The organism is Actinoplanes sp. NPDC049548 (assembly GCF_040676695.1).
In the GTDB taxonomy this organism is placed as follows: Bacteria; Actinomycetota; Actinomycetes; order Mycobacteriales; family Micromonosporaceae; genus Actinoplanes.
This window is the reverse complement of sequence record NZ_JBFAPM010000014.1, coordinates 94,200-207,648: the sequence shown is the minus strand read 5'-3', so window position 1 is coordinate 207,648 and position 113,449 is coordinate 94,200. Positions and strand designations below refer to the sequence as shown.

Sequence of the window (113,449 nt, the reverse complement as noted above, 5' to 3'; positions counted from 1 at the left end):
GGTCTTGAGCTCTTCCAGGGCCTCTTCGTCGAAGACGTGCCGCGGCTGCTTGGGGTTGGGCACGATCGCCGTGACGGGCAGCTCGGCGAAACGTGCGCCCGGGACCGGCGCCAGGCCGTCGTCGACAGGCTCCGCGAGGGCCGGTTCCGGGGGAGTGGCGGCGGCAGGCTCGGGTGTCGAAGGTTCCGCGGGCGCCGTGAACTGGGTAGGCGCCGGCGCGGCTGCCGGTGGCGGAGTGTCGGTTGCGACCGCGGTGCCGGCCGCCGGCGCTGTGGGGATCAGGGCCCCCAGGCCGCGGCCGAGGCCGCCCCGTGGACGGTTCTTCATGCCGTGCCTCCCGTGTTGACCCCGCGCATAGCGATCTCCAGTGCCGCCTCGAAGTAGCTCGTGGCGCCCCGCGAACCCGGATCGTAGGTCATCACGGACTGGCCGTAGCTGGGTGCCTCCGACACTCGTACGTTGCGGGGAATCACCGCCTCGAGCACCTTCGCGCCGAAGTGATTGCGGACGTCCTGCTCGACCGCGTCGGCGAGACGGGTACGGCGGTCGTACATCGTCAGCAGGATCGTGGAGACGTCCAGCGTGGGGTTGAGGTGCTGGCGAACCAGGTTGATGTTGTTGATGAGCTGGTTCAGGCCCTCCAGTGCGTAATACTCGCACTGGATCGGGATCAGGACCTCCTGCGCCGCGCAGAGCGCGTTGACCGTCAGGAGGCCGAGCGACGGCGGGCAGTCGATGAAGACGTAGTCGAACTTCTCCGGGTGCGCCGTGATCGCCCGTGCAAGACGGGACTCACGCGCGACGACGGACACGAGCTCGATCTCAGCGCCGGCAAGGTCGATCGTCGCCGGCACGCAGAACAGGTTGGGAATGCCCTCCACGGGCTGCGCAACCTCGGCGAGCGGCACATTGTCGATCAGGCAGTCGTACACGTCGGGCACGCCGGCGTGGTGCGGCACGTTCAGGCCCGTCGACGCGTTGCCCTGCGGGTCGAGGTCGACCACGAGGACACGATTGCCGTGCAGCGCGAGAGCCACCGCAAGGTTCACGGTCGTGGTCGTCTTGCCGACGCCACCCTTCTGGTTCGCCACGCAGAGCACCCGCGGGTGATCGGGCCGCGGCATGGTGATCTCGCCGCTCGGGTTGAGAATCTGCACAGCTCGCAACGCTTCCATGGCAAGGGGTGGATCGTCCTCAACCCGGTTCGGCGTTTCACGTGAAACATGCTCGTCTGCCGTCGCCCCGTTGGTCGTCGGCTCCGCCGATCCGGCGACCGGCGACCCGGGCGCCGGCGGCGCCGACGTCGGGGGAGCAGAAACCGGGGGCGCCGAGGTGGGCTGGGCTGCGTAGTCCCCGCCATGCTGCGTGCTCATAACAGAAGACGGTACGGGCGCAGAGCCCGAGGCGGACGCGGCGGGTGGAGCCGAATTCGGCGCCGAAGCAGACGGTACGGAGGCAGAGCCCGATACGGGCACCGCGGACGAGTCTGATCGAGGCGCGGGAGCGGGGCGCCGTGGTTCGGACGAAGCGACTTCGGGGCTCACCGGCGTGCCGTACACCTGCCCCCCGTTGCCGGCACGCGGCTGAGGCACGCTCTGCTCCCCACTATTGAAGGTCACACTCAGGCTCACGCTCCGATCGGAGCCGGCGTATGGATCGGTTTCACGTGAAACCTCGTCCCAGCCGGGGTCACCGTCGGGCCCCCTGCCATACTCATGCACCGTTTTATCCCTGCCTGGTTGGATGGAGTCGGCACCGCGAGTGTGCGGTCCGGCAGGAAACGGCGGTGCTGAAGCGCCCGCCGTCCGGTCCACACTATCGACGCGCGGCCAGCCTACGGCCGTCGGGCGAGCGTCGCCACGGTTGTCCGCCTGATGAGTCCAGACCGACAGGATCGAGGGCGCCTCGAAGACCATGAATCCGGGTACGAGCCGCAGCTTGCCGCCGTACGCCCGGAAAGAGTCGGGCCAACCAAGTCCGGAAGCCGACCGCCGAGCCGATGAACGGACGAGCCCGTGAGAGGGGGTGGCAGGAGGTTGCGGGGGAGGCACGGAGCGGGCAGGCGCCGGCGACGGGATGGTGGCAGGAGACGCATTAGGAACGTTGTCCGCGATGGTCGAGCGCGACGCGACCGGGGTCGTTGTGTCGCTGACGCGTGAACCGGAACCGCCTGGCGTGGGAGCCACCACCGGCGGAGACGAAGCGACCGGCGGTGCCCCGGCGTCCACAGGCGCAGAGGGCGAACCCAGCGCGGCCGCAGGGCGAGCGGCCGCAGCGTGCGAGGCCACCGCATCCGAAGGATACGGAGCCGTAGTGGGTCGGGCCACAGCGGCCGGAGGACGAGCGGCCGCGGTAGGCGAGGCCACCGGCATCGAAGGACGAGCGGCCGCAGCAGGCGAGGCCACCGCCATTGAAGGACGAGCGGCGCCGGTGGGCGACGCCACCGCGACCGATGGGGAAGGAGCGGGAACCGGTGACACCACCTCGGCCGGAGAGGAAGGCGACGTCGGCGAGACCCGAGAAGACGCCGTTCGCGAGGCCACCGCAGCCTGAGGGGAACGGGCAGTCGGCAAGGCTGCCGAGGCAGGTGCGCCAGTTCCGCCCTGAGGGACAGGCCCCGACGACGCCAAGCGCTCCGACCCGCCGATCGCCGCCTCGCCCCCCACGGATCCAGACGACGCGGCCACAACCCTCGACGGGGATGGAGTCGCCCCGGGCGCGGGCCGTGGAACTTTCCCCGTACGTTTCCGCGCGCCCCGCCTGGCCATCTATCTCCTCCGCGATCTCCTCTTCCCGGAGCCGCGCCCGCCGGCTTCTCCAGCGGACCGGCCCGGGGCAGCCGCCCCTTTGGACGGCTTCGGCCGTGGTGCCACGACGTCGCGTTCCCGCACGATCTCCACGACTGTGGACGGCGGGTCGATGAGTCCGACCCCGCAGAGCCGGACGACCGGCTCGCCACCGCCGAGACGGGCGACCGCCTGGCGATGCTCCGCCACCTCGTCCTCCGCCGAGGCGCCCTTGAGCGCCACGAGTCGGCCGCCCAGGGCGGCGAGGGGCAGGCACCACCCGGCGAGCCGGTCCAGCGGCGCCACAGCGCGTGCGGTGACGACATCGGCGGGGGCGGGGGGTCCACCGGCGAGGTCTTCCGCCCGCCCTCGGACGACCGTGACGGTCGCGTCGAGGCCGAGCGCTGTCACCGCTTCGGACAGGAAAGCGGTACGTCGTGCCAGCGGCTCGACCAGGGTGATCGTGAGATCAGGCCGGGCCACTGCCAGCACGATACCGGGCAAACCGGCACCAGACCCCACGTCAATCACCGAAGCGCCGATCGGGATCATCTCGGACATAACACCGCAGTTGATCAGGTGTCGTTCCCAGAGCCGGGGTGCTTCTCGAGGGCCGATCAGGCCGCGAACGACACCGTCCGTGGCGAGTAGTTCGGCATACTGCCCGGCCAGCGCGAGACGCTCACCGAAGACGGCTTCGGCGGCGGCTCGGTACTCGGCCGGCGGCGAGACCACGGGGCCCGTCCCGGCCTCCACAAGACCGGACGCGTCCCGCACGCCCGACAAGCCATCGACCCCGGAGCCCGCCGAGAACGCCGCCGAGGAGACCGCCGAAGAGGAAGAGTCGGCAGCCGCCGCCGAGGAAGACGAAGACGAGGAAGAAGAAGGAGAGGAAGGCAAGGAAGGGGAGGAAGGCGTGGGAGGCAAGGAACCCGAGGGAGGCAAGGAAGGCAAGGAAGAGGACGACGACACCGACGAAGACGACGGCGTGGAAGACGAAGACGGCCCGGGCACCGAAGCACCCGAGCCGTCGCCGCCCACGCTCATGCGTGGTTCAGTCATTCCGCCGGCCGCACAACGATCCGCCGGTTGGGCTCCACGCCCTCGGACTCGCTCTCGACACCCGCGATCGCGTTCACCACGTCGTGCACACACTTGCGCTCGAACGCCGACATCGGCTCGAGCCGCACCGCGTCACCGTGCTCCTTGACCTTCTCCACAGCATTGCGCGCGACCGCCGTCAGCTCCTTGCGGCGTGTGGCGCGGTAGCCGCCGATGTCGAGCAGCAGCCGGCTGGGCGAGCCGGTCGCGCGGAAGATCGCCAGGCGGGTCAGCTCCTGCAGTGCCTCCAGCGTGGCGCCGCGCTGGCCGACGAGCGGCTGCAGGCGGCCGCCGACGACCTCGACCATCGGCCGGCCTGCGGACACGAGCTCGTCGATGTCACCGTCGTAGTCGAGGATGTCGAGCAGACCCTCCACGTAGTCGGCGGCGATCTCGCTCTGCCGGAACAGGTCGGAGTCGGAGGCCACACTCTCCGACTTCTTGGTCTCCTCCGTACCGGTCGACTCCGCGGTGGCGGCGGTCGTCTCCTCGGTGCTGGGAGTGCTGGTGTCGGTCACGGTCTCATCTCCGTACTCTCGGGCCGGACCTGCTCGGTCCGCTGTTTCCCGTACCCGCGGTGTCCATTCGCCGGTACGGGGAGGTCTTTGTCGCCGCCCCCATGAGGGCCGCGCGCGGCCCGGGTCGTCGCCCGGGCCGCTGCTGCGTCATCCCTTGGGTTTGTTCGCCGGCCTGGCGCCCTTCTTCGGGTTGACCGGCTTGGCGCCGGGCTTGGGGGCGAGGGCCTTGGTGTCGACGACCGGGGACTGCGGCTCCGGCGCCGCCTGCTTGCGGCCGAACAGGCCACGGGCGGCGGGCTGTACCGGGTTCTTCGGGCCGCTCTTGCCCGTAGCGCCGGCGGCGGGGCGGGCCGAGGAGGCGCCGGACCTGCCGGCCATCTGCGGCGGCGGGAACTTGCGGAGCACCCACTGCTGCTGGGCCAGGCTGAAGAGGTTGTTCGTCACCCAGTAGATGACCACGCCGATGGGGAACAGCGAGCCGGAGACGAGCAGGGACAGCGGGATGCCGTACAGCATCAGGCGCTGGATCATCTTCTGCTGCGGGTCCTCGGCCCAGCCGGTCTTGAGGATCATCTGGCGGCTGGTCAGGTAGGTCGTCGCCATCATGATGAGAACCAGCACACCGGCGATGACCTTCACCGTGGCGCCGCTGCCGGCATTCAGCGCGGCGAGCTCCGCGGGGGAGGAGCCGAACTTGGCCGGCAACGGGGCGGTGAACAGGGCCGAATGCGTCGCGCTGTGGAACTGCTCGGCGGTCCAGCCGTACAGGGTGGGGTCCTTCTCCGGGCTCAGCCGGCGCAGGACGTGGAAGAGGCCCAGGAAGACGGGGATCTGCAGGAACATCGGGAGGCAGCCCATCAGTGGGTTCGCCTTCTCGACGCGGTACAGCTCCATCATTTCCTTCTGGAGCGTCTCCCGGTCACCCTTGTGCTTCTCCTGCAGCTCCTTGACCTTCGGCTGCAGGGCCTGCATCGCCCGCTGCGACTTGATCTGCTTGACGAAGACCGGGAAGAGGATGACGCGGAGCGTCACCACCAGGAAGACGATCGAGAGGATCCACGACCAGTTGGTGCCCAGCACCGGGCCGTCGGGGATGCCGATGGTGTCCCACAGGGCATGCCAGCGCAGGAGGATCCACGAAATGCCGTAGTAGATCCAGTCGAGACTCAATTCATGCTCCAGTCACATCGGCAGGACGGTGACGGATCGGGTCGGGCACCGGGTCGAACCCGCCAGGGTGGAAAGGGTGGCAGCGCAGCAGCCGCCAGATCGCCAAGCCGGTTCCACGGAGCGCGCCGTGCTTCACGAGCGCCTCTTGGGCGTACGCGCTGCACGAGGGGTGGAACCGGCAGCGAGCCGGCAGAGCCGGGCTCACATAACGACGGTACGCGACGATCCCCGCGGTCAGCAGGCGGGCGAGCGGTGTCATCGTCGCCGCCGCGGTGCGCGCGCAGCGGCGAGGGCCGCGTCGAGATCGGAGCCGAGCTTGTCGTAGGCGGCGGTCGCGGCCGCGGGCAAGGCCCGGACCACGAGCGACGCGCCCGGCGGGAGCGAGCTCAGCCGGGGTCGCACCAAGTGGCGCAGCCGGCGGCGGACCTTGTTGCGGACGACCGCGTTGCCCACCGCCTTGGACACGACAAAGCCGGCGCGCGCCTCGGAGGCTTGCGCCGGCTCATCGATGAGGAGATGGACCACCAGGGTTCCGCGACCGGCTCGGCGGCCACCGCGGACCGCTGCGGCGAAGTCGGTGCTACGCCGCAGTCGTTGCGCAGCGGCCAGCACGACTACCTGGCATCCGGCCCGGCCCGCGTCGGCTCAGGCCGACAGCTTGCCGCGGCCCTTGGAACGGCGGGAAGAGAGGATGGCGCGGCCGGCCCGGGTGCGCATGCGCAGCCGGAAACCGTGGGTCTTGGCGCGCCGGCGGTTGTTCGGCTGATAGGTGCGCTTGCTCACGTCAGAACTCCGTCTTCGTACTACGTCCAGGGGGCATCAGCTGCAAGACGCCACTTTAGCAGAGCGCGGCGGAGCAACCGCTCGACCCTACGCAGGCGTGCAGCGGTGGTCAACCATCCCCGGGGCGGCACGCCGACGGGGGGTACGGTTCGTCACTCACGCCGTACGGAGTGAATTTTCTCGTGCCAGCTCTGCCCCGCGGTGGGTACCGCCAGTTGATGCGGACACGGGCGCGCTGTTAGCGTGCCCGTTTGCTGGTCTTCAGCGCTGTTCGCATACCGCTCCCGCCGGGCCCGGCAGGAACCGACGAGGCGGTGAATCGTTCGGCACGGTGAGCCTGTTTTCCCGCGCCAGCACAGGCTCTGAGGAAGTCTGCCGACCATCCGGCCGGGGAGCGACCGCCGACGAGTGCACAGGTTGTGGATAACCTGTGGACAGCCGGTGGCGCCGTGCATGTTCAGCACGTTGAATGTGCTGGGTTGGGGGGAGCCGGTCCGTCGCCCGTACGGGTGACGGCAGGCAAGGGCGGAAGCCGGACAAGGCCACCGGGCAACGGTGGCGATGGGGGTGGCGCGGCGGTGGCCGACACGGTCGACCTTGGCGGGGTCTGGGCTGCGGCGACGGACGAGCTGGCGGACGAGATCGCGTCCGCCCAGCAGCGTGCGTACCTGCGGCTGACCCGCCTGCGCGCCATAGTCGAGGACACCGCGCTGCTCTCGGTGCCGGACACGTACACCCGGGACGTGATCGAGTCGCGGCTGCGTCTGGCGATCACCGAGGCGCTTTCCCGCCGGCTCGGCCGCCCGATCCAGGTCGCCGTGACGGTGCGCCCGCCTGAGGACGGCTCCGGCCGCCCGGGCACGGTGTACGGCAGCCCGCCGCCCGAGCCGTCGACCCAGCCACCCGCGCACTACGCGGACGTCCCGCCCCCGGCGTACCCGGATCGTTATCCACAGCCCACGCCGTACACCGAGACCTATGAGCGGGAAGACGCGCCGACCGGGTCGGCGCAGGCGCCTTTCCCCCGGAGCGTGCCGGCGGCGCGCGACGCCCAGGACGCGCTGTTCCCGGAGCCGGTGAAAACCTCGGTCACCGAGGAAAAGAAGCCGAAGGCGGAGCCGCCGCGGCAGCTTCCGCACTTCCCGGAGAACCCCAACGAGGCGGCCGGTCACCGCATGGCCACCGAGCCGGCCCAGCTCCGGGAGAACCAGCGCCGCCCCGACGACCGCCCGGCCCTCATCGGCCAGGACCGCCGCGACGACACGCTGCAGATGCGCCACGGCGGCGACAACGGCCCGGGCCGCACCCCGCTCGACATGCGCGGCGCCCAGCCCGGCGCCCGCCCCGGCGGCAACGACGGCAACCGCCTCAACCCGAAGTACATGTTCGAGACGTTCGTCATCGGCTCGTCCAACCGCTTCGCCCACGCGGCGGCGGTCGCGGTCGCGGAGTCCCCGGCCAAGGCGTACAACCCGCTGTTCATCTACGGCAGCTCCGGGCTGGGCAAAACGCACCTGCTGCACGCGATCGGCCACTACGCGACCACCCTCGGCCACGCCCGCAGTGTGCGTTACGTCTCCACCGAAGAATTCACCAACGACTTCATCAACAGCCTGCGCGACGACAAGACCCAAGCCTTCCAGCGCCGCTACCGCGACGTCGACATCCTCCTGATCGACGACATCCAGTTCCTGGAGAACCGCGAGCGCACGCAGGAGGAGTTCTTCCACACCTTCAATACGCTCCACAACGCCAACAAGCAGATCGTCATCAGCTCGGACCGCTCCCCGCGCCAGCTGGCCACCCTCGAAGACCGCATGCGCACCCGCTTCGAATGGGGCCTCCTGGCCGACATCCAGCCGCCCGACCTCGAGACCCGCATCGCGATCCTGCAGAAAAAGGCCGCGCAGGAGCGCATGTACGCCCCCGACGACGTCCTCGAGTTCATCGCCAGCCGAGTCTCCAACTCCATCCGCGAGCTCGAAGGCGCCCTCATCCGAGTGACGGCATTCGCCAGCCTCACCCGCAGCTCAGTGCAGCTCTCCCTGGCCGAGGAAGTCCTCCGCGACTTCATGCCCGACGGCGCCGGCCCGGAGATCACCGCCGACCAGATCATGGTCTCCACCGCCGACTACTTCGGCGTCAGCCTCGAGGACCTGCGAGGCCACTCCCGCTCCCGAGTCCTCGTCAACGCCCGCCAGGTCGCCATGTACCTCTGCCGCGAGCTCACCGACCTGTCGCTGCCCCGCATCGGCCAAGCCTTCGGCGGCCGCGACCACACAACAGTCATGCACGCCGACCGCAAAATCCGCCAACACATGGCTGAGCGGCGCTCGCTCTACAACCAGATCGCAGAGTTGACGAACCGCATCAAGCAGAACACCTGAACGTCAAACCCTGAGCAACATCAACTTCGAAGGTACGGCCGCACACCGACCCAACCGCACCACCGTGGCCGAACACCTCACGCCTGCCAGGCCGTAGCCACTCCAGGCCGTACCCCGCCGCCGGGCTGACCGCGGAACCAACGCCGACACTTACCGCCTGAGCGCCACGTCGCCACCGCACCCCTCAACCCCACCGCGCCCGCCGCCTGTGGACACCGCGGCCATCGCGCATTTCCTCTTTCCGGCCGCGACGGCGCGGTCGCCTCTTAGCCACCTCGCTACGGACAAGATCCGCCACCGTTTGCATCGACCCGGGCGACTCTGCGCACCACCGAACATGACGTCCCGCGGCACAAGCCACACCGTCCCGCAAGTCATTCGCGCCGGGCGCTACTGCCGACCCCGTCTGCGGCCCCGGGTCACCGAACGTCGCCTTACCGCGCGCCCGCCTCAGCCCGCCGTCGCTCCCTGCCACGTAGTCGTGCCACGTCACCGCGCCCGACCGGTCCAGTCGACGGCAAAGCCGACTCACCCAGCCAGCTGGTTTCCGCCGCCAGCGCCGCTGGACCCTGTCCCGCCGGACAAACTCAGCCAGCTCACCCGGCCGGCCCAGCCAGCGGCCCTTCGCCTAATCAAGCCGCCGAGCCAGCCCAGCCAGCGGCTCCTCCGCCCAGTCCAGCCCCCGAGCCCAGCCGTCCAGTCCAGCCGATGAGCCCAGCCGCCAAGTCCAGCCCCCGAGCCCAGCCGCCCGGCCCAGCCCTCGAGCCCATCTGCCCGGCCCAGCCGCCCAGCCAGCGAACTCTCGGCCCATCCAGCGGCCCCTCCGCCCAGCCAAGAAGCGCGGCCAAGAAGCACGGCCAAGAAGCCCAGTCCAGCCAGCGGCCCTTCCGTCCCGCCCGTTCCACCTTGGTGGCCAGCACCCCGACACCCCCGTCGGCCGGCGCCGCCCATCGCCGCGAGCCTGCGAGCCCAGCCGGTTCCCAGCGCCGCCCATCACGCTGAGCCTGCAAGCCCAGCCAGTTCCCAGCTCCGCCACCCGGGCGTAGACGTTGCGCCGGGGCATAGACGGCCTGCCATCACCGCGAGCCTGCGAGCCCGGCCGGTGCGCGACCAGCCCAGCCGCCGGACCCCCGCGCAGCCCAATCCGCCCAGCCCAGCCGGCAGCCCTCCGCCCGGCTCAGCCGCCCAGCCGCGCCACGCCTCCGCTACCCAAGCCAGCCGTCCACAGGCCTGCCCCCGAGGGCCAACTAACCCCGGACCGACCCACCCACACCCCACCCCCGACCACGACTCATCCACATCCCCGCCTTGTCAACGTCGCGACGAGACCGTTTCGTGCCAACGTTATCCACACCAATCCACAGGACTTCACAGGCTTCATCCCCAGCGGTGGACAACCCCTCGAGCCCCCTCCCCACAGATGTGGAGAACTCCTGGGGAAATCGATGTGGACAGACACACAGCGTCACATCTGTCCCCACACCCTGTGGACGCGTGTGGATTTCCTGTTGAAGGATCTGGGGACGACGAGCCGGTAGCGTCCCGGCGTTATCCCCAGGCCGGGGGACAAACCCCGTGGATAGCCGGTGGACAACCGGTGGACAACGGTGGACAACCGCCGTCGAGTCGGCGACTGTGGACGCGGACCCCGGTTTATACCCCGGTTGCCCACATGTGAATCACCGGTGGATAACCCGCTGACCTGCGAAGACGTGAGTTCTCCACACTGTGCACAGGCCCGATGATTACGACTGATATCTCTCTCGGAAAATCCAAAAGGCAATCATCAGCGTTGGGGAAGGTGTGGACGAGCCGCTTGCGGCCCGATCCACCCCAGGCCCGGAGCACCGAGGACCGGGGGCCGGGCGGACGAACCACCCACCCGCGCCATAGAGTTCAGTGGGCTCATCAGCAGATCCGAAGTTCCCAAGCAGGAAAGTGACGCGGAGGGCATGGCATGAAGTTCCGGGTGGAGCGAGACGCACTCGCAGACGCCGTGGCGTGGACGGCCAAGAGCCTCCCCAGCCGCCCGTCGGTGCCGGTCCTTGCCGGCGTCATGCTGCGGGTGACCGACGGCAGGTTGCACGTCTCCGGATTCGACTACGAGGTCTCCAGCCAGGTGAGCGTGGAGGTGCAGGCCGACGCCGACGGCGCCGCGCTCGTCTCCGGCCGCCTGCTGGCCGAGATCACCAAGGCCCTGCCGGCCAAGCCGGTGGACATCGCCGCCGTCGGTTCCCACCTGGAGCTGGTGTGCGGCAGCGCGCGCTTCACCCTTCCGGTGATGCCGGTGGAGGACTACCCGACGCTGCCGGAGATGCCGTCGAGCGCCGGCACCGTCGACGCGCAGGCGTTCGCGGTCGCGGTGGCCCAGGTCGCCGTCGCCGCCGGCCGGGACGAGACGCTGCCGATGATGACCGGTGTGCGCATCGAGCTGAACGGCTCGACGATGGCCATGCTGGCCACCGACCGCTACCGGCTCGCCATGCGTGAGCTCGAGTGGAACCCGGACGACCCGGATATCAGCTTGAACGCGCTGGTGCCGGCGAAGACTCTCAACGACACCGCCAAGGCGCTGGGTCCCATCGGTGGCGCGGTCACGCTCGCGCTCGCGCAGGGCAACGCCGGCGAAGGCATGATCGGTTTCGCCGGGGGCACCCGCCGCACCACGAGCCGGCTGCTCGACGGCGCCAACTACCCGCCGGTGCGTTCACTCTTTCCCGCCAGCCACAACGCGGAGGCTCGTGTCACCGTCTCCGCGCTGGTCGAGGTGGTCCGGCGCGTGGCCCTGGTGGCCGAGCGCACCACCCCGGTGCTGCTCTCCTTCGGCGAGGACGGCCTCGTCGTGGAGGCGGGCGGCACCGAGGAGGCCCGGGCCAGCGAGGCCATGGAGGCCACCTTCACCGGTGAGCCGCTGACCATCGGCTTCAACCCGCAGTATCTGATCGACGGCCTGCAGAACCTCGGCGCCCCCACCGCGGTTCTGTCGTTCGTCGACGCCTTCAAGCCCGCTGTGATCTCGCCCGCAGGCGAAGACGGCGAAATCGTGCCCGGATACCGCTATCTGATCATGCCTATCCGGGTAACCCGCTGATACTGGGCTGAAGGAACACACACCTAGGGGGACATCATGCAGCTCGGCCTCATCGGACTGGGCCGGATGGGCGGCAACATGCGCGACCGCCTGCGCGCCGCCGGCCAGGAGGTTGTCGGCTACGACCACCACAAGGAGACCACCGACGTCGCCAGCCTCGCCGAGCTGGTCGAGAAGCTCGCCGCCCCGCGGGTGGTCTGGACGATGGTTCCCGCCGGCCAGATCACCGAGAAGACGATCGACGAGCTCTCGGAGCTGCTCTCCGAGGGCGACATCATCATCGACGGTGGCAACTCGAAGTTCACCGACGACGCTCCCCGCGCCGAGCGGCTCAAGGCCAAGGGCATCCACTACCTCGACTGCGGCGTCTCCGGTGGCATCTGGGGCAACACCAACGGGTACGCGCTGATGGTCGGCGGCGACGCCGAGATCGTGGCGCACTGCCAGCCGATCTTCGACGCGCTCAAGCCGGCCGGCCCGTTCGGCTTCGCGCACGCCGGCTCGCACGGCGCCGGGCACTACTCCAAGATGGTCCACAACGGCATCGAGTACGGCCTGATGCACGCGTACGCGGAGGGCTACGAGATCCTCGAGGCGTCGGAGCTCGTCGAGAACGTCCCCGCCGTCATCAAGAGCTGGCGTGAGGGCTCGGTCGTCAAGTCCTGGCTGCTCGACCTGCTGGACCGCGCGCTCGACGAGGACCCGGAGCTGGCCAACCTCAAGGGCTACGCCGAGGACACCGGCGAGGGTCGCTGGACGGTCGACGAGGCCGTGCGCCTCGCTGTGCCGGCCAACGTGATCGCGGCGTCGCTGTTCGCCCGCTTCCAGTCCCGCCAGGAGGACTCGCCGGCCATGAAGGCCGTCGCCGCGCTGCGCAACCAGTTCGGCGGCCACGCCGTCAAGCGCTGATCCATGTACGTGCGCCGGGTCGAGCTGATCGATTTCCGCTCGTACGAGCGGGTGGCGGTCGACTTCGACCCGGGCGTCGCGGTGCTGGTCGGCCAGAACGGCATGGGCAAGACCAACCTGGTCGAGGCCCTGGGGTATGTGGCCACTCTGGACAGTCACCGGGTGGCCACCGACGCCCCGCTGGTGCGTGCCGGTGCGACCTCGGCGGTGATCCGGTGCGCGATCGTCCACGACGGACGCGAGCTGCTCGTGGAGCTGGAGATCGTGCCCGGCAAGGCGAACCGGGCGCGGCTCAACCGGTCTCCCGTACGCCGGTCCCGGGAGGTTCTCGGCGCCCTGCGCATGGTGCTGTTCGCCCCGGAGGATCTCGAGTTGGTCCGCGGTGACCCGTCGGAGCGGCGGCGTTACCTCGACGACCTGCTCGTCGCCCGGCAGCCGCGCTATGCCGGCGTGCGTGCCGACTACGACCGCGTCGTCAAGCAACGCAACGCTCTGCTGCGGACGGCGTACCTGACGCGCAAGGTCGGTGGCACCCGCGGGCAGGATCTGTCGACGCTCGCGGTGTGGGACCAGCATCTCGCCCATCACGGCGCCGAGCTGCTGGCCGGCCGGATCGAGCTGGTAGCGGCCCTCGCGCCGCATCTGACGAAGGCCTACGACGCGGTGGCGGCCGGGCGGTCGTCCGCGTCCATCGCGTACGCGTCGCGCCTCGGCGACGGCCTGGCACCGGACCGCCCGGCGCTGGAGGAGGCCCTGCTCGCTTCGCTCGTCGAGCGCCGTCAGGCGGAGACCGAGCGGGGGGTCACGCTGGTCGGCCCGCACCGCGACGACCTCACGCTGGCGTTGGGAGATCTTCCGGCGAAGGGGTACGCGAGCCACGGCGAGTCCTGGTCGTTCGCCCTGGCGCTGCGGCTGGCGGCCTACGACCTGCTGCGCACCGACGGCATCGAACCGGTGCTGATCCTCGACGACGTGTTCGCCGAGCTGGACGCCGGCCGCCGCGAGCGCCTCGCCGCCCTGGTGTCGGACGCTACCCAGTTGCTGGTGACCTGCGCGGTGGCGGAGGATGTGCCGGCGGCCCTCCAGGGCGCCCGCTACGACGTCGGACCAGGAACGGTGACCCGTGTCTGAGGAACCCGCGGAAAAGGGTGCAGCGGCCGCCTCAGGGCCCGAGCAGACCGGTCCCCAGCTGGCTCGGGCGGTGCTCGATGCCGCGTTGGCCAAACGGAGGGCGGCTCAGCGGCCGCGTCCCCGGCGTACCGGAAGCTCCGAGGGCGAGGGAAAACGGCTCCGCGGCTATTCCGGTCCGGGCCCTGACCCCCGCGACCCGCAGCTGTTCGGCGCGGTCCTGGAACGGATCATGAAGCAGCGCGGCTGGCAGAAGCCGGCCGCGGAGGCGACGGTCTTCGGCGCGTGGGAGAAGGTCGTCGGTCCGGACATCGCCAAGCACAGCAACCCGGTGAAGCTCGAGGGCGGCGTGCTCACCGTCGAGGCGGAGTCGACGGCCTGGGCGACGCAGCTGCGCCTGCTCGCCGCGACGCTGCTGCGCAACATCGCCAAAGAGGTCGGCCACAACGTGGTGACCAGGCTCAACATTCACGGCCCCGCGGCCCCGTCGTGGAACCGCGGCCCCCGTCGGGTGCAGGGCCGCGGCCCGCGCGACACCTACGGCTAATAGTCCGCGAAGACGGCGTAACCGCGGTCGGCGCAGCGGCGATAGAACCCCGCCAGAATCGCTAGTTCGGTACGGGCGAAGCTCCAGTGCGGTGCGTTGCCGGCATCGTCGCGGAGCGCCGCCAGCCGCTGTTCCAGCCATCGCAGCTGCTGCTCGGCGAGCCGCCCGGCGGCCACGGCGGCGCGCATGACCTCGGCCACACTGTCGAACGTGACGAGGTCCCCGTACGGCTGGTGGCCCTCGACGAAGCGCTCCAGGCCCCCCGCGATCCACGCGCAGCCGTCGGGGTCGATGACCGGGTCCTCGTCCTCGGCCGCGGCGTCCGTCGCGTACAGGACGCCCTCCAACCCCAGCAGCAGGTCCACGAGCTCGGTGTACGCGGTCGCGCGTACCGTTCCGGTCTTGGCGATGTGCAGCGCGAGAGCTCCGGTGGGCGCGGCGATGTCCGGCGCGTCGGCGACGGCGCCGAAGTCGACGAACTCCGCGGGGGCGACCGGGTCGTAGAACCGGTTCGTCCGCGGCCAGTGCACGGCGACGTTGTCCAGCCCCTTGTCGTGCGCCATGGGGCTCCCACCTCTCCTCGACGCCGGCTGCGGACCGCCCGGCGGATTCGCTTCCGCCCGGGTGCGGGCCGTCCGGCCACGCTGCGGCCCGCGCGGGCGAGGTTACGACACTCTCGCCCACCCGTGTGAGGCAGTGTCGCAGCGCGTGGCGCCGGGCCGGTGCAGGCGCGCCTCAACGGTCAGCCGCCGGACGGTGCACCGTTGCGGTGGGGCCTCATTCCGTGTAGGGGGACCCGTGGGAACGGCCCTCCGGGGCGCTACGGCAATCTGAGGTGCCCGTACGAGGGTGCCGGACCTCCGATAACTCGCTCGGACGGAGTAGAATCGACGGAGACCGGGAAAGTGCGACACGTGCCGAACTCCCCCTAGCGGCGAGCACTCGTCACGCTACGCGTTTTTTCCAGCCGATCACGATCCGCGGGACGACCGCGGCGACCGGCGCGCTCGGCTCCACCGGTGGTCCGCCTCCTTCTCGCGGCTCGCTCGCCTGTGGTTCGCCCTGCCCGCCGGCTGCCCGCCGAGCGCCCCGCCAACCCCGTGGCCGGGCCTCCTCGCGGAGACCGGTGCGAGAAAGTGGCCGAGGGTGGCAGAGAAGAAGCAGGAATACGGTGCCGAGTCCATCACCGTGCTCGAAGGCCTCGAGGCGGTCCGCAAGCGTCCCGGTATGTACATCGGTTCGACGGGCGAGCGGGGCCTGCACCACCTCGTCTGGGAGGTTGTGGACAACGCCGTCGACGAGGCGCTCGCGGGTCACTGCGACACGATCGACGTGGTCCTGCTGGCGGACGGTGGTGTCTCCGTCACCGACAACGGCCGGGGATTCCCGGTCGACCTGCACCCGAAGCTCAAGAAGCCGGGCGTCGAGGTCGCGCTGACCGTCCTCCACGCGGGCGGCAAGTTCGACGGCAAGGCGTACGCGGTCTCCGGCGGTCTGCACGGCGTCGGCGTGTCCGTGGTGAACGCGCTTTCCACCCGGATGGCCGTGGAGATCCACAAGTCCGGCAACGTCTACCGGCAGAAGTACACGGCGTCGAAGCCGAGCCCGCTGGAGAAGGGCGAGGCGACCGACACGACCGGGTCCACGGTCCAGTTCTGGCCGGACCCGACGATCTTCGAGACGGTCGAGTTCGACTTCCAGACGATCTACCGCCGGCTGCAGGAGATGGCGTTCCTCAACAAGGGCCTGACCATCAACCTGGTCGACCAGCGGCCCGACCAGGTCGACGACGAGGGCAAGCCGCGCCAGGTCACCTTCATGTACGAGAACGGCATCGCCGACTTCGTGCGGCACCTCAACCACACCAAGACTCCGATCCACAAGTCGGTGATCGAGTTCGACGCCGAGGCGAACGAGGAGGGCATGGCCCTGGAGATCGCCATGCAGTGGAACGAGTCGTACGGCGAGTCGGTCTACACCTTCGCCAACACGATCAACACCCACGAGGGCGGCACGCACGAGGAGGGCTTCCGGGCCGCGCTGACCGGCATCGTCAACCGGTACGGCGTCGAGAAGAAGTTCCTCAAGAGCGACGAGAAGCTCTCCGGCGAGGACATCCGCGAGGGCCTCGCCGCGATCATCTCCGTCAAGCTGGCGAACCCTCAGTTCGAGGGGCAGACCAAGACGAAGCTCGGCAACACCGACATGAAGAGCTTCGTGCAGAAGATCGCCAACGAGCGGATCGCCGACTGGTTCGACCGCAACCCGGCCGAGGCCAAGACGATCATCACCAAGGCCTCACAGGCGGCCCGCGCGCGGATCGCAGCCCAGCAGGCCCGCAAGCTGGCCCGGCGCAAGTCGCTGCTGGAGTCCGGCTCCATGCCCGGCAAGCTGGCCGACTGCCAGTCGACCGACCCGAGGGTCTCGGAGCTGTTCATCGTCGAGGGCGACTCGGCCGGCGGTTCGGCCAAGCAGGGCCGCGACAGCCAGATCCAGGCGATCCTGCCGATCCGCGGCAAGATCCTCAACGTGGAGAAGGCCCGTATCGACCGGGTGCTGAAGAACAACGAGGTCCAGGCGCTGATCACCGCGCTGGGCACCGGCATCCACGACGACTTCGACATCGCCAAGCTGCGCTACCACAAGATCGTGTTGATGGCGGACGCCGACGTCGACGGCCAGCACATCCAGACGCTGCTGCTGACCCTGTTGTTCCGCTTCATGCGGCCGCTGGTCGAGCAGGGGCACGTCTACCTCGCCGCCCCGCCGCTTTACAAGATCAAGTGGAACAAGCGCGGTGACGACGCGCAGTACGCGTACTCGGACCGGGAGCGTGACGGCCTGATCGCGCTGCGCCAGCAGAAGAAGCCGAACGCCAAGCCGGACGACATCCAGCGGTTCAAGGGTCTCGGTGAGATGAACTTCCGCGAGCTGTGGGACACGACGATGGACCCGGCCACCCGCACGCTGCGCCAGGTGACGCTCGACGACGCGGCCACGGCGGACGAGCTGTTCAGCGTCCTCATGGGCGAGGACGTGGAGGCCCGCCGCTCGTTCATCCAGCGCAACGCCAAGGACGTGCGCTTCCTGGACATCTGATCCGCCGGTGAGCGGTGCCCCCGCGGCACCGCTCACCTCGGGTTATGCACAGCGTTCCACCGCTTTCCACAGCGTTATCCACAGCGAAATGCGTAGCTCGGGCCCGTTTGTCGGGTTCGACCGTAAGTAAGGGTTAACTGTGACGGATACTCCCGAGATCCCCGCCGAGGAGCCGCAGGACGACACCGGCGGCGGCGTGGGTCAGCGCGTCGAGCCGGTCGGCCTCGAGGTCGAGATGCAGCGGTCGTACCTCGACTACGCGATGAGCGTGATCGTGGGCCGCGCGCTGCCGGACGTCCGCGACGGCCTCAAGCCGGTGCACCGCAAGATCCTCTACGCGATGTACGACTCGGGCTTCCGCCCGGACCGTGGCTACGTGAAGTGCGCCCGCGTGGTCGGCGACGTCATGGGCAACTACCACCCGCACGGCGACTCGTCGATCTACGACGCCCTCGTGCGGATGGGGCAGCCCTGGTCGCTGCGCTACCCGCTGATCGACGGCAACGGCAACTTCGGCTCGCCGGGCAACGACCCGCCGGCCGCCATGCGGTACACCGAGTCGAAGCTCTCGCCGCTCGCCATGGAGATGCTGCGGGACATCGACGAGGACACCGTCGACATGCAGGACAACTACGACGGCCGGGCCAAGGAGCCCACGATTTTGCCGGCGCGGTTCCCCAACCTGCTCGTCAACGGCTCCGAGGGCATCGCCGTCGGTATGGCCACCAAGATCCCGCCGCACAACCTGCGCGAGATCGCCGCGGCCGTGCAGTGGTGCCTGGACAACCCGGAGGTCGACGAGGCCACGACGCTCGACGCGCTGCTGGAGATCGTCAAGGGTCCCGACTTCCCGACCAAGGGCCTGATCGTCGGCCAGTCGGCGATTCAGGACGCCTACCGCACCGGCCGTGGCTCGATCCGCATGCGCGCCGTCGTGGAGGTCGAGGAGGACCAGCGCGGCCGGCCGTGCCTGGTGGTCACCGAGCTGCCGTACCAGGTGAACCCCGACAACCTCGCCGAGCGCGTCGCCGAGCTCGTCAAGGAGGGCAAGCTCACCGGCATCGCGGACATCCGGGACGAGTCGTCCGGGCGTACCGGAATGCGGTTGATCCTGGTCCTGAAGCGCGACGCGGTCGCGAAGGTCGTGCTGAACAACCTCTACAAGCACACCCAGCTGCAGGAGACGTTCGGCGCCAACATGCTGGCGCTGGTCGACGGGGTGCCGCGCACGCTGAACCTGGCGCAGTTCATCCGCTACTACGTCGAGCACCAGATCGAGGTCATCCGCCGGCGGACCGCGTTCCGCCTGCGCAAGGCCGAGGAGCGTGCGCACATCCTGCGCGGCCTGGTCAAGGCGCTCGACGCGCTCGACGAGGTCATCGCCCTGATCCGGCGCTCGCCCACGGTCGAGGACGCCCGTCAGGGCCTGATCCAGCTGCTCGACATCGACCAGGTGCAGTCCCAGGCGATCCTGGACATGCAGCTGCGGCGCCTGGCGGCCCTCGAGCGGCAGAAGATCATCGACGAGCTGGCCAGCATCGAGATCGAGATCGCCGACCTCAAGGACATCCTCGCCAAGCCGGAGCGGCAGCGGGCGATCGTCTCCGAGGAGCTGGCCGAGATCGTGAGCCGCTTCGGCGACGACCGGCGCACCCAGATCATCCCGTTCGACGGCGAGGTCTCGATGGAGGACCTCATCGCGCGCGAGGACGTTGTGGTGACCATCACACGCACCGGGTACGCCAAGCGCACCAAGGTCGACCTCTACCGCTCACAGAAGCGCGGCGGCAAGGGCGTGAGCGGCGCTTCCCTGCGCCAGGACGACATCGTCAGCCACTTCTTCGTCATCTCGACCCACTCGTGGATCCTGTTCTTCACGAACAAGGGCCGGGTCTACCGCGCCAAGGCGTACGAGCTGCCGGAGGCCAACCGGGTCGCGAAGGGCCAGCACGTCGCCAACCTGCTCGCCTTCCAGCCGGACGAGCACATCGCGCAGGTCATTCAGATCCCGAACTACGAGGTCGCGCCGTACCTTGTGCTCGCCACCAAGAATGGCCTCGTGAAGAAGACCCGCCTCGCCGAGTTTGACTCCAACCGCAGCGGTGGCATCATCGCCATCAACCTGCGGGAGGATGACGAGTTGGTGGGTGCCGCGCTGGCTGCGCCGGAGAACGACCTGCTCCTGGTGTCGAAGAAGGCCCAGGCGATCCGGTTCAACGCGACCGACGAGGCCCTGCGCCCGATGGGGCGGGCGACCTCGGGCGTCATCGGCATGCGCTTCGGCGACTCCGACGAGCTGCTCGCGATGGAGGTGGTCCAGGAGGGCATGGACGTTTTGGTCGCGACCAACGGCGGGTATGCCAAGCGGACGCCGATCGAGGAGTACCCGGTCCAGGGTCGGGGTGGCAAGGGCGTGCTGACCGCGAAGATCACGGAGCGTCGTGGTGGTCTGGTCGGAGCGCTGGTGATCAGCCCGGAGGATGAACTGTTTGCCATCACCAGCAATGGTGGTGTCATCCGGACTCCCGTGAAGCCTGTACGGCGCACGCGGGATCGGAACACAATGGGGGTCAAGCTGATGGACCTCCCAGAAGGTGTAACCATCGTGGCGCTTGCTCGTAATGCCGACGAGCCTGACGAACAGGACTAGTTGATGCCGGAGACACAGGCGAAGTCGGGAGGTCCGGGGGCCTCGTCGACTCCGGTCGATGGGGAGCCGAAGAAGGACGGCGCCGCATCGAACGGACGCGAGGCAGCTGGCCGCGCGGCGGTCCCCGCGGACGCCCCGTCCCCGCCGAAGTTCACCCGCGCCCCGGGCATGCCCCCGCCGCCGGGTGAGCCGAGCGCCGACGGCGACGGACAGGCCGATGGCAAACGGCCGAGCGGCCCGTCCCCGGCGGCCAAGGGCTCGGCCACCGTGCCGATCGTCACCAAGGGCAAGAGCTCGGGCACCGCGGCGCCGACGGCCCAGGCCGGGAGAGCCGGGGTCGCCCCGCCGCCCGCCAAGCCGGCCACGGTCCCGCAGCGTCCCGGCGCGGCCCCCAAGCCTCCGTCCGGCGGCGCCGCGGCCGCGGCCAGCGGTTCCGCAGCGGTCGGCGCGGCCCGGGTGTCCGAGGCCGTACGCTCGGCGCGCTCGACCGTGTCCTCGGCGGCCGCCCGGGGTCCCCGCCGGGCCCGCCTGAACCTCAAGCGGATCGACCCCTGGTCCGTGATGAAGTTCGCCTTCGCCGTCTCCGTGGTCCTGTTCATCGTGGTGGTCGTGGCCACCTCGGTGCTCTACCTGGCCCTCGACGCCATGGGCGTCTGGACCGAGGTGAACACCAGCCTGCAGAGCCTCGTGAACGCCAGCGGCGGCACGGGCACGACCAACACGGGCTTCCGCATCACCGCCTGGGGCGTCATCGGCACCTCGATGCTGATCGGCGCGGTGAACGTGGTGCTGTTCACGGCCCTGGCCACGCTGGGCGCGTTCATCTACAACGTCTGCGCGGACCTGGTCGGCGGCATCGAGCTGACCCTCGCCGAGCGCGACTGACGACAGACAGGCAAGCGGCCGCCGCGGGCTTCCGCGGCGGCCGCTGTGTCTCCGGACGCCCAAGCGGTGCCACCGGGACGCGCCGCCCGGCGCTTCCCGTCCGCACCCGGCTTCTTGCCCCTTCGGACACGTCATGCCGGACCGCGATCCCCCAGCCGGCCGGCCCCGACGCGGCGAGTCGCCCCCCGATTTGGGCGAGCCCAACCGGGTACGGTAACCTTCGTGTCGCTGTCACGGGGCTATAGCTCAGTCGGTTAGAGCGCAGAGCTGATAACTCTGAGGTCGCTGGTTCGATTCCAGCTAGCCCCACCACGCACGTCCTCCGCCGCAGATCAAAGGGGACCCGGCCATGCTGAAGAAGCTCCTGATCGTCGCCGGCATCGTCGGCGCGGCCGCCCTGGTGGTCAAGAGGGTCAAGGCCTCCAGCGACGAGCGTGCCCTCTGGCACGAGGCCACCACGGCGCCCGACCTGCGCTGAGCCCCGCAGTTCCGGGGGCCCTAGCTCAACTGGCAGAGCACCGCCTTTGCAAGGCGGGGGTTAGGGGTTCAAGTCCCCTGGGCTCCACAAACTCGGTACGACTCAGGGCTCGCCGCTGCGAGGCCTGACCTGACGACCAGGCCTCGCTCGCGAACAGCCGCCGGCAGCCGTGCATCGAGGCAAGCGTCGGCGCACCCAGGCGGGGTGGTGGCTGACGCCGCCCACCCGCGGCGCAGAGCGCCTTACCGGCGACTACGACCCGCGAACCTTCGGCGAACCGTGAGCGGAAGCCCTGCTGGAATGCTGGCCGGGATCCCGCTGGTCCAGCCACTTCAGAATCGCGTCAGTCGTTTCCTGCGGCTTCTCCTGCTGGATCCAATGACCGCAGTCCAGAGTGACCACTTCCACGTTCGGTACGAATTCCGTCAGTCTTTCAGCCCTCGCGACCGTGTCGCGGTCGCCGTAGATCATGAGGGTGGGCTGTCGGATGACCGGGTCCACGTCCGCCAGCAGGCGCCAGTTGCGGTCCAGGTTCCGGTACCAGTTGATTCCGCCCGTGAACCCTGTCGACTCGAATGCGGAGACGAAGACAGCCAGTTCGCTGTCACTCATGACGGGGTCACCGAGGGGAGTTTCCGCTCCAGCGAGGTTGATAAGCGCGTTGCCCGGCTGGGGCTCTGCGAGGGGCACGTTCTTCCGGTAGAGGTTCCGAAGGAACTGGAACGTGTTCTCCCCGAGCACGGCGTCCGCGACGCCCGGCTGCCGGTTGAAGTGGACGAGGTAGAAGTCGGCGCCGAGCACGGCCTCCATGACCTCGATCCAGGGCATCTCTCCGCGCTCTTGGTAGGGCACGCTCAGCGCTACCACGCCGTTGACCCGGTTCGGGTGCAGGAGGGTCAGGCCCCAGACGACGAATGCGCCCCAGTCATGGCCGACGAAGGTGGCATCCTCGTAGCCGTAGTGATCGAGGAGGGCGACGAGGTCACCCGCCAGGTGCTCGATGTCGTATTCCGTCACTTCGGCGGGGCGGGACGAGTTTCCGTAACCCCGCTGGTTCGGGACGATGACGTGGTAGCCCGCGGCGGCCAGGGCCGGCACCTGATAGCGCCAGGAGAAGGCGTGCTCGGGCCAGCCGTGACAGAGGACGATGGGGTTCCCCGCGTTCCGCCGACCGGCTTCGAAGACTTCGAGTTCCACACCGTTGACCGAAATGCGGGTGGGCTCGGGAAAATCGGTTGTCATGCCGATATCGTGCGGACCGATACCGGTCACCTCCTGACCGGTTTTGGGGGAAGTGTTGTCCGGGTGAGAGCCGACCGGTTGATGGCGATCATCCTGCTGCTGCAACATCGCGGGCAGGTGACCGCAGCGGAGGTCGCCCGGGAGCTGGAGATCTCCGAGCGCACCGCCCGCCGCGACCTCGACGCCCTGGGCATGGCCGGCGTGCCGGTGTACTCCGTGCAGGGCCGAGGCGGCGGCTGGCGCCTCGTGGGCGGCGCCCGCACCGACCTGTCCGGGTTGACCGCGGGTGAGGCCCGCGCTCTGTTCCTGGTCGCCGGTCCGGCCTCGTCTGTGACACCGGCGGTGAAAGCGGCGCTGCGCAAGCTCGTCCATGCATTGCCGGAGCCGTTCCGGGCGCAGGCGGAGTCGGCGGCGGCGTCGCTCGTCACGGATCCGCACCGGTGGGGGTCGAACCGGGTCGAGCCCCGACCGCCTCGCTTCCTCGACGAGCTCCAGGACGCGGTGATTCGCGGCGTCCAGGTCCGACTCGGCTACGTCGACCGCGAACGTACCGAAACCGAGCGAACCGTCCACCCGCTGGGCATCGTCGCCAAAGGCCCGTCGTGGTACCTCGTCTCTCACACCGAGGCCGGCCGGCGGACCTTCCGGATCGACCGCGTGTCGTCCGTCGACCCGACCGCCGATCCCGTGCACCGGCCCGATGACTTCGACCTTGCCGAGAGCTGGCGCGCGATCGCCGACGAGGTCGAACGCAAGCGAACACCCCTCGAGGCCCGGGCGATGTGCGCGCCCCACGGGATGGACGTGCTCCGAATGGGGTTCGGCGCTCGACTCGAAGTGGGAGGTGCCACGGCCGACGGCCGCATCGAGGTTGTGATCCGCGGCAACGACGAACACATACTCGCCGGGGAGCTTGCCGGGCTGGTCGAATACCTCGAGGTGACCGGCCCTCCGCGGGTGCGGGACCACCTGGCCTCGATCGGCGACGTGCTCGCGGAGCGATACGGCTCAGCCCTCGCGACCGCCGGGCCTTTCAGCCGGCAGGCTGTCCGTCCGGGCCGAGTGCGCTGCGGAGGCTCTCTCGCAGATCGGCTGGAATGATCTCGCTGACGGCGTGCTCGAACTCGTCCGGCGGTAGCGAGCCCTTTTCCCTCCGCAGCAGGTCGAGCACTTGCGTGGGCCATGTCTCGGTGCTCGCCTGCCAGCTGGCCGCCGACTGGAGCAACGCGCCGACGGCGTCGCTGTCTCGGCCGAGCGCGATGTAGATCTCTGCCAGGTGCCGGTAGGTGATGGCGGTGCTGTGCCGATCCTCGAATTGCAGGAAGATGTCGAGGGCCTGCTGGTAGTGCTCTTCGGCGTCGTCGCATCGCGTCTGTTCCTGGGCGACCCTGCCGAGCTGGTGGTAGGTGCCTGCGGCGCTGTGGCGGTCGCCGAACTCCAGGTAGGTGTCGAGGGCCTGCTGGTAGTGCTGCAGGGCCTGGTCGAACCGCTTCTGCAACTGTGCCACCACACCGAGCTGGTGGTGGGTGCTGGCGGCGCTGTGCCGGTCGCCGAACTCCACCCTGATGTCGAGGGCCTGCTGGTAGTGCTCTTCGGCGTCGTCGTATCGCGTCTGTTCCTGGGCGACCCTGCCGAGCTGGTGGTAGGTGCCTGCGGCGCTGTGGCGGTCGCCGAACTCCAGGTAGATGTCGAGAGCCTGCCGGTAATGCTGCAAGGCCTGCTCGAACCGCTTCTCCTCCTGGGCGACCCTGCCGAGCTGGTGGTAGGTGCCTGCGGCGCTGTGGCGGTCGCCGAACTCCAGGTAGATGTCGAGGGCCTGCCGGTAATGCTGCTCGGCCCGCTCGAGCTGCTTCTGAGCCTGCGCGATCACACCGATGTTGTGGTAGGTGCGGGCGGCGCTGTGGCGGTCGCCGAACTCCAGGTAGATGTCGAGGGCCTGGACGTAATGCTGCTCGGCCTGGTCGAATTGCCTCTGTTCCTGCGCAACCACTCCGAGCTGGTGGTACGTACTCGCCGCGCTGTGCCGGTCGCCGGTGTCCCGCTTGATGTCGAGGGCCTGCCGGTAGTGCCGTTCCGCCTGGTCGAGCCGCTTCTGCGACTGCGCGATCACACCGAGGTTGTGGTACGTACGGGCGGCGCTGTGCCGGTCGCCGAACTCCTGGAAGATCTCGAGGGCCTGGTGGTAGTGCCGTTCGGCCTGCTCGAAACGTCTCTGCTCCTGCGCGACCCGGCCGAGCTGACCGTACGTGGCACCTTGGCCGAACCGTGCGCCGATGGCCTGTCCGATCGTGAGCTCGGCCTGGTGGTGCCGGTAGGCGTCATCGAGCCGGCGCTGAGCCAGTGCGGTGACGCCGGCGAGGTTGTGCAGAGTGGCGAGCTCGTCCTGCTGGTCGGGGTTGTCGGTGGCCGGGTGGCGGGCGATGGCGTCGTCGAGCAGCTGTCGCCGGGCGTTGTGCTGCTGCGTCTGATCGAGGAACTCCTCCAACGGGCCGACCAGGGGCATCACCGGCTGGGCGGTGCGTTGGGCGTGGCCGAGCGCGGCGGTGAAGTTGGCGTACTCCGCGGTCGCGCCGGCCTGTCCGGCCAGCCGCTCCTGCGGGTCGTGGCTCAGCAGCATCTGCTGCAGTGCTGCGCCGAGGCGGAGGTAGAGCTCGTAATGCGCTTGGTCGACCGCACGAACCAGGTCCGGCTGATCCCGCATACGGTTGCGGAGGAAGAACGGCAGAACCGGCACCGTCTGCACGAATCCTCGCAACATCGGGTGATCGGCGGCGAGCCCGACCCGTCGCAGCTCCGACACGGCCGCCACCAGGTCGACACCGTCAAGGGCTTCCGATCCCAGAGCGGCGCGCAGCGCGTCGAAGTAGTCATCCAGCATGTGGGCGGGAATGGTGGCGGTGAACGGTGCGAGGAGCAGCAGCGACCGTTGCAGTGCGGGGTCGAGTTTGCCGTGGCTGTACTCGATCGCGCGCCGCGCGGCCATCGTCGGGTCGACGCCGGCGTCACCGCTGTGCAGCTCCGCCAGCACCTCGGTGGGTCGGGCGGTTGCCAGGTTCGGGAGGACGACGGTCATCGACAGTGGGTAGCCGTCCAGCACCCGCATCAGCTCTTGCAGCGCCTGCCGCTGGGCCTTGTCGACGTCGTCCGACAACCAACGGGTGCCGCCGTGGCGGGTGAGGATCCGGTCGAGCATCACGGATGCCGCCTGTGGATCGAGGCCTCGGAGCTCGTACACGCGGTCGGTGAACGTGTAGCCGGCCAGCCAGGTTTCGGCCTCCCGGGAACCGACCAACAGCAGTGTCTTGCCGCCCTTCAGGCTCGCGAGCCAGCGGGCCAGCCGATCCCGGTCGGCTTCGAGGAGGGCATGGGGGATCGCCGCGGGGCTGGCAGTGATCGACTCGGCGTTGTCCACCACGATCAGGTGCCGCGACGCCCGCAGCATCGTGGTGATCCGGCCCGCCTTGGCGGCATCTCCCAGAGCGTCCCACTGGGCGAACTCCACGGGCGTGAACAGTTCGTGGGCGATGTGCCGGATCATCTGCTCGGCGGTCCACGCCCGATGTTCGTACGAGAAGGTGAACACCTGGTCGACCAGGCCGGTGCGTTGCCACCACCAGCCGGCTTGCGCCAGCAGCGTCGACTTCCCGGCCCCGGCCATGCCCCGCACGAGCACCTGCGTCTGCTGGGGGTCGGTCAGCAGCATGCGCTCCATGGCGTGCAGGTCCAGGTCCCTGCCGACGAACCCGTACTCCACCACCGGCGCCACCGCGACCTGCTCACGGCGCCGGTAGAAGACTTCCTCCTCGGTCGGTGTCATCGGGCGGACCTTCAGCCGGGACTCCCGCTGGGCGTAGACCACCGGCAGGATCCAGTCCTCCAGGTCCAGCTCGTACTCGAAGTACGCCTGCCGGGCCTTCACGTCGTGCAGCGCCCGGCGGGCCTCGAACGCCGCCCGTACGGGATCGTCTCCTGCCGCCAGCCGCTCGTAGAACACGGGCATGGCCCGCTTGGCGGCGCTGACCGTCACGGAGTAGGCCATCCCTACCGCGACCGGCGCTCCCACGGTGACCAGGTCGTGAGCGAGGCTGGCTTCGTCACCGGTCTGCATCGCCGACTGGCAGGCGTTCAGGACCGCCACGGCGACCCGGTGCTCCGCCAGCAACCGGGCGACCTGAGCCGACGGCACCGCCTGTGCCTCGCCGGCGGTGCCCGTCTCGAAGAACAGGAACCCCTGCTTGACGTTCGCCGCCGGGGTGTGGGCCGGGTCGAACAGATACCGTGTCGTGCTGCCGCCGGTGTCGGTGGTCATGGTGCCGGGAATGCCGAACCCGCCGTGTACGTCGAAGTGCACCACCTGGTACCAGCCCTGACCCCGCTCCCGCTCGGCTGCTCGCAGTGTCTCCCGCAGCGCCTCCCACGTGCCCGGCCGGACCAGGTCCACCGTAACCGGCACATCGGTCTGCCCGATCGCGTCCAGCAGCGGCTGCGAGATCGTGCGATACCCCACGTCGCGGCGACCGAACGGCCGCGCCGTCACCACCAGGATGTTCACCGTCGGCGCCGGCGCGGGCAGGTCATAGGGCAGCGGCGTGCGGGCGTCCTGACGCACCACGGGCATCCGCAGCGCCAGTCGATCACCACTGTCCGGGTCGCGCAGTGCCTCCCAGTGCAACCGTTGAAACGCTGCCGATCCGCGTACGACCAGCCGGTAGTCGTCGAAACCCACTCGGCGGGCGTCCCGGTAGCCGTAGGCGGCCTCTCCGACGAACACCTGCCGGAACAACGAACGCCCGTACTCGGCGACCAGCTCGACCGCCTTGCGTTCCAGGTCGCCGTCCAGAAACGGGAACCGCAGGTGCTCCTCGAAATACCAGGCCAACAGCTTCTCGCCGGCATCGTCGACCGGCACCGACACACTGACGTCCTCACCGCCGCGGTTCTCGAACTCCACGCGAGCCGCGAATGTGCCGTTCCCGGCGGGCGCCGTTTCCCGCACGACGATGTCGATCACGACGGTTCCCTTTTCGGCCGGACAACGCTGAACCGGTTCCCGTCCGCCGCGAGATCCACCGCTGTCCGTGTCAGACCCATCACACCACTGTGGCAGGACCCGTCATCATCACCAAACCGTCGATTCATGATCGATAAAAGCCACTCCCTTCGACCATCCACAGTCGCCCGAAAGGGGGAGCCGCCTGGATATGGAGCCACTCAATTCGTGAATGATCGTCGGTTCTGATCCGCCGGTGCCAACGCTCAAGATCAGCCCTTTGTTAGGGTCCGCGGGTGGGAGCTATCAAGCCGTGGCACATCCTGGCGCTGCTGTGTGCCGCCTCCGTCGTCGTGGTCGTAGCGGGCCTCCTGATCCATGCCCTCCGGCAGCGCAGGTAGCGCGGATCGGGCCGGTCGGCGTCCTGAAAGAGCCATCGGCCGTTCGGTTGTTGCATCAGGTGCCCGGGCAGCGCCAATATCCACGTGTGGCTATGCGCACACGGAGTTGGCTGACGACGGGCGAGGCGGCGGTGCTGCTGCGCTCGTCGCGGGCGCACGTCGTCGACCTGTGCCTTCGTGGGCTGCTGCCGTACGTGACGATCGACGGCCAGCGGCGGATGCGCCGCTGTGACGTCGAGGCACTGCTGCGGCCGGCCATGAACCGGGAGCAGCTCGAAGTGCTGTGGCTGCACCGGGCGGTCGCCGGCAAGATCGTGCGCGACCCGCGGGCCGTCCTGGCGGCGGCCCAGATCAACCTGCGGCGGCTGCGGCGCATGCATCCGGACGGCCGGGCCTGGGAGTGGCTCGACCGGTGGGACGCCGTCCTGGAGCAGGGCGTGGAGGCGGTGCTGGACGCGCTGACGTCGTCCGCCGAGTATGCGATCGAGCTGCGGGAGACCTCGCCGTTCGCGGGGATCCTGGCGGAGCACGAGCGCCGTCAGGTGCTGGCGGCGTTCACGCAGAGCCGCCAGGACCGTGCGCGTCCGATGCCTCCCGAAGTCTTCGAGCGGGCCCTGCGGACGGTGTGAGCCCGCGGTGCCGGGTCATCGGTGCAGCCAGGCGAGGAGGTCGCTCGGCGCCAGCTCCGCGGCTCGCTTCTCGTAGTGGGCGAGCTCCTCGTCGGTCAGCAACTCGCGGCCGGCCCCCGAGCCACCGCGGCGGAAGAAGGCATTCCGGTCCTTGAGGATGCCGGCCGGGTCGGGCGCCAGCTGCGAAGCCCGTGCCCGCATCCGGGTGAAGCTCGCCGCTTCGACCAGGGAAGGCCACTGCTTCTCCGGTACGTCGATCGCGAGCCGCGCGGCCAGGCGGCGCATCTCCCCGTTCAGGTCGTTCACCAGGTCGGCGTAGTGGACCAGGACGATGCCGGGCTCGTGCCGACGGTGCCACGCGTCGGTGAGGTGCCACATGACGCCGGGCAGTGAGTCCAGGGCGTCCGCCGGTGCCGGATCGTGGTCGACCCAGGTGACCAGGGAGTCATGGATGGAGCGCGGCGGCTCGCTCGGTTCGGAGGGGTCCGGCTTGCCGAGCAGCTCGGCCATCCGCTGCCGGTCGAGGTTGTCGCCCTGGTGGAAGAGGGAGACCGCCATGTCGAGCGGGTGGCGGGCGACGACGATGTACGTGGCCCGCGGGTCGAGCGGCAGGCCGTCGAGCGGGGTGTGGGTCTTGATGAAGCGGCGATGCGGCTGGGCCTCGAGGCGGGCGAGCACCTCGTCGCGCGGGACTATCAGCCAGTCCAGCCACGGGGACAGCTCCGGCAGCGGGGCCGGAAGCTCGGGACTTCGGAACACGAGCAGCGCGCAGATCATCTGCATCCACGTCGTGCCGCTCTTCGATCGCGTACTGATGATGATGTCGCCCTGGCGGAACGGGAAACCGTCCCAGCGGGCGCTGTCCTCGTCGGGGGAGCGGTAGCGCATTCCGTCCAACCTAGGAGAACCGGAGTCGCACTACCAGCGGTTTCGGGCCGGCGCCACGTCGGCGGCCCGATCTGCGGCGGATCGTTCGCGGCTGCGTGCCCCTCCGTTCGCGTAGTGGTGAGCCGGTCGTGAGTAGCCTTCACTCGTGAGTGGACGGAGACGAGCTGCCGCCGTCATCATCCGGGACGGCCGGGTGCTGATGGTGCACGAGCGGAGCCGGCGCGACGGGGGCCGGGAGTGGTGGACGCTGCCCGGCGGCGGGATCGACCCCGGCGAGACGGCGGAGGATGCGGTACGCCGGGAGGTGCTGGAAGAGGTCGGCCTGGTCGTCAAGGAGGCGCGGTACCTGCACGACATGCCGTACCCGTCGGGAATGACCTCGGTGTTCGTGTGCACGGTCGGCGACGACGAGCCGCGGCTGGGGCCGCATGTCACCGGGCCGGAGCCGATCGGTCTGGACTGGGTACCCGTACCCGAGGTGACGCCGGGGGCTGAGGGGCTGGTGCCGATACCGCCGATGATCGTCGCGTGGCGGCTCGACTGACTCAGTTGACGGGTTCGACGGGACTCTGGACGGGCTCCTGGGACTGCGTCGTCGGCTCGCGCTCGCTGAGGCTTGCTGGTTCGAAGCTTTCCGTGCCGGCTGCCTCGGTGGCTCCAGCGGTGCCGTGCTTGGCCGCGACGATGGTGCGGCGGCGTTCGAGGACGAAGTAGGCGCTGCTCAGTGCGTACCCGAAAGTGAGAATGAGGCCGACGGCCCGGACCGGAAGCGGGGTTCGCGGCAGGGCGGCGAGGATGGCCGCGCCCGCGGCCCAGGCCGTCAGGAGGACGGTGTTGATCGTGTCCGCGGTGGCCCAGCGGCCGGTGCCGCGGCGTGCCTGACGGCGGATCTCGGTCAGGAGCGCGTGTCCGAGGCCGGCGGCAAGCATGCCGAGCATGACCGTGGCGAACACCGAGGACGCGCCGTGCGCGACGGCTGCGACGGCCGTCCCGCCGGTGAGCAGGGCGAGCCCGCTGACGGTCCCGACCCTGGCGCCGCGTCTCTCCCTCACATCACCTGACGGTCGGCAAGATCGTCGAATGGCTGAGCGGTGCGGCGGTTTCATGATCGTTGCGGTGGGTCACTCATGTGGCTGGTGTGGCTCGGCCGCCCGCTGTGCCTGTGGATAACCGAAGCCCACAGGGAGAGTGACCCGGCTGGCCCGGTCGAGGGAATCGGGGGAGGATGGCGAGCGTGATCGGAACCTTGAAGCTCGAACCCGCGATCTCCCGGCTCGACCTGCTCGCGGCGCCGGTCGCCGCGGCGCTCGAGGTATGGCCGGTCGATGCGCCCATCGACGGCGACCAGGTTCTGGTGGCGCCGATCAGCGCCGACCTGGCGGACACTGCGGCGTTCTGCGAGGCATACGAGGTTCGGCTGGAGGAGTCGGCCAACTGCGTGATCGTGGCCGGAAAGCGGGAAGGCGTCACCCGCTATGCGGCGTGCGTCGTGCTGGCCACGACCCGGGCGGACGTCAACGGCGCCGTGCGGCGATACCTGGACGTGCGCAAGGCCAGCTTCGCGCCGATGGAGGAGGCGGTCCGGCTGACGGGCATGGAGTACGGCGGGATCACCCCGATCGGCCTTCCCAAGGACTGGCCCGTGCTGGTCGACGCCCGCGTGGTGGCCATGCCGCACGTGATCATCGGGTCGGGGGTGCGGCACAGCAAGATCGCCATCGCCGGGCCGGCCCTGGGTGCGCTGCCCGGCGCAGAGGTCATCGAGGGGCTGGCCCGCGAGGTTTAGGAAGTGTCTGCCGATCATGGCGACGCCGAGATCGTCGCGCCGGACCGCGCCGCGAGGCGGAAGCTGGGCGCGTCGCAGGCCGTCATGACCGGGCAGGACACGGCCGGGCGTCGGCCCGCCGTTAACCGGCTGGACGGGCCGGGGGAGGGCTGATTCGCTCCGCTGATGGAGATCCGGGCGACGCAGGTCGACGACCTTGAGCAGATCCGGGCGATCGAGGTCCGGGCGGGTGCCCTCTTCCACGACGTGGGGATGCCCGACATCGCCGAGCATCCCGTTCCGCCGGCCGCCGTGCTTGCCCGGTTCGTGCGGGGAGGGCGGAGTTGGGTTGTTGCCGACGACGCCGGAGCGCCCGTCGCCTTCGTGTTGGTGGAGGTGGTGGACGGGCTCGCACACATCGAGCAGGTCAGTGTCGATCCGGCGTATGCACGGAGAGGGCTCGGGCGCGGACTGATCGACTTCGTGGGTCGGTGGGCGGCCGAGCGGGGGCATCCCGCGCTGACGTTGACGACCTTCCGGGGGGTGCCTTGGAACGGGCCGTACTACGTGCGGCTGGGCTTCGTCGAGCTGGGGGAGGGGGAGCTCGGGCCGGAGCTGGCGCGGTTGATGGCGGTGGAGGCGCAGCACGGCCTGGACCCGGTCGAGCGGATCGCGATGCGCAGAGAGCTAGGCGTTTGAGGATCGTTGTCGCCGGCGCTCGGGGTGTTAGATCTTCCGTCGCGGCTCGTCGCGGCTCGTCGCGGCTCGTCGCGGCCCGTCGCGGCCCGTCGCGGTCCAGCGGGGGGCCCGTCGCGGCCCGTTGCGGAAGTGCAGCGGGACCGGCCGGTTGCGGAGCTAGGTGGGCCTGGGTTGCCGGCCGGAAAGCACTCGATGGATCGCTTCGCCGGGCGGGCTTCAAGTGCGGGCCCGATCGATCAAATGGGTCGATGTCGTTTCACGTGGAACATCGAGGCGACCACCGTCAGGGTCTCGTCGAACCGCCCGGGGTCGCCGAAGCGTCGACCGTTTCCCGGCGAGCGATCTCTTCGAGGGCGGACCGGAGGACGGACACCTCCTGCGCGCCCTGGACGGCGTACTTGCGATCGATCACGAACGTCGGGACGCTCGTTATGCCAAGCTCTCGAGCCTCCAGGAGGTCGGCGTTCACCGCGTCGGTGCCGGCCGGTGACTCGAGGTAGGCCAGGGCCGCCCCCTCATCCAGCCCGATCGACCCGGCCAGCCGGGCGAGCGCCGGCAGCGACCCCACGTCGATGCCCTCGGCGAAGTGGGCTCGCTGCAGCGCCTCGATCATCATCAACTGCAGTTCCTGGCCGGCCGCCCAGGCGATGAGCCGATGCGCGTCGAAGGTGTTCGCGAGGACCGCCCGATCGAAGTCGATGGCGAGGCCGTCGCCCGCGGCCAGCGCGGTAACGTGCGCGAACATCTGCTCCGCGCGTAGCGGACCACCGAACTTCGCCGCCAACGCCTGCTTGATCGGCAAAGGCTGCGGCACCGGCGAGGGATCCAATTGGTACGCGCGGAAGGTCACCGTGACGGGCTCCGGGAATCCCCGCAGTGCCGCCTCCAGCCGATGCTTGCCGAGGTAGCACCAGGGACAGATGACGTCGGACCACACTTCGATGTTCATGCCCGGGCGCTCTCCTGCTCGCGGATCTGCCGCTTGAGGCGGGCGAGAATGGCCGTACCGCCACGGATGCGCAGCGGGCTGATCGCCGTCGCCAGCCTCATCCGGCTGTAGAGATCGTCGGGCACGGCGAGGATCTCGGCCGCCGAGGCGGACTCCAACCCCTCCGAAAGGATCCCGGCGAACGCCCGAGTGGTCGGCGCCTCGGGCGGGCAGTCGAACCAGGTCCGCACGGTGTCGTCCTGCTGAACCTCGGCCCGTAGGAAGAACTGCGTCTGGCACTCCGGGACCTGTTCCATCCCTTCGTGGTCCTTCAGCTCATCGGGCAGCGCAGGTACGGCGTCGGCGAACTCCAGCAGCATCTCGAGCACGACCTCACGCGGCGCGGAGGCGAACTCGTCGACGATCTCGGCCAGCTTCGGGGGCATGTCGCTCACGTTTGCGACCCTACGTCGCCGGAGGCCGCCTGTGCCGAGTCCGGCAGTTTGGGCGCCTCCGCGCCGCGTCGCAGGAAGCGGGCCGGGTCGTGGCTGGACGCGATGGCCCGCCAGCGCGTCGTGGTCGAGCGCGGTCTCGTTGGCGCCGGTGGGCATGGAGGCGCGCCGACCCCTGCCGAACGGTCGCGTCGCTGGGCTCGGTCTTGACCACCGTCCGGTCAGGCCGGCGTCGATGTCGGTAGGAGCGCCACATCGCTGAGGCTGAGGATCCCGACCACCTTCCGGTCGGCGTCGCAGACCAGGAGCCGGCGAACGCCGCGCTCGCGCATCGCCTGGACCGCGTCCTCCACAGTGGCTGACTGCTCCACCATGATGAGCTCCAGCGAGGCGATCGAGGACAGCGTCGTGCTCTGGGGTGGGAGGCCTTCGGCGATTGCTCGTACGACGATGTCGCGGTCGGTGACCACGCCGGTCATCGTGGGCCCGGTGGTCACCACCACGTCGCCGATGCCCTGGTCGCGCATGACCTGGGCGGCTTCGTCGAGCATGGTGTCGCCCGGCAGGTAGACGACCTTCCGGGTCATCACGTCCGCCACTGCCGTCCTAGCCATGGACGTACCTCCCCGCACTTCTGCCCCGCCCGTTACGCGAGCGGGTACCCGGCCGTGTCACCGATTACACCCCCGGCGGCGGGAAGGGACATCGGGGGATTCACCCCAGTAGCGCACCGGTCACCTCCTCGAGCCGGACGTCGTGGCGGTCGCCCGTACGCCGGTCGCGCAGTTCCGCGTACCCCTCGGACAGACGGCGGCCGACCACGACGCAGCGGCGGATGCCGATCAGCTCCGCATCGGTGAACTTCACGCCTGCGGACAGCTGCGGTCTGTCGTCGACGAGCACGCGCAGTCCCGCCTTCTCAAGCTCTGCCGCCAGGGTCAGGGCCGCCTGGATCTGGCCGTCCTTGCCGGCGCCGATGACGTGGACGTCGGCCGGCGCGACCTCGTCGGGCCAGAGGATGCCGCGGTCGTCGTGGTGTTGCTCCGCGATCGAGGCGACGGCTCGGGAGACGCCGATGCCGTAGGAACCCATGGTCGGGCGTACTGTCCTGCCGTCCGCGCCCAGGACGTCGACTTCGAAGGCGTCGGTGTAGCGCCGGCCGAGCTGGAAGATGTGGGCGATCTCGATGCCGCGGCGCATGGTCAGCTGCCCGTCACCGCATCCGGGGCACGGGTCGCCGGCGCGAACCTCGGCCGCTTCGATGGTGCCGTTGGGGGTGAAGTCGCGGCCGGCCACCACCGAGGTGGCGTGCTTGCCCTGTTCGTTGGCGCCGGTCAACCAGGCGGTGCCGGGCGCGACGCGTGGGTCGGCCAGGTAGCGCACTTTGATGCCTTGCGGACCGATGTAGCCGCGGACCAGGTCGGGGCGGGAGGCGAAGTCGTCGAACATGGTGACCTTGGCGGGGCTCAGCACCGCTTCCAGCCGCTTCATGTCGACTTCGCGGTCGCCGGGCACACCGATGACCAGCAGCTCGTCGTGCTTGCCGGGGTGGTGAACGGTCACCACCACGTTCTTCAGGGTGTCGGCGGCGGTCCAGTCGGTCCGGCCGTCGAGAGCCCGCGCGTTGGCCAGGTCGACGAGGGAGGCGATCGTCGGGGTCTGCGGGGTGTCGTGCACCGTCAGCGGCCCGTGCTCGCGGTGTTCCACGGAAGGCACCGGGGTCACCACCGCTTCGGTGTTCGCTGCGTAGTCACACGTCGTGCAGCCGACGAACGTGTCCTCGCCCACGTCGGCGGTGGCCAGGAACTCTTCCGAAGCCGAGCCGCCCATGGCACCCGACATCGCCGCGACGATGGTGTGTTCGAGGCCGAGGCGGTCGAAGATGCGCTGGTAGGCCGCGCGGATCTTCCCGTACGCCGCGAGGAAGCCTTCGTCGGAGAGGTCGAACGAGTAGGCGTCCTTCATGAGGAACTCGCGTCCCCGCAGCAGCCCGGCCCGGGGCCGCTGCTCGTCGCGGAACTTCGTCTGGACCTGGAACAGGATCAGCGGGAAGTCCCGGTAGGAGCTCGTCATGTCCTGCACCAGCAGCGTGAACATCTCCTCGTGTGTGGGCGCGAGCAGGTGATCGGCGCCGCGGCGGTCTTTCAGCGTGAAGATGTCCTCGCCGTACTCCGTCCAGCGGCCGCTGACGTCATAGGCCTCCCGGGGCAGGAGTGACGGAAAGCTGACCTCCTGGCCGTCGACGGAGGCCATCTCCTCTCGGACGATGCGGCTCACCTGGTCGAGGACGAGCTTGCCGAGCGGCAGCCACGTGTATCCGCCCGGCGCAGCGCGACGGATGTAACCGGCGCGCAGGAGGAGCCGATGGCTCGGCACCTCCGCGTCGGCCGGCTCCTCGCGCAAGGTCTTGAGCAGCAGCGTGGACATTCGGATCAGCATGTGCGTGAGCCTAGGGACCGGCTCTGACAGAAACACCCGGTTATCGGCCGGCCGCCGATGTCGCCATCGTCACGTGCCGCTCGCCGCCCGGCAGTGGAAAACTCGGCGGGTCGAAGCACATGAGCCAACGTTCAGGGGGTGGCCGTGACCTGGAAGAACTTCGTGGCGATGGGCGATAGTTTCACGGAGGGCATGGACGACAGCTATCCCGACGGCACCTATCGCGGTTGGGCGGACCTGGTCGCCGCACGCCTGGCCGTCGACGCCGGGCCCGATTTCGGGTACGCGAACCTCGCCGTCCGGGGCAAGCTCCTCGACCAGGTCGTCGCCGAGCAGCTCGACCCCGTGCTGGCGATGCGGCCCGGCCTCGTGAGCTTCGCGGCGGGCGGCAACGACGTGCTGCGTCGCAAGGTCGACCCCGGGGCGCTGGTTGACAAGATCGACTCGACGATCGGCCGGATCCGGGAGACCGGTGCCGACGTGATCCTCTTCCGCTTCGCCGACGTCACCGCCCATCTGCCCGGGCAGCGCATCGTCGCCCCGCGCGCGGCCGTCCTGAACGACGGGGCGCGCCGGGTGGCCGAGCGCCACGGTGCCTACCTGATCGACCTCTTCGCCGACCGGGCTTTCCACAACCCGTTGTTGTGGAGCACCGACCGCCTGCACCTCTCCGCCGCGGGTCACCGCCGGGTCGCCGGCCACGTCCTGCGCGCGCTCGGCGTCGGCGTCGACGAGGACTGGCTGCTCGTGCCGCCCATGCCCGCGCCCACGCCGTGGCTTCTCGCGCGCGGCGCGGACCTGCGCTGGGCGGGACAACACCTCGCACCCTGGATCAAGCGGCGGCTCGCCGGCGCCTCGTCCGGCGACGAGGTCACCCCCAAGCGTCCCGAGCTCGCCCCCATCGAAGCGATAGCGTGAGTGACATGCCCGTTGAGAACGATCCGGCGCCGTCCCTGCAGGCGTACGCCCACCCCGACAAGCTGGTCACCACCGAGTGGCTCGCCGCGAACCTCGACACCCCGGGTCTGGTGATCGTCGAGTCGGACGAGGACGTGCTGCTCTACGACACCGGGCACATCCCGGGCGCCGTGAAGGTCGACTGGCACACCGAGCTGAACGACCAGCTCACGCGCGACTACCTCGACCCGGCGAAGTTCGCGGCGCTGTGCGAGGCCAAGGGGATCGGCCGCGACGACACGATCGTCTTCTACGGCGACAACTTCAACTGGTGGGCGGCGTATGCGCTCTGGGTCTTCAGCCTCTTCGGCCACCGGGACCTGCGCCTGCTGGACGGCGGCCGGCAGAAATGGGCGGCCGAGGGGCGTGAGCTGACCCGCGACAAAACGGTACGCCCACCCGCGACGTACCCGGTCCCGGTCCGCGAGGACAGCTCGATCCGCGCCTTCCGCGACCAGGTCATGGGCCACATCTCGAGCGGGCGTCCCCTGGTCGACGTCCGGTCCCCGCAGGAGTACACGGGCGAGCTGACCCACATGGAGGCATACCCGCAGGAGGGCGCCTTGCGCGGCGGCCACATCCCGGGCGCGGTCAGCAAGCCGTGGAAGTCCGCAGCGAACGAGGACGGCACCTTCAAGCCCGCCGACGAGCTCGCCAAGATCTACCGGGACGAGCTGGGCCTGGAGACCGGCGACGACGTGATCGCCTACTGCCGGATCGGCGAGCGGTCGAGCCACACGTGGTTCGTGCTGCACCACCTCCTCGGGTATCCGCAGGTCCGCAACTACGACGGCTCATGGACGGAGTGGGGCAACCTCGTCCGCGCCCCGATCGCCAAGGGATCGGAGCCCGGCGGCCTCTCCTGACCGGCTCGCCGCGCCAACGCCGCCCGGCCTCTGGCTGGCCCCGGCCCGACAGGGTCATGTGTTCTTCGCAGAGGACGCATGACCCAACCCAGTCGTGCGCCGAAAGCCGTCGCCGGGCGGCGTCGTGTTGTGTGGGTGGCCTCGGTCGGAGGGGCGTGAGCGGATGGCGGCGTGCCTCGTAGACGCCACGGTCGCCGGTGGGGTTGCTCGGGCGGCCTAGATTGCGCCGGTATGGGGGCGGCCTGGCGGGATCACGGAACGACGATCGTGGTGGTTGCCCTGGTGCTACCGGTTCTGAGCCTCGTCGCCTACCGGTGGCGGCGGCGCGAGGTGGGGCGGCGGCTGGCGGGTGCCGAGGTGGGGTTGGTCGCCGGGTCGCTGCCTTGGACGATCATGCTCTTCACCCCGCAGGACGCGCCGCGGTCGGTCGACCTTGTGCCCCTGCACGACCTTCCGTCCTGGGTGAGCGGGGACTTCGAGACGGCAGCCACCCAGGTTGTCGGCAATCTGCTCGTGCTCGCCGCCTTCGGGTTCTTCCTGCCCGTGCGGTTCGCGGCCATGGCGTCGGTGCCGCGGATCTTTGTCGCCGCTGTCGTCACGTCGGCTGCGGTGGAGGCGCTGCAGTGGGTGCTTGCGATCGGCCGGGTGTCGAGCATTGACGACGTCCTGATGAACACGCTCGGGGCGGTGCTCGCGGGGGCGGCCTCGCGGCGCTGGTGGGCCGGCCGCGAGCCGGAACAGCTGGCCGTGCCGACCGGGATGCCGTCAGGATCGAACTGAGACGCCGTTGGCGCCGTTCGCCGGCCAAGACCGCGGGGCCGGTCAGCGCCCGGAAGCCAGTACTTCGCCGTGCGGTCCACACGAGCACGACGGTGGTCAGCCGGGTGTCATCCCGGTCACATTCGGGCCGGTCGACGTCGGCCGGAGCGCCATCATGGGGAGCGCGCAGCTCCGAAAACTGCCTGAACGACCGTTCAGTAACCCGCTTGACAGCGGGTTAGAGTTGCGAGGTGACGGTAGATCAGCAGCAGCGTCCCGGACCGCCGGCTCCGCGACGGCGTTCACGCCGGGACGAGATCCTCGAGATAGCGGTCGGGCTCTTCGCCGCCCGGGGATATCACGGCGTGTCGATGGACGACATCGGCTCGGCCGCCGGCGTGACCGGGCCCGCGCTGTATCACCACTTCGCCGGCAAGGAGGCCATGCTCGTGGCCGCCCTCATCCCGGTGAGCGAGGGCCTGCTGCACGGAGGCAAGGAGCGCGTCGCCCGGCATCCCGACGACGCCCGCGCCGCTCTCACCGATCTGATCGAGTTCCACGTCGAGTTCGCTCTCGCCAACCCTGCGGTGATCGCCCTCCACCTGCACGAGCTCGACCGCCTGCCCGACGAGCCGCGCCGGCAGATCCGTCGGCTGCAGCGGCTGTATGTCGAGGAGTGGGTCGCCGTGCTCGCCACGTTGCGTCCCGAGCTGGACGCCGGCGAGGCTCGGGTGCTCGCCCACTCGGCATTCGGCCTCATGAACTCCACGCCCTTCCTCGGCGGCGAGGTGGACCGGAACCGCCGGGCTGCCCTGCTGCGGGAAGCCGCGGCCCACGCCCTGATCGGCCGCTGACCCATGTGCGGCCACGGCGCACGCCTCACCCCGTCACCTGAGTGGCGCGGCCAGGGCCTGAGCCGTGGCGAGACCCGACCGGAGCGTGCCGACACGCCCGTCAGCGGGCAAGCACGGCCGCATCGTGTCGACACGCCCGTCAGCGGGTGGTCCGGGCCCGAGCGTGGCGAGAGGCCTGTAAGCAAGGGGTCCCGTGGCAACAGGCCTGTACGCAGGGAGCCCCGGCCAGGGCGTCGTAACAGGCCGGCCAGCGGGCGATCCCGACCGGAGCATGTCGACACGCCCGTGAGCAGGCGATCCCGGCCGGAACATGTCGACGGGCGCATCAGCGTCACCCACGCTCCAAGCCTCAGAAACCGGCCAGGGCACCAAGACGCGCACGAGCGAACGCCGGAACAAGCCCCCACAAGGACCCCACCCCGCGCACCGATCACGCGCCACCCGAACACCTCGTACCACCGGGCGTACCCCTGCCCATCCACCCTCTCGAGCCACCCCTTCGAGACCCGGAAGAAAGAGCGAAAATGATCGAGTCGCTGCTCGTCGCCAACCGGGGCGAGATCGCCCGCCGGATCATCCGTACCGCCAAGCGGCTCGGGATCCGGTCGGTCGCGGTTCATTCCGAGGCCGACGCCGGCATGCCGTTCGTCGTCGAGGCCGACGAGGCGGTGTGTGTCGGACCGGCGAACCCTGCGCAGAGCTACCGCAACACCGAGGCGATCCTCGCCGCCGCCAAGTCGACCGGTGCGCAGGCCGTTCACCCCGGCTACGGTTTCCTGAGCGAGAACGCCGACTTCGCCCGTACCGTCGAAGCCAACGGCCTGGTGTGGGTCGGGCCCGGCGCCGACGCGATCAGCGCGATGGGCGACAAGATCAATGCTCGGAATCTGATGGCGGCGGCCGGTGTGCCGGTCGCGCCCGGGACGCAGGACCCGGCCGCGTCGGTGGAGGCGGCGATCGAGGCGGCCGCCGGGATCGGCTACCCGGTGATGGTGAAGGCGGCTGCGGGCGGCGGCGGCATGGGGATGGCCGTCGCGAACGACGAGGCGGCGTTGCGGACCGAGTACGACAAGGTGCGGGCCTTCGCCGAGCGGATGTTCGGTGACGGCTCGGTGCTGATCGAGCGCTACTTTCCCCGGGTGCGGCACGTCGAGGTGCAGATTCTCGGGCTGGCCGACGGCCGGGTGATCGCTTTGAGCGAGCGGGAGTGCTCGGTGCAGCGCCGCAATCAGAAGCTGGTCGAGGAGGCGCCGAGCCCGGCCGTCGACCCGGCGCTCCGCAAGCGCTTCCTCGCCGCCGCGGTCAAGGCGGGCGAGGCGGTGAACTACCGGAACGCCGGCACGGTCGAGTGCCTGCTCGATCCGGCCACCGGCGAGTTCTTCTTCCTGGAGATGAACACCCGGCTGCAGGTCGAGCATCCGATCACCGAGCTGATCCACGGTATCGACCTGGTCGAGCAGCAGCTGCTCATCGCCTCCGGGGAGGCGCCGTCCTTCGACGTGGACGACCTGGCGACCAGCGGGCATGCGATCGAGCTGCGGGTCAATGCCGAGGATCCCAAGCGTTTCCTGCCGGGTCCCGGTCAGGTCGCCACCTGGGTCGAGCCGGGTGGTGAGGGGGTCCGGGTGGATTCCGGGTACGCGGCCGGCACCACGGTCACGCCGTTCTACGACTCGCTGATGGCGAAGCTGGTCGTCTTCGGAGCCGACCGGGATGAGGCGATCGCCCGGGCGCGGGCGGCCGTGGCGGGGTTCGAGATCGCCGGGCCGAAGAACAACCTGCCGTTCTTCGCCGAGCTGCTGGAGAACGACGAGTTCCTCTCCGGCGACTACGACACCGGCATCGTGTCCCGGATGCGCTGAGGGGAGACGACGTGAGCACCGCGATCTCGATCCGGGAAGTGGCCCCGCGTGACGGGCTGCAGAACGAGGAACCCATCCCCACCGACGACAAGGTCCGCCTGATCGACGCCCTCTCCCGTACGGGTGTCAGGCGGATCGAGGCCGTCTCGTTCGTCCATCCGAAGGCCATTCCGCAGATGGCGGACGCCGACGAGGTGTGGGCGCGCGCCTGGCACAACCCGGAGATCCGTTACTCCGCGCTGATCCCGAACACGCGCGGCGCTCAGCGGGCGATCGCGGCCGGCTTCCGGGAGATCGAGGTCGTGGTGTCGGCGAGCGACACGCACAACCGCAGGAACCTGAACCGCTCGACCGGGGAGTCGCTCGACGACATCGCCGCGCTCATCCCGCTCGTCCATGAGGCCGGTGCGACGCTCGAGGTGATCGTTGCCACCAGTTTCGGGTGCCCGTTCGAGGGTGACATCGCTCCGGAGCGGGTCGCAGGGATCGTGGAGCGGGTCCGCGCCGACGGCGCGGACCGGGTCGCGTTCGGCGACACCACCGGCATGGCGACTCCCCGCCGGGTTCGTGACCTGCTTTCGGAGGTACGCCCGGAGCTGCTGCATTTCCACAACACCCGGGGTACGGGGCTGGCGAACGTCCTCACCGCGCTCGAGCTCGGGGTGACCGAGTTCGACGCCAGCGTGGGCGGGATCGGCGGGTGCCCGTACGCGCCCGGCGCATCCGGCAACATCGCCACCGAGGAGCTCGTGCACATGCTGGAGGACATGGGCCTGTCCACCGGCGTCGACCTGGAATCGCTTATCGAGGTCGCCGGTATGGCGGAAGGACTGCTGGGGCGCACGCTTCCGTCGGGTGTTCTTCGAGCCGGACCGCGTACCAGATTGGTGTCGTCGTAGGAAAACGTCCGATCGATTTTCTCCATTCGTCCGCGTGACCCTGACTGTGTCGCTTCGTTACCAATACCGAGTGGCTGAATACTCGGCCGCGGGTCACGAGTCGACGACGAGGGGCGGGACCAATGACGGGGTGGGGGGTCGAGCGCGAGCCGCGCCCGGCGCGCCGTCCGTCGGCCGTTTCGTCCACCGGCCCCGCGCTCATGCCGCCCCACAGCCAGGGGGCGGAGCGGCAGCGGGGGAACCGGTCCGGATCCCGGTGGGGTCTGCGCGCACTGGTCGTCGGCGGTATCGCCGGCGCGGCCTGGCTGCTCTCCGGAGCCGCCGCCCACGCCGCCGAGCACGAGCCGGTGACCGGCGGGCTCCTCGGCGCCGCGACTCAAGCCGCGACGCACGCCGTCGGCTACGAGGGCGTCGGCCTCGAGGGAGCCGCGAAGCACGCCAGCGGCCTCCAGCGGGCCGCCGGACAGCACCGCGGCACCGGCAGCGGCCATGACCACGCCGCCGGCCACGGCCGCGACGGGGGCGGTACGTCCCTGCTGGGCGCCGTGGTGCACGGCGCCGAGGCGGATGCGCCGGTGATCGGCCGGGTCCTCGGCACGGTCGCCGAGCCGTGGGAGTCCGGCGGGCGCCACACCGGCCTCGGCACGGTGACCACGATCCCGAAGCGGCTCGTGGACACGGTCGGCGAGGTCACGCACAGCACGGACGCGGATTCCGCCCTCGGCGGGGTCGACCGCGTCATCCGGGATCTGACCGCCCCAGTTCGCCTCACCGGCGAGGCGGTGGACACCCGGACGCTCGTCCCGGTGACCGACGTGGTGACCGGCCTGCCGCAGCACGCGGCGGAGCCGGACGCGGCGGCACCCCAGAACGCTCCGGAGCCGGACGCGGGTGCCACGACGCCCGACGTCGCGTTCCTGGAGCAGCCACGGGCGACGGACGAGCACAAGTCCGCACCGGTCCTCACGCAGGACCTCGTGCGGCACCCGGTGGGAAAGACCGTCACCCGGCACCAGGTCGCGCACGCGGCGTTCGTGCCGGAGACGGTCCGCGAGAAACCCGATGGTGACGGACCCGCGCCGCTGCGGGTTGACCTCGGGGCAGCGAACGGGTTCCCGGCCTCCGGGGCGGGAACTGCGACGGACGGTGGCCCCTCTGCGGCCGTCCTTCCGTCAGCGGTCGCGGACAGCTCGACGGCTTGCCGCCGGCTGCCGATCGCGACCGATGTCGAGGTCCGGCGCCACGACGCCGAGGCACCGACCGTCTCACCTGACTAGTGACACCCACCGCCGGGCGCATGCCGCGCCCGAGCGCCGCGGGCCCGATTCCTGGAACCGTTTGCGAACAAGCGGCGAATCATCGTTGAGGCCCGGGTCGTCACTCACCGCAGGCGAAAGCGCCGATACGCAGTAATGGGCGCACGTCGACGAGCGGGGTCAGGGCAGCCGTACAAAACAGCCAGGGCACCGCTGCGCCCGGAAGCACCATTCAATTGAATACGCGACTCACCATTTCTGACAATTTCGAAAGGCATCTTCTCTCCATGAAGACTTGGGTTCGTAAGACTCTGAGCGTCGGTGTCCTGGCCGCGGGCGCCCTCCTGTTCGCCCCGGGCATGGCGCACGCCGACGTCTCGCAGAACAGCAACGGCAACGTCGGCATCGCCAACGGCACCCAGGTGCTCACCAAGGTCGCCGTGCCGCTGAACGTGGTCGGCAACTCGATCGGCGTGGCCGGCGAGTCGAACGCCGCGGGCCAGGGCATCAACTGGGTCGAGAGCGGCAAGAAGGGCAAGTACACCCAGAACTCGAACGGCAACGTCGGGATCCTGAACGGCACGCAGATCCTCGTGCCGGTCGACGTGCCCGTGAACGTCGTGGGCAACGCCGTCTCCGTCCTGGGTGTGGCCCACGCGGCCGGCACCGGCACCAACAAGACCGAGAGCGGTCGCGTCACCGAGACCACCGGTGGTGGCAAGGGCATCGACCAGAACTCGAACGGCAACGTCGGCATCGGCAACGGCACCCAGGTCGCCGCGCCGATCAACGTTCCGGTCAACGTCTGCGGCAACTCGCTGGCCATCCTGGGCCTGTCCAACGCTCAGGCCGCCTGCATGAACGGTGGGCACTCCACCGAGGGTGGCATCTGGCAGGGCAGCAACGGCAACGTCGGCATTGGCAACGGCACGCAGGTCGCGCTCCCGGTTTACGCGCCGATCAACGTGACCGGCAACGCGGCGAGTGTGGCGGGTGTCGCGAACGCGGCCGGCGCCTCGCAGAACGAGTCGGGCCACAAGGGCGGCGGCATCAAGCAGGACAGCAACGGCAACGTGGGCATCCTGAACGGCACCCAGGTCGCGGCCCCGATCACCATCCCGGTGAACGTCTGCGGCAACGCGATCGCGGTCCTCGGCGTGGCCGACGCGGCGGCGGCGTGCTCGAACGACACCAAGGGCAACGGCGGCCACCAGGGCGGCGACGACAACGACGGTGACAACGGCGGTTACCCGGGCGACGACGACGGCGACGACGTCGGTGGCGACGGCGGCAGCCAGGGCGGCGACGACCACACCTACGGCGACGCCCCCCGCAAGGCCCACAAGGCCCACGCGGCGAGCAACACCGAGGGCACCGCGGTGGACGGCCTCACGCAGAACCTGAGCAACGCCGGTGGCGTGAACCTGGGCGGCCTCGACGTGCAGAAGCTGCTCAAGTAATCACCTGAGCAGCAGCAGGCCCGGGTCGCGCCGGTCCCGGGCGTGACCCGAGCGGCGCCGCGAGGCGTCGATGAAGGGAAGAAAACCGGTGCTCCTCCACAGCGCCGGCATCAATCGGACGGGAGTCTCCGCAGCGTGCGGGGGCTCCCGTTCGCATGTCCGGCCCCCGGCAGGACCGGCCGATCAGCCCCTGGTCCCACAGTCTGGTATGCGCTAGCCTAACGATCGTTCAGGACGAACGAGGGGGGCACGTGGCAATCGACGGGGAGGCGCTGGCGCAGGCGCGCAAGAGGGCGGTCGCCGGTGGGGCGGAGAAGTACCACGCCGCCAACGCCGCGAAGGGCAAGCTCTTCGCGCGCGAGCGGATCGCGCTGCTCGTCGACGACGGTTCGTTCGTCGAGGACGGGCTGTATGCCAACAGTCTGGCCGAGGGGCTGCCGGCCGACGGCGTGATCACCGGAAACGCCCGGATCGACGGGCGCGAGGTGTGCGTCATGGCCAACGACTCCACCGTGAAGGCGGGGTCGTGGGGCGCCCGTACGGTCGAGAAGATCATCCGGATCATCGAGCGGGCGTATGCGACCGGCGTACCGATGGTCTATCTCGTGGACTCCGCGGGCGCGCGCATCACCGACCAGGTCGACCTGTTCCCGGGCCGGCGCGGCGCCGGCAAGATCTTCCACAACCAGGTCCGGGCGTCGGGGTCCATCCCGCAGGTCTGCGCCCTGTTCGGGCCGTCGGCCGCGGGCGGCGCTTACATCCCCGCGTTCTGTGACGTCGTGGCCATGGTCGAGGGCAACGCCAGCATGTACCTCGGCTCGGACCGCATGGTCGAGATGGTCACCGGGGAGAAGACGACGCTCGAGGCGATGGGCGGCGCGCGCGTGCACTGCGCGGAGTCAGGCGTCGGTCACTTCCTGTGCAAGACCGAGCAGGACGCCCTCGACGTCGTGCGCACGTACCTGTCTTATCTGCCCTCGAACTACACCCAGCAGCCGCCCGCCGCGGCGGCGAGCGAACCGGCCAATGTGGATCTCGGCGCGCTGGTTCCGGAGAGCGAGCGGCAGGCGTTCGACATGCGCCGCTACATCAAGGGGATCGTCGACCAGGGTTCGTTCTTCGAGATCCAGGCGCTGTGGGCCAAGGAGCTGACGATCGGCTTCGCGCGGCTCGACGGCCAGGTCATCGGCGTGGTCGGCAACAACTCGATGTTCAAGGGCGGCGTGCTCTTCGTCGACTCCGCCGACAAGGCCAGCCGGTTCGTGCAGCTCTGCGACGCCTTCAACGTGCCGCTGCTGTTCCTCTCCGACGTGCCCGGGTTCATGGTCGGCTCGGCCGTGGAGAAGCAGGGCATCATCCGGCACGGCGCCAAGATGATCACCGCGATCTCCGAGGCCACCGTGCCCAAGATCTGCGTCGTCGTGCGCAAGGCGTACGGCGCCGGCCTGTACGCGATGGCCGGCCCCGGCTTCGACCCGGACGCGACGATCGCCCTGCCCACCGCCAAGATCGCGGTGATGGGCGCGGAGGCGGCCGTGAACGCCGTCTACGCCAACAAGATCGCGGCGCTGCCCGAGGAGGACCGCGCCGCCTTCATCGCCGAGCGCCGCGCCGAGTACGAGCGCGACATCGACATCCTGCGCCTCGCGAGCGAGCTGGTCATCGACACCATCGTCGAGCCCGGCGACCTGCGCGGCGAGCTGGTCCGGCGGTTCACCGCCGCCCGCGGCAAGGACCGCACCTTCTCCCGTCGCCGCCACGGCGTCACTCCCGTCTGAAACAACCGTCCCGAAAGGACACGCCATGGTCGACTTCCGGCTCAGCGAGGAGCAGGAGGCGCTGCGCGAGAGCGTGCGGGACTTCGCCCGCGAGCAGGTCGCGCCGGTCATCGCCGAGCACTACGAACACAAGACCTTCCCGTACGACCTCATCCGGCAGATGGGCAAGATGGGCCTGTTCGGGCTCCCGTTCGCCGAGGAGCACGGCGGCATGGGCGGTGACTACTTCGCCCTCTGCCTGGCCCTCGAGGAGCTCGCGAGGGTCGACAGCAGCGTCGCCATCACCCTGGAGGCGGCCGTCTCGCTGGGTGCCATGCCGATCTACCGCTTCGGTACGCCGGAGCAGAAGTCCCGCTGGCTCCCGCAGCTGACCAGCGGCGACGCCCTGGCCGCGTTCGGTCTCACCGAGCCCGGTACGGGTTCCGACGCCGCCGCCACGACCACCCGAGCGGTCCTGGACGAGTCGACGGGCGAGTGGGTCATCAACGGCTCCAAGGCGTTCATCACCAACTCGGGCACCGACATCACCAGCCTGGTGACCGTCATGGCGGCGACCGGGACGCGGCCGGACGGCTCCAAGGAGCTCTCCACGATCATCGTCCCGTCCGGCACTCCGGGCTTCACCGTCGCTCCCGGCTACTCCAAGGTCGGCTGGTGCGCCTCCGACACCCACGAGCTGGCGTTCGACGACGTCCGCGTACCGGCGGAGAACCTGCTCGGCGAGCGCGGCCGCGGCTTCGCCCAGTTCCTGCGGATCCTGGACGAGGGACGGATCGCCATCGCGGCGCTCTCCACCGGCCTGGCCCAGGGCTGTGTCGACGAGTCGGTGAAGTACGCCAAGGAACGCCGGGCGTTCGGGCAGCCGATCGGCAACTATCAGGCCGTCCAGTTCATGATCGCGGACATGGAGATGCGGGCCCGCAACGCCCGCCTGGGCTACTACGACGCGGCGGCGCGGATGCTCGCCGGCGAGGACTTCAAGCACCACGCCGCCCTCGCCAAGCTGTACGCGAGCGAGGCCGCGATGGACAACGCCCGGTACGCCACCCAGGTCCACGGTGGCTACGGCTTCATGAACGAGTCGGCGGTCGGCCGCTTCTACCGTGACGCCAAGATCCTCGAGATCGGCGAGGGCACCTCCGAGGTGCAGCGGATGATCGTCGCCCGGGGGCTCGGACTGTAGATCTTGGACGCGGAGGCAGGATCCGCGGCAAATCCGGCGGCGGATGCGTCGGTTAGTCGACAATCGGCCGGTTGAACTCGGCATTCATCATCGTGTCTGCCTAGGTTCAGACCCATGACGTCCGATCACGGGGCGGACCGCGAAGGTCCGGGATTCGACGCCGTGCTGCGCAGCTACCGGCTGCGGGCGAAGCTGACGCAGGAAGAGCTCGCTGCCCGAGCGGCGGTCGGGGTGCGCACGGTGCGCGACCTCGAGCGCGGCCGGGCCTCGCGGCCGCAGCGCACCACGGCCGAGCTGCTCGCCGCGGCGTTGGGCCTGGCCGGGGCGGACCGCCTCGCGTTCCTCGCCGCCGCCCGCGGTCAGTCGTCGCTCTCGCCGCCGGCTCCGCGTTACGTACGGCTGCCTCCGGCAGGGGATCTGATCGGCCGCGACGGCGACGTCGCCGAGCTGGCCACCCGCCTGTCGCACCCGCCCGGCGACGGCTCGCGCGGCATCACGCTCGTCGGCCTGGCCGGAGTGGGCAAGACCAGCCTGGCCCTCAGCGTCTCGCACCGGGTCGCCGCGGCCCATCCCGGCGGGGTCGCCGGCATCGTCGTCACCGACGGTTCGACCACCGGCGAGGTGCTGGGCGGGGTGGCGGCGGTCTTCGGGGTCGGCCGGCCCGACGATCTCGCGCCGCGTTTCGCGGGCCGTTCGGCACTGCTGCTCATCGACGCCGTCGAGCGTGCCCCGGAGGCGCTCGCGGAGGCCCTCGGCCGCCTGCTCGCCCAGCACCCCACGCTGCGGTTCCTGGCCACCGGCCGGCATCCCATCGGCCTGCCGGCGGAGCGGGTGTGGCCGGTCGCGCCGCTCGAGGCGCCGCCCGCGGACGCCGGGCCGGCTCTGGCGGACGTGGCCGGTTATCCCGCGGTGGCGCTGTTCCTCGACCGGCTGGCCCGGGTGCGCGGCGCCCCGGTCGATCCGGAGGAGGTTGCTCCGCTGGCCGCGCTCGTCCGCCGCCTCGGCGGCCTCCCCATCGCCCTCGAACTGGCGGCCGCGCGGGGCCGGGTGCTCACGATCGCCGAGATCCTTGACCGGTACGGCGACCGCGTGCTCGACCTGTCCGGCCGCCCCGCCGGGCCCACGGACACCGGCGTCGTCTCGGTACGCGAGGCGGTCGCCGCGAGCTACCGGCTGCTGTCCACTGCGGAACAGAAGGCGTTGCACCGGCTGGCGACGTTCCGCAACAGGTGGTCCCTCGACCTCGCCGAGCAGATCGTCGACCACGACCCGGCGATCGACGTGGTTCACCTGCTCGACCGGTTCCTGGAGCTGGGCCTGCTCAGCGCCCGCGGCGCCCGGGCCTTCCGGTTCCGCCTGCTCGACGTGGTCGGCGACTATGCGTGCGAACAGGCGGCGGCCCAGGGCGACCTGCCCGCGGCCCGTCGCCGGCACGCCGAGGTGATGGCCGAGCTGGCGCTGAGCATCGCCCGCGACCTCAAGGGGGCGCACCTCGCCGAGGCGGCCGCCCGGCTCGACGACGTGGCAGGCGACCTGGGCGCCGCCCTGTCGTACGCGGCCAAGGAGGACCCGCACACCGCGCTGCGTCTCGCGGCGTGTCTGCCCCGGTGGTGGCGGTTCCGCGGCCGGGACGTGACCGGGCGGCAGTGGCTGCGGCGGTTGCTCGCGGACCCGCGTACGGCGGACGCCGATCCGGCGGTCCGGGCGTGGGCGAAGGTCGGACTGGCGCAGCTGGCGCTGGAACACGGCTCGGGTGCCGAGGAGATCGACGCGGCGGAGTCGGCGCTCGCGGAGTTCACCGCCCTAGGTGACGTGCCCGGCCGGCTGACCGCCCACAACCAGCTGGCCGCCCTGTGGATGACGACCCACGCGTACGACCAGGCCCGCGTGCACGGCGAGGCGGCGCTCGAGCTGGCCCGCCGCAGCGGACGCATCCGGGACATGGCGGTGGCCGAGAACAACCTCGCCTGGCACGACATCCGCGAGGGCGACCTGCCGGCGGCCCGCGCCCGGCTGGCCCAGGTGGACAAGCTGGCCGGCCGGTGCGGGGAGCACCGGCTGCGGGCGGTCGCGGTCGCCAACCTCGCCGAGGTGGAGCGCCTGGACGGCCACTTCGCGGAGGCGGCACGGCTGGGCCGGCACGCGATCGCCGAGCTGGAGGACGTCGGGGACCCGGGTCACCGACGGCGGGTGCTCACCACGGTCGGCCTGGCGCTGGCCGAGGGAGGCTGGGAGCGGGAGACCGAGGCGGTGCTCGCCGAGCTGCGGCCCTCGGACGCCCAGGTGCCGGTCGACGGTCCGGTCGCCCTGGTGGAGGGGGCGTTGGCGCTGCTCCGGGGCGACGAACGCCGGGCGGTGGAGAGTTACACGGTCGCGCTGGCCGCGTACGAGGGTGACTACGACCCCCGGCACACCGTGGAGGCGCTGGTCGGACTGATCCGCAGCACGTCGGGGCCGGACCAGCGGGCGAAGGTGGTGCATCGGCTGAGCGAGATGTGCCGTACGGGCGGCATCACGCTGCTGCCCCGGGACCGGAAGCTGATCGGCGAGCCGGGCGACTGACCGCAACCGCGGCGCGGACGGCCGGCGCTTTCCGTGCCCCCCACAACGCCGACCGTCACCACGCCCCGGTCACGCGGCGAGAACGATGGCTCCCCCGTTTGCCTCGCCTCGGCCTCGGCCGCGCCGCGTCCCCCTGCGGTGATCAACCCTAGCGGGGTAGACCTGGGGATATGTGCGGATAGGCGGGTTTCGACCCGGAGTTGCGGCGGTTCTGCCGGTAGTTCTGCCGGTTCCTCAGCGGCCCGTGTCCCGGCGTCCGGCGCCGTTCTCACGCATGGGTGCTGATGCCGTCACTCCCGGCTGTCGCGCACGGGTTCACCGCGTCGCGGATGATGCGCATCGACTCCATCAGCTGCTCGAGCTGAGTGGGGGAGAGCTGGCCGATGAACCACCGTTGCATGAGCTCGAGGTGGCCGGGCAGGACCTCGTCGAGGCGCTCCAGGCCGGCCGGGGTGATCACCGCGTACGAGCTGCGGCGGTCGCTGGGGCAGGCCTCGCGCCGGACCAGTCCCTCCCGGTCCATGCGGTCGACGACCCGGGTCACGCCGCTGGTGGAGAGCGACGTCTGGCCCGCGAGGTCGGTCATGCGCAGCCGGTTCTGCGGCGATCGGGCCAGCCGCATCAGCACCTCGAACTCGACGCCGGACAGCCGGTGCTCATCGAGCTGGGCGGCGAAACGGTTGGTCAGGCCGGTGTACGCCTCGGCGAAGAGGCCGAAGGCGGTGAACCGCGGATCGTCGAAGTCGGTACCCACGTCCCCCATGCTACCAGCAGGCACTTGACACGGGGAATATTGCTTGAGATATAGTTGCTACGTCAGACAACGAACCGGCAACGCCCCGAGAGGACACCCGTCATGACCGACACCGCCGCCGCTGGCACCCGCGAGTTCCAGGGTCTGCAGATCCCGGCCGCCGGCACCTATGAGCTCGACGCCGCGCACAAGCGGGTCGGCTTCGTGGTGCGCCACCTCATGGTCAGCAAGGTCCGTGGCAACTTCGCCGAGGCCTCCGCCACCATCACCATCGCCGAGAACCCGCTCGAGTCCTCGGTCTCCGCCACGATCCAGACCGCGAGCGTGCACACCGGTCAGGCGGACCGCGACAACCACCTGCGCACCGGTGACTTCTTCGAGGCGGAGAAGTACCCGACCATGGAGTTCCGCAGCACCGGCATCAAGTCGTTCGACGGCAACGAGTTCGTGCTCGACGGCGAGCTCACGATCAAGGACGTCACCCGGCCGGTCGAGCTGCTCGTCGAGTTCGAGGGCGCGGCCGTCAGCCCGTACGGTCAGCAGGTCTTCGGTTTCAGCGCGACCACCGAGATCGACCGGGAGGACTGGGGCCTGACCTACAACATGGCCCTCGAGTCCGGCGGCGTCATGATCGGCAAGAAGGTCAAGATCGAGATCGAGGGCGAGGCCATCCGGCAGGCCTGACCCGCAGAGTCTTCGCGAGAGGCGCCACCCGCACCCGGGTGGCGCCTCTCGTTCTGCGCTCCCCTGGCGGGCGCGGCGCCGGAGTGCGATGGTGGACCGAGCGCTCCCGAACGCTCACTAAGCGCTGATGTATGTCCGTTTCGTCCCTGGCCACGGTTACCGGGTCCCCTTAACGTGAGAGCGTCACGCGAACGTGCCAGGAGGATCGATGGGTAAGGACCTGTCCGGTGCCGTTTTCTCCAACGAGGACCGGATCCGCTACCGGCGGAAGGTTCGCCGCTGCCTCGACGTCCTGGCACTGATGCTGGACCGCGGCGAGGAGCCGGAGGACGGCCCCTCCGGCCCGGTCACGTTCGACAGCGACAGCCGCATGACCGGCCTCGAGATCGAGCTCAACCTCATGGACGCCGACGCCGAACCCGCCATGCGCAACGCCGAGATCCTCGCCAACCTCGCCGATCCGACCTTCCAGACCGAGCTGGGCCAGTTCAACCTCGAGCTCAACGCCCGGCCCCGGATGATCTGCGGCGACGGCTTCGCCGACTACGAGCAGGACCTGCTGGAAAGCCTCGGCCGCGCCGACGACCGGGCCGGCAAGTCCGACGCCACCATCGTGCTCATCGGCAGCCTGCCCACCCTCACACCGGACCACCTCGTCCTCGCCAACCTCTCGGCCAACGAGCGCTACCGAGCCCTCAACGACCAGATCGTCGGCGCGCGCGGCGAACAGTTCAGTGTGGACATCCGCGGCGTCGAGCGCCTGCAGACGGCCAACGACTCGATCGCGCCCGAGGCCGCGTGCACGAGTGTGCAGTTCCACATGCAGGTGCCACCGGACAGGTTCGCCGCGTACTGGAACGCCTCCCAGGCCGTGGCGGCGATCCAGGTGGCGATCGGGGCGAACTCGCCGTACCTGCACGGGCGGCAGCTGTGGGCGGAGACCCGCATCGCACTGTTCGAGCAGGCCACGGACACCAGGCCGGACGAGCTCAAGGCGCAGGGCGTACGCCCCCGCGTCTGGTTCGGGGAGCGCTGGATCACGTCGGTCTTCGACCTCTTCGAGGAGAACGTCCGCTACTTTCCGCCGCTGCTGCCGATCCTCGACGACGAGGACCCGGTCGCGGTGCTCGAGCAGGGCGGCGTACCGCACCTCGGTGAGCTGCGCCTCCACAACGGCACGGTCTACCGGTGGAACCGCCCGGTCTACGACGTGATGAACGGCCGTCCCCACCTCCGCGTCGAGAACAGGGTGCTGCCGGCCGGCCCCACCGTGGTCGACATGCTGGCCAACGCCGCTTTCTACTTCGGGCTGACCCGCCAGCTCGCGGAGGAGGAAAGGCCGGTCTGGTCCCGGCTCACGTTCGCGGCGGCCGAGGACAACTTCCACGCGGCCGCCCGGCGAGGCATGGAAACCACAATCCATTGGCCGGGTACGGGCGAGAGCCCCGTCACCGACCTCGTCCGCGACGTGCTGCTCTCGAAGGCACACCAGGGCCTGGCGAAGTTCGGCGTCCACGCGCGCCACCGCGACCGGCTGCTCGGCATCATCGACGACCGCTGCCGCACCGGCCGCAACGGAGCGACCTGGCAGACCGAGGCGGTCTGGCACGCCGAACACCACCGCGGCCTCGACCGATACGCGGCGTTGCACGACATGCTGCTGCGATACAGCGCCCACCAGCGAACGAACGAGCCGGTGCACACCTGGCCGATCGACTAGGACGGGTCCGGCGGGGTCTTCCTGGGCGGGGACGCCTTCCGTCCCGCAGCCTTCTTGGCGGGCGACGTGCTGCCGGCCGCCGGCGGATTGATCTTCGCCACGGTCGGGCTGGCGGGCGGCCGGGCCACCGTCTCCCGCTTCGGCGGTTCACCGGGACCGGGGGGCTGGGCCGCTGCTCGCGCCGAGACCGCCCCGGGCGGCCTGTTCTCGGCGCGTGCGGCGACGGCGCCGGTCGGCTTGGGTTCGGCTCGCGGCGGCATGGCGCCGGTGGGTTTCGGTTCGGCTCGCGGTGGCACGGTCCCGGTGGGTTTCGGTTCGGCTCGCGGCGGCACGGTCCCGGTGGGCTTGGGTTCGGCTCGTGTCGGCTTGGGCTGAGCTTTCGCCGGGACAGCCCCGGCCGGCTTGGGCTGGGCCTTCGCTGGGACCGCTCCGGCTGATGCCGGCCTGGACTCGGGTTTCCCGGGCGTCGGCCGGTTCTTCTCCGGCCCCGAAGTCGCCGCGGACCCATCGGAGGCACCCGGTCCGGACCGCTGCGCCGGCGGCGGGGCCTGCGCTCTTCCGGTCGCCACTACGGCAGCGCCGGTGTCGTCCGACCGCTTCCGTCGGAACCGGCTGAGCAGGGACGGCCGACCTGCCGGCTTCTGAGTCGCTTCGGCGTCCTCGCCGGTGGGCGGCTCGGCCCCTGCGCCGGGTGTCTTCGATCTGGCGGGGCCGGCTGGACCTGCTCCCTGCTTCCCGCCCGGACCTGCTGTGGCAGCCGTCGCCGGCTCGCCCGCTGCCGCCTTGCCCGCTGCCCGCTTGCCCGCTGCCGGTTTGAGTGGTGTCTGCTTGCCGGCTACCGGCTTGCCCGGTGCGTGTCGGCCCGGTGCTTGTCCGCCCGTCGCGCTCGCCTTGCCGGCTGCCGGGCGGCCCGGTGCGGAGCGGGGCGCCGGCACCGTCGCCACCCCTTGCCCGACCGTTCGTGCCGTCCGGCGGGCCGCGCGCTGCTGAGCCAGGGAGATCGTCGCGGCGGAACCGGCGAGGCCGGTCAGCACGGCGTACGGCGCGATGAGGTAGGCCGATCCGAGCGAGCCCAGGGCGGGCGTCAACTGCGGCGCGAGCACGAAGAACGCGGCCGCCATCAGCAGCGGTCCCACCGCGCCCGACGTCGCCGCGCCCACGCCCAGGTCACCCCGGCGGGCGGCCGGCCAGGCGCCGACCACCCCCAGCGCGAACGCCGCCAGCAGCGTGAGCAGGGCACTGGGCCAGTGGATCGTGCCGTGGCCGCCGTCCGCCGAGGCGAACTGCCAGCTCGACAGGTAGGTGGCGGTGGGCCGGTGCCACACCACGTCGGCCACGATCGCCGCGACGGCCAGGGCCCAGAGCCACGCCGCCGTCGCGATGAGGTTGGCGGCGACCGGCCTCGAGACCACCGCCCAGTACGCGATCACGAGTCCCACCAGGACGCCGGCCACCGCGTACCCGCCGGCGACCGTCTCGGGGGAGAACGTGTCCGGGCGTACCGAATCCCGGGCGGGAAGCGCGATCAGCGCGACCGTCAGCAGGGCACCGACCGCCGCGGACGCCGCCAGCGCGAAGCGCCATGGTCCGCCCACCGCCCGGCCGAGCCGCCCCGCGATGACCGCGCCGAACACGGTCGCGCTCGCCGCGATCCAGGTGGCCCAGCCGAGGCTGCCCAGCCACACGTCGTCACCGTCCGCGACGCCGGCCGGCCACACCACCACGCCGAGCCCGTAGCCGAGACCGAGCTGGGCAGCACCCGTCCCCGCGGCCACTCCGGCCGCGGCTGCCACCTGCGCTGTCCAGCCCCTCGCGGCCATGCGGGGCACTGTAGCCGGGCGGGACCATGCCTGCGAATCGATGAGCGGATCCTTAAAGATTGAGGCTTGTTCGCGACCTACCATGAGGTGCGCTTGGCGTGGGAGTGACGCAAAAGCCTCCACCGTCGCGAACAATCCTCACTGGCTAAGTTGACGTCTGTGGGACGAGGCGAGCGAAAGGGTACGGCGATGTCCGACGACACCGGCGAGTTCTTCCCTTTCCGCGATGAATCCTCCGGCGAGGGCCGAAAACACCCGAATGGTGGCCCCCGATCGGGGGACGCCGACGACGCGGCGACCCGCCCGATGCCCCGGCACGCGGGCGATGCCGACCGGACGGAACTGCTTCCGGCCGCCGATGACGCGACCCAGGTGACCGGCCGGCCCCCTCAGCCCGACGCCACCGCCGTCTATTCAGCCGGCGAGAACCACAACTGGGCGGACGAGGACCAGGTGTGGGCGGGCCGCGCCGGAGTCCGGCCGCCCCGGCCGGGTGCAGATTCCACCCGTACGGACTGGGCCGCGGTCCCCGCCGACGAGCCGCGCGGCCGCTGGTGGACGCCGATCGCCGTGGGCATCGTGGCCCTGCTGTTGCTGGGCGTGCTGAGCTGGGGAATCTATCTGATCCTGCAGTCCACCGGCGACGACGAGGAGACGCCGGCTCCGGTGGTGCCGGCCTCGGCGGCCCCCGCGCGGACGACCGAGCCCACCTCTCAGCCCACCTCCGAGCCGCCGACGACGGCTCCGACCACGACCGAGCCGACGAGCTCCCCGCCGGCTCCCCCGAAAGACGTCACCATTCCGGCGCTACGCGGGCTGTCGCTCGAGGAGGCCCGGGCGGCGCTCAACCGTACGGGACTGAACTACCGCCTGCGGTACGTGGCGAGCACCGAGGCGCCTCCCGGAACCGTGATCGGCAGCGACCCGGTCGAGGGACAGCAGGTGCCCGGTGACACGGTGGTCAACCTGATCGTCGCGGCCGAGTCGACGGCCACCACGCCGACTGCCTCGACGACGCCGCCCGCGGGCGTGGACCCGGACTGACCAGGCAGGCAGCGATCCTGAGCCTCACCCGGTCGGGTGGCTGTGGGTCATGTCGCGGACCCGTGTCGGTGTGCGCCGGCAGGATCTTCTGCCGGGCCGGGTTCCGCGGGTCGGCGGCATGGAGTGGATTGCGCCGACCGATGGTGCGACGTCGCCGGCCGCCCTGGGGGGGGTTGTCCCGTTCTGGCGCGGAGTGGGGCATGCCCCCGGCGCGGACCGTCGTCGGGTGCTCGCCGCCGCGTCGACCCGTCAGCGATTGGCGCGCATGGCCCGGGCGGGGATGGTGCCCGAGGTCAGGCCCGGCTGGCGGGCGTTGCGGGTGCGGGGGTCCGGTGCCTTGCCGACCTGGCGAAGGCCGCTGACCTGCACGAAGATGGATCGGCGTTCGACCGCGTCACCCGACGCGTTGAGCTCGTAGCCGTCGAGCCAGATCCAGCCCTCGTACGTCGGCCAGTCATGAACGCGGATCACCCGGAAAATCATCGGCGATGAGAATTGGACGCTCGCCGCCTTCGTCACGTGTATGACATCGCCGGACCGAGGAAGCACGTCAACTCCTGTCCTGAACAGTCTCGGGGCAAACACCGATTTGCCGCACAGTGAACACAGATGCTCCAGTGTGCCCGGCTCGTACGCCTTGGCAACATCGTGAGGATGCCAATCCTCACAACGGTGCCGTAACGCCGCCGTCGGCCCCCGCCAGGACCCCGCGACTTCGTAAAGTCCACGTAGGACATTCGGTTGGAGCCGACCCCCGCAATCGGCGCGCTTCGGTGCGGTCTGTCGGGCTGGGCAACGCCGCTGGGAACTTTAAGTGACGCCGGCCATACCGAAAGATTGCACCACGCCTCGGATCGATGCAAGTTGCATGTCAGCCGTACGTGACCAAGTGATCACTGTCGACGCTTGAAGGATCAAGAGATCAACAGGGAGACTGGAAGCGACAAACACCGTAGGGCGGAGCATCTCGCCGTTTCCGCCGCGCCCCCGGAGGTCCGCGTGAACCCGCGCCGCAGCCCCACCATCCGTCGCCGCCGACTCGGCGCTGAGCTGCGCAGATACCGCGACGCCGCCGGCGTGACGATTGACGTGGTCGCCGACCGGCTGGGCTGCTCACCGTCCAAAGTGTCGCGCATCGAGACCGGCCACACGAGCGCCACGCCTCGCGATGTAAAGGACATGTTGGACATTTACGGCGTGGCCGGTGTGGAGTCCGACGAATTGGTACAGATTGCGCGGGAAGCCCGGCAAAAGGGATGGTGGCACCCGTTCAGCACGGTGCTCACCGGCGCTTATGTCGGACTCGAGGCGGCGGCGAAATCCATCCGGGCGTACGAGCAGCAGGTGGTGCCCGGACTGTTGCAGACCGACAAGTATGCAATTGCGATGATTCGGGCCGCTCGACTGGGTGACAGCGAGCAAGAAATCGAGCAGCGGGTACGCGTCCGAATGGCTCGCCAAGCGTTATTGATTCAGGACGATCCGATCGATCTTTGGGTGGTGCTCGATGAGGCGGTGCTGAGCCGGCCGGTCGGCGGCGACGAGGTCATGCGCGATCAATTGCTGCGCCTGGCCGAGATGACCGAGCTGCCGAACGTGACCCTCCAGATCCTGCCGTTCGCGGTGGGAGCCCACGCCGGCATGGACGGCACGTTCGCGATCCTCGACTTTCCTGATGCCGAGGACCCGAACGTGGTGTTCGCCGAGAACGCGACCGGCGGGCTGTTCCTGGAGAAGACCGACGAACTCCGCAAGTACAACTCCATCTTCGACACCATCCGGGCGACGGCCCTCTCACCGGAGGAGTCCAGGAACATGATCGTAATGCTGGCAGAGGAGCCATTGTGGAAGTCGAGACCAAGGGTTTCCGGATCGATCTGAGCCACGCTCGGTGGTTCAAGAGCACGCGCAGCGGCCCCAACTGCGACAACTGCGTCGAGGTGGCGTTCGTCGACCAGGCCATCGCCGTCCGTGACTCGAAGAACCCGACGGGACCCGCACTGATCTTCACCGCCGACGAATGGGACGCCTTCGTGGGCGGCGCCAAAGACGGCGAGTTCGACCTCTAGCACGAATACCGGGGATTCCGATCGGACCGCGGCCGCCGCAGGTCGGCAGGAGGTCGCCCTCGCGAGATCCGGCGACGCCGCCGGGAAGATACAGGTCCGGGCCGGGAAGCCGGACCACCCGATTCAGGTACGGCCGGACTGGCCGCCGCCCGCACCGGCGGCGGCCAGTTCGTTCGGCACGTCATGTCACGTCCTTCTCGCTGGCGGCCAGTTCGCTGAACCACCATCCGAGGTCTGTCGGCCCGCGAACGTTGCTTTTCCGAGCGCCGTTCTGTTCGCCGTCCGAACGTCGTCGCCGTGCCCGAACGGTCCGAGTGGGGCAGGTCAGCGGTGTCGGGCGATGACCCGGCAGCGCCTCCGCCGACCCGAGCCCGTCGCATTTCGCCGGATTTGTACCGTCGCCCCTCGGGGAGTCGCCTCGTTGAACGCCTTAAGCGCGGGCCGGACCGCGCCGGCGTACCGCTGTTTTGCCCGTACGGCTGACCGTCCCCCTCGCGTGACGGTGCGGGTAGGGCCAACTCAACGAGCGAGGCAAGGCGAGAACATGACGATTGGTTCCGACAACCTGAGCAACGGATCTCCCACCGCGCAGGACCGGTTCAGCGGAGGCGTGAGCGCGTACCGGCAGAACCGGCGCGAAGCGGCGCTGGCCGCGGAGACCGGCGACGGCGAACTGGTGGCGCGGGGCAGCGGGCCGAGCCTGTCCTCCTCCGGCCTGCCGACCCGTACGCCGATCGAGCCGACCAGCGCCCTGGACCGCGCGGCGAAGCTGCCGTCCCTGGACATGCAGGGCCTGACCGAGCCGGTGTTCTCGCCGGGCGGCTGGGTCGAAGCCGCGCCGTCGCAGTCGATGGCGGACCACCCGCTGCTGCGCGGCCTGCTGCTCGAGCTTCCGGCGCGAGGCACCCTGCCGCCGTCGGAGTGGCTCGACCGCTGGTTCGAGGCCGCCCGTTCGATCCTCGAGCTTCTCTACGTGCAGGAAGCAAAGCGCTAGCAGCCTCGACCTGGTGAACCGTCGTGGCGGCGCCGGTTCACCAGGTCAGGCAGCCAGGTCGACCTCGTGGACGGCGGGCGTCGACACGGCGGTCTCCTCCGGAAGTGCGGCGTAAGCCTCTGTCCGGGACTGCATCGCCGGCCGGACCCGGCCACGGCCGAGAGGCGCGAGCACCGCCAGGTTCAGCCGGCTGTGCCGGACGGCATGCCGCACGGCCAGCACCAGAACGACGACCGCCGCCACGGTGACCGCAATGCCGGCGACGTCGGCGCCGGGCACCTCGACGAGACCCGCAGCCACCGGTACGCCGATCAGCGCGGCGAGCCCGGTGACCTGCAGCGGAGTGGCGAGCAGCGGGTGAGCCGCCGCGGCCACCAGCGCGGGCGGTGCCGGTGCCATCGGGGCGGTGGCGAACGCCCCGGCGCCCTGACGGATGCGGGTCAGGCGGCGCGCGGTCACGGTGACCACGAGGACCGCCGGTACGGCCGGGAAGAGCGCGGCCGCCGGAGCAGCCGACTCGCCCGAGCTCAGGGCGGTGACGATCGGCACGGCGAGGAACACCGCGACGCCCGCACCGACCACCGTGGACAGCGCCCGGGCGCGGCGCCGGAGCTCGCGGGCCGTACGGGCGACCGGGAGCGCATCGGCGAGCAGGCCGGCGGTGAGCCAGACCGCGGCGAGCGCGCCGATGAGGATGAGGTCCGTCGTGGTGTTCACATCGACAGCCTTCACCTCCCGCGCAACCCGCAAAACCGGGATATCACCGGAGCGGCGACCCGTAGGGGTATGGCGGTGACTAACCGTCCCCAGCGCGTTACTGCATGCACTCATTCCAATGGGCGAAGCGGACAATGCCCACTGTTGCCGCCGTGACGGTTGTCCTAATGTCGGGTGTCAGACGCCCGGTGACGTTCCGGCCTCGCGACGGATCCGAGGCCTTCGTGCGCCGCGGCGACGGGCTCGACCTGGGGAGGTCGGCCGGGATCCCCTCGACGGCACGGCGGGGTCCCGGCACCGCCCGCCGCCTGCAGGGCAACCATCAGCGGAGAGTCTGCCTCAAAGGGCAGGCGAAACGGGATCCTCAGACCGCGAAGCTCGTGACCGGCTCGTCCGTGGCGGCCGGCGGCTTCGCCTTCCACAGGCCGGACTTCTGCGCGGCGAGACGCGAGACATACGCCGGGTTCAGCAGCACATACCGCTTCCACAGCCGCTTCGGTTCCAGGCCGAGGCGCCACAGCCATTCGAGCGCGTACTTCTGCATCCACGCCGGCGGGTTCTTCAGCAGGCCCGCGTGGTAGTCGAACGCCGCGCCGACGGCGAGCAGCGGCATGTCCAGGAGCGGGCGCATCGCGTACGCCCAGATCTCCTGCCTGGGGCAACCGAGGCCGACCAGGACGATGCGCGCGCCGGACGCCTTGATCCGGTCGGCGATCTCCACGTCCTCGCCGGGGCGGTTGGCGCGGAACTTCGACGCCTCGACACCGGCGATCTTCAGCGCCGGGAACATCCGCTCCAGCGCCGGGACCAGCTTGTCGAGGGTCGGCTGCGTGGACCCGTACAGGTAGACCGGCAGGCCTTCGGCCGCCGCCTGGCGCAACACCCGCAGGGTCAGCTCCGGGCCGTAGACGCGGTCGGCCAGACCGGCGTGGTGGACCAGGTTCAAGGCTCCGCGTACGGGCTGACCGTCCGGCGTCACCAGGTCGAAGGAGTTGAGCCGCGCGTTGTGCGCCGGGTCCTGCACGCCGGTCATCACGCCGTGCACCGCGAGCGCCGTCACGGCGTAGTGCCGGCGCTCCAGCGCCGCGTCAATGATCTTCGCGGTGGCGGCGTCGTAGTCCACGGCGTCGACGAGGACGCCGAGGACGTTGCGCTTGCCCTGGTCGATCATTTCGCCGGGACCCACTTGTCGACGTTCGCCTCGTAGATCTCCTGGAGGATCATCGGCACGTCGTAGACCTGCTTCCATTCCGGGTAGTCGGCCTGGAAGGCGGCCATCGAGCCGATCCACCACTGGTGGTCGCCGATCCGGTTGTCGTCCACGTACTCGGTGATCATCGGCGTGCCACTGATCTTCTCGGCGAGTGCGAACGCCTCGAGGTTCGAGCAGTTCGAGTGCCGCCCGCCGCCGAGGTTGTACACCTTCGCCGAGCCCGGGTTGCGGAAGAACGCCTCGAACGCGCTGAGCACGTCGTGGCTGTGGATGGCGTCGCGCACCTGCTTGCCCTTGTAGCCGAAGATCCGGTACGTCCGGCGCTCCATGTTGGCGCGCATCACGTACCCGAGGAAGCCGTGCAGCTCGGTCGCGGAATGCGCCGGCCCGGTGAGCGTGCCACCCCGGAAGATCGCGGTCTTCATGCCGAAGTACCGGCCGTACTCCTGCGCCATCACGTCGGCCGCCACCTTCGACGCACCGAAGATCGAGTGAAGACACGCGTCGATCGACATGTCCTCGGTGATGCCCTCGTAGTACGGATGTGCGGGGTCGAGCTCCCACCGCGTCTCCTGCTCGACGAGCGGCAACCGGTTCGGGGTGTCCCCGTACACCTTGTTGGTCGAGCAGTGGATGAACGGCGCCTCGATGCAGTGCTCCCGCGTGTTCTGCAGCATCGTCAGCGTGCCGCCCGCATTGACATCGAAGTCCGTGTACGGGTCCCGCACCGCCCAGTCGTGCGAGGGCTGCGCCGCCGCGTGGATCACCACAGCGATGTCCTTGCCGTACCGCTGGAAGATCCGCCCCACCGCGTCCCGGTCGCGGATGTCGACCCCGTGATGCTCGTACGCACTCCCGAGATCAGCCGTCAACCGCTGCACGTTCCACGCAGTGGACGCCTCGGGCCCGAAGAACTCCTGCCGCATGTCGTTGTCGATCCCGACCACGTCAAGCCCCAGGCCGGCGAAGTGCCGCACCGCCTCGGACCCGATAAGACCACCTGATCCGGTTACCAGAGCAACGGCCACGAGCAAACTCTCCAGAGGTCTCGGATCCAAAAAGCCAGACGCGAGCATAACGCCCCCCACCCGCCCCACCCCGATTCACCCAAACGAGCCCACCCCACCCGCCGGATTGGCGTGCCCGATCAGCGGGGAACGGGGGTTGGTACTCCCGATCGCGCGGGGAGCGAGGGTTGGTGTGCCTGGTCAGGTGGGGAGCCGGGGTTGGTGTCCCTGGCCGGGTGGCAGCCAGGTTCGTGTGCCTGGTCGGGTGGGCAGCCGGGCCGATGTGCCCCGTCAGGGGCCGACGCCAAGCCGGGAGGCGCAAGAACCGCGCCCAAACCGGCGAAGCCGCGAAACCACCAAAGAACGAATCAAGGGCGGCGAAGCCGCACGAGTCCCCACCCGCAGCCACCCCACCCACCGCCCCACCGCACCGCGGGGCTTCCGGGGGCTCGGCCCCCGGAGCAGATATGACGAGTGGCCCCGGTCCGCGCACTCCGCGGACAGGGGCCACCCGGACACTCGTGGGGATGGGGGGAGTTGAACCCCCACGTCCTTTCGGACACACGGACCTGAACCGTGCGCGTCTGCCATTCCGCCACATCCCCGTGGCACTGCGTTAGCCGGAACAGATTACGCTGTCCCTCGTTACATCGCGAGCAGGTACTGCCCTTGACGCCAGGGAAGATTAGCACGGCGTCGGGGGCCGTCATACGAGGGTCAGGAGCGACCGGTCGCTCACGCAGAGATGCGCAAGCGGCGGCCGGATACCATCATGTCCTCGGAACCCGAGGAGGAGCCGGTGAGCGTGCTGCAGCGCTTTGAGAAGCGGTTGGAAGGCCTGGTCGAGGGGGCCTTCGCGAAGGTGTTCAAGGGTGTCGTGCACCCGGTGGAGATTCTGAATGCCATGCAGCGGGAGGCCGAGGCCCACAAGGCTATCCTCGCTGGTGGGCGGACTCTGGTGCCGAACCGCTACGTGATCGATCTCTCGCCGTACGACCACAGCAGGCTGGCGCCGTATGCCGCCGCGCTGGCCCAGGAGCTGGCCCAGTCGCAGGCGGAGTTCATCGGTGAGCAGGCCTGGACGGTGTACGGCGATGTGATCGTCGAGATCGAGCGGGGCGACGGGCTCGACACGGGCATGTTCCGGGTGACGGCGGAGGTGTACACCGGCGGCGAGGTCGCTCCGGTGCAGCAGCCGGCGTATGACGCCCAGCCTGCCTACTCGCCGTATGACCAGCAGCCGGGTGGCTACCAGCAGCATGGGCACAACGGCCGGAACGTCGGCCTGGTGTCCGGCGACGGGCGTACCTATCCGTTGCAGATGGGTTCGACGGTGATCGGCCGGGGTGACCAGGCGAACCTGCGTCTGCCGGATGTCGGCATCTCGCGGCGGCACGCCCGGCTGGACTACGACGGCAGCCAGGTCGTGCTGACCGATCTCGGGTCGACGAACGGCACGATGGTGAACGGCCAGCGGGTGTCGGCCGTGGCGCTCAACCCGGGCGACATGATCCAGCTGGGCACCACCACGCTGACGTTCCGAGTGGACGGCTAGCCACCTTGCCAGAATTCGTCCTCACCGTCGCCCGTTTCGGATTCCTCATCCTGCTGTGGATCTTCGTGTTCACGGTGGTCGGGGTGATCCGGAAGGACTTGTTCGCCGGTGTCCGGTCCAAGAGCATCGTCGCCACGCCTCGCGGGGTCGGCGGGGTGATGGCTCCTGGCCGGCCGGCGAAGGCGAAGCGGGGTAAGTCGGCGCGGCAGCTCGTCGTGACCGCCGGTCAGCTGGCCGGGACCCGGATCACGCTCGGTGAGGCACAGATCACGATCGGGCGGGCCGAGGACTCGACGCTCGTCATCACCGACGATTTCGCGTCCGCCCGGCACGCCCGGCTGGTTCCGCGCGACGGGCAGTGGTTCGTCGAGGATCTCGGCTCGACGAACGGGACCTATCTCGATCGCGGTAAGGTCTCCGGACCTACTCCCGTGCCCCTTGGCGTGCCGATCCGGATCGGCCGCACTTCTCTCGAGTTACGGCCATGACCCTGACCCTGCGCTACGCCGCCCAGAGCGACCGCGGTCTGATCCGAGACGGAAACCAGGATTCCGTCTACGCCGGACCGCGGCTGCTTGCCGTCGCCGACGGCATGGGCGGCATGGCCGCCGGTGACGTCGCCAGCAACATCGTCATCGCCGCCATGGCTCCGCTGGACGAGGACGTGCCCGGTGACGCGCTCGTCGACGCCCTGCGGCACGCCGTCGGGACGGCCAACCAGCAGCTGCGGGACACCGTCGACGCCAATCCCCACCTGGAGGGGATGGGCACGACCCTGACGGCGGTCCTCTTCTCCGGCAGCAAGATCGGCATGGTGCACATCGGGGACTCCCGTGCCTATCTGCTGCGCAACGGGGAGTTCTCCCAGATCACCAAGGACGACACGTACGTCCAGATGCTGGTGGACGAGGGCCGGATCAGCCCGGAGGAGGCGAGCAGCCACCCGCAGCGTTCGCTGCTCACCCGGGCGCTCGACGGCCGGGACATCGACCCGGAGTATTCGGTGCGCCAGGTGCTCAAGGGCGACCGGTATCTGATCTGCAGTGACGGGTTGTCCGGCGTGGTGAGCGCCGAGACCATCGGCGAGAGCATGCGGGACATCCCGGATCCGCAGGCGTGCGTCGAGCGCCTCGTGCAGCTCGCGCTGCGCGGCGGCGGTCCGGACAACATCACCGTGGTCATCGCTGACGCGACGGACGCGGACATCGTCGAGCAGGCTCCGATCGTCGGCGGTGCGGCTGCCCGCGACCGTGGCAACTCGACGGTCGCCGACAGCTCCAGCGCAGCCGCGCGAGCGGCCGCGCTTCAGGCGCCACCGCGCCCGGCGCAGCCCGAGTCCGCGGCTTACGAGAACGACGAGCCGGAGCCGCCGAAGCGGCACCCGGTCCGCACCAGCCTTCTGGTCCTGCTGCTGCTCGGCATGCTCGGCGGCGGGCTGTGGCTGGGCTATCGCTACACCCAGGACCAGTACTACGTCGGTGCCACCGACGAGGGCCAGCTCGCGATCTTCCGCGGTGTGCCCGGCCAGATCGCCGGCCTGGACCTGTCGAGCGTCAACGAGACCAGCGCCGCGCGTCTCGACGATCTGACCACGGTCGCGCAGGACCGGGTCAAGCAGGGCATCCACGCCGACAGCAAGCCCGACGCCCAGCGCCGGCTGCTCGAGCTGACCAGCGAGGACGCGTCCAACCCGAATCTGAAGCCCGTGTGTGCGCCGAGTGCGCCGCCGTCCACCATCGCGTCGGCGGGCCCCACGCCCCCGCCGTCCGCCAAAGCCACGGCTCCCGCCCGGAACACCACCTCGTCGGTGCCCGATCTCGCGCCTGCCACCACGCCGGACGCCCAGCCCTCGGACCCGAACCCGCCGGTCACCAGCGACCCGGTCGGGTGTCGGCCCGTCGACTGAGCCCCGCCCGACCGAAGTCTGGGGATCCCCTCTTGACCGCGCCCGCCCTTCCGGCTCCCACACCCGCCTCCACGGGTGAGATGCCGCGCGTCCCGGCAACGAGGACGGGGCGGAACGCGGAGCTGGGTCTGCTCCTCTTCGCGATGATCATCGTGGCGGTCTTCAGCGCCACGGTGGAGGCCAACCAGCTCGACAAGCTCAGCTCGACGTTCTGGGTGCCGTCGGTGCTGCTCGGCATCCTCCTCCTCGGCCTCCACATGGTCGTGCGCTACACCGCGGTGTACGCGGACCCGGTCCTGATCCCGGCGGTGGGGCTGATCAACGGCCTGGGCATCGCGTTCCTTCGGCGTCTCGACATCGCAAAGGCGCTCTCCGAGAAGAGGGAAGTCCCGAGCCTGTTCGCCGGCACTGGCGGCCGCCAACTCCAGTGGACGCTGATCGCGCTGATCCTGGCGGCGGTGCTGCTGCTCGTGGTGCGTGACCACAAGGTCGTCTCGCGGTACGCGTACACGTTGGGCCTGGTCGGTATCGTCCTGGTGATGATCCCGGCGGTTCTGCCGGCGTCGATCTCGGAGGTCAACGGCGCACGCCTCTGGATCCAGGTGGGCGACTTCTCCATCCAGCCGGGTGAGTTCGCCAAGCTGGCGCTGGTCTCCTTCTTCGCGTACTACCTGGTGCGCAAGCGTGAGGTGCTGTCGCTGGCGAGCCGGCGGTTCCTCGGCATCGATTTCCCTCGGGGCCGTGACCTGGGCCCGGTCGTGACCGTCTGGCTGCTCTCGCTGCTGGTCCTCGTCTTCGAGAAGGACCTCGGTACGGCGCTGCTGTACTTCGGCCTGTTCGTGGTGACGCTCTACGTCGCCACCGAACGCGCGAGCTGGCTGATCATCGGTCTGTTGATGTTCTTCGGTGGCGTCTACGTGGCCTACCTGCTGGGCGCGTCCATCGGCGGCCCGTTCGCCAACTTCTACGACCGCGCCTCGGTGTGGCTCGATCCGTTCAACCCGACGTACTACTTCCGCCGCGGCGGCAGCGGCCAGCTCGTCCAGGGTCTGCTCGGGCTGGGCACGGGCGGGTTGTTCGGCACCGGCCCCGGCGCCGGATCGCCGGGCTTCGTGCCCGAGGTGCGCACCGACTTCATCTTCGCCGGCATGGGCGAGGAGATCGGCCTCTTCGGTCTGTCCGCGCTGCTCGTCTGCTACCTGCTGATCGTGGAACGTGGCCTCCGCGCCGGTCTGGCCGTCCGCGACTCGTTCGGGAAGCTGGTCGCCGGTGGCCTGGCGTTCACGCTCGGGTTGCAGGTCTTCGTCATCCTGGGTGGCATCACGGGCCTGATCCCGTTGACCGGTCAGACGACACCGTTCCTGTCCGCGGGTGGTTCGTCGCTCATGGCGAACTGGTTGCTCATCGCCATGCTGCTGCGGATCTCCGACGCCGGTCGCAGGCCGACGACGGGTGGGCCCGCGGCTCAAGCCGGCGGCCCGAAGCAACCACCCGCTCAGCTGCACGGCGCCATGACGGAGGTGATCAAGCCGTGAACGCTCCCCTGCGCAAGGCCGGCGTGGTCATCCTGGTCCTCTTCGGACTGCTCTTCGCCAACCTCAACTGGGTCCAGGCGTACAAGGCGGACGACTACCGCACCAGCGACTACAACGGTCGCGTGCAGGTCGCCGAGTACGAGATCCCCCGGGGCGTCATCGAGGCCGGCAAGCGGCCGCTGGCGGAGAGCAAGGCCACCGACGGCACGCTGAAGTTTCTCCGCGTCTACCCCGAGGGCAAGATGTACGCCCCGGTCATCGGCTACAAGCCGGTCAGCGGCGCCGAGACCGGCATCGAGCGCGCCGAGAACGACTTCCTCTCCGGTGCCTCCGACAAGCTCTTCGCCGACCGGATCAGCGCCATGTTCACCGGCGACGAGCCCGGCGGCGGCAACGTCGTGCTCTCGCTGAAGCCCAAGGCGCAGGAAGTCGCCTGGAAGCAGCTGAACAACAACGAGCGCGGCGCGAAGAAGGGCTCCGCGGTCGCGATCGACCCGCGTACGGGCGCGATCCAGGCGATGGTCTCCATGCCCAGCTACGACCCGAACCCGCTGGTCAGCCACGACCGGAAGGTCGCCGGGGAGGCGTACAAGGAGCTCAACGCCGACAAGGACAAGCCGCTGCTCAACCGGGCGACGAGCGAGAACTACCCGCCCGGCTCGACGATGAAGGTCATCATCTCGGCGGCGGCGCTGAAGAACGGCTACACGCAGTCCAGCGAGATTCAGGCGGGCTCGGAGTACGTGGCGCCGGGCTCCGGCGCGCCCATCCACAACGCCGAGGCCGAGACCTGCCCCGGCGCGAAGGTGACGCTCAAGGAAGCGCTGACCGACAGTTGCAACACCGGCTTCGCGCGCCTCGGCGTCGAGCTGGGCGCCGACAAGGTCAAGAAGGAAGCGCAGGACTGGGGCTTCGAGCAGGAGGACCTGACCGTCGGCAGCCTCCGCGACGGCGGCCTGCCGGTCGTGGCGAGCCGCACCGGCGCGATGCAGAACCAGGACGGCAGCACCGACCCGGCCGCCCTCGCCCAGTCGTCGATCGGTCAGCGGGAAGTCCGGATGACCACGATGCAGGGCGCGCTGATGGCCGCCACCGTCGCCAACGGCGGCAAGCAGATGCGCCCGTACCTGGTGCAGCAGGAGCTCAGCCCGGATCGGCGGCCGATCTACAACGCCGACCCCGAGACCCTGCGGACGCCGATCAGCTCCGATGTCGCCGGTGATCTCAAGGAGATGATGGTCAGCGTCGTCGAGAACGGCACCGGCCGGCGGGCCAAGATCGACGGGTACGAGGTCGGCGGCAAGACCGGTACGGCGCAGAACGCCACCGGGGCCGACCCGCACGGCTGGTTCATCGGCTTCGCGTTCGACGACAAGGGGCAGCCGGTCTCCGCCGTCTGCGTCATGCTCGAGAACGTGGCCGGCGGGCACGCGAGCGCCGAGGCGGCCCGCATCGCCGGGCTCATCATGAAGGCCGCTGCCGGCGGGGGAGGGGACTGAGATGATCAGCCCTGGGGTGACCCTCGGTGGCCGGTACCGCCTGGACGAGCGGATCGCCGGCGGCGGCATGGGGGACGTGTGGCGCGGCACCGACGAGGTGCTCGGCCGTACGGTCGCTGTCAAGATCCTGCTGCCCGCCCTGCTGGACGAGCCCGGTTTCGCCGAGCGCTTCCGCGGCGAGGCCCGGACGATGGCGACCATCAACCACCCCGGCGTGGTCGACGTCTACGACTACGGCTCCGACCAGCAGCTGGCCTTCCTGGTCATGGAGTACGTCGAGGGTGACGCCCTGTCGCGCACCCTCAGCCGGGTCGGCCGGCTCACCCCCGCCCGCACGATGGCGCTCGTCGCCCAGGCGGCCGACGCGCTGCACGCCGCGCACGGGAACGGCATCGTCCACCGCGACGTCAAGCCCGGAAACCTTCTGGTACGCCCGAACGGCACGTTGGTGCTCACGGACTTCGGCATCGCCCGCTCCGCCCTGGTCGGGCAGCTCACGGTGGCCGGCTCGGTGCTCGGCACCGCCTCCTACATCTCTCCCGAACAGGCTTCCGGCGCCGTCGCCACGGCCGCCTCCGACGTGTACGCGCTCGGTGTGGTCGCGTACCAGTGCCTGTCCGGGCACCGGCCGTTCGACGGCGCGACGCCGATCGAGATCGCGATGAAGCACGTCCGGGACACGCCGCGCCCGCTGCCTGCCGACATTCCGCCCGCGGTCCGTGCGATCGTCGAACGTGCGATGGCCAAGGACCCGAGCGCCCGCTGGCCCACGGCGTCCGCGATGGCCGCCGTGGCGAGGCAGGCCGCGTCCTCGCTGACCACGCAGGTGCAGCAGCCGGCCGTCAACGGTGCGGCACCGCACGTCCGGCCGCACTCCGGCGGTCCGGTGATGAACAGGCCGCAGTCCGGCGGTCCCGCGGCCGCCAACCGGCCGCATTCCGGCGCGCCGACGTCCGGCTCGCCGGTGCATCCGAACGCCGGACAGGCCCGTCCGCCGTACCCGCCGGTGCCCCGGCCGGTGTCGGGTGGGCAGGGTGCGCGCGGTGCCGCCTCGGTCCCGCCGGTGCAGCAGCCGTACAGGCATCCGTCGGCGCCGCCGATGCAGCACCCGGCGATGGCCCCGGCGAAGCAGACTGACAACTCGGGCAGCCGGCAGGTACTCATCGTGCTGGCGGTCGTGCTCGCCCTGCTCGTCCTGCTGTGTGCGGGCGTCATCTCGTTCCTGCTCAACGAGGGGAACACTGCGAAGACCATGGGCGCGGTCGATCCCCCTGCGGCGGCGGCGTCGTACCGTCTTACGAAGCAGGCTGGCGTCCCGCACAGCCCGTACCCCGCGACCGAAGGACGACAGACGCTATGACGGCGCAGGCCCGCCTGCTGGGTGGCAGGTATCAGGTCGGCGAGCTGCTCGGTTACGGCGGCATGGCCGAGGTTCACCGCGGCCGCGACCTCCGGCTCGGCCGGGACGTGGCGATCAAGATGCTGCGCTCCGACCTCGCTCGGGACGCCACCTTCCAGGAGCGGTTCCGGCGCGAGGCGCAGAACTCGGCCGCCCTGAACCACCCTGCGATCGTCGCCGTGTACGACACCGGCGAGGAGACCTCGTCGACCGGTGAGCGGCAGCCGTTCATCGTCATGGAGTTCGTCAACGGGCGGACCCTCAAGGAAGTGCTCGCGGCCGAGCAGCGGCTCCAGCCGCGCCGGGCCCTCGAGATCATCGCCGACATCTGCGCCGCGCTGGAGTTCAGCCACCGGCACGGCATCATCCACCGCGACATCAAGCCCGGCAACGTGATGATCACGCAGAACGGGCAGGTCAAGGTGATGGACTTCGGCATCGCCCGGGCCCTGGCCAGCGGTGCCACCACGATGACGCAGACCAGCGCGGTCATCGGCACGGCCCAGTACCTCTCACCGGAGCAGGCCCGCGGCGAGTCGGTCGACGCCCGCTCCGACGTGTACGCGGCCGGCTGTGTCCTCTTCGAGCTCCTCGTCGGCCACCCGCCGTTCGTCGGCGACAGCCCGGTCAGTGTGGCGTACCAGCACGTCCGTGAGGATCCGAAGGCACCGAGCGACATCAACCGCGAGGTGTCGCCGGACGTCGACGCCATCGTGCTCAAGGCCCTGGCCAAGAACCCGCTCAACCGCTACCAGAGCGCCCAGGAGATGCGCGCCGACGCCCTGCGCGCCGTCTCCGGCCGTCCCGTCATGGCGACGCCGGTGATGAGCGAGGCCGAGACCATGGCGATGACCGGCCCGATGGGTCAGGCGCCGACCGCCATGACCCGGCCGATCCCGGCGGGGGTCGCGGGGCCGCGCGGTCCGCAGTCGTCCGAGCGCAAGACGTCGTCGTGGGTGATGGCGGTGCTCGCGGCGCTCGGTGTGCTCGCCGTGATCGCGCTGGGCATCGGCCTCACCCTGGCCAACCGGGACAAACCGACGACACCGGTCGCGGAGAAGCCGGTTCCCAGGGTCATCGGTCAGTCCGAGGAAGACGCGAAGGCGAGGCTCGACCAGGCCGGCTTCAAGAAGGTCGAGCTGGGAACCCCCAAGACGACAGAGGACTGCAAGGAAACGGTCTACGGACAGAACCCGTTGCCCAATCAGACCGTCAAGGTGGACACGGTCATCACCCTCGTCATGTGCCAGAGCCCGGAGACCGAGCGAGTGCCGACCGGCCTGGTAGGTAGGCCGGAAGAAGCCGCCACGGCCGCCCTGACCGCCAAGGGCTTCGACCCGGTCATCGACCGGGTCGACAGCGACGCCGACGAGGGCGAGGTGCTCAAGGTCGAGCACGAGGGCGAGAAGCTCCCGCGCGGCGAGAAGATCACCGTGACCGTGTCGCGCGGCAACCTGATCGAGATTCCGGACGTCAAGGGCGAGTCCTTCGACGTCGCCAAGGCGCGACTCGAGGAGCGCGGCTTCACGAACATCCAGAAGCAGGAGTCCGACCAGGACGGTGTTCCCGGCACCGTCGTCGAGCAGACCCCGAACGCCAAGCAGAAGAAGTCGAAGTCGACGCAGATCACGCTCACGGTCATCGCGGAGAAGGCTCCGGACCCGGACCCGAGCTCGCCGGCCCCGGACGGCTCGGAGCCGCCGCCCGGTGGTGACGGCGGCGGCGACGGTGGCGACACGGGCCTCGGCGGCATCGTCGGCGGCTAGGACACACGAACAGCGAAAGCCCGGAACGCCTGCGTGGCGTTCCGGGCTTTTCCGTATGGGAAGGTCAGGCGGCGGCGAAGGCCGAGCGGCGGCGGGTCTCCACCTCGGCGGCCAGCTCCGGGGCTCGCTCCAACGCCTCCGGCAGGCCGCACGCCGCCAGCCAGTTCGCCAGCATGGTGTGGCCGCCCTCGGTCAGCACCGACTCCGGGTGGAACTGCACGCCCTCGATCGGCAGCGTGCGGTGGCGCATCGCCATCACCACGCCCGACTCGGTCCGGCCCGTCACCTCGATCTCGGCGGGCAGGGTGTCCTCGATGACGGCGAGGGAGTGGTAGCGGGTCGCCGTGAACGGGTCGGGCAGGCCGGCCAGCACCCCTTCGCCCTTGTGCTGCACCGACGACGTCTTGCCGTGCAGCAGCTCCGGGGCGCGGGTCACCGTGGCGCCGAACGCGGCGCCGATTGCCTGGTGGCCGAGGCAGACGCCGAACATGGGGAGCTTGCCCCCGTACTCGCGGATGACGTCCATCGTGATGCCGGCGCGTTCGGGCGTACCCGGTCCGGGGGAGAGCAGGACCCCCGCGGCGCCGAAGCCGGCGACGTCGGCGACCGAGATCTCGTCGTTGCGCCGCACTTCGCAGTCGGCGCCGAGCTGTCCGAGGTACTGCACGAGGTTGTAGACGAACGAGTCGTAGTTGTCGATCACGAGGATGCGCACGGCGGTCACCTGGGGCTCGCGGAGGGGTCGGGAGCGTTCGTGTGCTGGTCGTACGGGATCTCGTCGGGTCCCAGCTCGGCGCCGTCGCCGGGCACGACCGAGTTCGGGTCCTGCTGTTCGGTGCCGACCTGGACGTCGTCGAACGGCAGCAGCGGGGTCGCCCAGGGGAAGACGACGTACCAGAGCAGCACGCCGACCGTCGCGACGAGCACGAGCGAGCCGGTCAGCTTGCCCCACAGGCCGAAGGGCAGCTTGCGCCAGATCCAGGCGTACACGGTCCCTCCCTATGCCTTCTTGATCTCGGCGGGCTTGCCGGCGTCGGGCAGCTTCGGGTCCCGCTTGATGGTGTCGACGAGCTCGGCGTGCACGATCAGCCGCTGGTAGTTGTTGAACTTCGGGTTGCACGTCGTCAGCGTCAGCATCGCCTTGGTGGGCTTCTTACCGGGCTGGCCGGGCACGGGCGCGACGACCTCGACCTGGTTCGGCCGGACGACCTCGCTGTTGCTGACCCGGTAGACGTACCAGTTGCTGCGCGTCTCGACGCCGATCACGTCGCCCGGCTTCAACTCGTCCAGCCGCCAGAAGATCTTGCGGATCCGGTGCCCGGCGACCGAGAAGTTGCCGACCTTGCCGGGCTGGGCCGAGTCCGGGTAGTGCCCGGGCGCGTACCGGATGTCCTGCGGCCGTACCCCGTTCACCACGACCCAGTGCATGTCGAACTTGGGAATGTAGAGCCGGCCGACCAGGTCCTTGCCGGGCGCGGCAGGAGCCTTCTTGGTCGGCCCGGCACTGGGCGCGACCGTCGGGTCGTTCCACTGCTGGTCGAGCTGGTCGGCGAGCGTGTCCTGCTCGTTCTCGACCTTGGCCGAGTTGCCGAACACCTCGTACCCGGCGAAGAGCAGGATGATCAGCCCGAAGGTGATCATCAGCTCGCCGGAGACCCGGACACCGGCCCGGATCCGCGACCCGAGCGTCGGCCGCGTCAACTCGGAATACACGCTCTTGTAGCCCTCGCCGGTCTGCTCGGGCCGCAACTTGACGACCTTCTCGCCACGCTTCGGCTTCGTCTCCGCCACCGGCTCGTCATCGTCCTCCCGCGCGGCCGCGGCGGCGGCCGCCACGGAAGCGGCCCCGACGGCGTCACCCTTGTCCTTGTCCTTGGCCGGGGACGGCGCCTCAACCCTTTTCCGTACGGCGGGAAGCAGCGAGGTAGGCGCGTCAGCAGTCGAGATCACCGCGGTGGCCGACGGGTCGGCATCCGCCCCCACCGAATCCTGCCCGAAGCCGTCCACGAGCCCCTCGGCGTCGCCGGCGCCCTGGCGGCGGTCTCCGCCCGCACGCCGATCGGGTCCGAGCCGGCGCTCACGGTCCCGCTCGCCGGCCGGGGCGAGACGGCTCGACCCGGAACTACGAATCCGGTCGGGCCGCCGCTCGGCCACCGCCCCGGCGTCCCCGGAACGCATCCGCCCGGCATCCCCACCACTCGCCCCAGCGGTATCGCGGGTGTCGGTCCATGCGCCGTTCGGGGGCGGGGTGTCGCGGGTGTCGGTCCATGCGCGGTTTGTGGCGCTCGTGGGCGCGGTGTCGCGGCCGTCGGGCCGGGCCGCGGTCGCGCCGTTGGCAGGCGCGGGGTCATGGGCGTCCGTCCGTCCGGTGTCACCGGCGTTCCTGCGTCCGCCGTTGCCGCCGTCGGACCAGCGGTCGTCCGCGGCGGGTGTGGCAGGGGGCCAGGAGCCGGCCGGCGCGGCCCAGCCGCCGGTGTGCTCGCTGTGCGGCTCGCGGCGGACGTCGGCCGGGTGGTCCGCACGACGCGGCCTGAGGTTCGCTCGGTCGGCGGTCCAGGAACCGCCAACCGGGTCCCCGGGCCACAAGCCGCCGTCCGTGGGCTGCGGGGTGATGGTCGCGACGTCGGGCTCCGGTGCCCGCCGACGCCCACCGCGCTGGGCGCGGAGCTGCTCGGAGTCGTCCGTTCCCACGTCGCCGCCGGACCGGTGGGGCGCGGCATCCCTCAACGAGGGCACGCTCGCGGTCGGCTCGGTGATCCCCGCGGATGCCGCGCGGTTCCTCGGCAGTGCCGAACGCGGTCCGGCATCCTGCGGTGCCCCGCTCAGCGCCTCCCAGCTACGTGGCGCGCCGCTCTGCTGGGACGGCATGGGCGCTGTGGGCGGCATGGACGCTGTGGGCGGCATAGAGGCCGAGGGCGCCATGGACGGCGGAGGCGCTATGGAGGGCTGCGCGTTCGCGGAGGGTGGTGACGGCATAGATGCCGGCGGTGGCATGGGAATGCGAGGCGCAGCGGAACGAGCCGCTCCCACCACACCCGCACCCTCAGCAAAACCCGCACTGACCGCTCCCGCGCCGCTGGCGGGTCCGGCCGTTCCTGCGCCGCTGGCGGGTCGGGCCGCTCCCGCGCCGCCGGCGGGTCGGGTCGCTTCCGCGCCGCTCGCCGGCTGGGCCGCTCCAGCGCCGCCGGCCGGCCAGGCAACCCCGGCGCCAGGCGAGGCTGCTCCGACCCCGCTGGAGGGCCGTACCGCCCCCGCGCTTCCCTCGGCCGCGGCGAAGAAGTCGAACTCGCGCGATCCGGGGGCTGGGGACGGCGCGCTCGGGCGTACCGGTGGGTTGTCCTGATGGGCCGCGGCCCGGGCCTTTGCGGCGGCGCGGGCGACGACCGGATCGATACCGCCCGACTGGTCTGCCGGATTGATCACCGCTTGCGGGGATCCGTCGCTTTCCGCGGTGGGTGAAGGCCAGCCGGTGCCGAACGGTGGGTCCAGCGGGCCGCCCGGCACGCCGTCGGCGGACACGTCCGTGATGCGGGGGATGAATGCCGTCTGCGCGTCACCGTCCGGTGCGCGGTGCCGACCCGAGTTCGTCGCGCCCTCCGCGGCGTCCGGCGGCACCATCACTCGGTGACCTCGGCGGATCGGAGGTCACTCGACCCGTCGTACGCCCGCACTGTCACGTTCCTCTCGACGGTTTCCGTGTAGCCGAGGCCGTAGTCGGCGACCGCATCCCGGAATTGCTGGACTCCCTCTGCGGACTCCAACGCCCGATGCATCGCTGTGGGTTCGCCGATCGCCGTGATCTTGAATGGTGGCGAGAAGACCTGGCCGTGTAGTAGCAGCGTGTTGCCGACACAGCGTACCGCGCTCGTGGAGATGACGCGGACATCCATGATCGACATTGCCTCGGCCCCACCTGCCCAGAGGGCGTTGACCACCGCCTGGACGTCACCCTGGTGGACGACCAGATCGTCGTTCTGAGGGGCGTCCGTGCCGCCGTCGGTGGGTCGCCGGGACGAGTCGTTGAGCGTCACCGTGATGCCCGGGCCGTGCAGCTGCGTGAAGCCGGCCTGTTCGCGCATGGCGTCGGCGCGTTGCCGGGCCTCTTTGACCGGTTCGTCGACGTCGGCGAGGCGGGCTGCGTCCTGGTCGACGGCCGTGCGCAGGGCCGCGGCGCGCTGTTCGCGCTCCTTGAGGCGGGTGCGCTTGTCGGTGATCAGCTGGGCGAGCTGCGGCCGGCGGTCGTCGCGCAGCGTCGTGCCGTCGGCGGTGGTGGCCGAGGTGGTGAAGAGCAGACCGGCCGCCAGGGCGATCAGCGGTACGCCCACCGACCACCCGCGCTGGCGCTGCGCCCGCCGCCGTGGCCGCAACCCGCCGAGGGCCCGGCGCAGGACTAGTCGCCACGAGGGCGTCCCCGTGGTGTACTCCACGTCGGTCTTCCTCCCCGTGCTGGTCCGAGAAAACCCACCGGCGGGTGCCTGTGCGCGCGCCGCCTTGACTACGCTAGCTATCGAACAGTATTCGCCACGGGCAGCATTCGGGGTTCCCCGGAGCCGCTCAGCGGTGGGTTGTTCACCACTTGTTGCCCTCAGGAGAGCGCCGTGCCGAAGTCACAGGTCCGCAAGAAGAAGGTCTACACGCCGCCGACGGACATCCGTCCGGCCGCTGCGGCCGCGTCCAAGAAGCCGAGTCCGGCCTGGGTGCCGATCAGCGCGGTCTTCCTGATCGTCTTCGGTATCGCCTGGCTGGTCGTCTATTACCTCTCGGAGCAGCAGTATCCGGTCGAGGCCTGGCGCTACTGGAACCTGCTCGTCGGCTTCGGTGCCATGGTCGCCTCCCTGGGAATCCTCTCTCGCTGGCGGTAGCCGCCGTAAAGTCGGATTCGTCCGAGTGGCGCACCTCCGGGCTCCGGCCCGCGGGGTGCGCTTTCGGCTGAGTGGGCGGATGAGACCAACTCAACCGGTGCTCCCGCATGCAATTTGATTACCCGTGGGTAACATGGGTCGGCACCGGCCGACCGAGGAGGCACAAGGCAGATGGGCACCCCGCAGATCGTCGCCACCGTCCTGGCGGGCGCCGTCACCCTCGTGGCGGTCGTCCTCGCGGTGCGGGCGGTCATCTCCATGACCGCGGTGATCCGTCAGGGCAAGCCCGACCCGGCGCGCTTCGGCGACAAGGGCACCCGGACGAAGACCATGCTCGTCGAGACCCTGGGCCACACCCGGATGCTGAAGTGGACCGCGGTCGGTGCGGCGCACTGGTTCGTCATGGTCTCTTTCATGATCCTGTTCCTGCTGGTGGTCGAGGCCTACTTCGAGGTCGTCGACCCGGCGGGCGGCCTGCCGATCGTCGGCCACTGGACGATCTACGGCCTGGTCACCGAGTGGATCGGCGTCCTGGGCCTGCTCGGCATCCTCTACCTGATCTACCGCCGGCAGCGTGACAAGCGCCGGAAGGTCTCCCGTTTCACCGGCTCGACCATGTGGCAGGGCTACTTCGTCGAGGCGATCATCGTCGGCGTCCTGATCTGCGGCTTCCTCATCCGCGGCTTCAAGGTCGCCAACGACACCTTCGAGTACTCGGCCTGGGCCACGCCGGTCAGCCACGGTGTCGGCGCGCTGCTGCCCTCCGCGGAGGACGGCCCCACCTGGGTGGCGCTGGTCAAGCTCTTCATCTCCATGGGCTGGCTGATCACCATCTCGCTCAACGTGACGATGGGTGTGGCCTGGCACCGCTTCCTGGCCTTCTTCAACATCTTCTTCAAGCGCAGCCCGGAGAAGCCCGCGGGCTCCGGCCTGGGCGCGCTCAAGCCGATGATGAGCGACGGCAAGCCGCTCGACTTCGAGGAGGCGGACCCCGAGAAGGACCAGTTCGGCGTCGCCCAGGTCGAGCAGTTCACCTGGAAGGGCCTGCTGGACTTCTCCACCTGTACGGAGTGCGGCCGCTGCCAGTCGCAGTGCCCGGCGTGGAACACGGCGAAGCCGTTGTCGCCCAAGCTGCTGGTGCTGTCGCTGCGCGACCACGCGTACGCGAAAGCCCCTTATCTTCTCGCCGGTGGTGGCAAGGACCTGACGGGCGAGGAGAAAGCGACCGAGGAACAGCTCAAGGGCGTCGACGTGCTGGCCCTGGCCGAGGCCGACCGGCCCCTGATCGGTGGCGCCGACGAGAACGGTGTCATCGACCCGGACGTGCTGTGGAGCTGCACCACCTGTGGGGCGTGCGTGGAGCAGTGCCCGGTGGACATCGAGCATGTCGACCACATCGTCGACATGCGCCGCTACCAGGTGCTGATCGAGTCCAACTTCCCGTCCGAGGCCGGCGTCATGCTGCGCAACCTCGAGAACAAGGGCAACCCGTGGGGCGCGCCGCAGAACACCCGCGAGGACTGGACCAAGGGCCTCGACTTCGAGATCAAGCGGGTCGGCGAGGAAGACTTCGAGTACCTGTTCTGGGTCGGCTGCGCAGGCGCGTTCGAGGACCGGGCCAAGAAGACGACGCGCGCGGTCGCCACGCTGCTGCACGAGGCCGGCGTGGACTTCGCGATCCTGGGCGAGGGCGAGACCTGCTCCGGCGACCCGGCCCGGCGCATCGGCAACGAGTTCATCTTCCAGATGCTCGCCCAGCAGAACGTCGAGACGCTGCAGGAGGCGAATGTCAAGAAGATCGTCGCCACCTGCCCGCACTGCTTCAACACCCTGGGCAACGAGTACGAGCAGCTGGGCCTGAAGGTCGAGGTCGTGCACCACACGCAGCTCCTCGCGCACCTCGTGAAGACCGGCAAGCTCACCCCGGTCCAGCCGATCGAGGGCGACGTGACCTACCACGACCCCTGCTACCTGGGCCGGCACAACCGGGTCTTCGAAGCCCCCCGCGAGGTGCTCGGCGAGGCGGCGACCCTCGTCGAGATGCCGCGCAACTCGGAGCGTTCCTTCTGCTGCGGCGCCGGCGGCGCGCGCATGTGGATGGAGGAGAAGATCGGCAAGCGGATCAACGTCGAGCGCACCGAGGAGGCGCTGGCCACCGGTGCCAAGACGATCGCGGTCGGCTGCCCGTTCTGCTACACGATGATCGGCGACGGGGTCACCGGCAAGGGCGAGCAGGAGAACGTCGAGGTCGTCGACGTGGCGAGCGTGCTGCTGCGCAGCATCAAGGGCGACAAGGCGCCGGCCTAGGCCGACTCATGAGGTCGCCGCGGCGGCAGAGGAGGCCGCCACCGCGGCGGCGATGGTCGCTGCCTGGATGCTCTGGATCGTCTTCTTGACGGCCGCGGCGGCCCAGGCCCCCTCGGAGACCTCCTTGAGCCGACGGCGGACCTGCTTTCGATCCAGGTCGCGGAAGATCTTGCGGTCCAGGCCCGTCGCTCCCACCAGGGCGCAGAGCGCAGCCGTACGCGCTTCGACCGGCCCCGACCCCGACACGGCGGCGATCAGGCGCTGCCGGGCCTCGGCCTCCGCCACCGGCTCCACCCCGTGCGGCGCGGGATAACGGGTGCGCGGGAACACGAACAGCACCCTTTCTTTTTCCCGGTTCAGCACGCCGGCGTCGACGAGCCGGTCCAGCGTTCGCGTACGGGTGTCGCGGGCGAAGGCCGACACCCAGTGCCTCGGCTGGCGGCCCTTCCCGTCGCGGGCGATCCGGGCCAGCGCCTCGTCCAGCAGCGGGTCACCGAGCGGAGCCGGATCGCGAACGACGACCCTGCCCTGTTCGACCGCCACCCGCTCCGCCAGAGCGAGGTCGAGCAGGAGTGCACCGGCCAGCCCGTGATCGAGCCGGGGACCGTCCAGCTCGGGCGATCCCTCGTTGCGGTACGCGAGAAGCACGAATTCCTCGGCGAGGTTCATGTGGTCCACGCTAACCGGATGGCGCATCCGGGTAACGCGGTCACCATCGGGACCTCCGGTTCCGGCACAATGAGGGCCGAGGTGAACCGATCATGGACGGCCTGATCCTGACCGCGGTGCTCCCGCTGGCGGCCTTCGCGCTGCTCACCGCGGGCAACGCGTTCTTCGTGGCCGCCGAGTTCGGGCTGGTCACCGTCGACCGGGCGGAGATCGACAAGCGCGCCGACGAGGGTGACCGCCGGGCCCGGACCGTCCGGCACGCGTTGCAGGAGCTGTCCTTCCAGCTCTCCGGTACGCAGCTCGGCATCACGCTGACCGCCCTGCTGACCGGCTACCTCGCCGAGCCGGCGCTGTCGCGGCTGTTCACGCCCCTGATCGAGCCGGTCGCCGGGCGCTACACCGAGACGTTCACCCACTTCCTCGCCCTGGCTCTGGCCACGCTCGTGTCGATGCTCTTCGGCGAGCTCGTCCCCAAGAACGCCGCGCTGGCCCGGCCGATGCGGGTCGCGTTGGTGACGGCGGCGCCGCTGCGTACCTTCTCGAAGCTCTTCAAATGGCTGATCGGCGCGCTGAACGGCTCGGCGAACTGGCTCGTCCGCCGGCTGGGCATCGAGCCGCAGGAGGAGCTGGCCAGCGCTCGCTCACCGGAGGAGCTCGGCCTGCTCGCCGCGATCAGCGCCCGCGCGGGAGCGCTGCCGGCCGAGACCGCGACGCTGCTGCGCCGCACCATCCGCTTCGGGGAGAAACGCGCGGCCAAGGCGATGACCCCGCGCGTCGACGTGGTCGGCCTCAAGACCACCGCCAGCGTCGCGGACCTGATCACGGTCGCCCGGGATACCGGACACACCCGCTTCCCCGTGTACGAGACGACGCTCGACCTCGTCGTGGGCGTGGTCGGGGTGCCGGACGCGCTCGGGGTGCCGCCCGACCGCCGGGCGTCGACGCGGGTGTCCGCCGTCGCCCGCGAGCCGGTGTACGTGCCCGAGAGCCTGGGCCTGGACAAGGTCCTCGCGGCGCTGCGGGCCGCCGACGCCGACCTCGCGATCGTGGTCGACGAGTACGGCGGCACGGACGGCGTGGTCACCGTCGAGGACCTGATCGAGGAGCTGGTCGGGGAGATCGCCGACGAGTACGACGTGGACGTCGCCGACGCGGGCAGCGAGATGCTCACTGCGCCGGACGGAGGCCGCACGTTCCTGGTCGACGGGCTGCTGCGCGAGGACGAGCTGGCGGAGCAGACGGGCTTCCGGCTGCCCGAGGGGCCGTACGAGACGCTCGCGGGCTTCCTGCTCGCCCGGCTGGGCCACATCCCGGTGGCAGGCGAGTCGCTCGAGGACGAGGGCTGGGAGTTCACCGTGATGGAGGTCGACCGGCACCGCATCGAGCAGGTCCGGGTCGTCGCGCCGCCGGAGCCCGCCGATGACTGAGCTGCTGGTGACGGTGGTGCTGCTGCTGGGCAACGCGCTGTTCGTCGGCGGGGAGTTCGCGCTCATCGCGTCGCGGCGTACGGCACTGGAGCCGCTCGCGGAGACGTCCCGTCCGGCCCGCTGGGCGCTGTCGGCGATGAACCAGATCCCGCTGATGATCGCCGGCGCGCAGCTGGGCATCACGATCTGCTCCCTGGGCCTGGGCGCGATCGCCGAGCCGGCGCTGGCGCACCTGCTGGAGGGCCCGTTCGCCGCGGCGGGCCTGCCGGAGAACGCGGTCCATCCGGTGGCGTTCGTGCTGGCCCTGGGCATCGTGGTCTTCCTGCACACGGTGGTCGGCGAGATGGTGCCGAAGAACATCACGCTGGCCGGCCCGGAACGCTCGGCGCTCATCCTCGGCCCGTTCATGCTGGCTTTCTGTACGGCGACCCGGCCCGTCCTGTCGGCGATGCGCTGGGCGTCCCGCACGGTGCTGCGCCTGTGGAAGATCGAAGCGACCGACGCCGTCAAGACGGTGTTCACCGCGGAGGAGCTCGCGGGCATGGTCACGCAGGCGCGGTCGGAAGGCCTGCTGGGCACGGAACAGTACGAGCGCATCCACGCGGCTCTGGGCCTGCGCGAACGGACGGCCGCGGACACCCTCCGGCCCTGGTCGGGCGTGACGACGGTGGCGGACGACGCGTCGCCGGCCACGATCGAGGCCGTGGCGACGCGCAGCGGCCGGTCCCGGTTCCCCGTGGTGCAGCGGGACTCCAGACGCGTGCTCGGCTTCGTACACGTGAAGGATGTCCTGGGTTATGAAGGCGCCGCGCGCCGCCTGCCCATCCCGGCGGAGATCATCCGACCGCTCGCGGTGGTGCCGCCCGACCGGAACCTGGCCGACCTGCTGCTGACCATGCGGCGCGACCGGCGGCACATCGTGCTGGTCAGCGACGGCCGGCGGCCGCTCGGGGTGATCGCCCTGGACGACGTCCTGCACGCGGTGGTGGGAGAGCCCGGCGAGCTGACCATTCGACCGACCACTTAAGGGGTGCTTTACACCACTTTTGCGCCGACGCGGAGTTTGTACTTAACACCTGTAGCCAAGTTTCGGACAATAGCCGCATGCTCGACACCCGCCGGTCCTGGTTCAGCCCACTCGGCGCGCTCGCGGCCACCGCCGTCCTCGGCGCCGGCCTGCTGGCCGTGGCCCACTTCGCCCAGCGCAGCGACGCCGCGCCCCGGCTCGCGCCGATGGTTTTGCCCCGCCCCTCCGGCGGCGTGCTCACCACCAGCGACATCGGATTCGGAGCCGCGGATCGCGTCGGCGCGGTGGGTGTGGCAACCGCGCCCGTGACGGTCCGCTACACCTTCGACGGTGGCGTCGCCGAGCCGATCACCGATGTCCGGGGCCGCCACGAGCTGCGTGCCCTCGGCCAGAACGGCGGCACGTTGAGCTTGGTCCCGCAGGGCGCCGGCCTGGCGGTGCAGTACCCCGCCCGCTGCACACTGATCCGCGAGCGCGAATGCCCGCGGGCGATCCTCGAGGGCCTGCGCGACGACGACCTCAACCCCGGCACCCGCCCGATGGAGTACGGCGCGTCGATCCTGATGACGCACAGCGACCTCGCCGACGGCGCCAACGTCTTCCAGAAGGGCTACTCGGTCGGCGGCGTGAGCCAGTTCAAGCTCCAGGTCGACCACCGCCAGGGCCACCCCAGCTGTGTGATCGCGAGCCGCACCCGCATCTACCGCGCCGAACCGGCCGTCGACGTCGCCGACGGGGTGTGGCACGACCTGAGCTGCGCCCGTACGGCTGACCGGCTGACCCTGACGGTCGACGGCGTCGAGCGGGCGTCGGTGGCCGTACCGATGAACCTCTCGATCGCCAACGCCGAGCCGCTGCGGGTCGGCGGCAAGGGCGCGAACAAGGGCAACGACCAGTACGCGGGCCAGATCGACAACGTCTTCCTGACCATCAGCTGAGGGTACCTACATATGTAGCTCGTCTACGTATATAGTGATCGCCATGAGCGACAAACCCTCCCGGATGCGGGAGCCGACGTACTTCATCCTGGCCGCCCTTCAGGATGAACCGCTCCACGGGTACGCGATCATCAAGCAGGTCGAGACCCTGTCGCAGGGCCGCGTGAAGCTGGCGACCGGCACCCTCTACACCGCGCTCGACCGCCTGACCGGCGAAGGGTACGTCCACGTCGTCAACGAGGAAATCGTCAACGGCCGGGCGCGCCGCTACTACACGCTGACACCCGGCGGACTCTCCGCCCTGCGCACGGAGGCGGTCCACCTCGCCGAGGCGGCGCGCGTGGTCACCGACCGCGCGACCCGGCACTCCACCCGCCCCGCGGCGGGCCTCGCATGACCGCCCCGGCCCTGGAACGCCGCTACGCGCGCCTCCTGCGGCTCTACCCGGCCGACTATCGCCGAGCGCGCGGCGCCGAAGTGCTGGAGACCCTGATGGAGTCGGCCGATGGCACCTCGCCGCGCGAGGTGGTCGCGCTCGTGCTCGGTGCCCTCCGGGTACGCGCCGGCCGCGTTCACCGCCAGAGCCTCCGCCAGAGCTGGCCGGCCGCCGCCCGCGCGGGCGTTCTCATGCTGCTGGTCTCCGCGGTGGCGAACGCCGTCGTACGCCTCACCATGCTGAACGCTCTGCAAGTGATCGCGCTCGGCCCGGCCGTGATCGCCCTGTTCGCCGCTTGGCGTGCGTACCACCGCCTCGCGGCCGCGTCGGCAGCGGTCGCATTCGGCCTCACCATGACCGGTCCGGGCTTCGGCATCTTCTGGCACCTACCGCTGGCCGTCGTGCTCCTGCTGACGATGCGCAGGCACAAACATGTGCCCGTCTTCGGACTGCTCCGGTACGCCCCGCTCGCCCCGCTCCTGCTGGTCGCGACCGACCACGGGCTCGGCCGGTTCCTCCCGGACATCTCGGGGTGGCTCAACTTCGGCATGCTCGTGGCGCTCACCACGGCCGGACTGCTCTGGGCGGTCGTGGATGAGCGGGTCACGATGGCGCTGGGCCTGATGCTGCTCAGCGGGTTGCTGATCCAACTCGGCTTCGTGGTCGGCCTCAGGGGAGTGCAGAGCCTCGGGCCGGCCGCCTTGTCCCTTGCCGTCGCAGCTCTTCCTCCCGCTGCCCTGCTGCTGGCGTCGCTGACGGTCGCCCGGCGCGAGGCACGAATCTGATCCACCACACGGCAACGGGGGTCCCTCCGCCCGGGCTCCGCCGGGCTCGGCCGGTTCCCGGCCGGAGGGGTCGGCACGGCACCGGGTCGTGGCATGCTCGTGGCATGAACCGGGACGACCTCGTCCGCCTGCGCCGGGTCCGCGACCGGATGGACCGCGACTTCGCGCAACCTCTGGACGTGCCGGCGCTCGCCCGCGAGGCGCTCATGTCACCGGGCCACTTCTCGCGCAGCTTCCGCGCGGCCTTCGGCGAAACGCCCTACAACCACCTCATGACCAGGCGCATCGAACGAGCCAAGGCACTGCTGCGCCGCGGCGACCTCACCGTCACCGAGGTGTGCTTCGCCGTCGGCTGTACGTCCCTGGGCTCCTTCAGCTCCCGCTTCACCGAACTGGTCGGCGAGACCCCCAGCGCGTACCGAGCCCGCAACCACGACGCGGGCGCCGCCATCCCCGCCTGCTTCGCCAAGATTCTCACCAGGCCGGTCAGGAACGGAGAAGCCTCGACGGCACCGCCGAAACTAACGTGAGCTGCATGGACATCAAGGTTTCGCACTGCTTCATCACCGTCGACGACCACGACAAGGCCCTCGGTTTCTACCGCGACGTACTGGGCCTCCAGGTCCGCACCGACATCCGCTTCGAGGGCATGCGCTGGGTGACCGTGTCCCCGCCGAACCAGCCCGAACTGGAGATCACCATCGAGACGGTCGACTCCAACCCGAACGCCTCCCGGGACGACAAGCAGAAGCAGTCCGAGCTCCTCGCCAAAGGCATGCTCCGCGGCCTGATCTTCGCCACGGACGACGTCGACGCGGCCTTCGACCACATCCGCGCCTCGGGCGCCGAGGTCCTCCAGGAACCGATGGACCAACCGTACGGCGTCCGCGACTGCGCCTTCCGCGACCCGGCGGGCAACATGATCCGCTTCAACCAACCCCGCAAGCGGTAGGTCCGGCATCGTCATGGCGGTGGAAGCGCACCGCCATGACACCGGGGAGCTGAACCTGTCGGCGTCTGCGCCCGTTCCTAGGTGGCATCTCGTCGACGAAAGGACCACCCATGCCCGTCTGGGGAACCCAGTGGGAGAAGACGATCGGCCAGGACCTTCCCGACACGGTCAAGAGCTACCGGAACGCCAAAGCCACGGCAGGCCACAACTCCGGCCTCTACGAGGCGATCGACGCCCACCTGTCGGCAAGCGTCGAAAAGCTCGCCGGGCGCTACCACGACCCCTCGAAGATTCTGCCGCCGACACAGGCGAACGAGCTCATTGAGAGATTCCGCAACCAAGCTCATGCTCCGCGGAGCCGAAGCGGCCTTTCGGCGGAGAAGCAGACCCAGCTGGCCAGGCTCGCCTGGCACCTGCGCATCGCCAACGAGCGCGTGACCAAGGCAACCGAAGAAGCACGCCTTCGCGCCGCCGCCACCCAGTTCGTCACCGGCCGTGCCCCTGCCGCCGCCAACGTCCCGAGCACCCCACCAGCCCATCTGGCCTGGACCACGGCCCAAGCAACACGCCAGGCCCGAGTCCGCTGACCGACCCTGAGCCGGGCCCGCCGCCGCGGCGCCTGTTGCCGGACAGACAGGGGACACCTGCCGTACCTGTAGCCCCTATCGTCTCGGCAGCTCAGCGCACCTCGGGGGACAGGGACCACTGAGCTTGTCGTGCAACCAGTTCGGCTGGGGCTTGGCCTGCTGAATCGCCGGCGGTGCTCGGCCGGCTCGGTCCAGCGCTTGTCGTCACCTCAACGAGGTTGCTGCGCGACCCCCGTGTCCCTGTGCTGCTTTCAGTCTCGGTCGCGATGAACCTTGAGCCCCGAAGCTTCGTCGTGGAGGTAAGTACTCGGGTCTGAAGGGAGCAGCTGTGTCGGATCAGGATCAGTTCGCGTCGCATTCCAGCGACAGTGATTACTACGAGCGAGTTCGGAACCGTAGGGGAGTCGCGAGAGGCCAGTCGTCGGAGGCCGGCTCACGTGGCGGATCAGAGTATTGGAATCCGGCCGTGCTGGGTGACCGCGGGTACTACGGGGAGTTCGCTCCGCGAGCGGCGCCTTCTTCACGTTCGATCCCGTCGGAGGCGCCTCCGCGCTATGAGAATGTGAGCGCCGCTCCGCCGTCGTACTCGTCGAATGCTTCGCATCGGAGTCGGCCCGCCGGTCGGGGTTTGGCCGGGGCAGACGTAGCGGATTGGGTTGCTCGCCACGCGTCGCGACGGTCGGCCAACGGATCATCATCAACCTCCTCCGTCGCTGCTTCCGACACTTCGCACGGTTCGCAGGAAATGCCGAGGACGCTACGTCAGCCCTCGGGCACAGTGGCCGACGCGGCGGCACAGTGGCGCACCGCGCAAGCGGCCGCGGCGCGACAGCGCATCGTGGACGAGCGAACCGCTGCTCTGACCCCAGCCAGGCGCCTTCCCCGTCCCGGCGGCACGGACCAAGCTCGCCGCGGTCCAGCCAGATAAACGGTGGCCGGCCGAACCTCCGAACGACCGCGTACCCCTGGCTTGTGGAATCTCGAAAGGCGCTTGGGTCTTAAGCCCGCAGTGTTCAGGGCGCCGGTCGGCGCGGGTTCGGGTGTCCCTTGCCGCGATCGGCCTGGCCCGTCCATGACGTGCCAGGCCGGCCGGCCACGCTGGCGATGTGAGCCCGAAGTCCCGGGGCTGCGGACCATCGATCCTGGCCTGGGCCTCAGTCGTTGGAACGGGTGACGGGAATCGAACCCGCACTGTCAGCCTGGGAACCGTACAAAGTCGCCCGGCAATCCCGTCGGAGTGCAGATCGAGGCGGCGCTCAGTGCCGCGTTCAGACGGTTCGGGCACGGCCGACCGGCGCCCGTAGGCCCATGCAGATCGGAGACGACCCCGATCAACCCAGCGAACCCGGCGGTTCCTCGGGCCGGTGGCTGCCGGCGGCGGTACGCGCCTGGGCCACGATGGCCTGCAGTGCGGAGAGGTGCTGCTCGAGCCGTGCGCTGCCGCGCTGAGTGGCCCGCAGCCACGTGCGGGGAGCGCGGCCTACGGAGCCCTTGTGTACCTCGACATATCCGGCCTTACTGAGCGTGGCGACCTGCTTGGACAATGCCGGATCGGTGAGTTGCACGCTGTCTCGGACGAAGGCGAACTCACACCAGACGGCGCCGGTGAGCAGCGAGACGATGCCGAGGCGGGTCGGGTCCAGCAGAAGCGGGTCAAGATCGGTGTTGCCGGGCGGAATCCGGTAGCGCGGGCTCATCGCGGGGTGCGGCTCAGCCTGTGACGCACTGCTCGTTCGATCACCCACGAAAGCGGTATGAAGACGAGGGTCACGATCGTGCCGGTGATCGCCAGGTTGTGCTCCACCATGAACGTGGGTGCACCGAAGCGTCGGGGCAGGTCGGCGCCGACGGCCACAATCCCCGTCGCGACGTACATGATCCCGATGGTGGCGTACATGAGGCGGACGCGCGGGGGAAGCGGTACGCCGTAGGCCCGCCGGCCGAACGCAGTGGCGAGTCCCGGGGAAAGGCGCGGCAGCTTCTGCCAGGCGATGGTGAGCAGCACGAGGACGGGGAACACCACGTCGAACCAGCGGGGCGCGAAGTCCGTCACCGCGAGGAGAATGATCATCATCATCGCAGCGGCGACGTATACCCAGAGCGGTTCGTCTGTTCCGATGATGGCGTGCCGGCGCTGCCGGTCGGCGAGGGACAGGGCCCGGGCAGCCTCTCCAGGATCGGGCAATGCGGTCATGCTTTCCTCACCCTCATAGGTTGCTTGAAAGGAAAGTAGCGGCTTCTTTCTGTTCAGGCAAGTCCATGGGTCCCGCCACGCGAGGTCGAGTGGACGGCTGGGGTGGCCGAGTGTCGTCGTCGGCTCATCCGGCTTCAAGCCGAGGCTGTCAGCCTTGGACGTAGCCGGCGCGTCGAGCAGAACTTCGCCCGTTGGACGGGCCGCTACGCCGATCGAACTGTCATGAGCGCCGACGCACGGCACCGAGAAGGCCGGCGTGCCGGGTTTGCAGTTCCACGATCTTCGGCGCACCACAGACACACCTAGGGGGCTGAAACCGTCACTCCACGCGGGACGCGTTGATCTCCCGCACAAGACAGCCGGCCGGGCCAAGATCTGCCGACTCCCTCGGCAAGCGAAATGCTCGGAGTTCGGCGCACGATGTGAGGAAATTGTGAGGAACTAGTTTGGGCGCCACGATTTTACAAGCATGAATATATCGTATGGGCAGACCCAGGTGGCCGAACACGCAGTCCGGCCGATGCCATCCTTGCCAGCGTGATGCGCGTCGCATCGAATGTGTAGGTCGCAGTCACGCAAGGAAAGTGACAGGCCATCGACGGGCAACGAAGCAGCGAACCGCCTCGCAAACGGCATGACGCCTTTGGCCGATGGTCTGACCTGCAGACAGCCATGATCGGGCCCGGTCACAGCCCGCGAAAGAGTGGAGACAATCCCCGTGGAAAGAATGACCACCAACCGACGGTTCACCAGATTGCGCAGCCGACGGATGGGACTAGCTGCTGCCGCCGTCCTCACGGCCGGTGCAGCGACAATGGTATCGGCCCTTCCGGCATCCGCCGCGACCCGTCTCGGAGGGATCAACGTCCAAGCGGCTTGCGATGTGCAATACGAGCAGGCCTACGCCCACCTGGTGGAGCACAACGCGTTCGGCTGGAAGTGCACCAACTCGTTCGACCGCCCGGTGAACATGGGCTGGGCATGCCGCGACCAGTACAAGACCGCCTCCGCGTACGCCAGCTACAGCAACTTCAACGATCCTTACAGCTGGTCCTGCTACCGATGAGGCCGTGCGGACCGCTCGGCAATGGCATGATCGCCGTCTCGGCACGTCACGTCGGACAAAACCCGTGGGGCGGCGTGCGTAAAAGGCGGTCCCGGCAAGCGCAGCGGCTGGATCCGGCAGGTCTTCGCTGACGCGATGGACAAGGCGTTCAAGGCCGCCCGGCGCAAGCCGGGCGTGCGCAAGGCAAAGCGGGTTGACGGGGCGAGAAACCGACCGCTGAAGGAAGCCAATGGCCCATCCCTGTGTCAGCATGGCCTAGCAATACGGAAGCCCTGGCGGGACCATCGGTCCTGACCAGGGCTTCCGTCGTTGGAGCGGGTGACGGGAATCGAACCCGCACTGTCAGCTTGGGAACAACGCAACGATCATCCCATGTGGACTCGATCGGTCCCGGAAAGTGCCACTCACCTGCCCGTACGTTTCAGCGGCATCCCGGCGCATCCCGCGGCCGCCCCGGCAGTTCCGGACGGTTCCCCAACAAAATCCCCAGTACGGACCACTCCGTCCCGTACGGTGCCACGGCATCCCCGTGCCCGAATGGGTGCCAGTCGGCGGCCCCTGGCGGCACGTACCCCGCCAGCTGCCATGTCTGCGGTATGGGCTGGCCGGTGCTATGCGCGCCTGGCTTGGCGGATTGCTCTCCCATCACCGTGTTCAGCGGCGCCGGACCGCTTAACGTGGAGTCATGGGTTCGCAGGACCTGACGGGTTCGAGCCAGGATGGTGATGACGGTCGACGGCGTGAGCGGAGCGTGGACGACCGCGTCGTGGCCGCCGACGAGCGGGATCACATCGCTGACGAGCGGGAACGTTTGGCGGATCAACGTGAGCAGATCGCTGACGAGCGAGACCGTATCTCCGATGCCCGGGAAGCGCGTGCGGACGCCCGCGAGAGGCGGCTTGACGAGTGGGAGCGGACGCTGGCCGAGCGTCATGAGCGCCTGCGCGCCGGCTCCGAGGACCGTGTGCGAGAGAGCCGGGCGGCGATCGAGCGGGGTCTGCAGGCGGTGGAACGGTCTCGGGCCCGGCTCGAGCGGGCCGACGCCGCGTTGTCCGCGGGGGAGCGACGAGCGGATCGAGAACAGGCCGAGATCGATCGGGAGATGAGCCGCAGTCGCCGTGAGGATGACGACGGGCAGTTCTAAGCCGCATGGGCTGATATCAGGCGACGTCATGGCTTGGCGGGGCCGGACAGCAGCAGCTCAGCTCCGATCTGGTGGAACAGCCACCGCAGGCGCGGATTCGCACCGCGGACGTGGAAGGTGTCGCCGTGGCTGGCCACCGCTTCGGCGAGCCTCGTCAACGCCCGGGCCCCGGCTACGTCGCAGAAGGCGAGGCCGCTCAAATTCACCACGACCGGCCCGACTGGCCCGAGTGTGATCACGGCGTGCAGCTCGTCCACCAGCGCCGAGACGGTGGACAGGTCGAGTTCACCGCAAAGGTGGATAGTCAGCTCGGTACTGGCTGTCGTCGTGACACGCACCGTACCCTTGGGGTCGTGGGCGGTCGACGGCTGCACGAACGTCACCGCTTCGCGATCTCGGGTCGGATCGTGGCCCAGACAACCTTGCCCTGCGCGGTGGGGATCGCACCCCACGCGGCCGCGGCCGCGTGTACTACCGCCAGCCCCAGCCCGCGCGACGGCAACTCGCCGGAGCGCAGCGGAAGCGTTTCGAGCAGCCGGGGCATGATCGGATCACCGTCTTGCACGATCAGGTGCACCCCGGTGCCTCTGCGGGACACGACCACGGTGATCGAGGTGCCGGCGTGCTGCGCGGCATTGCCCACCAGCTCGGAAACCACTAGCTCGGCCCGCTCGGCGAGATCGCTAAGGCGCCAGGCCGCACAGGCTTCGGTGACCGCCGCACGGGCCGGCACCGCTGTGCCGGCCCCGGCAGGAAGCAGCACTACGACCCGATCGGTCAACGGCCTTCGGTCGCACGCCGCGGCCCGCGCCTGCTCGAACGTGGCGAACACCGGCAGGAACCGCCTTGCGCCCAAGCGCCGCAGCCGTGCGGCAATCTCGAAGCCGGCGGGCACGCACACCACTACCTGTACCGGCGGATCCATCCGCTGCGCCAAGCGTCGAACCGTCAGCCACAGACCGGCGCTGGCACCGTTCTGGTCGTCCAGCTCCCGCAGGTCGACGACGAGACCGGCGGGATGCGCGCTCAAGCATTTCCGGGCCGCCAGATGGGCATCGCATTGCAGCGGCAACAGGTACGGGCCGTGCACCGCCAGCACCGCCACCGACGACTCCACTTCCAATGTGACGCGGACACCACCAGCCTGGGCGGGCTCATTGCGACGCAGCAGATACGGCGGTACGAGACGCCTGCCCGGCGCCCGATGTCCGCCGACCCCGCCCCATCAATCGTGATGCACCCGGCAGCACAGCCTCTCTAGCCGCAGCACCGCATCGCCACGGCGCCGTTACCGGAAGTCTCCCAAGCGGCAGCCATGGTCACAATCGTTCGCACCCCGGCCACTGCGACGACGCCTTCGACGCGGTGAACACACCGGAACCGCCGCCGATCGCCCAACCTGCGGACGCACGTCACGGCCAGCCACTCAGTTCCGAAACCTCAACGCACCCGAGCCTCACGCAGAGCACTGACCTGAGCAAGCGGGAAAGGCTTCGGGACTCGATCAGACAGCCACACTGTCACGCCATCAGGTCCCGATGGGTCATCACCGGCCGGGGCGGGGCCACGGATGCCCGTCAGAACCACCGGGTTCTACCACCGAGCCGGATTTGCGGCTCGCGCTGACCACAGGCGCCCTGAGCTCCCCACCCCCGCCTGCGTGACGCTTCAGCGCCCCTGCGTGTCACAGCCCGCTGGCGAGCTGACGCGCGGCGGTCTGCGCTAGGTTCGCCCCGCTGGCCGCGGCGCGCTGCACCAACCACAGGTACGCCTCACGCGCGGTGCAGCCCTCGCACGCCCGGACGAGGTGGATGGCTTGCTGGATGACCTCACGCACGGCAAGGGCCTGGGTGAGTCCGGCCAGTAGTTCCAGGCCGCCAGCGTCCAGCGTCCCGAACTGTTCTCCCGGCAGCACGATTTGCTGCTGCGGCCGGTAAATCGACCACACCCCGCCGATCAGCGGTGCCATCGTGGCTAGCTCACGGCCGTGCATGTTCAGCACGGCCACACAGGCGCCGCTACCGGTGTACAGCGGCGCCGACATCGTGGCGTTCAGTCCGTAGCGGCGCGCGACCCGGGCGAAGTCCGGCCATATCATCGTCGTGGTCACGTCCGGCACGGCCATGGGTTCCTGCTGCTCGAGGGCTCGCACGCAGGGGCCGTCCTGCGCCTGGTACTGAACGGCATCGATTGCCCGGGCCACCTCACTGCTGGCCGCTACCGTGACGTAGCCGGCGTCGGCCATCGATGTGATCGACGCGTAGCTGAGCCCGCCCACCCGGTCGACGGTCAGTTGCGCGATCGTCTCAAGCAGCGGCTCCACACCCGGATCGTCGTCCGGGGTGCCGGCCAGGGCCGCCAGGGCATCGGCCAACAGTCGACCGTCTTGCGGGTTCGGCTGCTCGGCGTGACCCGCGACGTTCCCCGAATCTTCGGAAGATCGGTCAGGCAGCGACACAGCCGGATATGTGATGGCGCGGAGTCCGGTCGCGTCGCCTTTGTCGGCGGTCAGCGTATCGGAGTTCCGGCGCTGACCTGAGCAGGAGGTTTCGGGTATTTGCCCGCCACGATACTCGGACTGCCGGGCTGTGTTGGACCGCCCGTAGCCTTCAGCGGGAGCATTGGCTGTGGCGCGAGGCCATGACCCTGTGCGGCCTGGCGAAGACGTACGACCACCGGCCGGTCCTGCCCAAGCTGCTGCGAGTGCGCTGCGATGAAGCGCTGGACGTGCTGACCATCCGGATGGTGCGAGGCCAGAGCCCAGCGGATTTCCAGAAGGTGACGGCGAATCTGGCGTATGCCTTCGGCCGAAGGCACGCACGGGTCTACGCCGAACACCCCGATGATGCGCCGGACCGGACGGGCCGGGCGGCCTGGCTGCTACGTGCGGTCGACCGGGTGCGATTCCGCGACCGGCCAACCGTGGTCTACCTCGTGCTCGTCCGGACGGATGCCCTGCGCAAGGTGGTCGAACCGTTCCCCGTTCCGGCGGTGCCCGACTTCACCTCCTTGCCGCTGGCTGCGCACCTGGTCACTGCACCTGCTCGCCACGCACGTCCTGGTCGGCGGCGCCACTCGGCGCGGTAAGGGCTCGGTGCTGTGGTCGCTGGTCCGGTCGCTGGCCGGCGGCGTCTCATCGGGGTTGGTGCGGCTCTGGGTGATTGACCCGAAGGGCGGCATGGAGTTCGCCATGGGCCGGCCCATGTTCGCCCGGTTCGCAAGTAAGTCTTTCGAGGCGATGGCCGACTTGCTCGATGAGGCGGTCACCGTGCTGCGGGAACGGCAGGCACGGTTGGCGGGTGTTGTCCGGGTGCACACTCCGACCACGGACGACCCGCTCGTGGTGGTGCTCATCGACGAGATGGCGGCACTGACCGCGTACCTCCAGGACAGCGACCTGAAGAAGCGGATCGCGAACTCCCTAGGGCTGCTGCTGTCGCAGGGTGCGGGCGTCGGAGTTCTCGTGGTCGCCGCGCTCCAGGACCCCCGCAAGGAGGTGCTGCCGTTCCGGGACCTGTTCCCGACCCGGATCGCCCTCGGGCTTACCGAAGAGTCCCAGGTGGACATGGTGCTCGGCGACGGCGCACGGGACCGTGGTGCGTTGGCGGACCAGATGCCCCGGTGGGCCAAGGGCGTCGCCTACGTGATCCTCGACGGCACCCCGGACCCGTTACGGATCCGCTTCTCCTACCTCAGCGACGACCACATCCGGGCGATGGCCGCGGAGCACCCGGCCCCGGCCCACGCGGCCGACATCCTCGCCCAGGTCGGCCGGGAGACCGCCCCCGAACCGGACCGCTTGCCAGCACCGCGCCGGGCGGGGTCTCGGCCGCTGCTCCCGAAGTCCCTGCTCGATGCCCTGAACCCCCGGTCCGACGTCGAGGAGGAAGAAGCATGACCGCCGAGCGACCCGCACGCCGCTTCTATCGACTCCGCGCTCCTGGCGCCGACGGTGAGCGGACCGCCGTGTCCGTCCGGGTCGATACCGAACGCGCCGACCCATTCCCGGTCTACCTCGCCGTCGGTGCTGGCCGCCGCCGCATGTACCTCACCGATGCCGAGGCCTGGACGCTCTGGCGCTGCCTGTCCGAAGCAGTGGCCTCGCTGGGGGATCCGCCTGACCACATCCGTACAGATCTTCGCCCGAGCGGGAGGTGAGCACCCATGCCCGAGCAGACCGCACAGCCCCGGCTCCGGCCGGAGTCGACCGCACGCGTCGTGATCCTGTTGGCCATCGGCGGCATGGCCGGTGCCGCCGCCTTCACCCACGTGCACGACCTGACCGTGGCGCACGGCCAGCCCCACTGGATCGGCTGGGCGAACGCCGTAGCGGTGGAACTGATGACCATCTACCTGGGCCTGGAAATCCGCGCCCGCCGGCGCGCTGGCCACTCCGTCCGCTTCGTGGCCGTGCTGCTGGCCGCGTTCGCCTTGCTATCCCTTGCCGCCCAGGTCGCTGAGGCCGAGGCGTCGGCGTGGGGCTGGATCGTCGCGGCCGTCCCATCACTTGCCTTCCTCGCCTTGGCCAAGGTCGTCCTGTCCAGCACCCCGGCCACCGCGGAACCGGCGGCCGTCAGCGAGGAACCGACAGCTCCCATCGAGGAACAGGAACCCGAACCGGTCGTGTATGCCCCGGTCCCCACTGAGCGGCCAACCGCTCCGGAACGTCCGCCGCTGCGCACCCTCCAGCTCGCCCGGATCGACACCGGGGAGCGCCTATGACCGCACCCACCCTGCCCGGCCTGGCGCCGGCCGCCACGAGTCCAGAAGACAAGGCACCGGTCAAACAGCCGCGACCCGGGTCGCGGGCCGCCCGGATGCTGCTACCCCGCTCCGTCGACGTGCTGAAGGAACTCGCCACCGACTACGGCGTGTGCCTGCGGCCGATCCCCATGCGCCGTACCGACCTCGACACCGGTCAGACCGAGGTCATCGACCTGCCGTGCGGGGCTACCCGCGAGGACAAGTGCCTGCCCTGCGCCCGGCGCAACCGCCGGCTGCGGCAGGCGCAGATCCGCGAGGGATGGCACCGGGAAGACGAGCCGCTGCCCGGCCCCGAACCCGCCACCGACGATCAGAAGTCGCTCATCGTCCTGCGCGGTCACCTCGAGTTCGAGCGCGACACGGCGGCCCGGTCAGCGCGCTGGGATGAGGTCGCGGACCTGGACGAGGCCATCCGCGAGCTCGAAGAGGCGATCACCACGGAGGGCCTGCGTGGTCGCGTCGCACCACCGCATCAGAGCCCAGACGAAGAGGAGGCGGAGGCGGGACCGCGTCGTAAGCGCTCGACCCGGCGTCGGCAGGACGCGCCGGAGTTGCCCCGGCGCAAGGTCGAGCCGCGCACGGTCGGAAAGATCTACACCGCGCCTGACGGCAGCACCTATCAGCCTTCGATGTGGTTGACCCTCACACTCGATTCATACGGCCCGGTCCGGGAGGACGGCACGCCGCTCAACCCGGCCCGGTACGACTACCGACGCGCAGCCTGGGACGCCGTGCACTTCCCCCGGCTGCTGGACCGGTTCTGGCAGAACCTGCGCCGGTGCGAGGGCTGGAACGTCCAGTACGCCGGATGTGTAGAGCCGCAAAGGCGGCTGGCCCCACACGCCCACTTCGCCATCCGAGGCACCATCCCGCGCGAGGCACTGCGGACGGTGGCGGCGGCGACCTACCACCAGGTGTGGTGGCCGTCCGTCGACGTGCAGCGGTACGGCGTCGACCGGCCGCCAGTCTGGGACGAACAGGCCAAGTCCTGGGTCGACCCGGACACCCGCATACCGCTAGCGACGTGGGACGAAGCACTCGACGCGATCGACGAGGATCCAGACGCCGAACCGGTACACGTCGTCCGCTTCGGCGCCCAGGTCGACGCCCGCGGCGTCATGCCGGGCACCGAGGACTCCGAGCGCACGCTGCGCTACATCACGAAGTACATCACCAAGCACGCGGCAGACTGCCACCCGACCGGGACCGAGCGGCAGCGGGCGCACCTCGAACGGCTGTGGCGGCAACTCCAGGTGACGCCCTGCACCGACCGGTGCGCCAACTGGCTGCTCTACGGCGTGCAGCCAAAGAAGGCCACCGGGAAGCTGCGGCCCGGCCGGTGCAAGGGCAAGGTGCACCAGCGGTCCAGCCTCGGCATCGGCGGCCGGCGCATCCTGATCTCCCGCGACTGGTCCGGGAAGACGCTCTCGGATCACAAGGCGGACGCCCGCGAGTGGGTGCGGGCGCTGCTTGGCGTCACCACGGACGCCGCGGGAGCCGACGCCGAACCGGGCGCCGCCGGCCCGGTACCGCTGCGGCACGCCTGGGAGATGGCTCGGCCCACGGACCGGGACGTACCGCCGCTGGCGCACCGATTGCTGCGCTCCATCTCCGAACGCGCCCGGTGGCGCTCGCAGCTGCTATCCGCCAAGGAGAGGGCGGCGGCCGGCAGCTCACCAAACCTTTCGGCAACAGACCGGCACACCGCTGCCACGGGGGAAGGGGATATATGACCGCACTGGATGCCTTGCTCACCATCGATGAGACCGCGAAGCGTCTGCGCACCTCGGAGCGCTTCGTGCGGCGCCTGATCGAAGAACGGCGGATCGCCTACGTCAAGCTCGGCACGCACGTCCGCATCGAGGAGAGCGTGCTGTCCGCCTACATCGCGGCTCACCGGGTCGCGCCGACGCCGATGCGGAGGGCTGCGTGATGGCAGCGAAGCGGCGGCACTTCGGCAGGGTTCGCAAGCTTCCCTCCGGCCGGTGGCAGGCTCGCTATCCCGGCCCGGACGGGGAGCTGCGGCCGGCGGACACCACGTTCGAGCGAAAGCGGGATGCGGAACTCTGGCTTTCGGCAAAGGAAGCGGAGATCGCCCGGGGCGACTGGCTCAACCCCGCGGCGGGCAAGGTCACGCTGAAGGAGTACGGCGACTCCTGGATCCGGGAACGGCCCAAGCTACGCCCGAAGACGGTTGTGCTCTACGAAGGCCTGCACCGGCTCCACATCACTCCGGCTCTCGGCAAGCTGTATCTGACCGACATCACAACGCCTCGCCTCCGGAAGTGGCGGCGGGATCTCCTGGACGCGGGCACGGGTCCGGTCACGGTGGCCAAGGCATACCGGCTGTTGCGGTCGATGCTCAACACGGCGGTCTCCGACCGGCTGATCAACCGGAATCCTTGTCAGATCGACGGCGCCGGGGTGGAGAAGAGCCCGGAGCGGCCGATCGTCACCGTGGACCAGGTGCTCACGATCGCCGGCGCCGTTCCGGACCGGTACCGGCTGCTGGTGCTGCTGGCGTGCTTCAACTCGCTGCGCTGGGCCGAGCTGGCCGCGCTTGCCCGGCAGCACGTGGACACGACGGATGGCACGGTCACGGTGGAGCGGTCAGTGGTCGAGCTGCCCACGGGCGAGCTGGTCTTCGGTCCGCCCAAGTCGGCGGCAAGCGTGAGGATCGTGACGATTCCCTCGGTGTTCGTGCCGGACGCTGTCCACCACCTCAAAGAGTTCACCGGCGACCGTCCGGATTCGTTGCTGTTCGTCGGGCCGTTGGACGGGCCGCTGCGGCGATCGAACTTTCAGGAGCACTGGCGCACGGCCATCGAGAAGGCCGGCGTGCCCGGTCTGCACTTCCACGATCTCCGGCACACCGGGAACACCTGGGCGGCCGAGACCGGCGCAACCCTGCGAGACCTGATGGACCGGATGGGTCACTCGACCACGCGGGCCGCGCTGATCTACCTACACAAGACGGCCGGCAGGGACCGGAAGATCGCCGACGCGCTCGGCAAGCTGGTGGAGGACGCCAAGGGCACGGGAGGGCACGCCACTCCGGAGGGGCACGCAGGGGGCACGGCAGCCGAATAGAGATCAGGAATGACGAAGGCCCAGGTCGCGGATCATGCCGCTGGCCTGGGCCTCAGTCGTTGGAGCGGGTGACGGGAATCGAACCCGCACTGTCAGCTTGGGAAGCTGATGTTCTGCCATTGAACTACACCCGCGAGCGGCCCCACTGTACCCGATGAGGGGGCATCGTGGCGGGACCGCCCCGTGTAGACGCCGGCCGGACTTGGCGCGGCCCAGCTCCCTCCGGGCCTGGCAGCGCCTCGCGAACGCAGATCGCGGTGTCCGGCCGGCGCCTACGCGCTGGTGGTGGCCGGGGTGAGGTCTTGGAGGAAGACGCCGGCGGCGCGGAGGGGGTGGATGGCCGGCCTCGCTGTCGGGTTTGCGGCAGGGGAGGCAGCCGGGGAGTCGGTGGGTGGGCCGGCGCTTGCGGCCGCGGCGGCGGGTCGGGTGCTGGGGCTTGCGGAGGGTCCGAGGGCCGTGGCGGGCGGGTCGACGTGAGGGGTCGCGTCGCCTCGGCCGAGGGTGACGGTTGTCGTGGACAAGGGCTTGGAGGCTTCCGGGCGGGACGGGGTGGCTGATCTGATGCCGAGCGCGTGCCACGTGAGGGTGATTGGGGGGTAGCGCAGGCTCATGGCCAGGGGGAGGGCGCCGGCGGGGCCGTGGCGGCGGAGCATGGCGGTTTCGATGGAGAACTCGAACAGGCGCCAATCGACTTCTGGGGAGGCGCGGAGGGCGTCGGCGAGGCGGCTGATGACTGTGGGGTCGGTGACGAGGTGGGCGCGGCCTGTCAGGTAGGCCTCGTCGTCGCTCTCTTCCGGGGGATAGGAGTGCAGGGCGTAGCGGCCGTCGCGTTCGAGGTCGTGGCGTTTGGGGGAGTCGACCATGAAGCAGAAGAGGCCCTCGTCGGTGATCACCGGGGAGACCGGGTGCACGCGGGGGCCGCCGTCGGCGCGCACGGTGGCGAGGTAGCCCATGCCTGGGCCGTACTGCTGGAGCAGCGCTCGGATGGCCGCGGCGAGGTCGGGCTCGGCGGCGGCGAATTCGGACCAGGAAGCCATGGCAACATCATATCGAACATATGTACGAGACGACCACTCGACACGGCACAAAGTGCAGGTCGGTATGGTGTGCCGATGCTGCTCTCCGACCGTGACCTGGTGGCTGAGATCAAGGCGAGCAACCTCGCGCTCGAGCCGTTCGAGCCGGAGCTCATGCAGCCGTCCAGCATCGACGTGCGGCTGGACCGCTTCTTCCGGGTGTTCAACAACCACCTGTACACCCACATCGACCCGGCGGAGCAGCAGGACGATCTCACCGCCGAGGTCGAGGTCGGCGACGGCGAGCCGTTCGTGCTGCATCCTGGGGAGTTCGTGCTCGCCTCGACGCTCGAGGTGATCACGTTGGGTGATCAGCTTGCGGGCCGCCTGGAGGGTAAGAGCAGCCTCGGCCGGCTGGGTCTGCTGACCCACTCGACCGCCGGTTTCATCGACCCTGGGTTCTCCGGGCACGTCACGCTGGAGCTGTCCAACGTGGCCAATCTGCCGATCAAGCTGTGGCCCGGCATGAAGATCGGTCAGCTCTGCATCTTCCGGCTCTCGAGCCCGGCCGAGCACCCCTACGGGTCAGCGGTCTACGGCTCGCGGTATCAGGGCCAGCGGGGGCCGACGCCTAGCCGCAGTTCTCGGAACTTCCGCACCTGGCCGACCAGCTGACGGGCCCCGCGCCTCAGCTGTGGGAGGCGCCGACGCAGAAGAGGTTGCCTTCCGGGTCGGCCATGGTGGTCCAGTCCACCCACGGGACCTCGCCGACCACGTCCCACTTCTTCGTCGCGCCCAGCTCGACCAGCCTCCGCACCTCGGCCTCCCGGCCGCCGGGTGGCGTCGCCAGGTCGAGGTGGATGCTGTTGCGGCCGGACCGTTCGCCCGGTACGCGCTGGAAGTAGAGCGTCACGCCGCCGCGTGACGGCGGGGAGACGAAGACGTAGTTCTCGTAGCGGCCGGTCACCGATCCGCCGGTCGCCGCAGCCCAGAAGGCCGCCAGTCGCTCGGGGTCGGCGCAGTCGAAGTTCACGGACTCCACGGTGAGTCGAGAGCTGGTCATGCCACGGACGGTAGACCTCTCACGCACCCAGGAAGACCCTGGCGGCCGCGCGGATCTCCGGTAGGGGCAGGTGTGGAGCCGGATCCGCCGACAGCACCTGAAGCGCCACGTGGTCGGCTCCGGCGGTGAAGTGTTCGTCCACGCGGGCGCGTACCGAGTCGTCCGAGCCCCAGGCCACGAGGGTGTCCACCCAGCGGTCGCTGCCCTGGCCGGCGAAGTCCTCGTCGCTCAGGCCGTACCGTCGGAGGTTCTTCGTGTAGTTCGGCAGGTTGAGGTAGACGGCGGTGCCGTGGCGGCCGGCTGTCCGGGACGTCTCGGGGTCCGTACCGAAGAAGATCTTCTGTTCGGGGATGAGGAGCTTGTCCGGGCCGAGGATCCGGCGGGCGTCGGCGGTGTGTTGCGGGGGCACGAGGTACGGCAGGGCGCCGGCGGCGGCGGTCGACGCCAGTTCCAGGGCCTTGGGGCCGAGCGCGGCGAGCAGTCGTTCCGAGGCCGGCACTCCGGGAAGCTCCTCGAGGAAGGCGCGCAGCTTGCTCAGTGGGCGTACGTATCTCTGGCCGGTCGCTTCGACGGACGGTGCGTGGCCCATGCCGAGGCCCAGGTAGAACCGGCCCGGGTGGGCCACGTGGAGGCGGGCGTGGCTCGCGGCGAGCGCTGTCGGATCGCTGCGCCAGATGTCCACAATGCTCGTTCCGACGGCGAGCCGGGTGGTCGCGGCGAGGATCGCGCCGGGGAGTTCGAGGTCGTCCGGTGGGCTGCCGCCGATCCAGATCGACCCGTAGCCCAGGGCTTCGATCTCGGCCGCCGCTTCCGCGACGGCCCCCGCGTCGGCCGGCCACGACCGCCGACTTGTCCACAGCCCGTAGCGCCCGTCCATGTCTGCGATCGTACGATTGCCGCCAGCTCCCCTGCCTGAGAGGAACCCCACCGTGTACCTGATGATCTCCAAGTATCTGTCGCCGCTCGACGAGGTGGACCGTGCCCGCGACGAGCACCTGGCCTTCATCGCCGGCCTGGAGGAGCGGGGCCTGGTGGTCTCGGCCGGGCGTCAGGAGCCGGCGGTCGGCGGTGTCGTGCTGCTCGGCGTCGACACCGAGGCGGAGGCCCGCGAGCTGATGGCTGAAGATCCGTACGTGGTGCGCGGGCTGGCTGAGTACACGGCTACCGGGTGGACCCCCAGCCGGGGAGTGCTGGCCGACTGGAAGAAGCCGGCCTGAGCTCGGCGGGTCAGGCCTGGACGCGCTGGGAACGGAACCGCCCGACCTCGCCCACGATGGTGTTGATCAGCAGCGTGTTGAGCAGCGCCCCCGCGACCACGCTGATCCACAGCATGGCGATGGCGAGCCAGCCGTCGCCCAGCAGAGCGATCGGCGCGAAGATCACCGACACCGGCGCGGTCAGGCCGATCAGGTACACGGCCGCGAACGACGGTTCCTGGCTGCCGGTCGCGAGGTTGGCGCCGAGCAGGATCACCACGGTGACCGCGACGGCGAACAGATAGCAGCGCGTCACCCAGTTGCCGAAGAAGAACTTGGTCATGCCGACCATCCTGGTAAGGCATCGATGGCCGTTCCTGAGTAGGGCTACTCAGGCACCACCCGGTTCGCTGCTCAGATCCGCGCCCGTCAACAGTCCGCGGATGCCCAGCTCGGCGGTGACGCGTGGCGGGCACTCGTCCACGATCACCGCCGCGCCCACCACGGTCGCACCGAGGCCGGCGACGAGGGTGTGCAGGCCTCGTGTCTGCGCGCCGGTCACCGCCCAGTCGTCCACGAGCAGGACGCGGTCGCCCGTACCGATCAAGCGGGTGCGGACGCCGAGCCGTTGCGCGTCGCCGCGATGGTCCGTGGGTACGTCGGCCCAGGTCATGGGTTCGGCGATGGGCCGGCGGGCGCCGGCGCGGTACGCCTCGACGAAACCGGCCCCGAGGGCGCGCGCCACGAGGGGGCCGACGAGGAAGCCGGTGACTTCCGGCGCGACCACGACGGTCGGGCGTACGCCGGGGAACAGGGCGGCGAGACCCGCGCCGAGACCGTCGATGATCTGTGGGTTTCGCCACCATCCGGAGCGGTCGCTGACGAGCAGGCCGCTGCCCGGTTCGGGGTCCGTCCAGCGGAACTCGGCGCGAAGAAGATCACGCAGGTCGGATGTCACGCGGACATGGTGTCACCGTGGCCTGCCGGTCTCACCGCCGACCGGGCAGATCGTGGTCAGACTAGGGGTCAAGTTGATGCAGTCGTGCGTGCCTATCAGGCATGCTGTTCGGCGTACCCATGCCTAAGTTGCCGTCGGGCCGCCGCCCGCCCAGTCCCGGAAGCCGCGCCGGTCTCGGCGCGGCCATCGTGCTGCTCGCGGCCGTGTCCGGGCTGGAGATCACCGACGAGGGCGCGCACTACGTCGGGCTCTTCGCGGCGGTGCCGTTCCTCGCGGCGGTGTTCGCGTACTGGCAGGCGGTGCTCGCGGTGGGAGCGCTCGCCACGATCGCCGGCATGGTCTTCGCGAGCGGGGACGGCGGGTTCGGATCCGTCGGCATGATCAACGTGGTGGGCATCATGCTGTCCACCGGCATCGCCGCCACGGTGGCCACCATCAGGCAGCGGCAGGCCACCCGGATCGCCGAGCTGCTGCGGCTCGCCGCGGTGGCCCAGCAGGCCGTGCTGCGGCCGCTGGGCCCGCAGGTGGGTGCGCTCGCCGTCGCCGGCCGGTACATCTCGGCCACCGCCGCCGCGGACATCGGCGGCGACCTCTACGAGGCGCTGGACACCCCGTACGGCGTGCGGATCATCATCGGCGACGTGCGGGGCAAGGGCCTCGATGCGGTACGCCTGGCCAGCATCGTGCTGGGGTCGTACCGGCACGTCGCGTACGAGCGAGCCGACCTGCGGGCCATCGTGGCCGACCTGGACCGCGCCGTGGCCCGTAGCGTGGGTGACGAGGACTTCGTCACCGCGGCGCTGGTGGAGGAGCGCGGCGGCACACTCACCATCGTCAACTGTGGACATCCCGCCCCGCTGCTGCTGCGCCGCGGTCAGGTCATCCCGCTCGAGCCACCCGCGCCGGCGCCGCCGCTGGGCTTCATGCCCGTGGCGCAGCCCCGGGTGGAGCGGCTCGAGCCCGGCGACCGGTTGCTGCTCTTCACCGACGGCCTGGGCGAGGCGCGCCGTGACGGCGAGTTCTTCCCGACGGCCGACCGGGCCTGGCGGCTGCTCGGGCACGGCACGGTCGGTGACGGCCTGGCGTCCCTGGAGACCGCCCTCGTCGACTGGGTGCACGGACAGTTGGACGATGACATCGCCCTCGTGCTGCTCGAGTACGCCGGGTCCGACGGCGGTCCGGCCGTACCGATGCCCAGCTGGGAAGTCGGCGCGGCCGGCAGCTAGCCCGCCTGCGGGACCGAGTCCTCGCCTGCTTCGTCCTTCGCGGTGGCGGGAGCGGGCACGACCGGGACCGTGGCGACGGCGGTGACCGTCTCGGGCTGGCGATGCCGCCCGACGTAGTTGCGGGGCTGGTCGGCCTGGCGAGGCTCCGGAATCAGGCTCTTGATCGAGGCGAACATGAAAGACCTCCCCGGGTCTGTGTACGTCCTGCGCGTACATCCAGGGCAACGAGGCGGCGCAGCCCTCGATACGTGTGTGCGGCGCGGCGGCTTGCAAATGTCCGAACGGCTGCCCGTTTTCCCACCCGATCGGAGGGGTTTGGCCCCCAAGGCGACGGACAACGTCCCCCACGGCTCAGCCGGAGTGACGTCCGTCCGAATGATCGGTAGCGACTTGTCGGGCCCTACCGATGGGTAATACAGTGTTGGTTACTGACGGGTAACTCGCGTCCGGAGAGCGGGGCCAAGAACACATGACTCACTACAAGAGCAACCTGCGCGACCTGGAGTTCAACCTCTTCGAGGTCTTCGGGGCGGATCGTGCGTTCGGGCAGGCGCCGTTCGACGGCATCGACGCCGAGACCGCACGGGACGTGCTCGCCGAGGTGAACCGGCTCGCCCGCGAGGACCTCGCGGCCAGCTACACCGACGCGGACCGCAACCCCCCGAAGTTCGACCCGGCGACTCACACCGCGCCGCTGCCCGAGTCGTTCAAGAAGTCGTACGCCGCGTTCATGGCGTCCGAGTTCTGGCGCCTCGACCTCCCCGAGGAGCTGGGCGGCACGCTCGCCCCGCGTACCCTCTGGTGGGCCATCGCCGAGCAGATCCTGGGCTCCAACGCCCCGGTCTGGATGTACTCCTCCGGCCCCTCGTTCGCGCACGTCGTGAACGTCGAGGGCACCGAGGAGCAGAAGAAGTGGGCGAAGATCTTCGTCGACAAGCAGTGGGGCTCGACGATGGTGCTGACCGAGCCCGACGCGGGTTCCGACGTCGGCGCCGGCCGCACCCGGGCCATCCCGCAGCCGGACGGCTCGTGGCACATCGAGGGCGTCAAGCGCTTCATCACCTCGGGTGAGCACGACCTCAGCGACAACATCATCCACTACGTGCTCGCGCGCCCCGTGGGTGTCGAGGGCGTCGGCGGGCCGGGTACTAAGGGCCTGTCGCTGTTCATCGTGCCGAAGTTCCACTTCGACCCGGAGACCGGCGAGCTGGGCGAGCGCAACGGCGTCTACGCCACGAACGTCGAGCACAAGATGGGCCTCAAGGTCTCCAACACCTGCGAGATGACCTTCGGCGAGCACGGCACCCCGGCCAAGGGCTGGCTGCTCGGCGAGGTGCACCAGGGCATCCGGCAGATGTTCATGATCATCGAGTACGCCCGGATGATGGTCGGCACGAAGGCGATCGCCACCCTCTCCACCGGCTACCTCAACGCGCTCGAGTACGCGAAGAACCGCGTCCAGGGTGCCGACCTGCTGGAGAACTCCAACAAGGCGGCCCCGCGCGTCACGATCACCCACCACCCGGACGTACGCCGCTCGCTGATGCTGCAGAAGGCGTACGCGGAGGGCCTGCGCTCGCTGGTCATCTACACCGCGACCTGGCAGGACAAGGTGGCCATCGCGGAGGCGGCCGGCGACGAGAAGGGCGCGAAGGCGGCGGCCCGCGTCAACGACTTCCTGCTCCCGCTGGTCAAGGGCGTCGGCTCGGAGCGGGCGTACGAGCTGCTCGGCCACGAGTCGCTGCAGACCTTCGGCGGCTCGGGCTTCCTGCAGGACTACCCGCTCGAGCAGTACGTCCGGGACGCCAAGATCGACACGCTGTACGAGGGCACGACCGCGATCCAGAGCCTCGACCTGATCTTCCGCAAGATCGTCAAGGACAACGGGCGGGCACTGGCCACGGTCGCCGCCGAGATGCAGGGCTTCATCGAGAGCGAGGCCGGCAACGGTCAGCTCAAGGAGGAGCGGCTCGCGCTCGGCAAGGCGCTCGGTGAGCTGCAGGCGATCCTCGGCGTCCAGATGGGCTGGCTGCAGGCGGTCCAGGGCGGCGAGACCCGCGAGCTCTACAAGGTCGGCCTGTCCTCGCGGCGGGTGCTGCTCGCGCTCGGCGACGTGGTGGTCTCCTGGTTGCTGCTGCGCGGCGCCGAGGTGGCCCTCAAGCAGCTCGGCACCGAGCTGAGCGCGTCGGACAAGGCGTTCTACGAGGGCAAGGTCGCGGCGGCCCGGTTCTTCGCCCGCGAGATCCTGCCCCGGGTCGGCGCGGACCGCCGGATCATCGAGAACACCACGCTCGACCTCATGGATCTGCCGGAAGAGGCGTTCTGAGCTTCGCACTCTCCTGAAGACGGAAAACCGGCGGACAAGGGCGTCCGCCGGTTTTTCGTGCGCTCAGGCCCGAGCGGTGTGCTCCGCGACCAGCGGCATCGACCCGGGCTCGGTGAGCGACCACGACGCTTCGGTCCGGTGTACGGCGAGACCGGCCGTCTTGAGCCCCTCGGTCACGACGTGCCCGTCCGGGCGGAGCAGAATGGACACATCGGACACCGTGGGGTTGTGGCCCACGACGAGCACGGTGCCGACGGAGTCCGGCAGGGCGCGGAGCAGGTCGATGACCTCGGTGCGGCCGCCGGCGTACAGGCCGTCCTCGTAACGGACCTCCGGCGCGGCTGCCGCACCCAGAGCCACTGCCACGGCATGCCAGGTCTGCCGTGTGCGCGTCGCCGGCGAGCACACCACCACGTCCGGCAGCAGGCTCTGTGCCGCCAGCCAGGCACCGGCGGCGCCCGCGTCCGCGCGCCCGCGGTCGGTCAACTGACGGTCGAAGTCGGGCAGCTCACCGGGGGTCTCCGCCTTGGCGTGGCGGAGCAGGACGAGGGTGCGTGCGCTCATGGGAAGAGCATGCCTGATTGAGCTTTCGCGTGGCTGGGTAGACACCCTGATCGACGTATTGCCGCGGCTCGGTGCGGCAGCGACGAGCCAGGGAGGTCCCGATGGGCATCGGCGGAAGCATCTTTCTGTTGGCGCTGGGCGCGATTCTTGCGTTCGCCGTCAACGCGGACATCAGCGGTCTGGACATCCACGTCGTCGGCTACGTGCTGATGCTGGCCGGTCTCGTCGGCCTCGTCATCACGGTCTGGTACTGGAACAGCCGGCGCCGGCCCGCGACGACGGTCGTCGAGCAGCGCCCGGTCGTGCGTAACGACGGTCAGGTCGTCGAGGAGTACCGCGAGACCACGCGGCGCCAGCCCCCGCCGCCGCCGTACGGCGCGTGACGTATGCGGAGGCGCCGGCGTGGCGCCTCCGCACAACCGTCAGGCGAGAGCCGCGCGTACCGCGTCGGCGAGCGGGGTGACCGGGCGGCCGAGGAGCTTCTCGAGGTCCTCGGTGCCGGTGTAGAGAGAGCCCTCGGCCGCGTTCTTGTCGGAGTCGGCGAGAACCGCGGCGAACTGCTCGGGCAGGCCTACGCCGACCAGGAACTCCGCGTACTTCTCCGGGCTGAGGTCCGTGTACGTCACTTCGCGGCCGGACTGCCGGGACACCTCGTCGGCCAGCTCGCTCAACGTCACGCCCTCGCCGCCCAGCTCGTACACCTGCTGGTCGATGCCGTCCGCCGCGATGGCGGCCGCGGCAGCCTCGGCGAGGTCCGCCCGGGTCGCGATGCTGATCTTCCCGTCACCGGCGGCGCCGTGGAAGCCGTGCTCGACGGCTCCCTGGATGTTGTAGTTCTCCAGGTACCAGCTGTTGCGCAGAAACACAGACGGGATGCCGGACTCGGTGAGCGCCTGCTCAGTGGCGAGGTGCTCCGCCGCGAGAATCATGCGCGAGGTCTCGGCATGCGGCAGGCTCGTGTAGACGATCTTGCTGATGCCGGCGTCCTTGGCGGCCGCGACCACGTTGCGGTGCTGCGCGGTCCGCTTACCCACCTCGCTGCCGGATACGAAGAGCAGCTTGTCGGCGCCGGCGAATGCCGCCCGCAGCGACTCCGGATCGTCGTACGAGGCGTGGCGCACCACAACGCCGCGGTCCGCGAGATCCTTGATCTTCTCGACGCTCCGGCCGACCGCCACGATCTGGCCGGCGGGCACGCCGCGGCGCAGCAGCGCCTCGATCGCGAGACGGCCGAAGTGGCCCGTGGCGCCGGTGACGACGATGCTCATGACTGATCTCCTCACACGCTCGTGGCGGCCGGTCCGCCACCGTACGGGCACAACCGAGCAGGTCGCGGATCACTTCCCGTTGGAGAGTGAGCACCTTGAAGTGCAGTACTCACCTGAGGGATAGTGTGCAGGTGGAAGCCGACATCTACGCGAAGAACTGCCCGAGCCGACAGGTGCTCGACCGCATCGGCGACGCCTGGAGCGTCCTGATCGTCGGCTCGCTCAAGGACGGCTCGCTGCGCTACACCGAGCTGGCGCAGCGCATCCCCGGCGTCAGCCCCAAGATGCTCACCCAGACCCTGCGTGGGCTTGAGCGAGACGGCCTGGTGACGCGTACGGTGCATCCGGTCGTGCCGCCGCGCGTCGACTACGCGCTCACGACGCTCGGGCGGAGCCTGCTGGGCCTGGTCGACGCCCTCAAGCAGTGGGCGGAGACGCACATCGGCGACGTGGCCGAGGCGCGGGAGGCCTACGACGCCCGCGCCCGACCGAAAGCTCACGCGTAGAGCGCGAAGTAGATCGCGATGTGGTGGCAGATCGCGGCCACCAGCGTGCAGGCATGGAAGAACTCGTGGTGGCCGAAGACGGTCGGCCAGGGGTTCGGGCGGCGCAGCGCGTAGAAGACCGCCCCGACGCTGTAGATGAGGCCGCCGGTGGCGAGCAGCACGAGATCGGCAACCCCGCCGTTGCGCATGATGTCGGGCAGGATCGCCACCGCGCCCCAACCCAGCGCCAGATAGAGCGGCGCACCCGCCCAGCGGGGCAGGTGCGGCCAGATGCTCTTGAGGGCGACGCCGCCGACAGCGCCGCCCCAGATCAGGCTCAGCATCAGCGTCGCCTTCCGGGCGTCCAGCAGCAGGATGCAGAACGGCGTGTAGGTCCCCGCGATGAAGATGAAGATCATCGAGTGGTCCAGCCGCCGCATGACCTGGTAGCCCCGCTCGGACCAGTTCAGCCGGTGGTAGAGCGCGCTGATGCCGAACAGCCCGCACACCGTCAGGCTGTAAATCAGGCAGCTCAGGAACGGCCAGACGCCCGGCCTTGTTGCGGCGATCGAGCACAGCACCACGCCGCACACGAGGGCGACGAAGAACGCGTACTGGTGTAACCGGCCGCGCAGCCGCGGCTTGCCGAGATCGGCAGGCTTCATCCGGAACGGGGTCGAGGTCGTCACGACGTCCAGGTTACGGCACCGTAGGTTACCCGCAGGTAGTGAAGCCTCTCACGAGTGCCGAACCTCAGGCGTCCAACCCGCGCAGAATCAGCGGCAGGCGGTCGGGACCGTCCGGATCGACGACGATCGGCACACCCCAGTCCTGCCGCGTGAGATGGCACGCGGCGTGCTCGACATCGGCGTCACAGGTGGCGGCCTGCGCCACCACCTGCAAGATCCCCTTCGGTACGGCCGGGTTGAGAACGAGCCGCCGCGACAGGTCGGTGCCGGTGCCCTCGCCCTCCAGCAGCAACTCCGGCGGCGCCGCCGACACGACAAGCCGCGTCGACGGACCGTACGTGGTGTCCAGCTTCTGACCCGGAGCCGGCGTGAACACCACGTCCAGAGTCACCTCGCCCGGAGCCAGCCGCGACGGCGGCCGCTCGGTGCGATGCCGCGCGCCCTCGACGGTCTTGACGGCCCCCGGCGCCAGCCGCACGAGACGATGCGCGCCCGACTCCACCACGAACACATCGCCACCGCGCGTGACCAGGACGTCGCTCGGCTCGGCGAGCCCGGAGTCGACAGTGGACACCTCACCCGACTCGGGATCGAAGCGGCGCACGGCACCGTTGTAGGTGTCCGCCACCAGCACCGACCCGTCCGGCAGCGCGCCGACCCCCAGCGGATGCTGCAGCAGCGCCTCCTTGCCCGGGCCGTCCACATGACCGAAGTCGAAAAGCCCCTGACCGACGGCGGTGTGCAGCTCACCGTCCTCGATCCAGCGCAGCGCGGAGGTCTCGCTGTCGGCAATCCACAGCTTTTTCCCGTACGCGGAGAGCCCCGAAGGTTGCGCCATCCACACGTCCGGAAGCGGCCCGTCCCGCAGGGACTCGACGGTCGTCCCCGCGTAGACCCCCGTGGTGCCCTGCTCGGGGTCGAACCACCAGAGCTGGTGGATCCCCGCCATCGCGATGATGACGCGGCCCTCGAACCAGGCCACATCCCACGGCGACGAGAGCGAGGCGCCGTCGTCATCCGCGGAACGCCACGGCCGCCCGGTGCCGGCGAGCGTGGTGACCTCGCCGGACTCCAGATCGAGCCCGCGCACCAGATGGTTCACCGTGTCGGCGACCACCACCGTGCGGTCGTCCGGCAGCAGGCAGAGGCCCTGCGGTTCCGAGAAACTGGCGGCCTCGGCCGGCCCGTCGGTGCGGCCGCGCTGCCCGGTGCCGATCCGGCGTACCAAAATCTCGCCGTCCGGGGTGAGCTCGGCCAGCGAATGCCGAGCCGAATCGGAGACCAGCAGATTGCCGTTCGGCAGCTCGATGACCTTGCCCGGAAAACGCAGCAGGGTGTCATCGGCGGCGGGCGCGACGTAGGGGCCGTCACCGCGGCGCAGCGTGCCCTTCGCCTCATGAGTCGCGATCAGCTCGTCGAGCAGCCGGGACAGCCCCTCGGCATGCCCCTCCCCGGCCATCGAGGCGACGACATAACCCTCGGGATCGATGACGCTCAGGGTGGGCCAGGCCTTCGCGGCATACTGCTGCCACATGACCATGTCGGCGTCATCGAGAACCGGGTGGTGCACGCCGTACCGCTCGACGGCGGCCGCGAGGGCATCGGGATCCCGCTCGTGCTCGAACTTCGGCGAATGGACACCGATGACGACGAGGGCGTCGCCGTACTTCTCCTCGAGAGGCCGTAGCTCATCGAGCACGTGCAGGCAGTTGATGCAGCAGAACGTCCAAAAGTCCAAGACGCAGACGCGACCTCGTAGGTCGGCCAGTTTCAGCTCCCTGCCGCCGGTGTTCAACCAGCTTCGGCCCCGCAGTTCGGGCGCCCGCACGCGCGCAGTCATGCGCCCATCTTGCCTGGAGGACGGCAGGCTACGGGGGCTGGAGAAAGAGGTGCTGATCACTGCTGACTGATCCCATCGATGACAGATGCTTCGGAACAACGCCGTTGCACGACGGCGACGACCCCGGCTGTCATGCCAGCAGGGCTGCGCCGGGAGGCAGTCTCAGTAGTAACCGAGCCGCCATTGCTGGTTGGTGCTGCCCAGACAGGTGCGCTGAATAACGCCCGCGCCTTCTGCGGTGCCCCCGCCCGCCACGGTCAGGCACTTGCCGCTGTGGCGGGCCACCGCCAGGTAACTGCTCCCGCTCACGTACGGGTAAGACCATTGCTGAGCAGGATTTTCGCGACTGCAGGGCTCCTGCACAGCAGGGGTTCCGTTGGCCGTGCCCGCGTCAGCCACCGTCAGGCATTTGCCGCTGTGTCTGGCGACCATGAGGTAGGAGCCGTCATCGACGAGAAAGAACGACCAATGCTGGTGGTATGCGGTCTCGTCGCAGGTCTCCTGAACGATGAACGTCCCGTCCGTGGTGCTGGCGTCCGCCACCGTCAGGCACTTGTTGCTGCGCGTGGAGGACAGCATGAAGTAGTAAGGCGCCGCATCTGAGACGTCACCGTCGTGCGGACCGGCGGCTCGGGACGCCGTTGGCGAATCGAAGACGGTCAGTAATGCGGCGAATGTCAGGACGGCGATTACTGCATACGTCGATCTCGGTCTGCGCATGATTTCTCCGCCAGTTCGGTGAACGACATGACTGCGGTGCGGAGAGGCCTCAAGAATTCCATCATCCCGAACGGGAACGAAAACCGAGTTAACGTCCGATTGCAGACCGGTCGACCTCGGAGCGGATCGCGTCGCGTCCCTCTGAGCCACGGCTGCTGCACAATCGGAGAGCGCTCCAGCGGACGGCCGGCGCCCGAAGCGCCGGTGACGGTCGGCGGCGTCGAAGTCGCGACGACGACAAGCCACGGCCGGCACGCGTCGACCGCGGCCTGTCAGCCGCTCTCGCGGCCGCGCTTTCTGTGGTGCGTCCGCACAGGATGTGCTTGTCGTTCCCGCTTTCCTGCGTCTCGACGCGGACTGTCAGCCGCGTTGCTTGAGGCAGAGGACCTTGGTCTTGTTGTCCGCGGCCGGGTTCAGGACATGCGGCTGCAGCGGATCCGGGCACTGCTGCGGGGTGTCGACGATGGCCGTCACCTCGTACGAGCCGGCGTCGCTGCACTTGGCGGTCACGGCCTTGGTGCCGTCGCGCTTGACGCAGTCGCCGATGGCCACGGAGAAGCCGCCGCTGTCCGAGCCGCGGGCGATCAGCCAGGTGATGCCGAACGTCAGGCCGACGAGCAGGCCCGCGCCGAGGATCACGCCGAGCAGGACCGGGAGCATCCGTACGTGCGGGGTCTCGGGCTTGGGCGGCTCGGCGACCGGCTGCGTCTCCGGCTTGAACGAGTCGAACCGGCCCTGGTCGGCTTCCTCGCCAGGGCTGTTCGGCCAGCTGGACGTCTGCTCCGGATCCGGCGGCGTCACCGTGGCTCGGCTGGCCGGGCCCGGGAAGACGCCGCCCATCCGCGGACGGTCACCGAACGGCTGCGTGGAGTCCGGCGGCGGGAAGCCGTTCTCGAGTGGCGGCGCGGCGTGCATGGCCGGCAGGGCGGGAGCGGGCACGTACGGCTGCTCAGGTCCTTGGCCGCGGCCCGCCACGTCGGTCGTGTGCTCGGTGAAGTCCGGCGGCATGGTGCGTGCGGCCGGGTTGCCCGGTACGGGGCCGGGCTGACCCGGAGCTCCTGGGCGGCCGCGGCCTGCGATGTCGGTGGTGAACTCGCTGAACGCCGCCGGGTTCGGTGCGTTCTGACCGTCGCCGGGGTTCGGTGCGGGTGAGGCGGGCGCCGGCGTGAACGGCTGGCCCGGAGGTGCGACGCGGGCGCTGGCCGACGCGCGGCCCGCTACCCGGCCCGACGGATCCGCACCGCCGGACGTGGGGGCCGCACCGAAGGGACCCGAAGCGGCGCCGAAGGGTGCGTCGGCGGGCGGTGCGCTGTCCGGTCTGGGGGACGCCGGGGTGCCGTACGTTCCGGGCCGGTTCGGCGGGGGGCCGAAGCGATCCGGTACGTGGTGGTCGTCGAAGCCGTCCGGAGAGGCGGGGAAGTCGTCACCGTCGGGTCCGAAGGGCCGGCTGTCCGGGGCCTGCCCGAAGCCGCCGCTGACCGGGTGGGCGCCGGCGTCGGCAGGCGGGAAGCCCGCTCCGGCTGCCGCCGACGGGCCGAATCCAGACTCCCCGGGCGATCCGGGTGTTCCGGATGCGGGGCGTGCCCCGAACGGGCTGTCCGCGGGTGTTCCGGATGCGGGGCGTGCCCCGAAGGGACTGTCCGCGGGTGTTCCGGATGCGGGGCGTGCGCCGAACGGGCTGTCCGCGGGTGTTCCGGATGCGGGGCGTGCCCCGAAGGGACTGTCCGCGGGTGTTCCGGATGCGGGGCGTGCGCCGAACGGGCTGTC

The 113,449-nt window shown here is 69.9% G+C and carries 105 protein-coding genes, 4 tRNA genes and 3 pseudogenes (1 of these 112 running past the window's edge); 65 read left to right on the top strand and 47 right to left on the bottom strand.

Translation table 11 applies throughout. From position 1 onward, the window contains the following. The 8 genes from AB0J80_RS26440 to rpmH all read right to left on the bottom strand — a co-directional run. On the bottom strand, positions 1–327 hold the start of the coding sequence (locus tag AB0J80_RS26440; protein ID WP_364709856.1) for a ParB/RepB/Spo0J family partition protein. It extends 723 nt beyond the left edge of the window; only the first 327 of its 1,050 coding nucleotides appear in the window; it begins with the start codon at positions 325–327; the stop codon falls past the left edge of the window. Beyond that, entirely contained in the window at positions 324–1,373 is a 1,050-nt protein-coding gene (locus AB0J80_RS26435; RefSeq protein ID WP_364709855.1) for a ParA family protein, read from the bottom strand. The genes AB0J80_RS26440 and AB0J80_RS26435 overlap by 4 nt, the downstream gene beginning before the upstream one ends. 1,395 nt (positions 1,374–2,768) lie before the next feature. Further along, a complete protein-coding gene (rsmG, locus tag AB0J80_RS26430) occupies positions 2,769–3,542 on the bottom strand; it encodes a 16S rRNA (guanine(527)-N(7))-methyltransferase RsmG (RefSeq protein ID WP_364709884.1) in 774 nt (257 codons plus the stop codon). A 302-nt stretch (positions 3,543–3,844) separates the two neighbouring features. Continuing rightward, positions 3,845–4,405 carry a R3H domain-containing nucleic acid-binding protein gene (locus AB0J80_RS26425; RefSeq protein WP_364709853.1) on the bottom strand — a complete coding sequence of 187 codons (561 nt, stop codon included), beginning with the start codon at positions 4,403–4,405 and terminating at the stop codon, positions 3,845–3,847. A gap of 147 nt (positions 4,406–4,552) precedes the next feature. Then, positions 4,553–5,575, bottom strand: coding sequence for a membrane protein insertase YidC (yidC, locus tag AB0J80_RS26420; protein WP_364709852.1), 1,023 nt, complete (start codon positions 5,573–5,575; stop codon positions 4,553–4,555). A 1-nt stretch (position 5,576) separates the two neighbouring features. Then, entirely contained in the window at positions 5,577–5,834 is a 258-nt protein-coding gene (gene yidD / locus AB0J80_RS26415) for a membrane protein insertion efficiency factor YidD (RefSeq protein WP_364709850.1), read from the bottom strand. After that, a complete protein-coding gene (gene rnpA / locus AB0J80_RS26410; protein ID WP_364709849.1) occupies positions 5,831–6,187 on the bottom strand; it encodes a ribonuclease P protein component in 357 nt (118 codons plus the stop codon). The genes yidD and rnpA overlap by 4 nt, the downstream gene beginning before the upstream one ends. A gap of 33 nt (positions 6,188–6,220) precedes the next feature. Next, entirely contained in the window at positions 6,221–6,358 is a 138-nt protein-coding gene (rpmH, locus tag AB0J80_RS26405; protein ID WP_364709847.1) for a 50S ribosomal protein L34, read from the bottom strand. 578 nt (positions 6,359–6,936) lie between these two features. Between rpmH and dnaA the strand changes: the two genes are divergently transcribed. From dnaA to AB0J80_RS26380, 5 genes are all read left to right on the top strand, one after another. Further along, positions 6,937–8,745 (top strand): chromosomal replication initiator protein DnaA, encoded by a 1,809-nt coding sequence (gene dnaA / locus AB0J80_RS26400; RefSeq protein ID WP_364709845.1) that lies wholly within the window; start codon positions 6,937–6,939, stop codon positions 8,743–8,745. A 1,957-nt stretch (positions 8,746–10,702) separates the two neighbouring features. Then, on the top strand, positions 10,703–11,836 hold the full coding sequence (gene dnaN / locus AB0J80_RS26395) for a DNA polymerase III subunit beta (protein WP_364709844.1): 1,134 nt from the start codon (positions 10,703–10,705) through the stop codon (positions 11,834–11,836). 36 nt (positions 11,837–11,872) lie between these two features. Continuing rightward, entirely contained in the window at positions 11,873–12,745 is an 873-nt protein-coding gene (gnd, locus tag AB0J80_RS26390; protein WP_364709842.1) for a phosphogluconate dehydrogenase (NAD(+)-dependent, decarboxylating), read from the top strand. A gap of 3 nt (positions 12,746–12,748) precedes the next feature. Beyond that, entirely contained in the window at positions 12,749–13,876 is a 1,128-nt protein-coding gene (gene recF, locus AB0J80_RS26385) for a DNA replication/repair protein RecF (protein ID WP_364709840.1), read from the top strand. Continuing rightward, positions 13,869–14,420 (top strand): DciA family protein, encoded by a 552-nt coding sequence (locus AB0J80_RS26380; RefSeq protein ID WP_364709838.1) that lies wholly within the window; start codon positions 13,869–13,871, stop codon positions 14,418–14,420. Before recF ends, AB0J80_RS26380 begins: the two co-directional genes overlap by 8 nt. Here AB0J80_RS26380 and AB0J80_RS26375 read toward each other — a convergent pair. Further along, positions 14,417–14,983, bottom strand: a complete 567-nt coding sequence (locus tag AB0J80_RS26375) for a hypothetical protein (RefSeq protein WP_071803982.1) — start codon at positions 14,981–14,983, stop codon at positions 14,417–14,419. The two genes, AB0J80_RS26380 and AB0J80_RS26375, sit on opposite strands and share 4 nt — an antisense overlap. Before the next feature lie 583 nt (positions 14,984–15,566). Here AB0J80_RS26375 and gyrB point away from each other — a divergent pair. The 6 genes from gyrB to AB0J80_RS26345 all read left to right on the top strand — a co-directional run bounded on the left by gyrB (position 15,567) and on the right by AB0J80_RS26345 (position 21,619). Beyond that, the gene (gene gyrB / locus AB0J80_RS26370) at positions 15,567–17,519 is read left to right on the top strand and encodes a DNA topoisomerase (ATP-hydrolyzing) subunit B (RefSeq protein ID WP_364709834.1); all 1,953 of its coding nucleotides are present in this window, start codon (positions 15,567–15,569) and stop codon (positions 17,517–17,519) included. 139 nt (positions 17,520–17,658) lie between these two features. After that, a complete protein-coding gene (gene gyrA / locus AB0J80_RS26365) occupies positions 17,659–20,169 on the top strand; it encodes a DNA gyrase subunit A (protein ID WP_364709832.1) in 2,511 nt (836 codons plus the stop codon). A gap of 3 nt (positions 20,170–20,172) precedes the next feature. Further along, entirely contained in the window at positions 20,173–21,054 is an 882-nt protein-coding gene (locus AB0J80_RS26360) for a DUF3566 domain-containing protein (RefSeq protein ID WP_364709830.1), read from the top strand. Positions 21,055–21,289: 235 nt separating this feature from the next. Then, positions 21,290–21,366 (top strand) — tRNA-Ile (locus AB0J80_RS26355). A 37-nt stretch (positions 21,367–21,403) separates the two neighbouring features. Further along, positions 21,404–21,532 (top strand): DLW-39 family protein, encoded by a 129-nt coding sequence (locus tag AB0J80_RS26350; protein ID WP_211277715.1) that lies wholly within the window; start codon positions 21,404–21,406, stop codon positions 21,530–21,532. Between the two features lie 14 nt (positions 21,533–21,546). Next, positions 21,547–21,619: transfer RNA gene (locus AB0J80_RS26345), tRNA-Ala, on the top strand. A gap of 165 nt (positions 21,620–21,784) precedes the next feature. Here the strand turns inward: AB0J80_RS26345 and AB0J80_RS26340 are convergent. Next, a complete protein-coding gene (locus tag AB0J80_RS26340) occupies positions 21,785–22,774 on the bottom strand; it encodes an alpha/beta hydrolase (RefSeq protein ID WP_364709827.1) in 990 nt (329 codons plus the stop codon). A 9-nt stretch (positions 22,775–22,783) separates the two neighbouring features. On the opposite strand from AB0J80_RS26340, the gene AB0J80_RS26335 reads away from it, so the two are divergent. After that, positions 22,784–23,875, top strand: a complete 1,092-nt coding sequence (locus AB0J80_RS26335) for a WYL domain-containing protein (protein ID WP_364709825.1) — start codon at positions 22,784–22,786, stop codon at positions 23,873–23,875. Here AB0J80_RS26335 and AB0J80_RS26330 read toward each other — a convergent pair. Continuing rightward, entirely contained in the window at positions 23,808–27,785 is a 3,978-nt protein-coding gene (locus tag AB0J80_RS26330; RefSeq protein WP_364709822.1) for a tetratricopeptide repeat protein, read from the bottom strand. The genes AB0J80_RS26335 and AB0J80_RS26330 overlap by 68 nt on opposite strands. Before the next feature lie 472 nt (positions 27,786–28,257). Here AB0J80_RS26330 and AB0J80_RS26325 point away from each other — a divergent pair, with 472 nt between their 5' ends. After that, on the top strand, positions 28,258–28,794 hold the full coding sequence (locus AB0J80_RS26325; protein ID WP_364709820.1) for a helix-turn-helix domain-containing protein: 537 nt from the start codon (positions 28,258–28,260) through the stop codon (positions 28,792–28,794). 15 nt (positions 28,795–28,809) lie between these two features. On the opposite strand, the gene AB0J80_RS26320 is transcribed toward AB0J80_RS26325, so the two are convergent. Continuing rightward, a complete protein-coding gene (locus AB0J80_RS26320; RefSeq protein WP_364709817.1) occupies positions 28,810–29,682 on the bottom strand; it encodes a sulfotransferase domain-containing protein in 873 nt (290 codons plus the stop codon). Between the two features lie 145 nt (positions 29,683–29,827). Here AB0J80_RS26320 and AB0J80_RS26315 point away from each other — a divergent pair, with 145 nt between their 5' ends. Next, positions 29,828–30,226 carry an NUDIX hydrolase gene (locus AB0J80_RS26315; protein ID WP_364709815.1) on the top strand — a complete coding sequence of 133 codons (399 nt, stop codon included), beginning with the start codon at positions 29,828–29,830 and terminating at the stop codon, positions 30,224–30,226. Between the two features lies 1 nt (position 30,227). Here AB0J80_RS26315 and AB0J80_RS26310 read toward each other — a convergent pair whose 3' ends face one another. Beyond that, positions 30,228–30,734, bottom strand: coding sequence for a hypothetical protein (locus AB0J80_RS26310; RefSeq protein WP_364709813.1), 507 nt, complete (start codon positions 30,732–30,734; stop codon positions 30,228–30,230). A 173-nt stretch (positions 30,735–30,907) separates the two neighbouring features. Between AB0J80_RS26310 and AB0J80_RS26305 the strand changes: the two genes are divergently transcribed. Genes AB0J80_RS26305 through AB0J80_RS26295 form a run of 3 tightly spaced genes read left to right on the top strand, consistent with a single transcriptional unit; the run spans position 30,908 to position 32,146 of the window. Then, complete coding sequence (locus AB0J80_RS26305; RefSeq protein ID WP_364709810.1) at positions 30,908–31,468, top strand: YbaK/EbsC family protein; 561 nt, start codon at positions 30,908–30,910, stop codon at positions 31,466–31,468. Between the two features lie 3 nt (positions 31,469–31,471). Beyond that, the gene (locus tag AB0J80_RS26300) at positions 31,472–31,621 is read left to right on the top strand and encodes a hypothetical protein (RefSeq protein ID WP_364709808.1); all 150 of its coding nucleotides are present in this window, start codon (positions 31,472–31,474) and stop codon (positions 31,619–31,621) included. A 12-nt stretch (positions 31,622–31,633) separates the two neighbouring features. Further along, the gene (locus tag AB0J80_RS26295; protein ID WP_364709806.1) at positions 31,634–32,146 is read left to right on the top strand and encodes a GNAT family N-acetyltransferase; all 513 of its coding nucleotides are present in this window, start codon (positions 31,634–31,636) and stop codon (positions 32,144–32,146) included. Between the two features lie 283 nt (positions 32,147–32,429). On the opposite strand, the gene AB0J80_RS26290 is transcribed toward AB0J80_RS26295, so the two are convergent. The 4 genes from AB0J80_RS26290 to AB0J80_RS26275 all read right to left on the bottom strand — a co-directional run bounded on the left by AB0J80_RS26290 (position 32,430) and on the right by AB0J80_RS26275 (position 35,965). Further along, positions 32,430–33,095, bottom strand: coding sequence for a DsbA family oxidoreductase (locus AB0J80_RS26290; RefSeq protein ID WP_364709803.1), 666 nt, complete (start codon positions 33,093–33,095; stop codon positions 32,430–32,432). Beyond that, complete coding sequence (locus AB0J80_RS26285; protein ID WP_364709801.1) at positions 33,092–33,529, bottom strand: SufE family protein; 438 nt, start codon at positions 33,527–33,529, stop codon at positions 33,092–33,094. Before AB0J80_RS26285 ends, AB0J80_RS26290 begins: the two co-directional genes overlap by 4 nt. A 218-nt stretch (positions 33,530–33,747) precedes the next feature. Beyond that, entirely contained in the window at positions 33,748–34,140 is a 393-nt protein-coding gene (locus tag AB0J80_RS26280; RefSeq protein ID WP_364709798.1) for a CBS domain-containing protein, read from the bottom strand. A 100-nt stretch (positions 34,141–34,240) separates the two neighbouring features. Then, complete coding sequence (locus tag AB0J80_RS26275; protein ID WP_364709797.1) at positions 34,241–35,965, bottom strand: proline--tRNA ligase; 1,725 nt, start codon at positions 35,963–35,965, stop codon at positions 34,241–34,243. A 144-nt stretch (positions 35,966–36,109) separates the two neighbouring features. Here AB0J80_RS26275 and AB0J80_RS26270 point away from each other — a divergent pair, with 144 nt between their 5' ends. The 11 genes from AB0J80_RS26270 (at position 36,110) to AB0J80_RS26220 (ending at position 50,401) form a co-directional block, all read left to right on the top strand. Next, positions 36,110–36,883, top strand: a complete 774-nt coding sequence (locus AB0J80_RS26270; RefSeq protein WP_364709881.1) for an SGNH/GDSL hydrolase family protein — start codon at positions 36,110–36,112, stop codon at positions 36,881–36,883. A gap of 5 nt (positions 36,884–36,888) precedes the next feature. Continuing rightward, positions 36,889–37,788 carry a sulfurtransferase gene (locus tag AB0J80_RS26265; protein ID WP_364709794.1) on the top strand — a complete coding sequence of 300 codons (900 nt, stop codon included), beginning with the start codon at positions 36,889–36,891 and terminating at the stop codon, positions 37,786–37,788. 231 nt (positions 37,789–38,019) lie between these two features. Next, complete coding sequence (locus tag AB0J80_RS26260) at positions 38,020–38,568, top strand: VanZ family protein (protein ID WP_364709792.1); 549 nt, start codon at positions 38,020–38,022, stop codon at positions 38,566–38,568. Positions 38,569–38,798: 230 nt separating this feature from the next. Then, the gene (locus AB0J80_RS26255; RefSeq protein WP_364709790.1) at positions 38,799–39,401 is read left to right on the top strand and encodes a TetR/AcrR family transcriptional regulator; all 603 of its coding nucleotides are present in this window, start codon (positions 38,799–38,801) and stop codon (positions 39,399–39,401) included. 524 nt (positions 39,402–39,925) lie between these two features. Continuing rightward, positions 39,926–41,263, top strand: a complete 1,338-nt coding sequence (locus AB0J80_RS26250; protein ID WP_364709788.1) for a biotin carboxylase N-terminal domain-containing protein — start codon at positions 39,926–39,928, stop codon at positions 41,261–41,263. An 11-nt stretch (positions 41,264–41,274) separates the two neighbouring features. Beyond that, the gene (locus AB0J80_RS26245) at positions 41,275–42,162 is read left to right on the top strand and encodes a hydroxymethylglutaryl-CoA lyase (RefSeq protein ID WP_364709786.1); all 888 of its coding nucleotides are present in this window, start codon (positions 41,275–41,277) and stop codon (positions 42,160–42,162) included. Between the two features lie 122 nt (positions 42,163–42,284). After that, a complete protein-coding gene (locus AB0J80_RS26240) occupies positions 42,285–43,439 on the top strand; it encodes a hypothetical protein (protein ID WP_364709783.1) in 1,155 nt (384 codons plus the stop codon). Positions 43,440–43,705: 266 nt separating this feature from the next. Then, positions 43,706–44,878, top strand: a complete 1,173-nt coding sequence (locus AB0J80_RS26235) for a chaplin family protein (RefSeq protein WP_364709780.1) — start codon at positions 43,706–43,708, stop codon at positions 44,876–44,878. Positions 44,879–45,129: 251 nt separating this feature from the next. Beyond that, positions 45,130–46,656, top strand: coding sequence for an acyl-CoA carboxylase subunit beta (locus AB0J80_RS26230; protein WP_364709778.1), 1,527 nt, complete (start codon positions 45,130–45,132; stop codon positions 46,654–46,656). A gap of 25 nt (positions 46,657–46,681) precedes the next feature. Further along, positions 46,682–47,839: an acyl-CoA dehydrogenase family protein gene (locus tag AB0J80_RS26225; RefSeq protein ID WP_364709775.1), complete on the top strand. Its 1,158-nt coding sequence runs from the start codon at positions 46,682–46,684 to the stop codon at positions 47,837–47,839. 114 nt (positions 47,840–47,953) lie between these two features. Continuing rightward, the gene (locus tag AB0J80_RS26220) at positions 47,954–50,401 is read left to right on the top strand and encodes a helix-turn-helix domain-containing protein (RefSeq protein WP_364709773.1); all 2,448 of its coding nucleotides are present in this window, start codon (positions 47,954–47,956) and stop codon (positions 50,399–50,401) included. Positions 50,402–50,669: 268 nt separating this feature from the next. Here the strand turns inward: AB0J80_RS26220 and AB0J80_RS26215 are convergent, their stop codons facing one another. Continuing rightward, positions 50,670–51,164 carry a MarR family transcriptional regulator gene (locus AB0J80_RS26215; RefSeq protein ID WP_364709770.1) on the bottom strand — a complete coding sequence of 165 codons (495 nt, stop codon included), beginning with the start codon at positions 51,162–51,164 and terminating at the stop codon, positions 50,670–50,672. Positions 51,165–51,257: 93 nt separating this feature from the next. Here AB0J80_RS26215 and AB0J80_RS26210 point away from each other — a divergent pair, with 93 nt between their 5' ends. Together AB0J80_RS26210 and AB0J80_RS26205 are read left to right on the top strand one after the other, a co-directional pair. Further along, positions 51,258–51,839: a YceI family protein gene (locus AB0J80_RS26210; RefSeq protein ID WP_364709767.1), complete on the top strand. Its 582-nt coding sequence runs from the start codon at positions 51,258–51,260 to the stop codon at positions 51,837–51,839. 208 nt (positions 51,840–52,047) lie between these two features. After that, complete coding sequence (locus tag AB0J80_RS26205) at positions 52,048–53,559, top strand: glutamate-cysteine ligase family protein (RefSeq protein ID WP_364709764.1); 1,512 nt, start codon at positions 52,048–52,050, stop codon at positions 53,557–53,559. On the opposite strand, the gene AB0J80_RS26200 is transcribed toward AB0J80_RS26205, so the two are convergent. Further along, positions 53,556–55,379, bottom strand: coding sequence for a Hansenula MRAKII killer toxin-resistant protein 1 (locus AB0J80_RS26200; RefSeq protein WP_364709762.1), 1,824 nt, complete (start codon positions 55,377–55,379; stop codon positions 53,556–53,558). The genes AB0J80_RS26205 and AB0J80_RS26200 overlap by 4 nt on opposite strands. A gap of 189 nt (positions 55,380–55,568) precedes the next feature. On the opposite strand from AB0J80_RS26200, the gene AB0J80_RS26195 reads away from it, so the two are divergent. Then, positions 55,569–56,423 (top strand): PASTA domain-containing protein, encoded by an 855-nt coding sequence (locus tag AB0J80_RS26195; RefSeq protein ID WP_364709759.1) that lies wholly within the window; start codon positions 55,569–55,571, stop codon positions 56,421–56,423. A 249-nt stretch (positions 56,424–56,672) separates the two neighbouring features. Here AB0J80_RS26195 and AB0J80_RS26190 read toward each other — a convergent pair whose 3' ends face one another. After that, the gene (locus AB0J80_RS26190) at positions 56,673–56,972 is read right to left on the bottom strand and encodes a hypothetical protein (RefSeq protein WP_364709756.1); all 300 of its coding nucleotides are present in this window, start codon (positions 56,970–56,972) and stop codon (positions 56,673–56,675) included. Between the two features lie 450 nt (positions 56,973–57,422). Between AB0J80_RS26190 and AB0J80_RS26185 the strand changes: the two genes are divergently transcribed. The 3 genes from AB0J80_RS26185 (at position 57,423) to AB0J80_RS26175 (ending at position 59,486) form a co-directional block, all read left to right on the top strand. Then, positions 57,423–58,304 (top strand): helix-turn-helix transcriptional regulator, encoded by an 882-nt coding sequence (locus tag AB0J80_RS26185; protein ID WP_364709878.1) that lies wholly within the window; start codon positions 57,423–57,425, stop codon positions 58,302–58,304. Further along, on the top strand, positions 58,268–58,492 hold the full coding sequence (locus tag AB0J80_RS26180; protein ID WP_364709753.1) for a DUF397 domain-containing protein: 225 nt from the start codon (positions 58,268–58,270) through the stop codon (positions 58,490–58,492). Before AB0J80_RS26185 ends, AB0J80_RS26180 begins: the two co-directional genes overlap by 37 nt. 544 nt (positions 58,493–59,036) lie before the next feature. After that, a complete protein-coding gene (locus AB0J80_RS26175; protein WP_364709751.1) occupies positions 59,037–59,486 on the top strand; it encodes a hypothetical protein in 450 nt (149 codons plus the stop codon). Between the two features lie 45 nt (positions 59,487–59,531). On the opposite strand, the gene AB0J80_RS26170 is transcribed toward AB0J80_RS26175, so the two are convergent. The 4 genes from AB0J80_RS26170 to AB0J80_RS26155 all read right to left on the bottom strand — a co-directional run bounded on the left by AB0J80_RS26170 (position 59,532) and on the right by AB0J80_RS26155 (position 63,028). Beyond that, positions 59,532–60,203, bottom strand: a complete 672-nt coding sequence (locus tag AB0J80_RS26170; RefSeq protein ID WP_364709750.1) for a hypothetical protein — start codon at positions 60,201–60,203, stop codon at positions 59,532–59,534. Between the two features lie 364 nt (positions 60,204–60,567). Next, complete coding sequence (locus tag AB0J80_RS26165) at positions 60,568–61,374, bottom strand: WecB/TagA/CpsF family glycosyltransferase (RefSeq protein ID WP_364709875.1); 807 nt, start codon at positions 61,372–61,374, stop codon at positions 60,568–60,570. Next, positions 61,371–62,444, bottom strand: a complete 1,074-nt coding sequence (locus AB0J80_RS26160; protein ID WP_364709747.1) for an NAD-dependent epimerase/dehydratase family protein — start codon at positions 62,442–62,444, stop codon at positions 61,371–61,373. The genes AB0J80_RS26165 and AB0J80_RS26160 overlap by 4 nt, the downstream gene beginning before the upstream one ends. Positions 62,445–62,945: 501 nt before the next feature. After that, positions 62,946–63,028: transfer RNA gene (locus tag AB0J80_RS26155), tRNA-Leu, on the bottom strand. 167 nt (positions 63,029–63,195) lie between these two features. Between AB0J80_RS26155 and AB0J80_RS26150 the strand changes: the two genes are divergently transcribed. The 7 genes from AB0J80_RS26150 (at position 63,196) to pknB (ending at position 72,083) form a co-directional block, all read left to right on the top strand. Next, positions 63,196–63,978 carry a DUF3662 and FHA domain-containing protein gene (locus AB0J80_RS26150; protein ID WP_106128832.1) on the top strand — a complete coding sequence of 261 codons (783 nt, stop codon included), beginning with the start codon at positions 63,196–63,198 and terminating at the stop codon, positions 63,976–63,978. Positions 63,979–63,983: 5 nt separating this feature from the next. Then, positions 63,984–64,466: an FHA domain-containing protein gene (locus tag AB0J80_RS26145; protein ID WP_106128672.1), complete on the top strand. Its 483-nt coding sequence runs from the start codon at positions 63,984–63,986 to the stop codon at positions 64,464–64,466. Further along, entirely contained in the window at positions 64,463–65,884 is a 1,422-nt protein-coding gene (locus AB0J80_RS26140; protein ID WP_364709744.1) for a protein phosphatase 2C domain-containing protein, read from the top strand. Before AB0J80_RS26145 ends, AB0J80_RS26140 begins: the two co-directional genes overlap by 4 nt. Before the next feature lie 80 nt (positions 65,885–65,964). After that, positions 65,965–67,419, top strand: a complete 1,455-nt coding sequence (locus AB0J80_RS26135; protein WP_364709872.1) for an FtsW/RodA/SpoVE family cell cycle protein — start codon at positions 65,965–65,967, stop codon at positions 67,417–67,419. Beyond that, positions 67,416–68,918, top strand: coding sequence for a penicillin-binding protein 2 (locus AB0J80_RS26130; protein ID WP_364709742.1), 1,503 nt, complete (start codon positions 67,416–67,418; stop codon positions 68,916–68,918). The genes AB0J80_RS26135 and AB0J80_RS26130 overlap by 4 nt, the downstream gene beginning before the upstream one ends. 1 nt (position 68,919) lies before the next feature. After that, the gene (locus AB0J80_RS26125; RefSeq protein ID WP_364709741.1) at positions 68,920–70,278 is read left to right on the top strand and encodes a protein kinase; all 1,359 of its coding nucleotides are present in this window, start codon (positions 68,920–68,922) and stop codon (positions 70,276–70,278) included. Beyond that, a complete protein-coding gene (gene pknB / locus AB0J80_RS26120) occupies positions 70,275–72,083 on the top strand; it encodes a Stk1 family PASTA domain-containing Ser/Thr kinase (RefSeq protein WP_364709738.1) in 1,809 nt (602 codons plus the stop codon). The genes AB0J80_RS26125 and pknB overlap by 4 nt, the downstream gene beginning before the upstream one ends. 64 nt (positions 72,084–72,147) lie before the next feature. On the opposite strand, the gene AB0J80_RS26115 is transcribed toward pknB, so the two are convergent. The 4 genes from AB0J80_RS26115 to AB0J80_RS26100 form a co-directional block, all read right to left on the bottom strand. Then, on the bottom strand, positions 72,148–72,798 hold the full coding sequence (locus tag AB0J80_RS26115) for an aminodeoxychorismate/anthranilate synthase component II (RefSeq protein ID WP_364709735.1): 651 nt from the start codon (positions 72,796–72,798) through the stop codon (positions 72,148–72,150). 5 nt (positions 72,799–72,803) lie between these two features. Then, positions 72,804–73,073: a hypothetical protein gene (locus AB0J80_RS26110; protein WP_364709733.1), complete on the bottom strand. Its 270-nt coding sequence runs from the start codon at positions 73,071–73,073 to the stop codon at positions 72,804–72,806. 9 nt (positions 73,074–73,082) lie between these two features. Beyond that, positions 73,083–74,810: a class E sortase gene (locus AB0J80_RS26105; RefSeq protein ID WP_364709730.1), complete on the bottom strand. Its 1,728-nt coding sequence runs from the start codon at positions 74,808–74,810 to the stop codon at positions 73,083–73,085. Positions 74,811–75,700: 890 nt separating this feature from the next. Next, complete coding sequence (locus tag AB0J80_RS26100; protein ID WP_364709727.1) at positions 75,701–76,510, bottom strand: DUF881 domain-containing protein; 810 nt, start codon at positions 76,508–76,510, stop codon at positions 75,701–75,703. Between the two features lie 171 nt (positions 76,511–76,681). Here AB0J80_RS26100 and AB0J80_RS26095 point away from each other — a divergent pair, with 171 nt between their 5' ends. Together AB0J80_RS26095 and AB0J80_RS26090 are read left to right on the top strand one after the other, a co-directional pair. Beyond that, positions 76,682–76,945, top strand: coding sequence for a cell division protein CrgA (locus tag AB0J80_RS26095; RefSeq protein ID WP_364709726.1), 264 nt, complete (start codon positions 76,682–76,684; stop codon positions 76,943–76,945). Between the two features lie 171 nt (positions 76,946–77,116). Beyond that, a complete protein-coding gene (locus AB0J80_RS26090) occupies positions 77,117–79,252 on the top strand; it encodes a (Fe-S)-binding protein (RefSeq protein WP_364709723.1) in 2,136 nt (711 codons plus the stop codon). A 6-nt stretch (positions 79,253–79,258) separates the two neighbouring features. On the opposite strand, the gene AB0J80_RS26085 is transcribed toward AB0J80_RS26090, so the two are convergent. Beyond that, complete coding sequence (locus AB0J80_RS26085; RefSeq protein ID WP_364709721.1) at positions 79,259–79,921, bottom strand: GPP34 family phosphoprotein; 663 nt, start codon at positions 79,919–79,921, stop codon at positions 79,259–79,261. 92 nt (positions 79,922–80,013) lie between these two features. Between AB0J80_RS26085 and AB0J80_RS26080 the strand changes: the two genes are divergently transcribed. From AB0J80_RS26080 to AB0J80_RS26045, 8 genes are all read left to right on the top strand, one after another. After that, positions 80,014–81,348 (top strand): hemolysin family protein, encoded by a 1,335-nt coding sequence (locus AB0J80_RS26080; protein WP_364709719.1) that lies wholly within the window; start codon positions 80,014–80,016, stop codon positions 81,346–81,348. Further along, positions 81,341–82,375: a hemolysin family protein gene (locus AB0J80_RS26075; RefSeq protein WP_364709716.1), complete on the top strand. Its 1,035-nt coding sequence runs from the start codon at positions 81,341–81,343 to the stop codon at positions 82,373–82,375. Before AB0J80_RS26080 ends, AB0J80_RS26075 begins: the two co-directional genes overlap by 8 nt. 77 nt (positions 82,376–82,452) lie before the next feature. Continuing rightward, entirely contained in the window at positions 82,453–83,313 is an 861-nt protein-coding gene (locus AB0J80_RS26070) for a LamG-like jellyroll fold domain-containing protein (RefSeq protein ID WP_364709714.1), read from the top strand. Positions 83,314–83,356: 43 nt separating this feature from the next. Beyond that, on the top strand, positions 83,357–83,710 hold the full coding sequence (locus AB0J80_RS26065; RefSeq protein WP_364709712.1) for a PadR family transcriptional regulator: 354 nt from the start codon (positions 83,357–83,359) through the stop codon (positions 83,708–83,710). Then, complete coding sequence (locus AB0J80_RS26060; RefSeq protein ID WP_364709709.1) at positions 83,707–84,534, top strand: hypothetical protein; 828 nt, start codon at positions 83,707–83,709, stop codon at positions 84,532–84,534. Before AB0J80_RS26065 ends, AB0J80_RS26060 begins: the two co-directional genes overlap by 4 nt. 104 nt (positions 84,535–84,638) lie before the next feature. Continuing rightward, complete coding sequence (locus AB0J80_RS26055; RefSeq protein ID WP_364709707.1) at positions 84,639–85,064, top strand: helix-turn-helix transcriptional regulator; 426 nt, start codon at positions 84,639–84,641, stop codon at positions 85,062–85,064. A gap of 5 nt (positions 85,065–85,069) precedes the next feature. Next, positions 85,070–85,486, top strand: coding sequence for a VOC family protein (locus AB0J80_RS26050; protein WP_364709704.1), 417 nt, complete (start codon positions 85,070–85,072; stop codon positions 85,484–85,486). 110 nt (positions 85,487–85,596) lie between these two features. After that, entirely contained in the window at positions 85,597–86,073 is a 477-nt protein-coding gene (locus tag AB0J80_RS26045) for a hypothetical protein (RefSeq protein WP_364709701.1), read from the top strand. A 1,331-nt stretch (positions 86,074–87,404) separates the two neighbouring features. On the opposite strand, the gene AB0J80_RS26040 is transcribed toward AB0J80_RS26045, so the two are convergent. Together AB0J80_RS26040 and AB0J80_RS26035 are read right to left on the bottom strand one after the other, a co-directional pair. Further along, positions 87,405–87,770: a transcriptional regulator gene (locus AB0J80_RS26040; protein ID WP_364709699.1), complete on the bottom strand. Its 366-nt coding sequence runs from the start codon at positions 87,768–87,770 to the stop codon at positions 87,405–87,407. Then, positions 87,767–88,561 (bottom strand): hypothetical protein, encoded by a 795-nt coding sequence (locus AB0J80_RS26035; protein ID WP_364709696.1) that lies wholly within the window; start codon positions 88,559–88,561, stop codon positions 87,767–87,769. Before AB0J80_RS26035 ends, AB0J80_RS26040 begins: the two co-directional genes overlap by 4 nt. A gap of 589 nt (positions 88,562–89,150) precedes the next feature. On the opposite strand from AB0J80_RS26035, the gene AB0J80_RS26030 reads away from it, so the two are divergent. Together AB0J80_RS26030 and AB0J80_RS26025 are read left to right on the top strand one after the other, a co-directional pair. Next, entirely contained in the window at positions 89,151–89,333 is a 183-nt protein-coding gene (locus AB0J80_RS26030; RefSeq protein ID WP_364709693.1) for a hypothetical protein, read from the top strand. Between the two features lie 685 nt (positions 89,334–90,018). Beyond that, a complete protein-coding gene (locus AB0J80_RS26025; RefSeq protein ID WP_364709690.1) occupies positions 90,019–90,477 on the top strand; it encodes a hypothetical protein in 459 nt (152 codons plus the stop codon). A 26-nt stretch (positions 90,478–90,503) separates the two neighbouring features. Here AB0J80_RS26025 and AB0J80_RS26020 read toward each other — a convergent pair whose 3' ends face one another. The 3 genes from AB0J80_RS26020 to AB0J80_RS26010 all read right to left on the bottom strand — a co-directional run bounded on the left by AB0J80_RS26020 (position 90,504) and on the right by AB0J80_RS26010 (position 92,851). Beyond that, complete coding sequence (locus AB0J80_RS26020) at positions 90,504–90,860, bottom strand: STAS domain-containing protein (protein WP_364709689.1); 357 nt, start codon at positions 90,858–90,860, stop codon at positions 90,504–90,506. Next, on the bottom strand, positions 90,857–91,582 hold the full coding sequence (locus AB0J80_RS26015) for an ATP-binding protein (protein ID WP_364709687.1): 726 nt from the start codon (positions 91,580–91,582) through the stop codon (positions 90,857–90,859). Before AB0J80_RS26015 ends, AB0J80_RS26020 begins: the two co-directional genes overlap by 4 nt. Before the next feature lie 579 nt (positions 91,583–92,161). Next, positions 92,162–92,851, bottom strand: coding sequence for a GAF and ANTAR domain-containing protein (locus AB0J80_RS26010; protein ID WP_364709685.1), 690 nt, complete (start codon positions 92,849–92,851; stop codon positions 92,162–92,164). A gap of 251 nt (positions 92,852–93,102) precedes the next feature. Between AB0J80_RS26010 and AB0J80_RS26005 the strand changes: the two are divergent. The 6 genes and pseudogenes from AB0J80_RS26005 to AB0J80_RS25980 form a co-directional block, all read left to right on the top strand. Continuing rightward, positions 93,103–94,375: pseudogene (locus tag AB0J80_RS26005) on the top strand (FtsK/SpoIIIE domain-containing protein); the annotation flags it as partial. Beyond that, complete coding sequence (locus AB0J80_RS26000; protein WP_364709682.1) at positions 94,372–94,635, top strand: hypothetical protein; 264 nt, start codon at positions 94,372–94,374, stop codon at positions 94,633–94,635. The pseudogene AB0J80_RS26005 and the gene AB0J80_RS26000, both read left to right, overlap by 4 nt. A 6-nt stretch (positions 94,636–94,641) precedes the next feature. Next, a complete protein-coding gene (locus AB0J80_RS25995; RefSeq protein WP_364709679.1) occupies positions 94,642–95,199 on the top strand; it encodes a DUF2637 domain-containing protein in 558 nt (185 codons plus the stop codon). Further along, positions 95,196–96,974, top strand: a complete 1,779-nt coding sequence (locus AB0J80_RS25990) for a replication initiator (protein WP_364709676.1) — start codon at positions 95,196–95,198, stop codon at positions 96,972–96,974. Before AB0J80_RS25995 ends, AB0J80_RS25990 begins: the two co-directional genes overlap by 4 nt. Beyond that, positions 96,971–97,174 carry a helix-turn-helix domain-containing protein gene (locus AB0J80_RS25985; protein ID WP_364709673.1) on the top strand — a complete coding sequence of 68 codons (204 nt, stop codon included), beginning with the start codon at positions 96,971–96,973 and terminating at the stop codon, positions 97,172–97,174. Before AB0J80_RS25990 ends, AB0J80_RS25985 begins: the two co-directional genes overlap by 4 nt. Continuing rightward, positions 97,174–98,331 carry a tyrosine-type recombinase/integrase gene (locus AB0J80_RS25980; protein ID WP_364709870.1) on the top strand — a complete coding sequence of 386 codons (1,158 nt, stop codon included), beginning with the start codon at positions 97,174–97,176 and terminating at the stop codon, positions 98,329–98,331. The genes AB0J80_RS25985 and AB0J80_RS25980 overlap by 1 nt, the downstream gene beginning before the upstream one ends. 60 nt (positions 98,332–98,391) lie before the next feature. On the opposite strand, the gene AB0J80_RS25975 is transcribed toward AB0J80_RS25980, so the two are convergent. Together AB0J80_RS25975 and AB0J80_RS25970 are read right to left on the bottom strand one after the other, a co-directional pair. Further along, a tRNA-Gly gene (locus AB0J80_RS25975) sits at positions 98,392–98,465 on the bottom strand. Between the two features lie 386 nt (positions 98,466–98,851). Beyond that, a pseudogene (locus AB0J80_RS25970) lies at positions 98,852–99,368 on the bottom strand (pyridoxamine 5'-phosphate oxidase family protein); the annotation flags it as partial. 75 nt (positions 99,369–99,443) lie between these two features. On the opposite strand from AB0J80_RS25970, the gene dcd reads away from it, so the two are divergent. After that, positions 99,444–100,022, top strand: a complete 579-nt coding sequence (dcd, locus tag AB0J80_RS25965) for a dCTP deaminase (RefSeq protein ID WP_364709671.1) — start codon at positions 99,444–99,446, stop codon at positions 100,020–100,022. 13 nt (positions 100,023–100,035) lie between these two features. On the opposite strand, the gene AB0J80_RS25960 is transcribed toward dcd, so the two are convergent. Both AB0J80_RS25960 and AB0J80_RS25955 read right to left on the bottom strand, forming a co-directional pair. Then, complete coding sequence (locus tag AB0J80_RS25960) at positions 100,036–100,410, bottom strand: VOC family protein (protein ID WP_364709668.1); 375 nt, start codon at positions 100,408–100,410, stop codon at positions 100,036–100,038. Positions 100,411–100,429: 19 nt separating this feature from the next. Beyond that, entirely contained in the window at positions 100,430–101,287 is an 858-nt protein-coding gene (locus AB0J80_RS25955; protein WP_364709666.1) for an LLM class F420-dependent oxidoreductase, read from the bottom strand. Positions 101,288–101,348: 61 nt separating this feature from the next. On the opposite strand from AB0J80_RS25955, the gene AB0J80_RS25950 reads away from it, so the two are divergent. Next, positions 101,349–101,627 (top strand): YciI family protein, encoded by a 279-nt coding sequence (locus AB0J80_RS25950; RefSeq protein WP_364709663.1) that lies wholly within the window; start codon positions 101,349–101,351, stop codon positions 101,625–101,627. A 10-nt stretch (positions 101,628–101,637) separates the two neighbouring features. On the opposite strand, the gene AB0J80_RS25945 is transcribed toward AB0J80_RS25950, so the two are convergent. Together AB0J80_RS25945 and AB0J80_RS25940 are read right to left on the bottom strand one after the other, a co-directional pair. Beyond that, a complete protein-coding gene (locus AB0J80_RS25945; protein WP_364709660.1) occupies positions 101,638–101,949 on the bottom strand; it encodes a hypothetical protein in 312 nt (103 codons plus the stop codon). Positions 101,950–101,997: 48 nt separating this feature from the next. Next, positions 101,998–102,564, bottom strand: coding sequence for a phosphoribosyltransferase (locus tag AB0J80_RS25940; protein WP_364709658.1), 567 nt, complete (start codon positions 102,562–102,564; stop codon positions 101,998–102,000). A 101-nt stretch (positions 102,565–102,665) separates the two neighbouring features. Between AB0J80_RS25940 and AB0J80_RS25935 the strand changes: the two genes are divergently transcribed. Further along, a complete protein-coding gene (locus tag AB0J80_RS25935; protein WP_364709655.1) occupies positions 102,666–103,790 on the top strand; it encodes a PP2C family protein-serine/threonine phosphatase in 1,125 nt (374 codons plus the stop codon). Here the strand turns inward: AB0J80_RS25935 and AB0J80_RS25930 are convergent. Continuing rightward, positions 103,787–103,966 carry a hypothetical protein gene (locus AB0J80_RS25930; RefSeq protein WP_364709653.1) on the bottom strand — a complete coding sequence of 60 codons (180 nt, stop codon included), beginning with the start codon at positions 103,964–103,966 and terminating at the stop codon, positions 103,787–103,789. The two genes, AB0J80_RS25935 and AB0J80_RS25930, sit on opposite strands and share 4 nt — an antisense overlap. A 293-nt stretch (positions 103,967–104,259) precedes the next feature. Between AB0J80_RS25930 and AB0J80_RS25925 the strand changes: the two genes are divergently transcribed. Further along, positions 104,260–106,116, top strand: a complete 1,857-nt coding sequence (locus tag AB0J80_RS25925; RefSeq protein WP_364709652.1) for an acyl-CoA dehydrogenase — start codon at positions 104,260–104,262, stop codon at positions 106,114–106,116. A gap of 63 nt (positions 106,117–106,179) precedes the next feature. Here the strand turns inward: AB0J80_RS25925 and AB0J80_RS25920 are convergent, their stop codons facing one another. Continuing rightward, entirely contained in the window at positions 106,180–106,680 is a 501-nt protein-coding gene (locus AB0J80_RS25920) for a histidine phosphatase family protein (RefSeq protein WP_364709649.1), read from the bottom strand. Between the two features lie 101 nt (positions 106,681–106,781). On the opposite strand from AB0J80_RS25920, the gene AB0J80_RS25915 reads away from it, so the two are divergent. Beyond that, complete coding sequence (locus AB0J80_RS25915; protein ID WP_364709646.1) at positions 106,782–107,063, top strand: DUF6458 family protein; 282 nt, start codon at positions 106,782–106,784, stop codon at positions 107,061–107,063. A gap of 39 nt (positions 107,064–107,102) precedes the next feature. On the opposite strand, the gene AB0J80_RS25910 is transcribed toward AB0J80_RS25915, so the two are convergent. Beyond that, positions 107,103–107,948, bottom strand: coding sequence for an SDR family oxidoreductase (locus tag AB0J80_RS25910; protein ID WP_364709644.1), 846 nt, complete (start codon positions 107,946–107,948; stop codon positions 107,103–107,105). 125 nt (positions 107,949–108,073) lie between these two features. Here AB0J80_RS25910 and AB0J80_RS25905 point away from each other — a divergent pair, with 125 nt between their 5' ends. Further along, positions 108,074–108,454, top strand: coding sequence for a helix-turn-helix domain-containing protein (locus AB0J80_RS25905; protein ID WP_364709641.1), 381 nt, complete (start codon positions 108,074–108,076; stop codon positions 108,452–108,454). Here AB0J80_RS25905 and AB0J80_RS25900 read toward each other — a convergent pair. The 4 genes and pseudogenes from AB0J80_RS25900 to AB0J80_RS25885 all read right to left on the bottom strand — a co-directional run. After that, complete coding sequence (locus AB0J80_RS25900; protein ID WP_364709640.1) at positions 108,445–109,122, bottom strand: hemolysin III family protein; 678 nt, start codon at positions 109,120–109,122, stop codon at positions 108,445–108,447. The genes AB0J80_RS25905 and AB0J80_RS25900 overlap by 10 nt on opposite strands. A 64-nt stretch (positions 109,123–109,186) precedes the next feature. Next, the gene (locus tag AB0J80_RS25895; protein ID WP_364709638.1) at positions 109,187–110,962 is read right to left on the bottom strand and encodes an NHL domain-containing thioredoxin family protein; all 1,776 of its coding nucleotides are present in this window, start codon (positions 110,960–110,962) and stop codon (positions 109,187–109,189) included. 162 nt (positions 110,963–111,124) lie between these two features. Further along, a complete protein-coding gene (locus AB0J80_RS25890) occupies positions 111,125–111,682 on the bottom strand; it encodes an RICIN domain-containing protein (RefSeq protein WP_364709637.1) in 558 nt (185 codons plus the stop codon). A gap of 360 nt (positions 111,683–112,042) precedes the next feature. Next, positions 112,043–113,449, bottom strand: a pseudogene (locus AB0J80_RS25885) (hypothetical protein); the annotation flags it as partial.

What these genes read in the sequence shown, in the direction of transcription:
- yidD (WP_364709850.1), bottom strand. Translation starts at nt 5,834, where the DNA reads ATGACACCGCTCGCCCGCCTGCTGACCGCGGGGATCGTCGCGTACCGT.
- AB0J80_RS25920 (WP_364709649.1), bottom strand. Translation starts at nt 106,680, where the DNA reads ATGAGCGCACGCACCCTCGTCCTGCTCCGCCACGCCAAGGCGGAGACC.
- AB0J80_RS25990 (WP_364709676.1), top strand. Translation starts at nt 95,196, where the DNA reads ATGACCGCACCCACCCTGCCCGGCCTGGCGCCGGCCGCCACGAGTCCA.
- AB0J80_RS25890 (WP_364709637.1), bottom strand. Translation starts at nt 111,682, where the DNA reads ATGCGCAGACCGAGATCGACGTATGCAGTAATCGCCGTCCTGACATTC.
- AB0J80_RS26195 (WP_364709759.1), top strand. Translation starts at nt 55,569, where the DNA reads ATGTCCGACGACACCGGCGAGTTCTTCCCTTTCCGCGATGAATCCTCC.
- AB0J80_RS26175 (WP_364709751.1), top strand. Translation starts at nt 59,037, where the DNA reads ATGACGATTGGTTCCGACAACCTGAGCAACGGATCTCCCACCGCGCAG.
- pknB (WP_364709738.1), top strand. Translation starts at nt 70,275, where the DNA reads ATGACGGCGCAGGCCCGCCTGCTGGGTGGCAGGTATCAGGTCGGCGAG.
- AB0J80_RS25985 (WP_364709673.1), top strand. Translation starts at nt 96,971, where the DNA reads ATGACCGCACTGGATGCCTTGCTCACCATCGATGAGACCGCGAAGCGT.
- AB0J80_RS25910 (WP_364709644.1), bottom strand. Translation starts at nt 107,948, where the DNA reads ATGAGCATCGTCGTCACCGGCGCCACGGGCCACTTCGGCCGTCTCGCG.
- AB0J80_RS26165 (WP_364709875.1), bottom strand. Translation starts at nt 61,374, where the DNA reads ATGATCGACCAGGGCAAGCGCAACGTCCTCGGCGTCCTCGTCGACGCC.
- AB0J80_RS26350 (WP_211277715.1), top strand. Translation starts at nt 21,404, where the DNA reads ATGCTGAAGAAGCTCCTGATCGTCGCCGGCATCGTCGGCGCGGCCGCC.
- AB0J80_RS26325 (WP_364709820.1), top strand. Translation starts at nt 28,258, where the DNA reads ATGCGCACACGGAGTTGGCTGACGACGGGCGAGGCGGCGGTGCTGCTG.
- AB0J80_RS26045 (WP_364709701.1), top strand. Translation starts at nt 85,597, where the DNA reads ATGCCCGTCTGGGGAACCCAGTGGGAGAAGACGATCGGCCAGGACCTT.
- AB0J80_RS26140 (WP_364709744.1), top strand. Translation starts at nt 64,463, where the DNA reads ATGACCCTGACCCTGCGCTACGCCGCCCAGAGCGACCGCGGTCTGATC.
- AB0J80_RS26065 (WP_364709712.1), top strand. Translation starts at nt 83,357, where the DNA reads ATGAGCGACAAACCCTCCCGGATGCGGGAGCCGACGTACTTCATCCTG.
- AB0J80_RS25950 (WP_364709663.1), top strand. Translation starts at nt 101,349, where the DNA reads ATGATCTCCAAGTATCTGTCGCCGCTCGACGAGGTGGACCGTGCCCGC.
- AB0J80_RS26210 (WP_364709767.1), top strand. Translation starts at nt 51,258, where the DNA reads ATGACCGACACCGCCGCCGCTGGCACCCGCGAGTTCCAGGGTCTGCAG.
- AB0J80_RS26250 (WP_364709788.1), top strand. Translation starts at nt 39,926, where the DNA reads ATGATCGAGTCGCTGCTCGTCGCCAACCGGGGCGAGATCGCCCGCCGG.
- AB0J80_RS25980 (WP_364709870.1), top strand. Translation starts at nt 97,174, where the DNA reads ATGGCAGCGAAGCGGCGGCACTTCGGCAGGGTTCGCAAGCTTCCCTCC.
- AB0J80_RS26090 (WP_364709723.1), top strand. Translation starts at nt 77,117, where the DNA reads ATGGGCACCCCGCAGATCGTCGCCACCGTCCTGGCGGGCGCCGTCACC.
- AB0J80_RS26435 (WP_364709855.1), bottom strand. Translation starts at nt 1,373, where the DNA reads ATGAGCACGCAGCATGGCGGGGACTACGCAGCCCAGCCCACCTCGGCG.
- AB0J80_RS26085 (WP_364709721.1), bottom strand. Translation starts at nt 79,921, where the DNA reads ATGAACCTCGCCGAGGAATTCGTGCTTCTCGCGTACCGCAACGAGGGA.
- AB0J80_RS26320 (WP_364709817.1), bottom strand. Translation starts at nt 29,682, where the DNA reads ATGCGCTACCGCTCCCCCGACGAGGACAGCGCCCGCTGGGACGGTTTC.
- gnd (WP_364709842.1), top strand. Translation starts at nt 11,873, where the DNA reads ATGCAGCTCGGCCTCATCGGACTGGGCCGGATGGGCGGCAACATGCGC.
- AB0J80_RS26235 (WP_364709780.1), top strand. Translation starts at nt 43,706, where the DNA reads ATGAAGACTTGGGTTCGTAAGACTCTGAGCGTCGGTGTCCTGGCCGCG.
- AB0J80_RS26295 (WP_364709806.1), top strand. Translation starts at nt 31,634, where the DNA reads ATGGAGATCCGGGCGACGCAGGTCGACGACCTTGAGCAGATCCGGGCG.
- AB0J80_RS26075 (WP_364709716.1), top strand. Translation starts at nt 81,341, where the DNA reads ATGACTGAGCTGCTGGTGACGGTGGTGCTGCTGCTGGGCAACGCGCTG.
- AB0J80_RS26305 (WP_364709810.1), top strand. Translation starts at nt 30,908, where the DNA reads ATGGCGAGCGTGATCGGAACCTTGAAGCTCGAACCCGCGATCTCCCGG.
- AB0J80_RS26150 (WP_106128832.1), top strand. Translation starts at nt 63,196, where the DNA reads ATGTCCTCGGAACCCGAGGAGGAGCCGGTGAGCGTGCTGCAGCGCTTT.
- AB0J80_RS25945 (WP_364709660.1), bottom strand. Translation starts at nt 101,949, where the DNA reads ATGACCAAGTTCTTCTTCGGCAACTGGGTGACGCGCTGCTATCTGTTC.
- dcd (WP_364709671.1), top strand. Translation starts at nt 99,444, where the DNA reads ATGCTGCTCTCCGACCGTGACCTGGTGGCTGAGATCAAGGCGAGCAAC.
- AB0J80_RS26360 (WP_364709830.1), top strand. Translation starts at nt 20,173, where the DNA reads ATGCCGGAGACACAGGCGAAGTCGGGAGGTCCGGGGGCCTCGTCGACT.
- AB0J80_RS25925 (WP_364709652.1), top strand. Translation starts at nt 104,260, where the DNA reads ATGACTCACTACAAGAGCAACCTGCGCGACCTGGAGTTCAACCTCTTC.
- AB0J80_RS25915 (WP_364709646.1), top strand. Translation starts at nt 106,782, where the DNA reads ATGGGCATCGGCGGAAGCATCTTTCTGTTGGCGCTGGGCGCGATTCTT.
- AB0J80_RS26055 (WP_364709707.1), top strand. Translation starts at nt 84,639, where the DNA reads ATGAACCGGGACGACCTCGTCCGCCTGCGCCGGGTCCGCGACCGGATG.
- AB0J80_RS25955 (WP_364709666.1), bottom strand. Translation starts at nt 101,287, where the DNA reads ATGGACGGGCGCTACGGGCTGTGGACAAGTCGGCGGTCGTGGCCGGCC.
- AB0J80_RS26220 (WP_364709773.1), top strand. Translation starts at nt 47,954, where the DNA reads ATGACGTCCGATCACGGGGCGGACCGCGAAGGTCCGGGATTCGACGCC.
- AB0J80_RS26280 (WP_364709798.1), bottom strand. Translation starts at nt 34,140, where the DNA reads ATGGCTAGGACGGCAGTGGCGGACGTGATGACCCGGAAGGTCGTCTAC.
- AB0J80_RS26205 (WP_364709764.1), top strand. Translation starts at nt 52,048, where the DNA reads ATGGGTAAGGACCTGTCCGGTGCCGTTTTCTCCAACGAGGACCGGATC.
- AB0J80_RS26225 (WP_364709775.1), top strand. Translation starts at nt 46,682, where the DNA reads ATGGTCGACTTCCGGCTCAGCGAGGAGCAGGAGGCGCTGCGCGAGAGC.
- AB0J80_RS26080 (WP_364709719.1), top strand. Translation starts at nt 80,014, where the DNA reads ATGGACGGCCTGATCCTGACCGCGGTGCTCCCGCTGGCGGCCTTCGCG.
- dnaN (WP_364709844.1), top strand. Translation starts at nt 10,703, where the DNA reads ATGAAGTTCCGGGTGGAGCGAGACGCACTCGCAGACGCCGTGGCGTGG.
- AB0J80_RS26135 (WP_364709872.1), top strand. Translation starts at nt 65,965, where the DNA reads ATGCCGCGCGTCCCGGCAACGAGGACGGGGCGGAACGCGGAGCTGGGT.
- AB0J80_RS26340 (WP_364709827.1), bottom strand. Translation starts at nt 22,774, where the DNA reads ATGACAACCGATTTTCCCGAGCCCACCCGCATTTCGGTCAACGGTGTG.
- AB0J80_RS25895 (WP_364709638.1), bottom strand. Translation starts at nt 110,962, where the DNA reads ATGACTGCGCGCGTGCGGGCGCCCGAACTGCGGGGCCGAAGCTGGTTG.
- AB0J80_RS25960 (WP_364709668.1), bottom strand. Translation starts at nt 100,410, where the DNA reads ATGACCAGCTCTCGACTCACCGTGGAGTCCGTGAACTTCGACTGCGCC.
- AB0J80_RS26000 (WP_364709682.1), top strand. Translation starts at nt 94,372, where the DNA reads ATGACCGCCGAGCGACCCGCACGCCGCTTCTATCGACTCCGCGCTCCT.
- AB0J80_RS26200 (WP_364709762.1), bottom strand. Translation starts at nt 55,379, where the DNA reads ATGGCCGCGAGGGGCTGGACAGCGCAGGTGGCAGCCGCGGCCGGAGTG.
- AB0J80_RS26125 (WP_364709741.1), top strand. Translation starts at nt 68,920, where the DNA reads ATGATCAGCCCTGGGGTGACCCTCGGTGGCCGGTACCGCCTGGACGAG.
- AB0J80_RS26375 (WP_071803982.1), bottom strand. Translation starts at nt 14,983, where the DNA reads ATGGCGCACGACAAGGGGCTGGACAACGTCGCCGTGCACTGGCCGCGG.
- AB0J80_RS26025 (WP_364709690.1), top strand. Translation starts at nt 90,019, where the DNA reads ATGGGTTCGCAGGACCTGACGGGTTCGAGCCAGGATGGTGATGACGGT.
- AB0J80_RS26275 (WP_364709797.1), bottom strand. Translation starts at nt 35,965, where the DNA reads ATGCTGATCCGAATGTCCACGCTGCTGCTCAAGACCTTGCGCGAGGAG.
- AB0J80_RS26240 (WP_364709783.1), top strand. Translation starts at nt 42,285, where the DNA reads ATGACGGGGTGGGGGGTCGAGCGCGAGCCGCGCCCGGCGCGCCGTCCG.
- AB0J80_RS25935 (WP_364709655.1), top strand. Translation starts at nt 102,666, where the DNA reads ATGCTGTTCGGCGTACCCATGCCTAAGTTGCCGTCGGGCCGCCGCCCG.
- AB0J80_RS26040 (WP_364709699.1), bottom strand. Translation starts at nt 87,770, where the DNA reads ATGAGCCCGCGCTACCGGATTCCGCCCGGCAACACCGATCTTGACCCG.
- AB0J80_RS25930 (WP_364709653.1), bottom strand. Translation starts at nt 103,966, where the DNA reads ATGTTCGCCTCGATCAAGAGCCTGATTCCGGAGCCTCGCCAGGCCGAC.
- recF (WP_364709840.1), top strand. Translation starts at nt 12,749, where the DNA reads ATGTACGTGCGCCGGGTCGAGCTGATCGATTTCCGCTCGTACGAGCGG.
- AB0J80_RS26215 (WP_364709770.1), bottom strand. Translation starts at nt 51,164, where the DNA reads ATGGGGGACGTGGGTACCGACTTCGACGATCCGCGGTTCACCGCCTTC.
- AB0J80_RS26050 (WP_364709704.1), top strand. Translation starts at nt 85,070, where the DNA reads ATGGACATCAAGGTTTCGCACTGCTTCATCACCGTCGACGACCACGAC.
- AB0J80_RS26060 (WP_364709709.1), top strand. Translation starts at nt 83,707, where the DNA reads ATGACCGCCCCGGCCCTGGAACGCCGCTACGCGCGCCTCCTGCGGCTC.
- AB0J80_RS26070 (WP_364709714.1), top strand. Translation starts at nt 82,453, where the DNA reads ATGCTCGACACCCGCCGGTCCTGGTTCAGCCCACTCGGCGCGCTCGCG.
- AB0J80_RS25995 (WP_364709679.1), top strand. Translation starts at nt 94,642, where the DNA reads ATGCCCGAGCAGACCGCACAGCCCCGGCTCCGGCCGGAGTCGACCGCA.
- AB0J80_RS26265 (WP_364709794.1), top strand. Translation starts at nt 36,889, where the DNA reads ATGCCCGTTGAGAACGATCCGGCGCCGTCCCTGCAGGCGTACGCCCAC.
- AB0J80_RS26290 (WP_364709803.1), bottom strand. Translation starts at nt 33,095, where the DNA reads ATGAACATCGAAGTGTGGTCCGACGTCATCTGTCCCTGGTGCTACCTC.
- AB0J80_RS26260 (WP_364709792.1), top strand. Translation starts at nt 38,020, where the DNA reads ATGGGGGCGGCCTGGCGGGATCACGGAACGACGATCGTGGTGGTTGCC.